The following is a 115,343-nucleotide window of genomic DNA, read 5'->3' on the forward strand; positions in this document are numbered from 1 at the left end:
CTGTTTCAACTGTAGCATCATACGCACGAATCATCCATGGACTAGGGATTGGTGTATCCGGATTTGTTTCTCCACCTTCAGATGAGTTACCAAGGACTGTTACTTGAATTGTTTTATCTGGGACTGATGAATATCCGCCTTTTGCATCTAATACAACTGTATAGGTTCCTGGCTTGTCTTCAATTGTACTTGATTTAATATAGGGAGTATCAATTGTCATGCCCGTAACCGCATTAATGACCATAGCATTTGCAGCGGAAAGAATGCTATTATCATCAATTTGACCTGTTTCAACTGTAGCATCATACGCACGAATCATCCATGGACTAGGGATTGGTGTATCCGGATTTGTTTCTCCACCTCCAGATGAGTTGCCAAGGACTGTTACTTGAATTGTTTTTTCTGGGACTGACGAATCACCTTTCGCTCCTAATACGACAGAGTAGACTCCTGCTTTATCTTCGACTGTACTTGATTTGATATAAACTGGGGTTTCTATTACTTCCATTCCAGTAACTGGATTGATAACCGCAGCATTCGCAGATGAAAGAATCAAATTATCGTCGATATGCCCTGCCTCTACCACGGCATCATAAGCACGAATCACCTTTGTGCTAGGCTTTTCACCTTCTGTTCCAACAATCTTCACGTTAATTGTAATGCTAATAGTTGGATCTTCATTTATACCTAATACAACTTTGTAATCTCCAACCTCTGAACTCTTAACATCTGATTTTTTAATAATTATTTCTAGAGGAATCCCTGCCGTAGTCTTAGCTTGAGCTCCTGATTGAGCAATAATAGTTTGTTCATTTGCCTGCCCGATAGAAAAAACTACATCATTCGCAGTTAATGAATAAATACCATTTTGACCAACATCCTTTTTCTCATCTACAACGGTAATTGTCACAGTCTTTTCTAACTCTGGATCTTCAGCAATGCCTAATGTAACCTTATATTGACCAGGTACATCTTTAACGTTGCTTTGCTTCAGAATAACTTGTATATTCGGTGACTGCATCGGAATTTCACTTGCAAGAACATTCGTAGCAATAGCATGTGTAGCAGATAAAATTGAAGTTGCGTTCACAGAACCAACCTCAATCGTTGCATCTGTCGCACCAAGCGTATAAATACCATGCTGTACCAAATAGTCATCTGAAGACTTATAACCTGTCTTAACACTATCGGCACTAGCAACGGTTCCATTAGCACCTGTTAGCACCAAGCCAGACGCAAGTGCTAAACCTACAGCAACCAAATTAAAACATTTCCTCTTTTTAGTTCCCATAATTTTTCTCCTTACTTTTGATTTTGAAAAAATTTTGTACATCTATTTATACACTAAATTCCACCTAACAAAACCTAACTTGGTCAAATTGACCAAGTACTTCTTTTTTTGGAATCGCGCAAAAAAAGTATTATTCGCCAAATCTCTTTTAACGTAGTAGTTGCAATGCACCTCAAAAAGTTAAATTCTATTTGGCTAGTTACGGGCAGAGAGTATTATAATCCAGTTTTTTTCCAGCTCAATGTAAACTGTGGTAAACACTTGATGAATTTTTATCTTTTAAACCGCTTGTGTCTTCATCCATACTAGCGTAGATTTTAAAAAGCAGTAATACGCTCTCTTTCATTATTTTTGTGCATACTCTCACAAGAGCATTTGAATAGTTTCTAGCATCCTCTTGGAGAAAAAAGGGCATTTTATTCGGCAATTATTGGCAATTTTTCACAAATTCCATTGAGAATTTTTCTTATATGTTTCACAAAAAAAATCCCTGAACTCTTAGAGGTTCAAGGACTTCTTTTTTATGATTTTGATATTTCACAAATCACGCTATTTTTTCAATAAAATTGGTCTGGTAAGATCGTTTCACCTAATTTTTCATTATCTCGATAATCAATTGGGATATCGATGATGACTGGCCCTTCTGTAGCAAATCCTTCTTCTAAGGCAGATGCCAATTCTTCTGCATTGCTTACTCGCAGACCTTTAGCCCCAAAAGCTTGGGCATATTGAACAAAATCAACTGGACCAAAATCAACCCCTGATGCTCGATCATATTTCATGATTTCTTGAAACTCGACCATATTATAATGACCATCATTCCAAATCAAATGAATGATATTCAATTTTTTACGTACAGCTGTTTCTAAGTCTTGGGCAGAAAATAAGAAGCCACCGTCTCCTGACACAGAGATTACTTGCGTATTTGGACGAACCAGTGCAGCAGAGATCGCCCAAGGAAGTGCGACGCCTAATGTTTGCATGCCATTACTGAATAGCAAATGACGCGCTTCATAACTTCTAAAGTGGCGGGCCATCCAAATGTAATGACTACCTACATCAACTGTCACAGTCATGTCGTCCGTTACTTTCGATTGCAGTGTATTAATTACTTCTAACGGATGTAAGATCCCGTCTTCACTACTGGTTTCACAAATATCTCGTGCCTTCAACTTTTCTTGCAACGTATTTAAATATTCTTGCGCATCTGCCGATACTTGTGTTTCTTCTAATGACTCTGTCAGTAAATCTAATGTTGCAGAAATGTCCCCGATTAGTTCACGTTCTGGTTGCATGTAACTGTCGATTTCAGCTGGTGTTTCATCAATGACGATGATTCTAGCATCTTTTTCAGCATTCCAGTTTCTCGCTTCATATTCGATTGGATCATAGCCAATTGCAATCACTAAATCACTCCGTTTTAACAGCATATCTCCTGGTTGATTGCGGAATAGACCTACTCGACCAAAAAAGTGGTCTTCTAATTGACGAGAAATCACACCAGCTGCTTGGAAAGTTTCTACCACAGGCAATCCTGTTTTTTCAACAAGTTGGCGAATGGCTGCTGTTTCATCTTTACTTGATCCACGCATTCCAACTAACAATACAGGTAACTTCGCTTCACGAATCCGTTCAACCAGATAGTCGATATCTCCTGAAGATGCTGAGCCTAATTTAGGATCTTGTAATGGTTTGATGACCTCACTTTTGACTGGTGCATCCACCACATCTTGAGGGATACTGATAAAACTAGCGCCTTTTTTCGAACTCTTTGCCATTCGATAGGCATTAGCGATAATTTCTGAAATTGTTTCAGGATCTTGGATCTCTGCACTATATTTTGTGATTGGTTCAAACAACGCAGCATTGTTCATGCTTTGATGTGTTAATTTTAATAAATCACTTCGTTTTACTTGCCCTGCGATTGCCAACACGGGATCACCTTCTGCTGTTGCTGTGACTAGTCCGGTTGCTAGATTACTCGCACCTGGCCCACTTGTCGCAATCACCACACCTGGTTCTCCAGTAATACGACCAATTGCTTGCGCCATAAAGGCAGCATTTTGCTCATGACGCGTCACGATCAACTCTGGACCATGATCTTCTAATTCATTGAATACTCCATCGATTTTCGCTCCTGGAATACCAAATACGTAATCAACTTGATGATTGATTAAACTTTCTACTACAGTTGTTGAACCTTGTTTTTCTTTAATCATTTCTTCTGATACAGTTTCGTCACCTTGTTTTTCTTTAATTACTTTTTCTGATACAGTTCCTACGCCTTGTTTTTCCTTAAACAACATGAGACACCTTCCTTTTCAAAGCTATTTACATGATCATTACATTATAAATAGAAATAATATTAATACAGATATTCATACCTGTTTCATCTATTAGTCTAGCACTTAATGAGTCATTTGTGTAGTAAGAAGCAAAAAAAAAACATACATTTTTGTCACATGGACAAAATGTACATCTTTTTTATTGATTTTGATATTTTTTCCCTAGAATGATCAGGTCATTTTCTTGATTGCCCATATTGGCAACTTTTGGCAAATGTCCCCAAACTGCATATCCATTTTTGAGAAATAACTTTTTACTTGCCTGATTCATATCAAAAACAAATGCAAGCACTGTCTGGATTTTTAAACGATGCAGTTGAGTTTCCACAAAGGCAAGTGCGGCCTTACCTAAATGATGACCACGTGTCACTAGGTCTAGATAAATACTGATTTCCGCTGTCTGTTGATACGCAGGCCGACCATAAAAATCACTAAGGCTGATCCAACCGACGATATGATCGCCATGACGCATTACCCAAAGCGGTCTAGAATCAGCATGATGCGCCTCAAACCAAGGGACCCTCGAGTCAACCGTTATCGGTTCCAGGTCCGCCGTTGCTTGCTTCGATGCGATAGACTGATTATAAATGTCCACAATTCGCGGTAGATCCTTGATCGTTGCATAGGTATACTTGATATCGATTGATTTCGCCCCCTTTATTTTTGAATAGTATAACACGTTTTTTATCATCGTTATACAGCAAAAAAAAGAGTTGTATCGAAACCAATGATATTACTACTATTAGTGTTTATTCTTCAATCTTTTTGATTGTTGGATGAGTTTGAGCGCACGTTTTCGTGTTTTGATATTCGGGCTGTTCAATCGTCTATATGCGCTTGAAAGGTCTTGCTTCTCCATTTTATCCCCCCATTTTCTAGAACATTCATTTCACCTTATTTTACTTCTGTAAATAGCATTTTCTTTCTTAACTTTGGCGAATATTTCTTTAACGTTAATCGTTCCGGTGTATTTCTTTTGTTTTTACTCGTCAGATAGATTCGTTCACCCGTTTCTTTGCATTCTAATGTAATGTTTTGGCGCATGTTTTCTCCTTCTCTCACTCTTTTTTAGCAATTCAATCGTTGCCCTATTTTCAGCTTCGATCAAACCACTCAAATTTTAAATAGTAATGATTACGATTTATAAAATATAATATACGCTAGTAGCGAATTACTGTCAATAAAAAAACGAATGAAAATAACTTCAAATGAATGGATACTCATTTTAAACAATTAAAAATAACAAAAAACTGATTTTCAACAGGCAACTACGTACGCCATCGAATGACAGTTTTTTTGTCTTTACTATTGTTTTACAGTTGTTTCTAGTAGTTCAAACAGATCGGCTAGTACAAACTCTGCTTGTGGCTCATCTGCCCAAATACCAACCATACTACCCATCACTGGTAATTCGGTATTGCTGACTACAGTGGATGTCGAAATTGTCGCTAGTGCGTTTTTTGCTGTATCAAAGGAGTAATGTCCTTGTTCACTTGTTTTTCGACCGATGACCCAATACCAGTGATCGTTCGTATTCACTACTTGATGCCCTTGATCAAGTAAAAATTCGGCAGAACTGACGTGATAGTTGTCCCACCCTGCTGTCCAATAGGCAATCACTAAGTCTTGATCGAATCGACCAAATTGTTCTTTTTCCTCGTAGTAGATGCCGTCGTTAAATACGATCGGAATCATCCCATAGGTTTTGACCAGTTCAGCCAATTGATTGGTATAAGTGACAAAATCGCGATACTTCCCAGACTGCTGGAGTCCTCGCCATCCGCCATCAGTTAAATCATTGGCAAATTCATCGCAACCTATATTGAAGGAATTAGTGATCGTTGAGAAGTAGCTCACATATTTTTCAAGTAGTGCTTTGGTGAAAGCGACCGCTTCTTGATTATCCAAATCAAGTGTTCGAATCGACGTTTGATAACAAGGGTGTTCGATGCCTAATTGTTGCATTCCTGTTAGAATCGCGTCCATATGGCCAGGGGTATTGATAAGCGGGATCACTTCCATGTTTTCTGCCTTAGCCACACTAGCTAACTCTGCCATTTCTGTTTCCGTCAAATAAGTACCATTAGGATCCTCATAGTACTGTTTTGTTCCTGCAATCAATGCTTCTTTGACTGATTGACTGGAATAAGTTTTCCCTTTGACAGTCAGCGTCATGTCATCCAGTAAAAAGCGTAATCCGTTATTTCCCAGCGCAAAAGAAATCGCCGTGTATCGACATTGACTTGCTTTTTTTATGATCTGGATCAATTGTTCTTTCGAAAAATATTTACGGCCATTATCAATCAATAAAACCTTTTTCATCTTTACCTCCACAAAAAAGAAATCGTTTACATATTATACAATAAAGGAGGCCCAACGAAAATACTCTTTTGCACTTAAATAAAAAAATCCCCTCTCAACCAGATTACTCGATCGTTAAGAAGGGAGGTTGCTTATTCAACTGAATCTACACAGAATGCCTTTTCTTTGGCTAAAAAGAACGGACGGAGATAGCCGACAGTGTTTGATAAAGGCAGCAATTCTTCACTTAAATGAATCTTCAAGACATCCGCTAAATATTGCTTACGTCTAACGATCCGCTCCCACATGTCTGGATATTGCTCTTTCAGTTCATTTCTCAATCCTTCATCTGCTAGTGCCACACATTCTTCTGCACTTACTCCAGTATATCCTGATACAGAAGGAATAATATCTAACTGGAAGATCATACCACTCTTGATGATTTCTTGCGAACCAGAATAAATGGGCGAGGCTAACCATTCTTCATCCGCCGTCAAGTGTCCTGGATTCAAATGCCAGTGATAGGTCACTTGTGGCAAGACTGTTTCAATCAATTGATAGAGATCAGCCCCTTTCATTCCGATATGGATAGCTTCTAGCCAGCTGACGATAGCTGCATAATAAGGTTTTGCTACTCGATCCAGATAATCGGCTTGTTCTACTGGCAGTTGAGCTTCTTCTTCGATCACAAATCCTGTACGACTGGATAAGCCACCTTTGAAGCCTGTCGTCAATGACAGCGGATCACCGAATTGGATCGTTTTTGCTGTCGGATAAAGATTCGCAAATTCAAAACGGCGTCCAGTTGCAGCAATCGTGATCACTGTATTCGCTTGTCCTTGTCCGTGCAACAACTCTCCGATCTCGGATTCTTTCACACCAAGCTCAATGGCATCTAATGCACGTAGCATGCAAGACGAAGCAAGATTTGCCCCATATTCGTAGTGTGCGATTTCATTTGCATTGTTCGTGACACGCGCCCCTTCCTCACCAATCAATAGATGAGTGCCATTGACGATAGCAGTTTCCGCAGTGATTGCTTGTTTTAGCGCATCTACGATAAAGAATGGTACATCGAACAATTGGCTATTGTTTTGTGTCATAGACGTAAACAACTTCCAACCGACTAACCCGATTTTCTTTCTATCTGCCACCTTTAATGATGCAAAAATAGCTGACAGGTTTTGTTCATGGTCCATTGGTTGATTCGGTAAAGAAAATGCTGGATAATGGATCAAATCCGCAGTGATCCGCGCATGGGCATTCATTTTTAGATTCTCATTCCCAAGAATCATCGTGAATTTGCCCGATTGATCTAACACCAATAATCCTTCTTCAAATCGCGGAATAAAGCCTGTAAAATATTCAAAATTACCACCATGCTCTTTATCTGCATATATCACCAACAGATCTATCGCTTCGTCTTTCATGAGTTCGATCGTTTTGTTGATCCGTTCGGTGATCGTGTCCTCCGTCAAAAAGACAGGGGGAACATCTGGAAAAATCGCTGGTTTTGGTATAGTTGTTAACTGGATGTTTTCTTTTTTCATTCATTCTTCCTCGCTTCTATGAGTTCTACATGGTTCTGAGTCAGTGCTTTGGCTAATGCTTTTGGAGGCTTTTGATCCGTGATCAAATAATCAATCGCTGATAAGTCGCTGACTTTATAAAAACCAGTTTTATCTAGTTTGGTATGATCCGCTAGCGCGATCACCCTACGTCCTTGTTGGATCATCTGACGTTTCACTAAGCCTTCTTCCTCTGTATGGATGAACAGTCCTTCGCTTGTCAACGCAAATACTCCAAGTAGTGTGTAGTCTGCTTGATAATTTTTCAACTGTTCCACTGTTTCCGTTCCAAATAAAAACAACTGTTCTTTGTGTAATCTACCAGGTAATAAGGAAATAGCTGTTTTCGGATGATGGGCTAGTAATAAAGCGTGAGATAAAGAATTGGTGACCGCATGGATTTTTTTGTCCGGCAGTTCTCTAATCACTGCTTCCACTGTGGTCGAAGAATCAAAGATGATCGAGGAAGGATCTGCCATTATTTCAAGCGCCTGCTCAGCCATTTGTTTTTTCACATCATTTAGGATCGTTGACCGTTGCTCATAATCAAAGATCGTTGCTTCTTTTTGAATCGCTAAAGCACCGCCATGGGTCCGTTTGATTTGGCGCTGTTTTGCTAACTGGATCAAGTCCCGACGAATCGTATCTTTAGACACATCTAAGCGATCTGCTAAATCTTCGATCGAAGCACTTTTTTCTTGATCAATCATTGTTTTAATACGTTGGATGCGTTCTTCCTTCAACATGACCGCTCACTCCTTTCATCTAAGATACGCTATTTTGCATTATTTTGCAATATTCTGCTGTTTTTTTCGTAAAATAAGTGGGCCACTAATTCTTTACCACCTAAAACCGAATAAATGGCAGGAACAGAAGTAACCTCTTCGAAAAAAATAAGGCGCCAGCCACAAAAATTGGAAGAACGATTTTCGCGGCTAGCGCCTTATTTTTCAAGGCTAAACATTTCGGTCTCGACCTCTTGATGGTTGATTGATTCAATTCATAACAGCTTGCTTCTCTTCAATTGTTTCAATGAGTCTTGGCAAATCAGAAAACCGATCGATCACATAATCTGCGCCAGCTTCTAAAAATTCTTGCCGCACCCGCTCAAAAAGTTTCTCTTTTTCAGTAGACGATAATTACTGATACGTGTCAAAGGAATAACCAGCTTGTGAACTTCCTTCAATTACGCCCACAGAAAGAACTCCTGCATTCTTCCCTTCGAGTATATCAGAGATCGTATCTCCTAGTTTTAACACTTCTTGTCTATTTTCCTGTTTAAAATAATTCAAGTTCGTTAATAACATCTCTGGAGAGGGACGCCCTTTGCCGTCTACTTCATCTGGTGTGACGATGTGATCTGGCTGATACCCTTGTTCTTTCGCCTTCGCAACAACGATTGCCATCATTTCACTCGTATAACCAGTCGTACTGCCGATTTTGGTTCCTCGCTTACGTAAAGTTGCGACGGTGTCAAGTACACCCGATTTCACTTCTGCATGATTTGCCAATTGCTGGAATAATACTTCTTCAAATGTTTCATAGATTGCCTCGATATCAGTAGTTTCAGGCTGACGTCCGTGAGTTTCTAACCAACTTTCAGCAATACGAGGCATTTCTAGCATCATTTGGATATGCTCGATTTTTTTCATTCCCATCGGCTCTCTGATTTCTCGTTCAGTCACAGTGATCCCTTGATGTTTGAATGCTTCGCGAAACGCCGACACCGGTGCCATACAACCAAAATCGACTGCTGTTCCTGCCCAATCTAAGATGACCACATTAATCATTTTTTCGCTCCTCCATATATTGCTGGATCAACCCAGCTACTTTTTCGATATCTTCCAGATAGATTTCACCAATATTCCCAATCCGGAAGCAATCAGTATCACTGATTTTCCCAGGATAGATCGCGTAGCCATGTGCTTTTAAATAGTCATAAAATGCTTGGAATTCGAATTGGATGTTCTCAGGATATTTGAATGACGTGATGAAAGGTCCCTGATTCTCACTAACATAGGCTTCAAACCCAATTTCTGCCATTCGTTCACGCAAACGCTCATTGTTCATCTGATATCTGTCATAGCGAGCATCGATACCACCTTCTTCCGCCAACTCTTCTAGCGCTTGCCAAAATGCGAGAACAGTATGGGTTGGTGAAGTGAAACGCCATTTCCCGTCTACATCCATCACACGAAATTGATCATACAGATCCATACTCAACGTGCGTGCTTGTCCGGCACTTTTTTTTAATAGCTCTTTTTGACAAATCACAAAACCAAATCCAGGTACTCCTTGGATACATTTATTTGCACTTGAAACTAGAAAATCGATTCCTAACGCGCCAACAGGGATCGGAATGCCGCCAAAGCTTGACATCGCATCGACGATAAAACATAATTTGTGTTTCTTTGTCACTGCTGAAATCTCTTCTAAAGGATTCAAAATACCAGAAGTCGTTTCACTGTGGATCATTGCAAGTGCAGTAATACCAGGATGCAACGCTAATAGTTCCTCGATTTTTTCAGCTTGTGGTGTTTCATTTTCAGCCACTTGATAAATCACATGATCAATGCCATGGTATTGAGCCATTTGCACCATCCGTTCGCCATAAGCACCATTTGTACAGATCAGTAAACGATCGGTCGCGCCAACAACTGAACTTAACACAGATTCAACTGCAAAGCTGCCACTTCCTTGCATCAAAACAGCTGTATAAGCCTCATTGGAGACACCAGCAAGATCAAGCAATCGTTGTCGAATCGCCTGAGTGATGACTTTAAAATCATCATCCCATGTACAATGATCGACAAGCATTGCTTCTTTCACTGTACGACTCGTGGTCAGAGGACCTGGTGTCAGTAATTTATAATTGATTTTACTGTGATTGATTTCTTTTTCATAATGTTCGATCACCTTTGTTTTTCCACTCATTTTCTTTCTCCTATTCAACTAGACTGGCATGTTTTTTTAGCAGATCTGGGGTTAATGCTTCCGGGAAAACTTTTTGATTTTTGGCGGTTTCAACCCCCGCTAGATCATCTGTTTCATAAAGTTTACTTGGGTAGAATTGTAATAAATCTGCCCGACCTTCTTTAAGGATCACATTCAACATTTCTTCGGCTAAAGGATTCGTCGCTTCTCCTTTATCGATCACCGCGAGTGATTCTGTTAAAGCATATGTTCCTTCACTTGGTTCCACAAAATCGATCGGCAATCCTTCTTTTTTATCTTTGATTGCTTGATGACGTAACCCAAAACCCAACGCCAATTCACCGACGCGGACTTTTTTCAACGGACCCGAACCAGACGCTTCAATATGGTCGCCTGCATTGTCATAAATATCGGCTAAAATCGCTTGTGCTTTTGTCTCTCCATATTGATCAATCAATCCTTGGAACAATAACCAAGCTGTTGAGGAATGGTTGATATCAGAAATCGCTAGTTGCCCTTCATAGATCGGATCAGCTAAATCAGCTAAACTTGTCGGTACAGGCAAGTCTGCTTCTTCCATTGCTTGAGTATTGTAGAAAATGACCCCTTCTTGTGTCGTCATCGGTGCTTGGTAATTTGGCAGATCATCGATTGGTTGGACTTCTAATGCCAATTCTTTGAATATCGGTTCATTTTCTTGGACACCATCCAAATAGAACGTGCTCATTGTCACTAGATCCGCTTCAATATCTGTGCCTTCTGCCCAGAGTTTACCGCTCAATTCCGAAGTACCGAAGGATTGTAGCAAGTATTGGTTTTCAAATCCATTCGAATCAAGAACATCTTTGATGATTTGAACCGGCTCTTCATCTGCATTCGTGTATATTATGACTTTTTCTTCGTTACCGTTGGCATTCTCACTTGCGTTTGACGTACTACACGCCCCTAAAATTCCTAAAGCGCTGGCGAAAGACAGATAAATGAACCCTTTTTTGACTAATTTTTTCATTTGCTTCAAATCTCCTCATGATAGATTGCGCAAGTATTCTTGCGGTTAGATTGATCAACAATAATAAAATGGATAGGATAAAGATCTCAATGAATCTGCCGAAATGTTGTAATTCTTTGATTTTGGTCGTGATCACCATCGTTCGGGCACTTGTCAAAAACACCACTGCACTGATCGTAACCATCGAATTTGTAAAATAGTAACAAGCCATTTCCACGATCGTCCGCTTTGAATTTGGAAGAATGATCCGAACCACTGTATCAAGCCAACTATCCCCCATCATCTTCGCTGTGTTTTCCCAGTTGGGATTCATTTTTAATAAGGCACTTTTCGCTAACTGATAAGGGGTTGCAAAATAATGCACCATGTTGGCAATCACCAAAATACTGATCGTACTTTGAAGAGTTGTTCCGCTAAACACCAGCAAATAGGCAATCCCTAAAACCATTCCTGGAATCGAATTCGTGACAGAAGCAAGACTATCGATCATTTTCAGGATCACGTTTTGTTTTGCGGATCTAGCGGTAAAAATGGCTGCCAAATAAGCAATAACTGTTCCAAACAACGCTGTCCATAAGGTAACGAATATCCCTGTATTCAACGTTCTTCTTAAATCAGACGTTTGTAGGAACGCTTCGATATGACGTGTAGTAAAAGTCATATCAAAGGGCCACCCTTCTACAAAAGGAAGAAGAAACATCACGAGGAAGACTCCTAAAATAAATAAACCACCAACTGTCAGTCCTACGCCAAAGAATAAATCTCTGACAGGGTTGCTTTTTACTGACGTATTTGTCCCGGGGGTTGCATGATCATTTTTTTGGATCTTACGCAAAAACAGAATGCTAACGATCGAAGGAACTAACATGATCAATGCAATGACGGCTCCTCGATTAAAGTCTGGGATCGAACCCATAAAGTACTCATACAATAAAGTCGTGATAAACGGTTCTCGCCCCCCCCACCGCTACAGGTATACCAAAATCCGTAAAACTCATGAAAAAGGCTTGGACGAAAGCAACACCAAATGTTTTGCCCAAAGGTTGCAGGATTGTGATTTTCAATCCTCTAAAAAATCCGTCTCCCATCAATCTCGACACCGTCAAATAGCGTTTATCCAAATAATTCATGGCGTCATTCATCAATAAGAAAGTCACTGGGATCGTATAGATCAGTAATCCTAAGATCACACCTGATTTTCCATAGATCGAAAACAATTCTTGACCGACTAGACGTGTCCACAATCCTTGACGGCCAAAAGAATAGATCAACACAAACCCGTATGTGATGGTCGGTAATAACATTGGCAACATAAAGCATTTCTCAATCATCCACTTGAACCCCTTAGGTAGATTCGTAAAATGCATCCCGTAAGCAAACCAGAAGCCAAGAAAGGTGGCAAAAAGTGCTGTGAGCCCAGCAATGAGCAAACTATTACTTAACGCATTTAGCCAATCGAAGTTCCTTGCTAGTTCCCTGAACAACTCAAAGGAAAATCCGCCTTCAACAGTCAACGCTTCTTTCAAAACATTCGCTAAGGGATAAAACAATACGAGGACAAAACCAAACAAGATGAACGCTGGCAGTAGTGCTTCTATTTTCATCTTTCTCATGAGAAGCGAACCACTTTTTCATGAACTACGCCGGTTGCTTGAGTAATGATCCGTTCAATATTACGTCGTTTGATTTTTAGCTGATCGACAATAAATGCCTGTACAAAGGGTTCCATCGTGTTCGTCACGATTTCTTTTGGTGTACTGTATTGTGCGATTCGACCATCTTTCAAAACCATGATTTTATCAGAAAGGGTCAATGCCTCTTCTGGATCATGCGTAACGATGATCGTCGTTAAGTTCAGTTTTTTAGCAATCAATTGGATACGTTCTTTGATCGATTCTTTGATGACACCGTCCAATGCACTTAAGGGCTCATCAAGTAACAATACTTGGGGTTTCATAACCAGAGTCCGACCTAATGCCACCCGTTGTTTTTGCCCGCCAGATAGTTGGTGGATGCGTTTATCCAAATGATCATTCAAATCCAATAGATCGATCAATTCTTGCAATTCTTCTTTGGAAGTGATATTTTTTTGTTTTCGCAACCCGTACACCAAGTTTTCATAGGCACTTAGGTTAGGGAATAAAGCATAGTCCTGAAAGACAATATTAAATGGTCGTTTTTCCATGACCTGTTTTGTGATATCTTCGCCATCATAAAGTGGTTGACCATTTGTTGGTTGCTCCAATCCAAGGATGATATTCAATAAAGTTGTTTTTCCTGAACCAGAAGCACCGAGTATCGAAACGATCTCACATTTAGCGATCGATACATTGATTTCTTTTAAAACTTCATGATGATTAAACGTCTTACTAATACCATCTAGCTTTAACATGCGTTCACTCCTTTGTTCTTTCTATACTGCTAATTGTAGAAAATCACTTTTTACTTCTGATTAACTTTAAGTAAATTATTTGTAGGAATATATATTTTTTGTGTAAATTTTCTAATCATTTTCAGATAAGTATTTCTATAAAAAAACAGTGGCTTGCTTCAATGCGCTATCCTCAGCATTGAAAGCAGACCACTGTTTCAGTGATTACTTATTAGATCATTTTATTTATCTATTTGATGTAAATTTGGTTCAAGTGTAAGCTCGCTTCGTTCCAAATCGTTCTCCGGAAATAAGCACTTCTTCGACTTGATTATCGTTGCTCGGCAAGTGTTTCTTTAATATTTTTCACGATATTCTCTACTGTCAGCCCATTTTCCGCTAATAGTTCTGATGCTTCATAGCGATCATGAAAAGCTTTATCTAAGCCGTAAGTTTGTACACGAATCGTTGCATCTCCTAAATAGCCAGCGACCATTTGACCGTAGCCACCTTCCAAGAGACCATCTTCAAGTGTTACTACTATATCGTGCGTATCTTTAAGTTCATCCAGTAATTCAGTATCTAAACCAGAGATGAACGCTGGATTGATCACCGTAGCAGTTAGTTGGAGATGTTTCTTCAATTCAACAGCGACTTCTTCTGCCAAACCATAAAAATTACCTACACCAATGATTGCTACTTTTTCGCCTTTTTGGATGACTTTGTTCTTATATAACTGACTGTAATCTGTTCGATCTACTTTACCATAAGAAGTGATTGGGCCGACTGGTACGCGGATTGCCACTAATCGATCCGTTTGATCGATCGACCATTCAAGCATCGCTAAGTATTCTTCTTTAGTTGTCGGTGCTAAGTAGACTAGATTTGGGATATGACTCAAAAATGGAATATCAAAGATCCCTAAATGACTTTCATCATTCATTCCGTTTACAGAAGCAAGTGTCACGAGGATCGTACCTGATAAACGATTCAACGCTAAGTCATGAGAAATTTGATCGTAACTTCTTTGTAAAAATGGTGAATGGACTGCCCATACAGGTTTTACCCCGCCTTTAGCTAAACCAGCAGTCATCGTCGCCGCATGTTCTTCGGCAATCCCTACATCAACAAATTGTGCGCCAACTTGTTGACGTTGTTCCGGTGTAAATAAAATCATCGGTGTGCCTGCATTTACTGCCACAACTGTTGGATCATCCGCCATTTTGCGCAATAAGAAGTCTGTTGTTAGACCGCTATAGGTTTCTGCTCCTTTCGATCGCAGATACTCACCTGTTTCGAGACTAAACGGTCCACCCGCATGGAACTTTTCGCGATTTTCTTCTGCAAAGGAGAAACCTTTTCCTTTGACGGTATGGATATGCAACACAACTGGCTCTTTTTGATCTTTTACTTCTTCGAATAACTCGATCAAAGCAGCTAAATCATTACCTGCGTCAAGATAGCGATAATCAAGTCCTAATGCTTTAAAGAAATTGTTCGTGGCCTGACCATTCGTTTCCCTTAGCTCTTTGAGATTTTTGTAAAGTCCTCCATGATTTTCTGCGATCGACTGGTCATTATCATTGACGATAATGATCGTATTGGTGCCTAGTTCAGAAATATTATTCAAACCTTCATAGGCTAAACCTCCCGATAAAGACCCATCGCCAATCACTACAACGACATTATTTTTTTCGTTTTTTAAATCTCTCGCCTTAGCTAAACCATTTGCTAAAGACAATGAAGTCGATGTATGTCCGATCGTAAAGAGATCATGTTCACTCTCTAATGGGTTCGTGTAACCTGAGACTTCCTGATAATGTGCTTGGTCCAAAAACGCTTGCGCTCTTCCTGTCAACATTTTATGCACATAGGTTTGGTGTGAGACATCAAAAACAAATTGATCTTTTGGTGAATCGAACACATAATGTAGCGCTACCGTCATTTCAACAACGCCTAGATTGGGGCCATTATGTCCACCATATTGGCTGATTTTTTGCAATAACGCGGCACGTGCTTCCTCTACCACTTGTTGAAGCTCTTCTTGCTTCAATTTCTTTAGATCTTGAGGACCTTTTATTTGTTTTAATAACATGAATTTCCCTCCTTTATTTCTGCTTAATCATACACCTTGAACCGAACTCTAAGTCAAGTGATTTTTTTAACAAATAATTCTGATTTGCGAAAATGTTGAACCTGCTGTTATAAAGCTATTTTTTATAAAAAAAAAACCGTAGATCCTTCAATCTACGGTTTTTATTTATTTATTCGATGAATAGTTCACAATGATTTTACCCATTTTTTTTTTGGATTTCGTCGCTTGTCACGAATAATTTGATAACTAACAAGAACGATCAAAATCAAAATCACACCTGTCAAAACGTACAATACTTGTATTTGTTCTCCCAATGGTGGTAAAACGTTCTTTTTAGGCGGTGCGCTTGGTGTCACTGATTCTTTCGGATCATCGGTGTTCGGCTTTGTGGGGCTTGTTTCTTGTGTCGCATTTGAATCAAACTCTAGTTCTCCAGTGACTTCAATGGTATTAGAACTAGCTTCTATGTGCGTTTGTGGCAATCCAACGATCAATAGACTTAAAGCCATGAACAAACAAAGAATTGTTTGTTTTTTTTGTTTCATCCAATCACCTCACGATTTGAACTATGGATAAGGATCTCCAGCTTCATCTAGCGCTTCAATATTCAATGTCAACGTACTTGCAATTGAGATTGATCCTTTATCCGTTGGAAAATCAAGAACATCAGTATCAACATCCCCTTCAAAAGTAAACGTCGCTGTGCTTGCTCCTGTTAAATCACCAGGACGTGCATTCGGTGAAGCTAAAGTCATAAAGTCTTGTGATAAGGTTGAATTCACCGAACCATTTTCAATCAAAAGATTGCTGTCTCCTAAACTACCAACCAATGTTAACCGATCGATTGCTGAGATATCACCAGATGAAACTGCGTAATTTCCTAGAGTGATTTTTACTGGACGACCTGAATGATTGGTGATCGTATGCTCTCCACCTAGAATTGTCTTATAGTCTTCTGGTTCAGTGAAGAAGACCGCTTTTAAAGGTAACGTCACATTCAACCATTTATCTGGATTTCCTGGTTCTGGCGCTTCCGGATCTGTGTTATCAAAACCTATAGTTCCATCGATCGCCACATCTGCAGTCTTATCGATCGATCCACCTAATGAATTATCGATCGTTTGATCATCTCCGTTGATGACAATATCAGCTTGAACACTTGCCCCTGCTGCTAAAATCGTGCCGAACATCAAACCTGTTGCTAGAATATTTTTTGCTTTCATTTTGTTTTCTCCTTTATTTATGTCTTTATATCCTAAAGCATGATTGCTTTATTCCCTCTTTATTGATTGACATTGATGGTCACGTCAACCGTCGTTTTACCCATAAGCTTTTTATTTTCTAAATCATAAAACTCTAGTTCCACTACTCCTGGATGCGTGCCTGTCGTTAACTCTTTTGCTAATGTCAATTCGGTTACTTCATATCCAGGCTCCAATAAGCCTGTTTCATATAATGTTTCTTTAGAATCCTTCATAGACAATATGGCTTGTTGCCCATAACGATTGGTCGGCAAGTTTTGGATCCAGATATTGCCCGTTTTCCCATCCGCATTGACACTGACTTCTGGATACACATTGATAGTTACATTACTATCGTCTACTGCTTGATTGGCATATTTTTTCAGTTGATCGCCTGTCATTTTTTCCGCATGTTTGATTTCCGGAAAATCGTCCGACAAAATCTGCGTTGGTTGGATATTGACATACCAATACCAACCAATCGCAACAAACGCAAGCAATAATAAAAGAAGCGCCAGTAATCTTTTTTTCTTTTGTTGTTCATTTTTTTCAGTTATTTTCTGTGTTTCCTGTGTGATCATGTTCACCTTCTTGTGTGTGTTCAATTTATCTTCGCAGCAAGGTGTAAATTTAACTTGCCTGTTACTTTATTATTTTGTGTGGTATCCCCAAAATATTTTCCTGTAAAACCAAGAGACATTCGGGAATCTGACGGCACTGATTCCGCCCATTGAGTACCAGCAAAAGTACTTGCTTGTCCAACTAACGGCTTTTCAGATGGTGCCGCACCGATTCGTTGTAAATATAAAAACATCGATTCGCTCGTCGTCTCTTGTTCTGATGAATCTAAAAAGACAATATTTGAAGTACTTGCTAATTCCACATCGTTTTTGGTATGGAAGGAAACTGTCAGTTCTGTCGTCGTCGAATGATTGACCACCTCGTAATCATCACTAGTCACTTGATCGTCTAGGACATCAAAAGCCATCCGAACCGGTAACGTTACATGGATCGCTGGATCACTTTCCACCACAAAAGGAACGGTATATTCCCATGTGGCTGTTTCACCATTAACCAATGACTCGCTGACAACGATCTTACCAATCGTCGCTCCTTCTTTTGACGTATCAGGATATTGAGTGAAACCTTCAATTTTCAAGGTTGGATATTGACTGATATCTAAATATCGCCCAACTTGACGATCCATATCTTCACGAGACATTCCTAACACTGTTTTTTGTTCCCTTGGATTTAAACGATCGATGTTTATTCGTTCAAACCCCTTCGCAGTGATTTGATAACGACTTCGATTATCCGATATCCTTGACTGCACCACATTATCTTGGAAGTTGTCCAGTCTGCCATTGGCTTCTGCATGGAAAATTTCCACGATATCGCCTTTCGTAACTGATAGTCTTCGATTTGTTCCAAAACCATTCAATGTGTCTAACCTTTGATTGCCATTTACAGAAAAATCGAAATCTGGCGTTTGTGCATTCATTGGACCACTAGAAACAGTTGCTTGGTTATAGTGCCTGATTTGATAATACATATCATCTCCAAAATAGGGATGAACCGAAGTTCCAGCTAATGCACTATTATAGGTCGCAACAATTTGTGTTTGATCACTGTTCAAGCTTAAAGTTGCTGCTCGTAGGTCTGTTCCTTGAAAACTAATGCCTCTTACATTTAGCGAATGACCAAACTGATAAGTGACAGGAACATCGATCGTAGCTAATACTGTGCCATTTTTTGAAACCTCTACACGTGCAGCTTGACCATTCAGTGAATCAGGGAAACTTACAAAACGTGCATCATAATCCTCTGTTTCAGTTTGATCTTTGAAGACTGTGACAAAGTCTTTTGCCTGATAATCCGTTTCTCCATATCCATAGTTCAAAACTTGGTTCTTTGGCTGGATATCTGTATAATTTCCGATACCAGTAAAACCAATGATGCCTTGTTCATTGATGACCCCGATTGAAAAGCGTTCGGCATTATTCCGATTGATCTGGAATGTACCTGATGTGATCTCTCCTGCCAAGTCCGCTTGATATGGATTGAATAAGCGAACAGGTTGTCCTGCAAGATCTAAAGTTACTGTTACTTGGTTGGTTGAGACAGCTGTATCTACTTCTGGTTGGATCGAGTGGAAGAACTCGGCTGTTTGCGCTCCATTCGTCTGCCACCTCAAGTACGGATAAGTTCGATTGGCATTGCTCCCCAAAGCAAAACCTGTGAACCACTTTTCACCAAACCCAAGTTCAGTTATAGCTGTATCAATCAGCCCTATGGTGCTACTTGCTTCCCCCGCACCATTTGTCGTCGTTTTTCTTGTAGTGGTTGCATCAAAATATACATTGCTTGCTGTAATTCCTGTGGTAGTATTCGAAATTGGTTCTCCAGCAGTAAATCCTGCGACGAATAAATTCGTAAGCTTTGCGGTAGCAGTTGCACTTATCGCTCCGATCACCCCTTGTGCATTTGATGAACCAACACTATAATTGTCGGTCATCACTAACTGAGCATTGCCTTCGATCTTTCCGACAAAACCACCAGATCCACTAGTAACATTCCCAAGGATATAGCCATTGTGATAACTCTCATTGATCGTTACATTTCCTGCTAAACGACCAACAAATCCGCCAGCATAACTATTTCCACTTCGTAAATCACTCGAATTGATACTTCGCTCAATCTGCACTTGACCATTTTCTGTCACATAGCCAATCAATCCTCCACGATAGCTAGCAGTTAAAGAATTAACTGTCGAGCGAGTTTCACTATGTGTATCGATGATCGTAACTGTACCAGATACTTCACCGACCAGCCCGCCTAGATTCAAGGTATAATTATTACCACCAGTAAAATTCACTTTTGAACTAGCGTGATTTATGGTAAGCACGCCCGTCGTGCGACCGACGAGACCACCTAATAGACCGTTCGAAGTATTCGAGTGAAGATTACTTGATGCTTGGCTATTCGTAATCGTTAGTTGTCCATTGTTTTCTCCAATAAAAGCTCCACTTCCATTTGACTGGTTTGAAACAATGCTACTGTTACTGTCCATCCTGATATTCTCAAGTTCAACAATATTTCCTGTACCGATTTGAGCAATCACCCCGGCTGTATAGTTGGTATATGACTGTTCTCTAGTATTCGTCACTCTCAAGTTTTCAAATGTCAGATTCTCAATTCGTAAAGAATCATTCCCGACTGAGCGAATAAAGGCTAAGTCTATTTCTCCACTAGTCAAAGTCAAATTCTTGATGACCGCATGATTACCGATCAATTTCCCTCCGTATCCTTGTCTGCCAGAAAAAGTACCTGCATTTGCCATATCGATTGCTATCCCATCTTCTGGTTCAATCGAATAGTTTTCATCGTCTGGATCAAAAGGTGCTTGACTATTCAAAAAGCGACTTAGATCTTCTGATGTACGAATGACCGTTTGCACATAATTTGCTGTCACTGTTGCATCTTCTGTCCCCATCGTGAAAGTAGCCGTTCGATTTTTTTGATCAACATTTGTCACTGTACTTCCTGTGCCTGTCACGCTAAATCCAACAAAACGATACCCTGTATTTGCTTCAGCTGCCTGAATCATTGTTGTTTCCCCTTCGATAAAATTCGTTTGGTCAGCGTTTGGATCAGCTGCACTCCCTGCCAAGGGATCACGGGCCAGTGTCAAACTCATTCGCCGTGCGGTAAAGCCCACGACTCCTTGCTGATTGATGACACCAATCGACACTCTTGCAATAGATCCACGATTGAAAGTGAAGGTTCCTGCTGTCGCTTCACCAGCTAAGCCAGAACTATATGGATTGAATAGTTTCAATGGCTCGTTTTGTAGATCTAACGTTACCGACACTTGATTACCCGTTACTTGACGATCGACCATTGGATCGATGCTGTCAAAAAACATAGATGGTTGCGTATTTTGGGTCTGCCAACTCAAGTATGGATAAGTTTTATTCGTGCGTTGAGCCACTGAAAAGTCGGTTCGCCAACGACTCCCGAAACCTAGCGCAATAGTTGTTGACTCAATCAACTCTAGCGTAGTTTTCGCTTCACCTACTCCAGTCGTAGTTGATTTGTTCGTTGTACTGGAATCATAATACACATTGGTCGTAGTGATACCCATCGTATCTGAGGTAATGGGTTGTCCCCCTGTAAACCCTGCAACAAATAGTTGGCTGAGTGTCACTCGATCCGTTAATTGATTGATCCCGATCACACCATTGCTATTGGAGGAGCCGATGCTATAACTATCCACGATACCAAGTGCGCCATTGCCTTCGGTCATACCAATGAACCCAGCAGTTCCTAGACTTGTACTTCCTTGAACATGTCCATTGTGATAGCTTTCCTCGATTTTAGCAGTTCCTGACATCCTTCCGATAAATCCGCCCACATAACTGCTACTTCCTCGCATATCACTGGCATTGATACTTCGTTGGATCGTGACATCTCCTGAGAAGGTCACTCGACCAATCATTCCACCTCGATATGTCCCGCTCAATGAATTGATTGCTGTTTGGCTTTCACTCACAGAATCAGTGATTGTTACCTCACTGCTGGTTTCGCCCACTAGTCCACCGATATTTAATGTATATGAACCACCACCAGTAAAAGTAACTCGAGAAAGACTACTCTCAATGGTCAATGAACCGTCATTTTTACCAACGAGTCCACCCATTAGTCCATTAGCTGTGTTGGAATGTAACGTTCCTGAAACCTCACTGTTTTTGATCAATGCTGAACCTTGGTTGTTCCCGATCAATCCTGCACTTCCATCGGGTTGACTAGCAGTAATTTGACTGTTTTCATCGAGCGTGATATTTTCAAGCTCAACTGACTTACTGCTTACTACTTGACCGATGATTCCAGCCACGTTAGACCGCGTCCTCGTATCATTGACGAGTACTCCTTCTAACTTCAAGTTCTCGATTCGTGAAAGGTTGCCACCGTTTAACGTTTGGATCAATCCAAGAGAAACGCCGGAATCTACTAATGAGAGATTTTTAATGATCGTGCCATTTCCGATCAGATGACCAGAAAATTGACTACGTCCTGAAAAATCACCTTCTCCTGACATGTCGATCGTTTGATTTGATTCTGGTTCGATCGTGTAAGTCTGGTCGTTTGCATCATAAGGAGACTCACTTCGTAAAAATTTTCCGAGATCATCGGCATTACGGATAATCGTTGAGGCGTATTCTGCTGTGACTGTCGCATTTTCAGTTCCCATGGTAAAGGTTGCTGTTCGATTTGCTAAATCAACATTTGTGATCGTACCATTACCTGTCACATTGAAACCAGCAAAACGATAGCCAGGAGAAGGTACGCCTGCTGTGACTGTCGTCGTTGCACCTACTACTAGAGTAGTCGTTGGTGCATCTGAATTACTTGCACTTCCGGCCTGTGGCGAATGTGCCAGAGTCAAGTTTCGATTACTCAACTCATAACATGCGGTAACGGTCGCATTTTGTGATCCCATAGTAAATGTGCCTGTGCGATTAACTATATTCACATTCGTGATCGAACTTCCTGTACCACTCACATCAAACCCTGCAAATTGATACCCCGTCGCTGGAGCCGCTGCAGTCACTGTTGTTGTTTGGCCCATTTGAAGAGTTGTCTCTCCCGCTGTTGGGTTTCCTGCACTTTCTGCTTCCGGAGAACGTCCTAAGGTCAATGTTTGAAGTGTAATTGGTAGTTCAGTAAAGCTCCCTCGAATTGCCTGACGAACTGTCGCTGTGTCGTTCGGATAATATGCATGTGCAGGAAGGGTTCTCATATAGAAGTACGTATTAAAAATCCAATCTAGATCTATCGTAAATGAATTGGTTCGTGCACTAGTAATTGACGCAGCTCTAATTCGTTCCACAACAATGCTAAACTCATGAAAGTCTGCCAATACACCCTCTCTAACATCTGTAGGTGGTGATACAACTGCCGACTTTATATTGTACGGCGAGCTTTCTCGAACTGTAATTAAAAAGTCCCCTTGGTTATGTTCAATAACTGCATTTCCAAATTGATAGTCATTTCGAATAGGCATCGAATAGAAAGAAACCCCCGCTTGTAACAACGAGCCTATACTATCATTTGCGCTATCCCTATACAAATACTGCCTCGGCAAATTAACCGTGCCTTCAATCTTATCCCCTATCCTATTCCCTAATTGATCGCTACCATTCCACGATACCCTTGCACGGCTATCATTGGCAAAGAAATTAGCATATGTCGTTGGGAATTGCGTACGGCCGGGTGCATTCGCATTGCCTTGTAAAAATCTAGTAATAAAATGATGATCTAGACTCGTGAGTAAATTAGGTACATTCCGCAGACCGGGATCTAATTTTATTACCCCCTCATCCCCCTGGGTCTTTTCTTCCGAAGCATAGGTCTTTTGGGCGTCCCCGCTCTCTACAGGTACTTCTCTTGAAAGTTCATCGTTCTCTGTTGGGGAATCATCATCTGTTGATTCACTTATTTGTCCAGCAGTGCTCTCTTTTGTTGTTTCTGCTATAACACTGATACTATTTCCTAATGACGAGAAAAGCAGCAAGATAATTACAATAATATGTAAACTTTGTTTCTTATAAAAATGAGTCATTTCCTCCTCCTACTCTACACGTATTATTTGACGTGACGTAATCTGCTGATTTTTGGCAAAAAGTTATACTCAATGTATGGAATCTACTAATTTATAGTGATTCATTTTCTACTTAGTGTCTTCTATTGCACGATTGATTTCCTAAACAACTGTTCTTTACATTAGAACATGCCTACTTTTTTTAGATATCGCTAGTTATATGTTCGACTAATTAAATAGCTGCACCCCTTTCTTAACCCAGATGAAACTACGATATTAAATAACGACGTAACAAAGCTGTTATTTTTTCATCTTTTGATTATAATAACACTAATCTACCCTTTGTTTATTTTTATTTTTTTTCGAACAAAAAAAATAAAGCACTGCCTTATTTCTATAAGTTCTGTAATTCTAGTAATAGTCATTGGTTGCAATACATATATCTATAGCCAAAACTATTTTTTTATTATTCAGAAAAAAATATCACACTATACACCTAAGAAATTTTTGTATACTTTTTATTGAAAAAACAAAATATCTTCACTTATAAAAAATAACAAAATTATTTAAAAAACAATTATTCGATAAAAAACACGGCAGTTCCAACTATTTCCCCTTAATTTAAAACAGATTATTTTTAAATTATAATGATTTTTTATTTCAAACGTTTGTTTTTTTTGTATACTTATAATATGCACATCTTTCCCTGAGCCTATCTAACTATGTGTTTTAACTTTAAAGAGAGACTATATTTCTTACATATTTATAGAAAAATAAAGATTGGAAGCCAGAATAATGGAAAATTTACCCATCACCTTACAACTTGATAATCAGTTTAAACGACAATATCAAATTTTAAATTTAGTACATAAAAATAAAATCAACCAGTTAACGCTCAATGATCTTTCTCTTAACTTAGAGAAGTCAAAACCAACACTAAAAAAAGACATCGAGGAAATCAACCATGCGCTGAATGAGCAGTGCGTTTCACTAAAGATTGATCACAAAGGACTACTATCGTTTCACTACAAAAAGGTAATGACGATCGATTCAATGATCACCTTATTAGCTAAAAGGACCATCACCTACCAGATCATGGATCTATTGCTTCATAATGTAACTTACTCAACCGATGAATTAGCCGATGCCTTGATGGTCTCTAGAAGTACAATTTTTAAAACGATCCGTCATATGAATAATATCTTGAAGGAATTCAGTGTGACGATCACCACTGGACCATTGAGTTTATCAGGTAGAGAAGAAGATATTCGTTTTTGTTTTTTTGCCTTTTACTCAAGTTTTGGCGATAGTACGATCATTGATTCAGATAGTGAAATCGATGCACAGTATTTAGTCGACGAAGGCCATAAAAGAGATCATGCCTTTTTACATTTTAGCCATTTTCGTGCCGCTTTATGGCTGTCGATTGCAAAAGCACGTTGGAAGTGTAAAAAACTTTGCAACTTAAATCGAAGTATCAAAGTGTTGATCAAAAGCAGCAAAGGCTTCTCTTCACTTGAGCCATTATTACAGGATTACTATCTTTCACGCTCCAATGAAACACTCTCATTAAATGAAACGATGTGGTTATACTTGGTCTCACTTCATTGTATTTCCTACACACGACAAAGTAATTTGGACGATGGTCGCTCCTATGCATTTTATCGAGAAGAAAGCCCGGGTGTCATCGAAGCGATCCAACGTTTTCTAGCGACTGTTTTCCCGGAACACATGATCAAAGACGGGACACTAGAAAAAATGGAAGCTTACTTGGTCAATGCGCGTTTACTTTCTAAAATGAGCCATACTTATGAATTACATTCACCCACGATGGTGACACAAATGAAGGTACGTTATTCTGAGCTCTACCAAGTATGGCTTGAAAAACTGACGATTCTAAAAAATAACCCATTATTTGGTTTTGTTCATATCGACTATCTTGCAGCTGCGTTGACAACGTTTCATGCTTCGCTGTTGATGAAGCAGTCGTATCGCCCTTTACGCATTTTGTTTACGATCCAAGGACCGCAATCTTTAGATGATTATATCCTGAATGAGATCGAGACACTTTTTATGCAACGGTCAACGGTCGAATTTCAAATTGAACATGCTGTCACAAAAGAATCGATCGAAACCTACCAAGCTGATCTCGTAGTTTGTAATTACGATCTTCATTTGATTGATGAACAGGTTTGTCGCATCCATCGAATCTCCAATGTACCGACGATAGCGGATTGGCGTCTTTTAATGGAGACGATCACTTATTTGTCTTTGCCTGCGTATTCAGAAACTAACTAAAGGAAAAACACTCCCTATCCTTTAGCCGTGATCTCAAAAAGACGTCGAAACAGACATGTTTAACCTCGAGAAATAAGGCGCCACCCACGAAATTTGTTCTCCAAGTTTTCGTGGGTGGCGCCTTATTTTGCGAAGAGGTTTCTTCTATTCTTGCCGTTCATTCGGTTTTAAGTGGTACGAGAGGACGAATATCACACTCTCTTTTGATTGTCTCAGCCCTCTAATGGAACATTGAAATTTAAAAATATTTTCCTTTTTTTCTTTTCTGCTTCTACTAAAGCCTGGCGATACTCAGAAATTGGATATACGGGAGCGGTAGTTAGTAGATTCAATTGTCCCTCTTCAACCAAACGGAATAGTTGTTGAAATTGTTTTTGCCATTCTTCATTGGAAACCGAATCCGCCCAATGCCTTAGATGATAGACTTTAGCTTGGATCGGCAATGTTTGGATAAACGCCCAATCAACTTGTTGACCAGAGAGTAACCCGATCGCAACGAACTTCCCATACGGTTGAATCGCTCGCGCCATAGTTTCACCGCTTTTCCCACCTACTTGATCAATCGCCGCCCTTACGCCTTTCCCCTTTGTATATGCTAAAATTTGCGGCAACGTTGTTTCTTCATCCCAAAGAACGACCAAATCTGCTCCTAGTTCAGTTAACTCTTCTTTATATTTTTCGTGGCGAACGATTACAATGACTTTAAATGATAAAATTTTACTCAATTGGATAAAAATTCTACTAATTGAAGAATTTCCTGCGTTGAGCAAAATATGATCTCCTTTATTCAGGTTCAATTCTTTTGTACAGATCAACCAGGCGGTTACAGGATTGATGTACATCTGGGCAGCTGTCAAAAGATCGACCGAAGAGGGAACAATAACTAATTCACTCTTGGGTACTGTGTGATAGGTTTGCCAAGTTCCTTCCCCTCGTAGAGGTAAAACGTATTGTCCTATCATTTGTTCATCCTGAGGATCAGTGACTTGGATCACTTTCCCGACACCTTCATACCCAGCAATTTGTGGCAAGTTGATGCGATGTGCATAGGCGCCGTGGATTGAAATCAAATCAGAAGGATTGATTGGAGCCACTAACATTTTGACCAAGACTTCTCCTTGTCTTAAAGAGAGTGGTTGCTCTGCTAGTTGCACAACCTCTTGTGGCAAGCCAAACGCTCGGTAAATCAGACAGTGATTTTTCATTTTTTTCTCCTTTGATGATCGTTGGATTCTTTTCACAAGTGTAACATTTACCTAAAATAAAAAGAAGACTATGCGCGCCTTAGAAACGAATAAACGGCGGAAACAGAAGTACGATCTTCAAAAAAAGACGACGACCACAAAAATTTTAAGAAGCGATTTTCATGGTTGTCGCCTTATTTATTGAGCTTGAATACTTTTATTCCCACCTCTTGTGGTATCCGTGAGATATCATAGTAACCGACTTCGTCTTTGACTGTCGATGCTTTGATCACTGGTCGTGCGTCGACTGGCTGACTAGATAAATCTGTCACAGTGGCCCGACTGCCGTTAAGATTGATTGATCATCCGTCTGTCCGACAGTCACAGCAGCATCCGCTACATTTAAAATGTACTCTTGTTGTGGAACTTGCTCCCCAACAACTGTGATTTTCACTGTTGTTTCCACACATTCATCTTGTTCAAGACCAATCGTCACTTCATATTCTCCTGGAGTATTTGTCCTACTAGTACAGTCACGTCTTTTGCTAAAATCGTATATTTTGTTTCTTCTTATTTCTCATTTAAAACTGTTACTTTTACTACTTTTTCCACACTGACACCTTCTTTTAAGCCAATGGTTATCTGGTATTCTCCTGGATTTGATTCAACGGTTGTTGCTTTGATATAAGGCGTGAAATCACTTAGAGGTTCCCTTCTCCATCAACAACTTTCGCATCTGCAGCCACTAAGAGTGACTTAGGATCAATTTTTTCAGGCAAGACAGTTGCATCATAAGCGACTAACTCATACTTTTGTTCTAAACGATTGATTTGTTCTCGGTTAGAAGTGATCGATCCTAGTCAAGACTGATTGCGTTGACTCGTCTGTATCGAATCATTCCCCTTCCTCTTTTCTACTGATTGAATTGTTGCTGACACATGGGAAACTGTCACCATTGTTGTCGACACAGAGAGAGCGAGCAACATCAACGGACACATTGTTTTCTTTTTTTCATAATGTAAATCATCCTCCTAAGGAAATTTTACCCACCAATTATCTACGGATAGATTCTTCACCCATTCATAGTCCCTTTTTATTAGCGGTTTTTTGCAAATAAATAACAATCTACATCCTTTAACCAAGAATAATAACACCATTCATCAGCGTTATCGTGCTTATTATTTCCTATTATATAAATAAACACCAATAACTTAGAAATATTCGTCATTGATTATTTCTATTAAAAGAACATTCAATTATTAGAAATCTCCCAGTATCATAATTTTTTCAGAAATAAAAAAGAAAAATCGAAATATCCCAGCTAAGATTCGATGGCTGCTCCATCATGGAACAGCCATTTAATGTTATACTGGATTTGTGAAACCCTTACCAAATACTTACAATAAGCAATTGAAGAAATCATACTTTTATGGATACAGCTTATTGATTAAAAATGAAAATAGATCAAAATGAACCGATTGAAGATTCCATGCTCTATCTTGAGCAAACACTGATCGTCAAATAATATGTACAACAAGAGAAACTATCCGCGTTAGGGAAAATTTTTGCTTTGGTTGGTTTAGCCGAAATCACCTATACCAGTCAATTACCGGTTACCCAGTCATTCAGTATGCGTCGCCAAGACTGTCCTTGAATCACTGAAATAATTTTACATTCCATCCGTACAAACTCGTTAAAATCATTTAAAAAAAATAATCAATATAACAAAGAAACCTAATTCGTTTTTTTGAAAATGTTATTAAAAAATGAACATTCTGCATAATTACGTTATCACAATCCTATATATATCAATCTTTCATATTTAAAAACCACATATTTTCATTTTAAAATCAAAAAAAATATTTTGTTATGATACTATTAATAGTTTTAAAAATAACACAAAAATGGTATTATTTGATTACGAAGATTATAGAGGAGTGAATGATGTTAGTTCAGTTAAGCAAGTTTTTATTTTGGTTTCCTTTAAGTATTGCCGTGCTAGCATTTTTTTATTTCTTTAAATTAACTAAGCGCACTTTCCTGGTGTTCCTAGCTGCATGTCCAGTGATTTATTTTATCACTAAAATCATGGCGTATTACTTTTACGATTCTCTGAGGGTGTTTGTATATTACGAAATCGGCCTTCTAATATCTGTGATTTTTTTCATCAGTGTGCTTTATTATTTCTATAAAAAACGCTAACTGACAGAAAGAGATTGTGATCCCTATGCTAAGACTCGTGTTAACATAAGGATCACAACCCCTTTTGGTTACTCTTCTTTTTTCTTCTTACGTATGAATAGAAAATAAATGATCAATAGAAGGATGATCCCAAGTAAGACACCCACAACTACATAGACCCAAGTTGGGATTGACTGCTGATTCACTTTAGAGATTGCTACCTTATTCACTTCTTTCGCATCACTCTCACTGATTGAAAAATCGCGATCGAATACCCATTCGTTGTCTTTTGCATCTGAGATTGTCAAATGTAAGGAATAATCTCCCGCTTCCAGTCGTTCATTGTCCCAATCGATTGCAAATCGATACGTTGACAAGGGCGCCATTTGCATCTCTTTATCATAAGATACTTCTTTTATGACTTCCCCTGTGGCATCTTTCACCTCAGCTGCATATTTCAAATGACCGATCGCATCCATCGTTGGATTCTTCAAAGTTGCTACCACACTTGTTTTCCCAAATGAAATGGCTGGTTCGACGCCTTCTAATTCCACCTTTCTTTGCACTTCATTCGTATTATTCGTTAATTTCAATCCTAAGACATAGCCATAATTGTTAACGATTTGGCCCTCTTGTTCCGCTTGACCTATTTTCATGACATGGATGGCTGCCAAGATTTGTCCATCAAATTCTTTTTCCGGCATTGTGAGGTCAACGCTAACTTCTTGTGACTTCCCACCAGCTAAAGTGATGCTTTCTGGGACTTTCGCAATGTTGTTGATTTGAAATTCCTCCGGTATATCTGATTCATCAGTTGGTTGCGTGTAATCAATAAATCCTTGATCATTCGTATAGGCTTGGTTTACTGCAACCTGATAAGTTGACTCTTCATTCGATGTATTTTCTATCAGGAACTTGATCGTTTGTTTTTGACCAGGTTCTAGTTGTAAATCAAAATAAGTTAATTTTTTATCGGCTTGATTTTCTGGAATAATTGCTTTGATATGAAAGCCCACTTCACTCTCAGTCTCTGCCTCGGTGACTAAGGGGAAGCAAAAAGCAAACATGAAACAAATGATTAAAATTATTTTCCGCATCACTACACCTCATTTATCGATTCATTTGGTTTTTCCCAGAGATTTGATCATGAACAAAAACCTATAGAAAGAATTGAAGCAATCGCTGAATGCGATTGCTCCAATCTTCTCAATTTGGACACAGCCATTAAGAAGCATCTGCCGTATTGTACAATTGATAATTGATCGTACCGTTCAAGACATTATTTACTTGTAAGACATTGCTCGGATCGGTAAAACCAATTGCGATCGATGTTACCGGAGTGGTGATTTGACCGGTATTATTTCCGGCATCTGGTGTAGTCGCTGATCGAGCGACAATCCCAGTTGCGCCTGTACCAACTAATTGTGCGCCATTGATTTGGAATGAATTCACATCAAATGTGGCTGGTGCAGCTGCTCGTGTCAATTGATTATTCGCAACAGTTGCTCTCACAGACCATGCTTGAGCGATACTATCATTTGAAACAACGATATTTCCTGGTGTACCGATCGTTCCAGTACTAAGTGAATACGTGCCATTTTCGATTTCCGTCTCAAACGCATAAGTCGCTGGAACGGCATCGAGTCTTAAATCTCCTGAAGTAGCATCGGTGATCGTTACAGTCGTTGGTGTACTTCCAGTTTGTCCTGGTACCTCTGCTGCGAATGCTGCTACTCCACCTATATTTACTAAAATCAACCCTGCGAATACTGCACTTAATGTTTTTGTTTTGTGGTTCATTTTTATTCCTCCTTGATTTTCAATTAATCTACATCGGCAACCACATTTACGAGGTTGACCGTCTGTATCGCTTTATAGGTACCACTTGGACTATTAGCAGGAACACTCAACTTAATACTTTCTTTCGGGATGATCAATCGAAAGTTTTGTTTCGTTCCTTGACTGACTTTGACGAGTTCTTGCGTTTCACCATGACTGATATTTTCTATATCATTGACTTGATAGACACTGTTTTTTTCTGTCGTCAACTGTCCATCTTTCATAGAAAGTTTTGCTGTATATTCCTGCTGATTTTTAAAAGCAGATAATGAATAATCGAGTTTCCACCCGTTTGTTCCAGAACGATTGTCAACCACTTCGATCACTAGATCTTGCTTTGCTGGTACTTCAATGTCCGTCTCAGGGACTGGGTAGCGATCAAAAGTTGGGGGTATTACTTTCTTTAAATAAATAGCAGGTTCGATGATTTGGACATTCACTGCTGATTTTTTCTCTTCACCAACAGAAGACGCTCGAATCTTTGAAGGAGAAACAAACATCAGGGGCAAGATAAATAGTAGCAACCATTTGATTTTAGGCTTCATCGCTTCTGCCTCCTTGATCGATACATCAGTCCGACAAATCCAATCAGCAATGTACCGAGAAATGCAGACGTTCCATACAACAAACTACCTGTTTGCGGAAGCATCCCTTCCGCTTGCGGTTTGGTCGTTCCACTTTCACCCTTATCTATGGGACTCACTTCGTCTTTTTCATATAATTCAAACTGGATTTCTTGCTGATCGGAAGCAATCACCTCGTCGGCAAACGTAGGAGCGACTCGCACAAAGCCAGTGAACAAAACAACACTAAGCAGGAACAAAAGATTCATAGTTATTCTCTTCATCTCATCGCCTCCTTATTCGATCGTAGCCGTGTTATATAGCTTCCAATTGGCTGTTGCTCGTCCACTATAATCACCTACAGGCAACAGTTTTGAGCTATTTAACAATACACCCGCATTTTCACTCATATTCAGCGTATAAACATAACCAGTCGGGGTCACACTCGCAGAATCAAACACTTTGATTGGTGAATTACCCAGATTTTGAACCGCACTCGTAGGACTTGTTTTCCAGACGAAAGAAAAAGGTGCGTTCGTTCCACTCGTGATCGAAAGTCCAACTGACCAATTTCTTGTTGTTCGTGGATCTCTCGAATCCCATACCTTTAATTCTAAGCTATTGCCCGCATCACGATCCAAGATCCCTTTACTTTGACGAACCTTTCGATTCGTCCATTTGAATGTACTTGGTGCCTGCTCAAGTCTTAATTCTCCAGTGTAGTTTACCGTCAGATTCAATGACGCTGCCGGTTCTTCAGGTTTCGTCATTTTTCCGGAGGAGTAGACTTCAATGACAAATTTATTCTCACCATAATCAAAATATTTTGTTGGGATCACTAACTGTGTATTTGCGTTAAAATTTGTCGCCCCTGTTGTCGTGACATCAGAGAATGGAACATCAGTGAGATAATTCGTTCCTTTTCTCACTTTGAAACTCAATCGATCGCCGATATCTAAATCTTTCCAATAAAATGTTCTTTTGTACCCAGGATCGCGATTCGCAGAGATATCCAACGTCTCACTAAAATTGGTCACCGTATTGACATTTTCCCATGACAAAGCAGTAAATTGATCCGTTTTTCGAACCCAATAATACACGGTATCGCCATAGTAGATGATGTTTGTTGTATCATTTGGTGTCGTTCCCACTGGATTTGCCAAGACTGAACTTCCGTAACTAGTTAGTGCATCCGCTGACAATGTTCTTGTTGGTGCTGAATAACTCAGTGTCGCTGAATCTCCTGGATTGAGATTGATCGCGTTATTGGCTATTGTCGTGACCACTGTGATCACGCCAGTCGTTGTATTATTTGTCACGACTGTTGCTAAATTTGCTGGGGCAATCGTTGACGTCACCCCTGCAGCAGTCGTTTTCGTGATCGTCGGTGTGACTGTCGCATTTGTTGCCAAATTGACTGCTTTCGCATCAAGTACCGTCGTCCACCTCGTAGTATTCAAGGCTGCTTCACCTGTATTTACCTTGATCGTTGATTGGATCTTAGCTGGCTGCTCACTCATCAAATATTTACTTTTACTTGTATCTGTACTTGGAACAGTCACAGATGTATTGGCGTTGTCCAATACATTACTCGTCACTGTCGCGCCTATCGGTATCGGCGGCTGAGTAAAAGCAAAACGAACTTGTCCTGATACGCTACCGTTGGCCGCTGTAAATCCCCAGTAGGCTCGATTGTTGTTGGTCGCTAATTGTAATTCCGAGTTCAAATCCCCCCAAGGTATCGTTGTGTCAGCAGTTTTTGCTCCATTGACAGGATTTCTAAATGAATACGTAAAGTTCCGTGTGTTGCTATTAAAGCTATAATTGAACTCGTACCATGTTCCATCTTGGACATTGGTACTGACAGCTCCATTAAGTGGGATCAAGCTGTTGTGTTTGATCCGTCCGGGATTGGCGAGGGTCAAAGTGAACCACTCATTTGCTCCTAAATCACCATTCACTGCATTGATTGGTTGATACGTTCGGCTTAGGTTACCCGGAAAGGTATACGCCATATGTGGCGTACTTCCAGCAGGAATCTGTGCGTCATAGCGTGCTCTACCAGTTACTGCTTCATTGGCAAATAAATCAAATTCAACCGCAAATGAATTACGAATAGCTGTCGTTTCTGGCGTTCTCTGAGCCAATAACTCATAGTAGCCGCCAGTCGCTCCGTAGACACCCAAGTTTTGACCGTCGACACCTACCGCTCGTGAGTTCGTAATGGCCGTTGTTTTTCTTGCATCGTTATGCATGACAAACGCCACGCCATCTGCTTGTTGTGTGCCAAAATTGACGTAGACACGTTGCGAAAAGGATTTTGTGAAATCCAAGCGATACGCGTCATTTGACCAAATCGACGTCCAGTTATTACTCCCCGAAAGAGAGATTTGTGAAAATGGTTTTCCGCCATTGTCATTTGTATTCGTGACATTTGAAACGACAGCCCCACCATTTGGTGCGGCAAAAGCGCCACTGATAGGGATAGCTCCCGGCGGTACGTATTGAGAACCTGTACCTGTTGCAAAAGCTTGGATTGCTCGTGCCTGGGGTGGTTGATAGTCAGAAGACGTCGAGCTTTGCTCTTCCGCTACTTTCGCTTCACTGGTTGCTTGCTGTGTCTCAGTTGTTTCCTGATTTTCTCCAGTTTCGCTATTTTCTTCAATGGTACCGCTCGTTACTTCGGTTGGTTGACTCCCTGAAGTACCTGACTGATCATTATTTTCTGGTTCAACAAGTGGAAGAATTTCTCCTTCAGGTGGTGTCAGATCCGTCAGTGTTCCATTTGCGGACTTGTACTTGACAAATAATCGAACAGGTTCAGTTGGTTTGGTAAAATGTAGGGTAGAAAATTGTTCTTCTGTCAACACCTGATTCTCAGTAATGGATTGATCATCTATCATAAGTGGGATTTTTTCACCCTTAGAATCAATCAAATTTACGGAAAATTGTAACGCTTCAGATGAATTTTTTTCTAGTTTAAAACGCACCCCTTTATTCGTGTCTTCGAGTGATAACGCCACTTCTCCATTATCGACCAACACATTTTTTGACTGCCTTTGATTGACATCAGCAAAAACAGAAGAGCAAACGCCTCCAATAAAGAACACCACAATAATAATGAACGTTATAAAAAACGGTCGCGTATTGGTTTGAATTCCATTCCTTATCCCCACAAACTTTACCTCCTTTGTCCAAACTATCGCAATTTGAATATAGAAGACTTTTAAAAAGTCGTTACTTTTATCATTTTTTCAAATAGCCTTTGAGATCAGGTCCATTTCTACTAGATTTCACTAGAAAATGAAAATTTATCAAAGACTATTATGTAAAAACAACGGAGAAACTAAGCGAGTTACCCAAAATAAAAAAATAAAACTATGTATAATCTAACTATTCTCTTACGATATCTCTCATCAAAAAAATAATAACATACTTTATTTTTTAAATGAATTTTTATGCTTATAACATTATGTATTTAGAGAACGATAACTATAATAAAACACTTCAATACCAATAGTTGGAAACGCAATCACAAAACATTAATATTTATGAACAAACAATGAATGCGATGCTCATTGTATGCACGACTCGCTTTTTTAATCAACTAATAGGTTGCTTTGATTTTCCCCACACTAAAATTCTGCAAAGCAACTAAATTTACGATTGCTAAAAAAACACTAGTAAAGGCAGATAGATCCGCGTTTTACTAGTGTCATTCTTAGTTATTATTCCTTCACCCGAGCTAACTCCGTCCATTTCCAGTTTTCCACTACTGGCAGATCATGACCTTCTTTCCGAATATACTCTCGATGTGCTTTCAATTGTTGCGTCATTTCCTCAGAAAAAGCTGTTGCTTCTTCACCGTACACAGTTACCGCTGCATGTTGCGCTAAGTGGAAACGATCCAACTCACTAAAGACACGCATATCAAACGGTGTAGTGATATCGCCATTTTCTCGATAACCATGAACCATCAATTGGTGATTGTGCCGTAAGAAGAAAATATCCCGGATCATGCCTTCATAGCCATGGAAAGCAAACAGAATTGGTTTGTCTTTCGTAAAGAACGTGTCAAACACTTCATCACTTAGTCCTCTCCGATCAACGGATGGGTGTCTTAACTTCAAGATATCCACCACGTTGATAAAGCGGATTTTTAGTTGTGGAAATGCTTGATTCAATAGCGAGACTGCCGCAAGTGCTTCAAGGTTTGGTTCTGTGCCTGCTGCTGCGACCACTAGATCTGGCTCTTCATTCGCAGAAACCGTACTAGCCCACTCGATGATTTTCAACCCCTCATTGGCTAGTTCTTCTGCTTCTGTTGCAGAATAAAATTGCGGACGTGGATGTTTACTGGAAATAATCAAGTTGATGACTTGCTCTTCTTGCAACGCACGATCCATCACAGCCATCAAACTATTCGCATCTGCAGGCAAGTATTCGCGAATAAACTCTGCTTTCTTCTCTGCTAGATGGGTCAACACACCAGGATCTTGGTGGGTATACCCATTGTGATCTTGTTGAAAAACAGTCGATGTGGCAATCAAGTTCAATGAAGGATAGTTTTTCCGCCAAGGCTGATCACTAGCTTTACGCATCCACTTGAAGTGTTGCGTCAACATCGAGTCAACCACACGTAAAAAAGATTCGTAACTAGCAAAGAACCCGTGTCGCCCTGTCAAAACATACCCTTCTAAAAATCCTTCTGCTTGATGTTCCGACAGTTGTCCATCAATGACCCTTCCTACAGAAGACTGCCACTCATCTGAAGCATCTTTAGGTTCCAACCATTGTCGATCTGTCACTTCAAAGACTTTATTCAAGCGATTGGATTTTGTTTCATCCGGGCCAAAGATCCGAAAATTGGTTGGGTTCTTCGTGATTACATCTCTGGCTTGTTCTCCAAAGACCATCATATCTTGCGCAACAACAGCTCCTGGTGTTGCAGTATCCACGGCATAGTTTTTCCAATCAGGCATAACTAACGGTTTGGGATCGATTCCGCCATTTGTGATTGGATTTGTCGACATCCGACGATTGCCTTTCGGTGAAAGATCTTTGATTTCTTGTTTGATTCTTCCTTGTTCATCAAACAGCTCTTCCGGACGATAAGATTGTAACCAATCAATCAAATGATCGACGTGTTCCATATGCTCAGAATCGACTGGAATCGGTACTTGATGCGCACGAAACGTTCCTTCCACTTGTTCATTTTCCCACGTCTTTGGTCCTGTCCAGCCTTTTGGCGTCCGAAAAATAATGACGGGCCATCTTGGCATCGTGGCTGATTCCGCAGGTGCTTGTCTTGCTTCGTTTTGGATTTCTTTGATTTCTTCGATCACTGTATCTAGCGTTAAAGCCAGGATGTGATGAACAACCTCTGGATCTGTTCCCTCAACAAAATATGGTTTCCAACCCATTCCTTCGAAATACTTTCGAAGATCCTCATCACTCTTGCGGGCAAGGATGGTTGGATTAGAAATTTTTCCGCCATTCAAATTCAAAATTGGTAACACCGCACCGTCATTGACCGGATTGATAAAGACATTTGAAAACCAACCGCCAGCTAATGGACCTGTTTCTGCTTCGCCATCGCCTACAACTGTCGCCGCGATCACATCCGGATGATCAAGGATCGCACCTGTCGCATGGGCAAGTGAATAGCCAAGTTCTCCACCTTCATGGATCGATCCTGGTGTTTCCGGCGCAGCATGGGATGCAATCCCGCCAGGATAAGAAAACACCCGACATAAATGTGCCAATCCGGCTTCATCTTCTGTAAATTCAGGATAGATCTCACTGTAACTGCCATCAATATAAGAATTGGATACCATCACTTGTCCACCATGACCAGGGCCCTCTATGTAAAACATATCCAAATCGTATTTATTGATGACACGATTTAAATGTGCATACACAAAATTTTGTCCAGCAATCGTTCCCCAATGCCCAATAGGATGTGTCTTTACATCGTCTTTAGTTAATGGACGGCGTAATAATGGATTATCTTTTAAATACATTTGAGCAACAGAAATATAATTTGCAGCCCGCCACCAAGCATCTAATTGTTCGAATTCTATTTGTTTGTCTACGTTTGTCATATCGAACACCCCTTTAATCATTGCTAGTCCTACGAAAGAACAAAAAATGAGTCTGGCCTTTACCAGAGTGTCCAGACTCATCTTCGTCGCTTCTTTCGACTGCTCGTATGTGCTATCCCTTAATCAGCTGATAACATTACGGTATTTATTTAACTTTAACTTGAATCTCTAAGAAATGACATCATAACGCTCTACTTCTTTGAAAAAGAGTGTTTGACGTAAGTTTTTCTAAAGTCCCAAAGTTCTTCAATTGATCATTTCACTTATTTGATGACGATATCTTCTAAATCAACCAAGCGCGCCCATGTTTGGATCTGATCAGTAGTAAGGTGCAATGACACAACGGTATGGTGTCCGCCACCTGTGCGGATCCAAGCACCTACTCCCTCATGGAAATTCGGTTTGACTTTCCAAAGTACGCGTGCCACTGGTAAATGTGGGGCTTCTTCTGTTGGTTCGAAGGCTTCCACTTCATTGATCAGCAATTTATAATGCGTGCCAAAATCTGCCATGGAAACCACGACACCATCGCCTGCTTTACCGTCAAACACCAAACGAGCCGGATCTTCTCGATCACCCATCGATAATGGCGAAACAACGATTTTTGGTCGATTGACTGCCAATGTCGGATCTACTTCCATCATGTGAGATTGTAAAATTGCTTCTTTTCCTGGCGTCAATTCATACGTGTAATCTTCCATAAAACCTGTGTCTTTGTTTTGTGCCATGATTTTTAACATCCGATCCAAAGCAGCTGTTTTCCAATCCCCCTCACCGGCAAATCCGTAGCCTTCTGCCATTAACCGTTGGACTGCCAAGCCAGGTAATTGTTGCATACCGTAAAGATCTTCAAAGTTTGTTGTGAAAGCATTATAATTGCCCGCTTCCAAGAAACGTCTGATCCCGATTTCTTGTTTTGCTTGTACTTTGACATGTGCTTCCCAAGTGTCATGGTCATAATCTGCATAATCAAAATCATAAAGTTGTTTATATTCTTCAAATAATGACGCTACCTCTTCATCAGTGACTTCATCGATCACTTTGACTAAATCGCCGATCCCATAATAGTCGACCACCCAGCCAAACTGGATCTGTGCTTCTACTTTGTCTCCTTCGGTCACAGCCACATTACGCATATTGTCTCCAAACCGAGCAACCTTGATCGAGAAGCTTTCATTATAAGCCACAGCCACGTGCATCCAGTCTGAGATCTGACGTTGCACATCTTCGGATTGCCAATGACCTACCACGATTTCATTTTTCTTATTGAGTCGTGCATTGATAAAACCATATTCCCGATCCCCGTGGGCTGCTTGGTTCAAGTTCATAAAGTCCATGTCGATCGTTTCCCAAGGAATACTCTCATTAAATTGCGTAGCTAAATGCAACAAAGGCTTTTGTAATAACTGCGTGCCACGAATCCACATTTTTGCTGGGGAGAAAGTATGCATCCAAGTGATCACACCTGCTACTCGCTCCTGGTAATTCGCTTCTTTCATGATCGAGGTGATCGTATCAGCAGTTACTGCTAGTTCTTTTAGTACGATCGGATAAGGCAACGTTTGTTGATCATTTAGTGCCGTAACGATCGTCTCTGCATTCTTTTTGACCTGCGCTAACGCTTCTTCCCCGTATAGATGTTGTGAACCTACGACGAACCAAAATTCTTTTTTACTGATTGCTAACATGATTGTAACTCCTCTATTTTTTATTTTTTTGGCCATAATACGCATCTTTACCATGCTTGCGTAAATAATGTTTATCTAATATTCGTTGGGGCAATGGTTCAGAAAAACTATTCAATTGGCGAGTAAATAAGTTCATTTTCGCCACTTCATCCAGTACAACGGCATTCATCACCGCTTGGGAAGCATCTTTCCCCCAAGTAAATGGTCCATGGCCATGTAACAACACTCCTGGAATTGCTATGATATCAATATTTCTATTTTGGAATGTCTCAATGATCACATTGCCGGTTTCATGTTCATAACCAGCATCGATTTCTTCTTGTGATAAAAATCTTGCACAAGGAACGCTCCCATAAAAAGTATCTGCATGAGTCGTACCCATGGCGGGTAGATCGATACCCGCTTGTGCCCAGATCGTTGCCCACGTCGAATGCGTATGACAAATCCCACCAATTTCCGGGAAATGTTTGTAGAGAACCGCATGTGTCGGTGTATCGGAAGATGGATTTAGTTCACCTTCGATGACTTGATTATTCAAATCAACAACGACCATATCTGCTGCTTTCATTTCCTCATAACTCACGCCGCTAGGCTTGATGACAAAATAACCCGTTTCCCGATCAAATGCACTCACATTCCCCCATGTGTATTTGATCAGTCCTTGTTTTGGTAAAGCTAAATTCGCTTGATAAACAGATTCTTTCAGACTTTCTAACATTCTCTCACTCCTTCTTCCATTGATACGATCGCGGATGCTTCGATAGGCAATCCTTTTTCATACAGCTCAATAAATTTTTCGTAACCTTTTAAATCTGCCTCTTTAGGCTCGATCGTCAGACCTTCACTAGTTGAAAATACCTCTTTTGCTAAAAATTCTTCCAAAGTCATGCCGTCTGCCGATCGGAGATAAGCAGCTAATAAGGCAATCCCCCAAGCGCCTCCTTCTCCGGCTGTTTCCATGACTGTGACAGGTGCTTCCATTGCTGAAGCTAAAATCGTTTGAGCAACTTTCGGCGTTTTAAAGATCCCGCCATGTGCGACTAAACGATCGATCGTGACTTGTTCGGATTTAAGAATCTCCATCCCTAGACGCATCGCCCCAAAAGCACTTGAAAGGTGCATCCGCATAAAATTCGCTAAATCAAACTTACTATCCGACTGTCGCACGAATAATGGTCTTCCTTGTTCCATTTTTGTGATGTTTTCTCCTGAGTGGTACCCGTAGCTGAGTAATCCTCCACAGTCACTCTCTCCTTGTAGCGCTTTCAAAAATAAGGTTTCATAAATCTGCTGTGTATCGATCGTCACGCCAAGACTCTCACTGAACTCTTTGAAAATCTTGACCCATGCGTTGATTTCTGATGAGCAATTGTTTGTATGCACCATTGCAACAGGGCTTCCGTCAGGTGTTGTTACTTGGTCGATTTCTGGATGGATATTTACTAACTCTTTATCCAATACGATCATTGCAAAAGCCGATGTCCCAGCTGAAACATTCCCTGTGCGTAGCCCCACACTGTTCGTTGCGACCATGCCGGTGCCGGCATCCCCTTCTGGTGGGCAAACAGGAATCCCTGCAGATAAGTTACCGGATAGATCTAAGAGCTTGGCTCCCTTTTCAGTCAGCGTCCCTGCAACCTCACCAGCTAAACGAATTTCTGGAAGAAGCGTTTCTAAAGGTTGCATAAAACCTTCTGCTTGTGCCAATTGATCAAAAATAGCAATCTTTTGTGCATCATATCCCTTCGTTTGACGATCAATCGGAAACATTCCTGAAGCATCTCCAACTCCTAATACTTTTTGTCCGGTCAACTGCCAATGGATATACCCAGCTAATGTTGTAAAGTAACTAAGATCTTTTAGATGTGTTTCTTTATTTAAAATTGCTTGATATAGATGGGCAATGCTCCAACGCTGTGGAATCGTATAATGAAAGGCTTTGCTCAATTTTTCTTCTGCCTCTGCGGTAATGGCATTGCGCCACGTGCGAAAAGGAACAAGCAATTCATCGTGCTGATCAAATGCTAAATAACCGTGCATCATTGCGCTAAAGCCGATCGCTCCTATCGTAGTCAGTGTCGTATCATACTCTTCAGAAACCACATCGACTAATTGCTGATAACTCGATTGTAACCCCTTCCAAATCTCGTCAAGTGAATAGGTCCAAATACCGTTTTCTAACTGGTTTTCCCAATCGTAACTTCCAGCTGCAATCGGCTCATAGTGTTGATCGATCAGCACTGCTTTGATTCTCGTCGAACCTAGCTCAATACCTAGTGCTGTTTGTCCTGTGCGAATCGCTTCTATTCGTTTCAGCCTAGTTTCTTTCGCTTCGATGTCAAACGCCCCCTTAGTTTCTCTTTATGATAGTTACAGTATAAAACCTTTTGTACGTACATGTCAATACAAACATAGTTATTTGTTCGTACATAAATCCTTTTTCTTTTTCCTGATAAATTCACATTTATCATAAAAAAAGGCAAAGAGAGTAATTTCCTCCTCTTTACCTTTTTAAGAGCAAATAATCTTGCTAGACATTGACTAATGTTCATTAAATAAATTTTTATCGTATTTGGTACACTTATCGTTTTCCCTCAGCTACTCGCCATTCTTTGTTGCACTTACTGAATCTCTGATCACCATACTAGGTTCATAGACGATATTTTCTCCTTGATTGCCCGTTTGGATCGTGTGAATGATCCATTCTGCTGCATCTTTCCCCATCCGCTCTTTTGGATGAGTTAAAGTGGTCAGTTTCACTGCGCCCATCTGACTCAACGAGGAATCATCATTTCCGATGATCGACAATTGCTGCGGTACTTGATAACCCTTTGCGATCACCTCATCAAGCAACTGGCTAGCAACTTGATCGTTGTAACAGATGATGCCGGTGCTTGCCGATTCCTTTAGCTGTAAGAGGACTTTTTCACCTAGTTTCCCACGTGAATCAGTCGTGTAGGTAATGATATCTTCCGGCGAAAATTGGATACCGTAGGCTTCGCACGCTTGAATAAATCCTTTCATCCGATATTTCCCTTGTAAATCATCGATTTTCGTGATGAACAGTAATCGCTGATGTCCTTGCTGGATCAAATACTCCGTCCCTTTAAAGCCAACTTTTACATCGTCGACACAAATCGAGGCGACCGCTAATTCTTCATAGACAGCATTGATCATGACCATCGGGATCCCTTGTTCTCTCAATCTGACATAGAGCGCAAGGTTCGGATTGTATTCATTACTTTTTGTCGGCTCTACGATTAAGCCATCTACACCAAACTGCAACATTTTTTCCAAGCAGTTTTTTTCTTGTTGATGATCATTATTCGTACTGGCTAGTAAGAGGGAATAGCCTTGTTCACTCAACGCTTTTTCAATTCCTCGGATGATCGAGGGGAATATATAATCCGATAAATACGTCGTGATGACTCCAATCGTTTTTTGGTTTTTTCTACTTTGTGATGTTTTCTTATACGTGTCATCGACATATGTTCCAGAGCCTTTCTCTTTACGCAGATATCCTTCATTGACTAACAGTCCAATCGCTTGTCTTACCGTATGACGGCTGACTTGATAGTCTTTTTGTAATTGGAGTTCAGGTGGTATCGGTTCATTTAGTTTGAAAATTTGGTCAATGATCTTATCCTTTATCTCATCTGCGATCATTTGATATTTTGTTTTATCCATGGTTACTTTGCCAATCCTTTCACTCCGACGTAAGTTGTCCGAACAATTATTTGATATCATTGTAGCACAACTTGTTTTGGAAAGGCTTGTTAACACGAAAAAATATTTACGAGTTTCTTTTTATTAGCGCTTTGTAAGGAACAACTGCTTTTTTTCAGCTTTTAGTTCAAGTGATTTCAAAAGAATTGTAAGATATCTGCTAAGACAGATTCTCCATCAAATGATTCGTAATCCTCTTTACGAATCAATTTGTAAGGAACAGCTTTCACCGTCAGAAAATCTTTTAATCGTTCCACTTCATATTCTGATTGTGGACCGATCATCAGTCCGTCAATCTGCTGGTTTTGGATCGCCTGCTCTGCCACGATTGCTGGTGCAGAGTATACATGTAGAGGTACACCTTTTTCATTTGCTGCATTTTGGATATTTTTTACTAGCAGACCTGAAGTGATCCCAGCGGTGCAAATCAATAATATCCGTTTTTCCTCTGTCGTTTCCATCCGTTCACCACCTTAAGAAATTTTGCGTTTTTTATTGTAAATATCCAATACGACAGCAAGCAACAAAATCAAGCCTTTGATCGCTTGTTGCCAGTCTACTCCAACACCCATGATCGACATCCCATTGTTCAGCACGCCCATGACTAAGCCACCGACGATTGCTCCAGTGATCGTTCCAATCCCTCCAGAAGTGGAAGCTCCTCCGAAGTAGACAGAAGCCATCGCATCCAATTCAAGCGAAGTCCCTGCCTGTGGGGTAGCAGCATTTAAACGTGCGGCTAAGATCAGTCCTGCTAAAGCAGCCATGACGCCCATATTCACAAATACCCAAAAAGTGATTTTCTTCGTCTTGATCCCAGATAATTGAGCAGCTTTCAAATTACCACCTGTGGCATAAATTTGTCGTCCCGCAACTGTCCGATTGGTCAAAAATCCATATATCCCAACAATCACACCTAAAATGATCAATATTACTGGAAATCCTTGGTAGGAAGCAAAGATATAACTTAATCCTAAGACAAGAACGATCGTCAATGCCGCTTTGATCAAGAATGCGTTCATTGATGGTACTTCAAATAAATTTTCTTTTCTTCGCGCTCTCGCACGCCATTGAGCAAATACTAAACTAACAGCTAACACGACACCTAAAATCAACGTCAATAAGTGCATTCCAGGAACACCAAAGATATCTGGTAAATACCCCGTCGAGATTTTTTGGAAACCTCCAGGGAAAGGCGCTAAAGATTGCCCTCCTAAGACAACCTGTGTCAAACCACGAAACATCAATAGACCGGCAAGTGTCACGATGAACGCCGGAATCCCTACATAAGCGACCCAAAAGCCTTGCCATGCGCCGATCACTCCACCGACTAATAAACATAAAGGAACGGCGAGCCATGGACTGATGTTGTTGTTGACCATCAACATACCGGCCATCGCTCCAACAAATGCCATGACTGAACCTACCGATAGATCCACGTAGCCTAAAAGCACGACCAACAACATTCCCGCAGCCAAAATCAAAATATGGCTGTTTTGCAACACGATATTCGTTATATTCAGCGGTCTTAAAAAGATCCCGCCGGTCATTAGTTGAAAAGCAATCAATAAAGCAACCAAAATAATGACCATACTATATTTACTAAAGATATCTAATATCTTTTCTTTTACATTCCAAGCTTTTTTTTCCTGACTTTTTTTTGTGACATTTTCCATCAGCCCACTGCCTCCTCTTCTTTTGTCATCAGGTTCATCAATAACTCCTGATTTGCCTCTTCTCTAAGCACTTCTCCCGTCATTTTCCCTTCATTCATGGTATAGATCCGATCACACATACCGATGATCTCAGGTAGTTCAGAAGAAATGATACAGACACATTTTCCTAAGGCAGCCATTTCTTCGATAATCGTGTAGATTTCATACTTTGCCCCGACATCGATACCACGAGTCGGTTCGTCCAGAAATAAAATTTCCGGTTCTGTCATCAACCACTTAGCTAAAACGACTTTTTGTTGATTCCCACCACTTAAACTACCAACGTTTTGGAACACATTAGTGGCTTTGGTCCTCATTTTTTTCCGGAAGTTTTCTGCTTCGATCACTTCTTTTTCTTGATCTAAAATACCACTTCGACTAATTTTTTTGAGACTAGCAATCGTCGTATTTTCTCTGATGTCCATCAAAAGATTCAAGCCAACAGACTTACGATCTTCGGACACATACGCCAACCCATGATCAATTGCTTGAGAAACATCTTTGATCACTAATTCTTTTCCATCTTTAAAAATCTTACCGCTGAGATTGCTTCCATATGATCGACCAAAAATACTCATGGCAAATTCAGTTCGTCCTGCCCCCATCAATCCGGCGATACCAACAATTTCTCCTCGTCGAATCGAAAAATCGATATGATCATTGATGATTCGGTCGGTGGTCAATGGATGATGGACCGTCCAATCCTTGACTTCAAAATAAACCTCGCCGATATCAGGATGACGATCAGGATAACGATTCGTTAAATCACGACCAACCATCCCCTTAATGATCCGTTCTTCACTGATTGCTGTATTTTCTAACGTTTCAATTGTTTGGCCATCTCGTAAGATCGTGATTCTGTCCGCCACCGCAACGATTTCATTCAATTTATGCGAAATGATGATCGAAGTGATCCCTTGATTGCGAAACTCCTTGATCAAGGCTAAAAGATTGGCACTTTCTTCTTCATTCAGTGCTGCTGTCGGTTCATCTAATATGAGTAATCGAACATTTTTAGAAAAAGCCTTCGCAATTTCCACCAACTGTTGATGCCCGACACCGATTTGTGAAACTAAGGTATTTGGATCGATTTTCAAGCCCACTGTTTTTAGTAGATTTTCTGTTTTTCGTTCCGTCAAGTTCCAGTCGATCACGCCATGTTTTGTTTGTTCGTTCCCTAAAAAAATGTTTTCTTTGATGGATAGATAAGGACTCAAGGCTAATTCTTGGTGGATGATCACGATCCCTTTCGCTTCACTATCTCTAAGATTTTTGAATTGGCATACCTCACCGTCATACATGATTTCGCCTGAATAACTGCCATAAGGATACAAACCGCTCAACACATTCATCAACGTGGATTTTCCTGCACCATTCTCGCCACAAAGGGCGTGGATCTCTCCACGTTTGATGCGGAGATTGACATTGTTCAACGCACGAACACCAGAGAATTCTTTGATGATTTCTTTCATTTCTAAAATATAATCTGCCATTTTTTCACTTCCTAATCGAGGGTGTGATAGTAGCGCTCAACTTCGAAAAATAAGCGCGAAAACTGAAAATTGTTCTTCAAATTTTGAGATCTCACGCTTGTTTTTGAAGGAGCTACTACTGAAACACTATTTATTGAGGTTGTGCCAGAAGCATTTTGAACTTAGCAATAAGAGAGAAAATTGAAAAATAGTTGGTTATATTTCCCGTTTTTTTGCTTAATATTGAAGGTCAGCTTCTAAACACCGTTTATTCGGTTCTAAGGAGTACAAGAGGACAAATGTTCCAAAGCCCTCTTATTGGCCTAAATCACTTTCGCTGTAATACTCAGTATCGATCAGCTCTTGTTTATAATTTTCTTTATCTACAGAAACTGGGTTAGCTAGATAAGTCGGAATGACTTTCACACCGTTATCGTAGGTTTCCTCATCATTGACCGGCACTTCTTTATCATTGTTGATTGCTTCGATCATCTCTACCGTATTATCAGCTAGCACCCGTGTATCTTTAAAGATCGTTTGTGTTTGCTCTCCTGCAATGATGGATTTCACTCCAGCAATCGTTGCATCCTGTCCTGTGATAACTGGAAGTGGTTTGTCGGCTGAGCCATACCCTACTCCTTTTAAGGAAGAAATGATCCCTAAACTAATTGGATCGTAAGGAGAAAGAACTGCATCTAGTTGATCATCTGTATAGTTAGCACTTAATAAGTTATCCATACGTGCTTGTGCAGTTGAGCCATCCCAACGAAGCGTCGCGATTTGATTGAATTTCGTTTGACCTGATGAGACGTTCAATTGTTTGCTGTCGATATAAGGTTGAAGAATCGACATCACACCATTGTAATTGATCAATGCGTTGTTATCGTCAGGCGAACCGCCAAATAATTCGATCGTAAATGGGCCAGCACCATCTTTTAAGTCTAATTTATCTTCGATATAAGAAGCTTGTAAAACACCTACACCAAAATTATCAAATGTTGCATAATAATCGACATATTCAGAGTTCATCAATAAACGGTCATACGCAATGACTTTGATATCCGCCTGATGTGCTTTTTCTAAGACATCTGTCAATGCTGAACCGTCAATCGAAGCAATGACCAACGTATCCACTCCCTTTGTGATCATATTTTCGATTTGCGCCACTTGGTTTTCTACTTTGTCTTCTCCATATTGCAAATCCGTTTTGTAGCCTTTTTCTTCTAGTTGCTTGACCATATTGTCGCCATCTGCGATCCAACGCTCTGCAGATTTTGTTGGCATCGAAATACCTACGAACCCTTTTTCATCTCCGGCTGCACTGCCATTGCTACAACCAGCAAATACTGTCACTGACATTAATAAAAAAACAATTGCTACCAACCAATTTTTCCCAACTCGTTTCATGTGTGTCCCTCCAAATACTTATTTGATGAATTTATCATAGTTGAAATATAAAACGCTTTCATTGATTATTTTTCTGTGTTTCTATAAATTCCCTCGCAAATTTATGTAAACTTTTGATTTTTCTTCATTTTCTTTTGACGATTCTTGATTTTCTTACGAAATTGACAAACATGCTAATATGAAATTTGAAAACGCTATATGATATAGATAAAAGGGGAGATTCATTATGAAGAACAAAAGTTTTTTTATCCTGGCAGCTTTTTGCCTGTTGTTGACTGGGTGTGCTTTCAACTCTACTGAGCCTACAAAAAATGAGTTGACTATTGGTTTTTCTCAAGCTGGCACTGAAAGTAATTGGCGCAAAGTTCAAAATCAGTCCATCAAAGAAGCACTGGAAAAACAAAATTTCCAAGTCCTTCACCGAAATAGTTACTCTGATCCAAAACAACAGATACAAGATGTGATGACATTTATTGCCTATCAAGTCGATATGATCGTGTTATCTCCTATCGAAGAAACTGGCTGGGATTCTGTTTTGGAAGAAGCCAAAGAAGCGAATATCCCAGTCATCATCGTTGATCGTAACATCACAACGGAAAAACAAGATCTCTATTTGACCCATATTGGTTCAAGTTTCAAAGCACAAGGTAGTCGAGCTGGCCTCTACGTCACCAATCATTACCAGCAAAAAACACAAGAATCGATCCAAGTATTTGAGATACGTGGTTCAGAAAACACATCTCCCACTCGCTTACGATCAGACGGCTTTTTAGAAACTATCGGTCGCGACCCAAGAATCCATGTCAGGCAAGTGATCACCGGAGACTATATTCGCTTAAAAGCCAAAGAACAATTTTCAAAAGCCATTGATGAGGGAAAACTTCAGGGAATCGATGTCATTTATTCTCACAATGATGAAATGACACTAGGTGCCTTAGATGCGATCAAGGAAAAAAAGCTCGAAAAGAATTTTGTGATTGTCAGCATTGATGCACAAAAAGAGATGATTGATCAATTAAAAAAAGGAAAGGTCAACTGTGTGGTAGAATGCAATCCTTTTATGGGTGAACTAGTAGCCAATACAGTCAAACGCTACTTCGAAAAGAAAGCGATTCCACAAGACATCTACGTTTCTGATACGGTGTTCTCAGATCAAAATGATTTTTCAACGATCCCACCGCGGGGATATTAGGAGGAAAAATGAAAAAGAACGAAAGCATTAAAGTACTACTTCGACATACAAGTTGGCTCATGTTATCTTTAGCAATCACGCCTTTGATCATTAGCATTGCACTTTATACACATTATCTTTTTTCCTATGAAAAAAGTATCCATAATATCTCGATTGCTAATCAAATCGCCAGTAATGTAGAAGAAACGATCATCGAAGAAGCTCTTGGATTAACTTATGGACAGATCACACCTGAAGAATTCCAAAAGAGCAACCAGATCAATCGCATCAAAGAAGAAATCAGTGCAATCAAGGTCAGCACTCAAAACTCACAAGAATTAGCAACACTCAATATCGTTTTGCGCTCCCTTGATAATGTTTCTGACTATTTAGACAAAATCATTGCAAATATCCATCAAAAAGAAACATTCGCAGAGAATCAAGCATTGATGTTACATGTTGAATCTGCGGTCAAACTTGCCCATGACATCTTACAAGATTTTGTCAAAATCGAAATCGATACAGCTTCCGTAAAAAGTGAAGAAGTTCGCAGTTCCTTGGTGATTCTCTCCACCATCGAGGCTGTTATCATCGCGCTGATTTTCCTAATGACAAGAAAGTTCAACACGAAAATGATGTACCAAATTCAACAGCCTATGGATGAAATGATCAAAATGGCTGATGCTTTAGCAGAAGGACATTTAAATCATCGGATCAAAACTCCACAAAATAATGAGTTAAAAAAATTAAGTAATAGCATGAATGATATGGCTGATAACTTAGTGATTTTGTTAGAGGAAAATGCGTTGAAACAATATAATCTTGCGCAAAGTGAAGTCAGGACACTACAAGCTCAGATCATTCCCCATTTTATTTATAATAGTTTAGATGCCATTTTGGTCTTGGCAGAAATGGGTCAAATTGAAAAAGTCAAAGAAATGACATATTCCTTATCTGACTTTTTCCGCATTTCATTAAGCCAAGGAAAAGACTGGATACCAGTCGAACAGGAAATTCGACATTGCGACAATTACCTGAAGATTTTGCAAATCCGCTATGGAGACCAATTATCTTATCAATTAACCATTGATCCAAAAGTCAATAATCATCCAATATTGAAAATGATTCTTCAACCATTGATTGAAAATGCGGTCTATCATGGAACCAAATTGGTACGTCGGCCAGGAAAAATCATCGTAAAAGCGTATATAGACCAAGAAGAATTTATCCATTTTTGGATCATTGATAACGGAAAAGGGATTACTGAAACCAAGTTAGAGGAGATCAACCAAGAACTCGCAGATGGTCTAGATACTAATTTCCATAAAGGATATGGACTCTTTAATGTCAACAAACGCTTGCTTTTATACTATGGAACCGATGCAAGTATCAAGATTACTAGTCGGATCGATCATGGAACGGTCATCCATGTCGTTGTCCCTACAAAAAATATAGATAGGAATGAAGCAAATGTATAAAATTTTTATTGCAGAAGATGAACATTTGATTCGCGAATCATTGAAGAGGATGATCACTGAATTTTCAACCTTTTTACCTTTGGGCTCTATTGAAGATGCCAGCGATGGCGAACTTGCTTTATCAATGATTGCCGAGCAGAAACCAGATATCTTATTGACAGATATTCGTATGCCTTTTATGAATGGGATTGAATTAGCCAATGAAGTAAAAAAACTTTTGCCTGATATCCAAATCATTTTTATTAGTGGATATGATGAATTTACGTATGCAAAAGCTGCGATTCAACTTCAAGTAGCCGAGTATCTGTTAAAACCGATCAAACCTAATGAACTACAAAAAAGCCTAGAACAAATCATTCAAAAACTAGAAGCTGACTCCTTATTGAAACAGTCTAAAGAAACAAATGGCTATTCCTTAGAAGTACAAAAAAACTTCTACTTGAATGCCCTGTTCAATAATCAGTTACTACTTTCAGAAGCAATTGAAGAAGGTCGAAAACTTGAACGTGAAATCGCCGGAAATAAATATATGGTTCTTTTGATCGCAAATCATACAAATAAATTTTTTTCAGATTATGATATTTTTCATGAAAAGATGGCTGAGCTATTCGATCACGATAAACAAATACTTTTTTCTTCCCTTTCTTCACGATTTATCAAACTATTGATTTTTGATCCAAATGAAGATCTATTACAAAAAAAAGCAAATCAGGTTGCATTGCTTTCTCACAAAACATTAGGGCATACAACAGATGATTTAGTTATTGCAATCGGATATCCTGTGAAACGAATCAGCGAAATTCCACATAGTTATCAGACTGCTGTTCATTTGCTCAGTTACTTGAAGATCGATCCTAAAATAAAAATTCTTTCTTATTTAGATTATGAAAAAAAGCTTGGCAATTACGGACAATCTTTTGATCTAAAAGAATCCATTCGTTTACTAAGAAAAAGCGAAATTTCTTCGTTTGTTGAGAAGTTGGTCAAACAGACCAATCAACATGCCGATCCACTTCTCGTTAGGCATCTGATCATCAATGAGTTGAATGAATTAGTAACGATACGTCAAAACCAAACCAATCAAGTCGTTTCTTTTACCACTACAGAGGAAATTCCGAACATTCTGTCAGAGAGGCCTCTCTTCATCCAATACCTTGAACAAATGATTTACTTTTTAAAAGAAATGGTACTTGAGAATCACATGAATCAATATAAAGAAGTACTCGAACAATCCATCACGTATATTGAAAACCACTATTTTGAACCAGAGCTTTCTCTTAAAGAAGTGGCTAATCATGTCCATTTGAGCAGCTCACATTTCAGTACGATTTTTTCTCAAGGAATAGGACAAACATTTATTGACTATCTTACTGAACAACGATTGAGCATGGCTAGGCGACTTTTGCGGGAAACCAATTCAAAACTATCTGTCATAGCCTCAGAAGTGGGATACAATGATCCAAATTATTTTAGTTCTATTTTTAAGCGAAAAGAAAAAATCTCACCAAAAGAGTATCGAAAAATGAAAAAAAATCGTACACATTCTTTACAAGAAAATAATTATCTAGTCAACAAATAAGCAACAAAGTCGCGGAGTATTTTTTTCAGTTTAGTCTGAAAAAGTTGTTACTTTCTTAACTGGACTACTTGCTATAATTATAGAAATAGTGAAAAAAGAAAGGAATACGCGTGTGAAAGCAGAAATAAAGAAATTACCTGTGATTATTGTTGGAATCATTAGTATTACTGTGGGACTAAATATGTTTTTGCTTCCACATCAAATTGCTTCAGCAGGCGTAGGATCAATTGGTTTTCTTCTAGAAATGGTCTTGCTGATCGACCGGACATTGATTGTTTGGGCAATCAATCTAGCGATGCTGTGTTTAGCTTTTATCTTTCTGGAAAGAGCAGTTTTTTTTAAAACTCTGATAGGTAGTTTGATATTTCCGATTATTTTAGCATACACACCGGCTTTGGTAATCACCCAACATTTCCCAATCGCCTTAGTCGCTGGCAGTTTTCTATTTAGTCTTGGAATATTCATTCTTTATCAAATCGGCGCGTCAAACGGCGGGGTTACGGTTCCCCCATTGATTTTCAAAAAATATTTTGGGATCGAACATGCTCTAGGCGTTTTACTGACAAATACCGTGATCATCGCTCTAAACCTTGTGATTCTTGGGATAAGACAAGCGGTTATCTCTGCCATCTCTATTTATCTCATTTCATTTTTCATGAAAAAACTATTACAATTTCAAACTCAATTTTTAGCTATTAAGCCGATTGATTTAGTGAATGAGAGTTCGCCTATTCTAGATGAACAACCTAATAAAAATCTAGCAGAATAAGCATTGTAACTAATAGCTATTAGAAAACAACCCATGAAATCCAAAAATAGGAAACTATTTTCGGGGTTTCATGGATTGTTTTCTATCGTTTTATTTTATCCATTCTTTAGTTGGAATGAGTTGAATCAAAATGACCACTTCCAAATAAAGTGTCTGGACATTAGTCCTATCACACACCTAAAACCGAATAAACAGCAGAAACAAAAGTAACATCATTGGAAATAAGGCACCATCCACTAAAACAAATTTCGTGGATGGTGCCTTTTTTTCGAGGCTAAGCACTTATGCTTCGATTTCTTGCTTATCGAGGTAAAAGTACTCTATTGTATCTTATCTTCTACTTTTTATCCTTATTTTCCTCTTTATTTTCTTGTTCTTCATCTTCCTCTTTGATCACACGTTCGACACGATCTTCATCCTTTTGTAATTCACGACGTTTACGTTTGAATAGTCCAAAGAATCCCGCAAAAGCAACAAGTATTCCACCAACAAATTTTCCAAAAATCCCTGAAGTTGAACCAGTCTTAGGTAATTGCTTACCTGAAACATCTTCAGAGTCACTTGTTCCTTGTGTGTTAGTCGTTTGGTTATTACTAGATAATCCATCGTTAGAGCTGTTATCACTTAGTACTTGGGTTCTTACAATTTGATTATCTGTATTGGTAGTCTCAGTTGTTGTGGTACTACTTAAATCAGTTCCTCCACCACCGGTTCTTGGATTTACCTCTGGTGTTGTCGTGCCTAGGTCGGTTTCGCCGTCTCCTGTACCTGGATCGACTTCTGGTGTGCCTGTTCCTGGGTCAGTTTCTCCGCCTGTGCTTGGGTCTACCTCTGGCGTGCCTATTCCTGGATCGGTTTCCCCGCCTGTTCCTGGGTCAACTTCTGGCGTTGTTGTCCCTGGGTCAGTTTCGCCGCCTGTACCTGGATCTACCCCTGGTGTACCGGTTTCGGGATCAGTTTCCCCGCCTGTGCTTGGTTCTACCTCTGGCGTAGTTGTTCCTGGATCAGTCTCGCCTCCACCTGTTCCGGGATCGACTTCCGGCGTTCCGGTGCCTGGATCAGTTTCGCCGCCTGTTCCGGGGTCTACCTCTGGCGTAGTTGTTCCTGGATCAGTCTCGCCTCCGCCCGTTCCTGGATCTATTTCCGGCGTTCCAGTGTCTGGATCAGTTTCGCCACCTGTGCCTGGGTCTACTTCTGGTGTGACTGTTCCTGGATCAGTTTCGCCGCCTGTGCCTGGGTCTACTTCCGGTGTTGTCGTTCCGGGATCAGTGTCACCACCTGTGCCTGGATCGACTTCTGGTGTGACTGGGTCCGGGTCAGTCTCGCCTCCACCTGTTCCTGGAACGACTTCCGGTGTGCCTGTTCCTGGTTCGGTCTCGCCTCCGGCACCTGGATCGACTTCTGGTGTGACCGTGCCGGGGTTAATAGGTATTAACGGATCAATTTCTGGCGTGACCGTGTTTAGACTTTTATCTGGTATTACGATATCTACACCTGGAATACTTGCTCCTGGTTGACTTGGTAAAACTGGATTGACACTTGGAATACCTGCATCTGGCTTATCTGGAATCGTTGGGTCTACCTCTGGCGTGCCTGTCTCAGGATCAGTTTCATCACCTGTGCCTGGATCGACTTCCGGCGTTGTTGTACCTGGGTCAGTTTCTCCACCTGTGCCGGGGTCTACTTCCGGGGTTGTTGTCCCTGGGTCAGTTTCGCCGCCCGTTCCGGGATCGACTTCCGGTGTTGTCGTTCCGGGATCGGTTTCTCCACCTGTGCCTGGATCGACTTCTGGTGTAGTTGTTCCTGGATCAGTCTCGCCTCCACCTGTTCCGGGATCGACTTCCGGCGTTGTTGTACCTGGGTCAGTTTCGCCGCCCGTTCCGGGATTGACTTCCGGTGTTGTCGTTCCGGGATCGGTTTCGTCGCCTGTGCCTGGGTCTACTTCCGGTGTTGTCGTTCCGGGATCGGTTTCTCCACCTGTGCCTGGATCGACTTCTGGCGTGCCTGTGCCTGGATCAGTAGTTTCTCCGCCACCTGTGCCTGGATCGACTTCTGGCGTGCCTGTGCCTGGATCAGTAGTTTCTCCGCCACCGGCGCCGGGATCTACCTCTGGCGTAGTTGTTCCTGGATCAGTAGTTTCTCCGCCACCTGTGCCTGGATCGACTTCTGGTGTAGTTGTTCCTGGGGTCACTTGTGGGTTGGTTGCATCCGGTGTTGTTGCATCTGGTGAAGCCATATCCGTCATTGAGGAAGAAATATAAGCAAATTCTCCCCCGATTTGGTAGATATTAAAGTTCGTATCTTTCACAACGATCGTAAAATCACTGCCGCTTCCGTTTGCACCAGTTAAATAACCAGCATACTGAACCCCATTGACCATGATTGGTTGAGCAACAAACTGATTATAAGACACACCGTCTACTGTTATATTGACCGTACTTATAACTGAAGAAAAGTTTGTCTGAGAAACCTGTCCTGTTTTCACAGTTACTGCCGAATTCGCTGTAATCGTGTGTCCGCCATATCCACCACCAGAAAACGTCGCTGTCTGATTCCATCCTGCTAATCCAGCTGCGTCTTCTGCGAGATTACCATCAACTGCTCCCCCAGGACTAATACCTGATTGAGAACCACTATACGTTGGCATCGACATCTCATCTGCGTATGCTGTAGTTGAATCAGTGGCTTTTTGCTCGTCTAAACTAACGGTCACATATTCATATTTCAATGACTCGATCACTTGATCTTTTGCTTGGATTTCATAGTAAGTTGTATTTTCATCCGCTAATTGATCAACGAAATTTACTTTTACATTGATATTGGATTCATCTGTATTTAACCAAGAATCTGTGTTCTCAAAACTCCGTACACCGTGCAAGGATAAAGACGTTTTCAAGCTGTCGACTGTACTACCGAACTGAACAGGTGAGACCAAGTAATGACCATTGATCTCTAAAGGCAATCCATGTGTCGACGAAGAAAATGTGAAATAACCATCTGCTTGATTTTTACCATGGTCGGTAGAAATAAACTCATCATGATAAACTGCATAATAGGTACTACCTTCATAAGTGATGGAAAAATTCTTCTCCATTGCATCTTCAAAATCGCTTTTGATTTCATCTGTTAATTTTGCTTGACCATTTTCTGCTTTCACGTTCAGAGAAAAGCCTGTATCGATTTTCATATTTCCTAATACTGCACCATCATCCGCGGTAAAGTTGGTGCTTTCAGGTTTCGTTTTAGATGAGAAACTTAAGGATTTTTCTCTCGTACTTGCAACTACTTTTGAATCTTTCCAGTTTGCAGAATCTTCATAAGCCTTTTCTTTGGATTCATATAAATGAGGAGAGACCGTTTTATAATTATCTTGTGAAGTTACCTTCACATTCGGATTTGCTTGGATCAATTGCCGATAGCTTGACATTTTCATTACTTGCGCATCACTTGTAGATAAAGTGGAAGTTTGGTAATAAACGTCCGCATCTTTGATTCCTAGAATTTGTTGGATATCATATGCCGTATGACTATCACTGACTTTGATCCCTTCTCCTTCATACATAGAAGAAAGTTTTTCTTTACTTGGTAGTTGATCCATTAACTTAGCTACAAAGCCAGTATTTGTCTTCACACTGCTACTTTGACCTTTTTGTAAGGATTGATTCAATTCATCCACAGAAGTATGTTCAATATCTTGGATGGTCTCATCTTCAACAAGTCGCTTTTCGGACAAAGAGGAACTGTCTGCAGAGGCAGAAAGATTTGGAATCGTGACGCCACCGATAAATGCACCAGCACCTACTGTCAACAGTGCGCCAGCTTCAATCATTCGCTTTTGTTTTTTTGATATCTCTTTATCTGGTTTATTTAATTTCATTTGATCTTTCTTCTTTGCCATCACGACCACTCTCTCTTTCTTTTTCCCTAACTAAAGAGGCTAATATTTTTGTAAAACCTAGAGGATTCTTGTAGCCATGTTCATAAAAGAAATCCGTAAATTCAATTTCTGGCACGGTCACATTTTTTTGGATTGCTAAACTGATGATATTGACATATTGAGAAATATCAACTGTTCCTAGAACCTGCAATCCTAAGATTTTTTTTGTTTTCTTCTCATAAACTAGATAAATACTTGAATAATGATTCTTTCTGCCTTTTTCAATTGGTGAGTATTTGACAATCGATTCATGCACAAGCTGTCCGCCACGCTCTAGATAACGATTCTGGTAGTGTACTTCTTCTGCATCATATCCGAATTTTCTTGCTTGATTCAATGTAATCCCAGTATTCGCAATGGTAAATCCATCCATATTGAATTTATAAGTCCCTGTGGTCATTGCTACTTCTTGCTTTTTCTCGTGGATATTGACAGCAGCGATCAGTCCTTGACGAAAAGCATCGGAAGCATGAGGATTATAAATATTTTCTTTGGTCAAGTCCATATAAGTCGTAGAACAATCCCCTATCGCTAAAATCGAATCATCTGTTGTATACATGTACTTATCAACGACGATTGCTCCACGGTCACCGGTTACGACTTGTCCAGCTAATAAGAACGAATTTGGTCGGAAGCCAACAGAAACAAAGACGCCATCTGCACGGATAGTCAAATCAGAAGAAGTTTCAACTTCGATTTTAGGTCGACTCCAGATTTTTTTATCAATTGTATGGTAGCTTGTCACTCTAGTACCTAGTAATAGTTGGATACCTTCTTCTTCTAGTTGCTTCTCTACTTCGATTGCGGCATTCTCATCCAAATATTTGTCAAGGATTCTTGCATTTGATTGGATCAAAGTGACTTTCATTTTTCGTTGAGCTAAGATACGAGCAATCTCTACACCGACCAGTCCAGCGCCAATCACTACCGCATGATGGGCTTCTGATATAAATTTTTCAATTGCTTCAGCATCCTTACGCTCTTTCAAAAGAAAAAGTGTCTCATTCAGTTTTCCGCCAGTTGGAGGAAGGTTGGGATACGAGCCCGCAGCCATGATCAATCGGTCATAAGTTATTTCGTGCTCATGTTGACTTAACACATTTCTAAAATTCAACGTCTTCTTTTTCGCATCGATGTTGGTTACTTCTTTTTGAATGCGTAAATCCACTCCTTGAGCAATAATTTCATGCGGTGTTGCATAATTTGCTTGGGAGTGGATATCTTGATGTCCCATCAAAAATAATGGGATTGTTTGGGAGACAAATGTTATTTCATCTTTTTTTTCAAATACGATTACTTCATCGTCTGGATATTCCTCACGAATACGAAGTGCTGCGGCAATCCCCGCGTGGTTTCCTCCAACAATTATGATCCTCATCAACTGCCTCCTTCATTAATAAAAGCATGCTATAAAATATACATACGGTTATTTTTAATCTACTATTTATATAAATTATATCACTTAGAAAGACTAGTTGTCAGTTATAAAGGTCTAACCACTGAGACGCAATGAAGCAACTATTTCCTCTTCCATTTATTCAAATCGGTATATTAAAGAATATAATCTTTCTTGCTTCAACGGATGAAATATACCGTTCATTTTTTTAGTAAACATCCAGTCATAAAGTAGATATGCTTATTTGTTGAATATCATAAAAAAATAATTTTTTACGATATCAACTATATGTAGACGGACATATGAAGTTCCCATTCCATTGTTGGTTTAACTACACGGTGACTATTTGATTATGGATGAATATAATAAATATAACGTTATTTAAAAAAGAGCCATAGAACGGATCGATCAACCATTCCATGACTCTTTATTCTTTTTTATTTAGTAGGACTTATCGCCCCTGTTGCTGCTAATGCTTTCACATCTTTGACACCGAATGTCTCTTCCCAATCTTTCCTAAAATCTGTCACTGCCTTATGAATGGAAGGCATACCGAATACTTGTGCAAAAATATCTGGTGACGCAGTAATACTGTGCGCCCCTTGGCGACAAGCATGATTGACTTGTGCAACATTTTTAAAACTAGCAGCTAAGATCTTGCTCTGAGATTGCGTTCGTTCGATTTCCATTGCTAATGCTTTGATAATAGCAACAGCATCGATATTCAGATTTTCCATACGGTTATAATAAGGTGCCACATAATCGGCACCTGCGGCAATTGCTAAGTATCCTTGCATTTCAGAGTAGATAGCGGTTGCAGTGACATATGCTCCTTTGGCTTTCAGTTGTTTGATGGCAGCCAGTCCTGGTTCGTTTACTGGTACTTTAATGAAGATATCCTTACCAAGGTGATCCATGATTACTTGGGCATCAGTTAAGATTTCCTCCGTTGTTTCTCCAACTACTTGTACATGTAAACTTGCTTTTCCAATGAGCTTCTTGATTTCTTTCAAGTGAGCAAACAAATCAATCTTTCCTTCTTTTTTGATGATTGAAGCATTCGACGTTACTCCAGATAGCGGAAGGATCGATTGGTAATAACTAATTTTCTCAATATTGATCGTATCTAACATAAATTCCATTTTATTCATCCTTTCAACAGATATGTTGCTCTGTATTTTACTTAATACTGATTTTAGTCTTGATACCAATCTCAACGATTTCTTTTCCTTCGACGTATAAAGTACCTGGAAGTTCAGGTGTTACCGCTCCATCAAATTTAATTGTGATATGTCCAAGCTCTTTTAGATTATCATTGACCAAACTTCCGACAGACGTGATGCGATAGCTTGTCTCATCGACGAAGAGCTGTTGTCCTACTTTGATCTCTCCGTGGATTGGCTGAAGTTCAATATGGTAACAATAGGCTGATAGCATATCGGGTGCATCTTTTCCAAATAGTATCACGAGCTTCTCTTCTTTAAAGAGCGTAGCTTCTGCGCCAATCGAAGTGACTTTTGTTGAATAAACTGACATTTTTTTCCTCCTAGATTCAACTATACATTCCAAAGCTTGCTATCCATGCGACTAACACCCTAGGTACACCGTTTAAAAAGCGTGAATATAAAACGGAAGGTACGCCAACCTCTACTGTTTCAGCCTCTGCTTCTTCTAAGCCTAATCCGACAGGGATGAAATCACAAGCATTTTGAGTATTGATGGCAAATAACGCAGGTAAAGCAAGCTGTGGTGGAATATTGCCTTTTCCGATCTCCACCCCGATCAGTGTCCCGATGACTTGGCTGATTACTGCCCCAGGTCCTAATAATGGAGAAAGAAACGGTAAGGAACAGATAAAACCGATGATCATCAACCCCCAAATATTCCCTGCTAAAGGTGCCATAATATTGGCAAAGAAATTACCGATACCAGATCCTTGTATGATCCCGATCAACAAAGAAACAAATGCCATGAATGGAATGACCGTATTGATCATCGTCTGTACACCTTCGCGCGCGGACTGATTAAAAGTTGCCACTACTTTTCCTGCACCCATGCCGATTTTTGCAATAAAATTCTGCTGTTCAGCTTTTTGTTCAGTAATTTTTTTGCTTGTATCGTATTTATATTCACGTGCTGCTACACGCTTATTTTCTATGTTATCAGATTGACCGACTGTGCCTTCTTCAGTAGTCAGTGTGATTTGATTGATCCCTACTGCCGAGACGTAAATGTCTTCTGTAATGTATTGTGCTAATGGTCCGCTTTTTCCTGTTGGTACGACATTGATCGTAGGTATTCCTTTTTTTGGATAGATCCCACAACGCAACGTTCCTCCGCAATCAACGATTGCTAAAGCGATTTCATTATCTGGGATAGAAGTTTTAAAGCCATTGACTGCTTCCATGCCTGTCAATTCAGCAATTTTATCGACGATTGCTGGCTTTTCTCCCCCACCAGTAATATAAATGAATTTGTGTTTTTCTTCTGTTGGTGTGATCACTAATGGCCCTCCGAACCCACCAGTTCCTCTTACAATTCGAATACTATGATAGCTCATTTTCTCACTTCCTCCTTATTCTGTCGCTGTTTCTACTGTTTTACTCAGGGTAACCCCTTGTTGTTTACAAACATATGCGGTGGTAAAATCTGTCACCCAACCACCAATAAAATTCATAAGAATTCCGACAAACATATAACGTACAGCTAATTCCATTGAATTTAATCCTAAGGTTGTGATTCCTTGGGCGATTCCTAACCAAACAAATAATTCACCCAGATTGATGTGGGGAAAGACGCCATTGCTCGTATGACAAAATTGTGCTTGAGAAACATAATAGCTTGGCTTGTAATATTCAGGCAAAAAGCGAGCCAATGTAAAAGACATCGGATTCCCCAACATAAAGGCAGATAAAAAAGGTAAGATCAAATATCTTGTGACGGGATTCTTCGTTGATAGTTTGGCAACTTTAGTTACTCGTTCTTCACCTAAGAAAGCAATCAGTGTATTCATTGCGACCATTAGGATCAACACTACAGGGACGATACCAGTCATCCAAGATATAAAAGTTTCCGCACCCGTTTCAAATAAACCGATGAAGCCTTCCGCAAATTTTGTGATATATTCCATTATTCAACACTCCTTTTTTTTGATAGGTATTTTTTTTTCCATAAACTGAATTGAATGCCAAGCATCGTAAGTGGGGAAGGTAGCGATTCTTCTTGATAATTGCCTAGTTCTACCCGCAAATAGATTTCTCTGGCATTTGCCATTGCTTGTTGCACCAATTTATTTTCTGTTCGTACCAAAGGATGATAGTTGTCGATGTAGTGGATATCTGTTCCGATATATTGTGGCAATAGACGAAATTTTGCTAGAACAGTCACGCCCTGCATCTTTCGCGCATCAATAATGATCCCTTTTTGATCGACAGCAAACATGACGATCGTTCCTGCTTTGATTTTTCCAGATCGACGACCGAAAGCCACCTTCCCTTTTCTGCGCATTTCTAGATAGATTTGATTAAAGTGCTTGATTTGTTTCATTCCAAATATTACTTGCAGTCCGTAAGCAACAAGTGCAAATGCGCCGAATATATATATGAAATTCATGTTATGACCCCCTTTCGTATCATCCAATTTTGTAACCCAACTAAATCATCCAAACGACATAGTTCACTTCTAAATTCAGGATCGCCAATAACAGCAAAAAGCTGATCATACAGTTTTAGCAATTCTTTTTCTTTTTCCATCGTTAGATCTTGTGGAATGGCTAACAACAAGACGACTTGTACTTGTCCGTTGATCGTGGAGATTCCTTTCCTAAAGATACCCACTGATAAAATAATTTCAGCCGATTTTTTATTGATGGCATGAGGAAAAGCAATGCCATATTCAAAAATCGTACTCCTTAACTTTTCTCTAATAAACAGTTGCTCCTTAAATTCTTGATCGACTAAGCCTTTGCTCTCAAGAGATTCAAGCATATGATCAAGATTTTGTTTGTAGGGTTTCTTTTCATTTAAAATCTCAAAATCTAATTTTAAGTGATGAACGTTTGCGGCTCTCAACTTTTCTGCTTTACGCCACTCTTCTTGCAACCAAGTTTCGTTGAATAGATTGATCAATCGAATGATTGGGGTATGTTTCTTTACATTTTTCAGCGGAATGGTTGTAAAAACAGCAAAATATTGGTCTAAGTCTTCCTGCTGATACTCCTCCTCAGAAAAATGGACCATGCTGATTTGCGGACCCAAAACCCGTTCCAATTGACGGCGAATAATCAAGGCTGTTCCTTTTCCGGTATTACAGACGATTGCAATTTCTTTGTGTTCGTTGTTACTGGTTTGTTTCCTCAATGCAAGTTCAAAATAAAAGGCAATATAGCTGATTTCAACAGTCGGAACCACTCGTTGTAACTGCTCCCCGATCTGCTGTAGACCAATTTTTGCCAGTTCATAGGCTAGAGGATATTGGGATTCGATTTCACCATAGAACAGATCTTGAAGCTCTATTCGAAAAATCAAACGATTGAGCATGTAAATGAAGTGCTCTTTTATTTCATGGACTAAGAAGGTTTCATCAAATTCTACTAGTAAATTTTGATGAATTGTCTCTATCATTTGTTGAAATAACTGTTCGATTTTTTGCTCATCAATAGTAGACTTATCCATGCCAGCAGTAGCACTTATATTAAGAGGAAAACTGAGAAAAGCTTGTTCTGTTTGGCTTAATGTGATGCTATATTCATATTCCAAATGATGGATCAATTCGACAAAAGCAGGATGACTCGTCATAAGGTCCATATATTCATTTGGCAAATCTACCAGTATATTTTCTTTAAGGAGTCGTTTCATTGTAATAGAAATCGTTTTTTTCAAAAGAAGGCCCTGATTTTTAGGTAAATTAAATTTTTGAACTAAGTGTTCTACGAAATCTTGTGTGCGTTCTGATAATGGACGTTCGGCAAAATATTCTTGTACATAATGAAGGTGTAACAGTCGTAGATCCAGTTCTTCTCCACGCATACGTAGTCCACGATTCGGCGTTCCAATCACTTCGACATTAAAAGAGGAAATCAGTTTTTTCATCACTCGTAGATCTTTAACGACAGTACTTCGGCTGACCCCTAATGCTTCTGACAGATCATCGATCAGCAAAAAATCTTTTTGCTCGATCAGCTTCTTGACGATAAAGAAAACTCTTTTACTGCAAGAATTAAAATCGCTCTTCCGCCTCAAACTGCCGTTCATTATCAAATCAAATTTTTCAAAATTTTCAATTTCGATATGAAAATCATTCTTATGTTGAACGATTTCTGCAATTCCAATCAATTCTTCGTTTAAAGATTCAATGCTGGTTTTTACCGTTTGCGTACTTGTATTCAGCTGTTGTTTCAAACTGCCGATCCTCATTTCTTTGTGGGTAACCAGTAATTGTAGAATTTGATACCATCTGTTCACCACCGTCATTTACTTCCCCCACTTTTTATCCTCTAGTTTTTCCTCCTGCCACATTTGTGGTTACTCCAGTGATATAACTCGAACGATCAGATAGATAGTAACTAACTAAGTCAGCGACTTCTTTTAATTTCCCGCTTCGACCTAATGGAATCGTGCTCGTTTTGGCATAACCTGCTCTAAGCTCTTCAATCGTGATGCCACGAGTATAGGCCAAGGCTTCTTCATAAGAAAGTGTGCGTAGTCCGGTTTCCTCCATGATTCCTGGGGCGATCCCTATTACCCGAACATTTGATTTTCCTAACTCTTTTGCCCAAGATCGAGTAAAGCTGTTGACAGCGGCTTTCGTTGCCGCATACGCACTTTGCCCCTCTGAACCTTCAAGTCCTGATTCAGAAGACATATTGATGATTACTCCTTCTCCTTTAGCAACTAAGATTCTACTTACTGCTTGAGTCATCAAATATAATCCTTTTTGATTGATTGCGATGATTTTGTCAAATACTTCCTCGGATAATTCATATCTCCCATGCGCTTGCTTTTTATCCACTAATAAGCGTGGAATATTGATGCCTGCATTGTTGACCAAACCATCTATCGTACCAAAGTGGTCCTTTACTTTTGCAACTCCAGCTTCTACTTCTTGTCGTAATGTTATATTGGTTTTTACAAATAATAATCGTTGATGTTTAAGTGTCGAATCTTTAATATCAAAATTTGCTACATTGACATGTTGTTCCAATAGACTTTCTACGATACTTTTCCCGATACCAGAAGATCCTCCGGTTACAATAATCGTTTTCCCCTCAATGTTCAGCCAATTTGTCATAAGCTATCCCCCCTTTTTTTTGTTTACGCTTTCAGTATAGCTACGTAGAAGAAAATAATTAAGTCAGACTTTTTTTGAATTTCCAAAAAAAATCTGACTTAATGTCTTTTTATGAGTGATGTTTTTTTTATTTACTAGTTCTTTCCTTTATAATATTTTTTTACGTGAGGATTATCTTTCAGTTTTATCGGCTACCTTCTGATTTCGAACGTTTTAACCAGCATATTCCTATTACGAAGACTATAAACATACCCAAGCCAACCATACTAGTCGAATACATCGATTGTTCCGCCGTTTTTGGAAGATGACTCACTTTTCTAGGTTGTTTTATGGGTGTACTATACGTAACTTTATCTTTTTTCATTACTTTAGTTATTGCTTTAGTTGTTTCAGTTGTTTTTACTGTTTCATACACTTTGTTTCCTTCTGGTTGTTGGATCGATGGTATCACCGGTTCAATGATTTGCGGTAATTTTTCCCATTGTGCGGTATAAGTCATATTACCTTCCACAAACTCGCTGACAGTTGGCGTCCAACCGATGAATTTATAGCCTTCTCTTGATGGTGTTCCACTAAACACAGGGGTTGCTATGCCTTTAATCAATTTTGAAAATACTTGGTTTTCAAAAATGGGTTGATTTGCAACACCGTCTGTATAGATCACTTGATAAGTGACAGTTTGTGGAATCACAGGTTCCCAAATGGCCGTATAAGTGCCATCACCAGTCACTGTATTAGTTATTGCTTTATCCCATCCTTTAAATATATACCCAGCTCTTGTAGGTTGCCCACTAAATATGGGTGTCGCAGAACCGGCGACTAAATTGTTAAAGACTTGATCTGCAAAAATCTCTTCATCTGGTACACCGTCTGTATAGTTGACCTGATACGTTGGAATTGGTTCCCATGTTGCTGTATAAAGCGCATCGGTTGTAACTGTCTCGCTGACAGTCGGACTCCAACCAGCAAATGTATAACCTTTTCTTGTTGGTTCTGCACCAAAACCTGGTGTAGCAGTTCCAGATTCAATACGTTTGAAAGTTTTATCCTCAAATACAACGTCATTCTCTACACCATCTGCATAACTCACTGTAAACGATTCAATTGATGTGAATGAAGCATTTACAGTAATTGATGCTAGTCAAGAAGCATTTGACGCATCTACTGGTAGCGAGACATGAATTTCAAGTGTATTTATATCACCGACTTCACCTTCGATGGTAAATGGGACGCCGATCATACGAACACTTGGATCTAGGTACGGGCTAGTATTACTGAATAGGTCGCCGACCTGATATTTTCCTAAGGAGGTCCCATTTAGAAAAACTTCCAGCTCCATCTCACTAGGATTTCTTCTTTCCGCATCAGTATTATCTAGCGTGCTTAGATCAACCATGACCATTGCTCTGCCACTTTGTTGGTTTTGAGATAACAATTTCACTTGTGTTGAAAATATCCCTGGAGAACTTCCAGGATTGATTTGTGCACCATTAAAACGCCATGGGATCATTGCATCTTCCCCGACATCATAATAATCAATGCCATTTGCAGAATACGACACTTCTGAATTGATTCCTAGAGTTGCCGCAGAAATAGTTGGATTGAAACCTAAAAATACCAGTAAAACAATAAAACAAGCGACTATCTTTTTCATAATGATCCTCCATTCTGACATGAAGTCAAAATCACATTCCCTTTGCATATTAAATTGCTCAATAATGATCAATAAAAAAATGAATGTTTTCCGTTTTGTAAACCCTCTTTTTTTGAAAAAAGTAATGATAGTAAATTCGATCACAAATTTAATCTCCTACCTTTCTATTTAGTTATAATGTTTCATTCACTTTTAATTTATTATTAAAATTATAAAAATATAAAAGCCTGCGATCATACACCAAAATTGTTATATTTTTTTGTTTATTAGCTATTTTTTAGTGGTTTACAAAAATGAAAGTTCACTTAATCTCAAGTAAATCATAACAAATTTTAAATTAAAATTGCATGGATTTTAGCATACCAAATCCTCATAATGCTAGTAAACCAGTAATTAAATATATTCTATTTTTTGTTCAAGTTCTCTTTTTTTCAAATCCAATCAACTTCATCGCTTCTTCCTAGCAATATATATTTCTGTTAAAAAGTTATAAAAAAACTAAATATTGTTATTAAATTCACACAAAAATATTCTTTAATAATTTCGTATTTTCTATCTTCATCGCTTATTTTGATCAGAAAAGTAAAACAAAGATTGCTTATCCATCGATAGCAATGAACTTTTTTTAAAAAAATTATACAAAAATAAGCAACGAAATACGGAACAAGCCACAATTTCCGGATTTCATTGCTTATTATTTTAGCTTAGGCTTCGATAGAATTGCTTTAACTTTTCTTTTTCCTCTTTTGTCAAAGCTTGCATAGGCTTGCCTTTTCTCGCTCCTTCGATTCCATATAGCATATGCAGACAGGCGCCACTGTCCACCTTTTGACGAATTTCAAAAAATATCTGTTCCGTTCCCTTTTCTTTAAATTTTTCTTCCGTTGTCACACCAATCTTTCGCAAATTTTCTTCTAATACTTTCCCTATATTCGGTAGATTACTTAACTCTGTCATAAGATTCCCTCCAAAAGTTTGGCTTTGATATATTGCATCGTACACTTAGAATATTCTATCGTTTTTCTTTAGTATACCATCTTGAGAAACGCACTAGCAATTCCTATAAGAACGCTACTTCGAAAGAAAGTAAACTGTTGCTTTTAGCTACTCAGTGTAGGCTTGCTCCTGTAAACTTGAATCTTCTGCTTTTTTCAGATATCATTGGTTCGTAACTAAATATGATTTTGTTTGCAGGGGGACGTTATCGCGTTGAGAAGGTAAAACCTGACCCTTTGAACCTGTTGGTTGATACCAGCGTAGGGAGCAAATGTCCTTTTTGTTGATGCGAAATCGAAACAATCAAGGCATTCTTCTATACTGGAAGAATGTCTTTTTTTCTAATTTAAGGAGGAATTTGATGAAAAAAGTACTAAGTATTGCTGGCTCAGACTGTAGCGGTGGCGCCGGTATCCAAGCCGATTTAAAAACATTTGCCGCTCATGGTGTTTATGGAATGTCTGTGATCACCTCAGTAGTCGCTGAAAATACCGCTCGTGTGATCTCATACCAAGACATCGCACCAACAATTATCAATGAACAAATGACAGCTGTTTTCGAGGACATCTATCCTGATGCAGTTAAAATCGGTATGTTGTCGTGTGCAGATACGATGTTAGCTGTCGCAAGCAGTCTACAAGAATGGCAACCTAAAAATATTGTACTAGATCCTGTGATGTATGCGAAAAATGGCGATGCCTTGATGGAGCCAGAAGCAATCGACACATTGATCAAAAACGTCTTACCATTAGCTACTTTGATCACCCCAAATATTCCAGAAGCAGAAAAAATCGCAGATCGCTCGATTACTTCCCTGGAAGAAATGGAACGAGCAGCAAAAGCTATTTATGAAACATGTCACGCTGCAGTTTTGATCAAAGGAGGCCATCGCACAGGTGAAGCCACTGATATATTGTATGATGGGAAAAATATTTACTCCTATACATCTGGACGAATCGTCACAAAAAACACCCATGGCACTGGTTGTACCTTCTCTTCAGCGATTGCCTCACAACTCGCTTTGGGCGTACCATTAGACCAAGCAATTTCCAAGGCTAAAAAATATATCACTACTGCAATCGCACATTCACTAGAATTGGGCGAAGGTCATGGCCCAACCAATCATTTCTATTCACTCTATCGCAATGGTCTTAAGGAGGAACAAAGTCAATGAATACATTTTTAAAAACAGCTGTAGAAACGGTCCGTATGAAAAATCCTTTGGTCCACCATATCACGAACTATGTAACGGTCAATGATTGTGCGAATGTCACACTTGCGATCGGTGGTTCACCGATCATGGCTGATGATGCGTTAGAGGTAGCGGAAATCACAGCAATGTCACAGGCATTGGTACTAAACATGGGTACTTTGAATGAACGTACCGTAGCTTCGATGCTTTCAGCTGGGCAAACAGCCAACGAAAAAGGTATCCCGATCATTTTTGATCCAGTCGGTGCAGGGGCTTCACAGTTTCGTAATCAAACAGCGAAAACGATCATAGAAAACTTGAAATGTGCAGTGATTCGTGGCAATATTTCAGAAATCCGCTTTTTAGCGGGAATCGCAAGCAAGACGAAAGGTGTCGATGCCTCGGCAGATGATGCAAGCTCCATTGAAGAAGCCCAACGGATTGCTGATCAATTAGCAACCGCTCACAAATGTATCGTAGTGATCACTGGTGCGACAGATGTGATTTCTGATGGGCGGCGTAAAATCTTAGTGCACAATGGTTGTCCAGAAATGAGTCGGATCACTGGCACTGGCTGTATGCTCACTTCATTGATTGCTAGCTTTTGTGGAGGTTCTCCTGAACATCTTTTTCACGCCACAACCACAGCCGTTCTTACCATGGGAATTGCTGGTGAGCTTGCGTTGGAACAAACAGCTGGTACGGGAAGTTTTCGGATCGCATTGATTGATGAAATCAGCCGCATTAATAGGGAAACATTACTACTGCGAGGAAACTATCTTGAAAAATAACATCGACTATTCCTTATACCTAGTGACCGATCAGTCACTGCTGAAAAAAAAGTCCCTCCAAGAAGCAGTGCAACAAGCCCTTGAAGGAGGTATTACCATCTTACAGTTGAGAGAAAAAAAAGCCAATTCACGAGATTTCTATGAGGAAGCGATCGCATTAAAACGATTAGCTAAACCATATAATGTTCCATTGATCATCAACGATCGAGTAGACATTGCGTTAGCTTGTGATGCAGACGGTGTTCATATCGGCCAAACAGATCTTCCTGTGGCTGAGGTGAGAAAAATGATTGGACCTGAAAAAATCATCGGTGCTTCCGTTCAAACACTCGAACAAGCAATTTCTGCTGAACAATTGGGGGCAGATTATTTAGGTGTAGGGACGATGTTGCCAACCTCTACTAAAACAGATGCCATCATCGTATCAAAAAAAGAACTCAAGAAGATCCTTCAACACGTTTCGATTCCTGTTGTTTTGATCGGTGGGCTCAATGAACAAACGATTGCAGAATTCAAAACCTTCCCTGTCCAAGGTTTTGCTGTGGTTTCAGCAATCCTAGCAAAAGAAGAAATCAAAAAAGCAACTAAAGAACTTGCTGTACAAATCAATACGTTTATCAAAAAACAGTAAAATCACAACCACCATTAAAAAAGGTGATTTACATTTCGATTGATCCTCGATGATATTCATTCAATTTAAATTCACGAACCCTACTTGTCGTAAAGAAAAAAAGAACCCTTGAAAATTCAAGGGTTCTTCCTCTGTCTGATAATAAGAAATTAACGACGGATTTCTTTGATACGAGCTGCTTTTCCGTGTAATGCACGTAGGTAGTACAATTTCGCACGACGTACTTTACCGTAACGGACAACTTCGATTTTTGCAACACGTGGTGTGTGCAATGGGAATGTACGCTCAACGCCTACACCGTTAGAAACTTTACGTACTGTATAAGTTTCGCTGATTCCAGCACCACGGCGTTTGATTACAACACCTTCAAATAACTGGATACGTTCACGAGTACCTTCGACAACTTTCGCATGAACACGTACAGTGTCACCAGGGCGGAAAGCTGGAATGTCAGAACGTAGTTGTTCTTTTGTTAATTCTTCGATTAATGGATTCATTGTTTTCTTCTCCTTATTCCAAACATTCTTATGAGTAATTTCTCACAGCGGAACATCGTAATAGTTAAGTGTTTTTACACTCACCATAGAATACTATCATATTCTATGGTGAGTGTAAAGAAAATTTTCATTTATTTGTTGCAACTCAAGCTTCTTCTTTTTTGATCTCCGCTAGCATTTTTTCCATTTGCGGTGTCATGTCTAATTTTGCTAACATGTCTGGACGTCGAAGATATGTTCGGCGTAAGGATTCTTTTAGTTGCCATTCTTCAATCAATTTATGATTACCATTGGTCAATACTTCTGGTACCTTCATGTCTTTGAATTCTGCTGGTCTTGTATATTGAGGATGTTCCAACAAGCCAGTAGAATGCGAGTCTGTTTGGGCAGATGTTTGATTACCTAAAACATCTGGCAATAGCCGAACGGTCGCATCGATCATCACCATGGCGCCTAGCTCACCACCGGTCAATACATAATCTCCCAATGAGACTTCATCTGTTACGAGTGAACGGATGCGCTCATCATAGCCTTCATAGTGGCCACAAATAAAGATCAGATGCTCTTCTTCCGAAAATTCTTCTGCCATTTTTTGATTAAATGGTTTACCAGCTGGATCAAGCAAGATCACACGTTTTTTTGTTTCTGGATGTTTTTCTTCGATGGCTTTGATATTGTCATAGATGGGTTGGACTTTCAATAACATCCCTGCCCCACCACCATATGGATAATCATCGACTGTTTGGTGTTTGTTGTCCGAATACTCACGAAAATTAGAAACATTGATTTCTAACAATTCTTTTGCTACTGCTTTACCAATGATCGATTCCCCCATCGGACCTTCAAACATTCGTGGAAACAGAGTCAACACGTCAATCTTCATCATCGATCAATCCTTCTAATAATGTCACACGAACCAAGCCATTTTCAAGATCGACTTCTTGAACGACGGAATCGATATACGGGATCAGTGCATCTTTTTTCTTTGGTCGTTGGATGACCCAAACGTCATTTGCGCCTGGAGATAAAATCTCTTTGATCTTTCCTAGTTCTTTTTCGTTTTCATCAATGACCTTCAAGCCAATGATTTCATGGTAGTAATATTCATTTTCTGTCAATTCAACTAAGTTTTCTTTTGATACACGTAAGATACCATCACGGTATTTTTCAACGTCATTGATGGAAGGATGATTCTCAAAGCTGAGTAAATCAAAGTTTTTGTGTTTACGGTGACTCTTTACAGTCAATTCTACAGGAGCTTTTCCTTCTTGGAAGAGTGTCAAAACTTCACCTTTTTTGTAACGTTCTTCAGGGAAATCTGTGGTTGAGATGACACGGACTTCACCTTTGATTCCTTGTGTATTGACAATCTTGCCAACGTTTAGATATTCAGTCAACTTTTGTCCTCATTTCTTTCATGATTCTTGTCACTCTGCTTGGTCCCGATTTGCTTTTGGACTCAGAGTGTTCTATCGTTTCCTGTCTATTTTAGCATGTGGTTCTTGGCAATTCTAGTCTTCTTTTATTGTTGTTCCATGGAAACAGCCATTTTTAATGCATTCATCGAATCTTGATTCGTGATGGTATAGACAGTGGTTGGTTTTTGCCAAATGATTCGAGTATTTTGATTCGTGCCATCGGTCATATTGATTTCGATCGTTCCGACTTTTTCCGGTGCAGGTAAGCGGGCAGACTCCAAGTAAGTCACGATCTGTTTCGCCAAAGGTACAGGATCTTGTCCGTCAATATTGCTGGCACGTATTCGTAACCGCCAATTTCCTTCTTGCCATTCAAGAATCGAAGAACCAGCAGCACCTTGTTGATAACCGACAATGTTATAACCGAGATCGACTTGTCTTCCTCCAGTATCGACCGTAAATGGCTGAATCGTGTTCAGTGTTTCTTGGGAAGATGCAAAGTCATCTTGATAAAGGTAAGAAGCGATTGGTTCTGCTTGGTTCAATGAGGCGTCGTTTAGTGGTAGCGCTTGTTCTGATTGATAGTATAAGACAGAAAAGCCTTGTTTTGTCATCGTTGCTGCGATGTTCAAGTTAGATGACCCAACTGGGATCTCTTTGGGTATCGGTGTGTCTGGATACTCTTTTTGCAATTGCTCAAAGGCAGTTTGCGTCGAATTTTCTTGCGTACTCGTACTTGTTTCAGCTGATGAGGCTGTCTCATTGCTACTCACGGAAGATGACCCTATCTCTTCTTTTGAAGTACTTGTTTCTGTCGTACGAACTGTTTCATTTGTCGTTTCTTGACTCGTTTCACTTGGTGATTGACAGGCACCGAGTAAAGCGACTGCGAATAAGCTGATCAAACCTATTTTTTTCATTCGAAACACTCCTCTCTTACTATTAAGGATACGCTTTGTACCTGTTTTTGCCAAATATGATCTCTAAAGAACACAAAAAAACTGTTTCGCGAAAACGAAACAGTTTATTCTTTATTGTCGATGATATTCAAACGCACTTTTTTCGGTGCATTGATTCGTACTCCGTAAACGATTGTGCGGATTGCTTTCGCAACGCGTCCTTGTTTACCGATGATACGACCGATATCTTCGGGAGCCACAGTTAGATTGTATTCGTAAAAATCTTCCGACTCAACGACTTCTAGCTGGACTTGATCAGGATAAGTAACTAACGGACGAACGATTGTTAAGACTAAGTCGCTTAAATCTTTCATATCCGGTCACCTTATTTCTTTGAGAATTTAGCTTCATGATGTTTTTTCATAACGCCTTCTTTTGAAAGGATGTTACGTACTGTATCTGAAGGTTGTGCACCTTTTGATAACCAGTCAAGTACTAAATCTTCTTTTAAAACTACTTCTGCAGGGTCTTTCAAAGGGTTGTAAGTACCTACAGTTTCGATGAAACGTCCATCACGAGGAGAACGTGAATCAGCTACGACGATACGGTAAAAAGGACTCTTTTTAGAACCCATACGTTTTAAACGGATTTTAACTGCCATTATATATTTCCACCTCCATTATTTTATTCACAAGATGTAGTGTACCAGTTTTTTTTTACCCTGTAAAGCTTTTTTTCTTTACAGTCTGATTTTTTTCTATTTTTATTCTTTCTCTAAGTAGTTTGTTCCTTTTCTACGGATTTTTTCTTACTTTTTTGAATCATCAAGGTTGAACATAGGAAGCTTGTAAATCCCCTATCCATAAGCATTTCCTATGTTTTCGATCACACATTAAAATAACCCAAGTGTTTTTATTTGCTCAGTTTACTTATTTTTTGTAAGATAAATATAGAAAGATTGAAGGAGGAATTGTTTTATGACAAAAAAAATTGGTTTTTTCATCGGAAGTTTAAGAAAAGATTCATACAATAAGAAAGTTGCAGAAACTTTTGCGGACTTATTACCGGAAGGATACGAGAGCGTATTTGTAAAAATCGATGACCTTCCTTTTTATAACGAAGATATCGAAACACCTGAGCAAACACCTGCAGAATGGACACGTTTCCGTGAAGAAGTCAAAGATCTAGACGGCGTGATCTTTGTAACTCCTGAGTACAACCGCTCAGCGCCAGCTGTATTGAAAAATGCCTTGGATGTTGGTTCTCGTCCTTATGGTCAAAGTGTTTGGGATAAAAAACCTGGTTTAGTGGTCACTGCTTCTCCTGGTGGAGTCGGTGGTTTTGGCGCAAATCATCACTTACGTCAATCATTAGTCTTTTTAAATGTCCCAACATTACAACAACCAGAAGCGTATATCGGAAATATCACTAACTTACTTGATGAAGAGGGCAACATTATCCAAGGAACCGTTGATTTCTTCCAAACGATTTTAGATGCGTATCTAGATTTCGCGGGAAAATTGAACGCTTGATGTCTTGCTAATTTTACAAAAAACCACGAAACAGCATGTTGTTTCGTGGTTTTTTGTGTGACCTACTATTCTTTGTGCTCTTCTTTACGATAGTGTAGCTCGATGAACTCGCCAAAGCGTTTCGTGTCCACCAATTGATACCGCTGTACATAATCCCCTTCTTGAAAAAGACGAATCCCATTCCCAAGTAAAACCGGCGCAATTTGAATGTACCATTCATCGATCAGTTGCTGTTCAATGATTGGTTTGAGCAAACTGCCCCCACCAACTACCCAGATCCTTTGTTCACTTGATTCCTTCAACCCCTTGAGAAAGCTTACGGGATCTTCGTGAACGACCCTAGCATCCTCCAGCTTCAATTCTTTGTCTGTTGAAAAGACATAATTGGTTTTTTCTGGATAGATCTTGGCTGTATCTAAATATTTTTTGGCTTCTTGATATGTTTTTCTGCCCATGATCGTTGTATCGATGGTTTGATAAAACGCATCATAGGTTGTTTTTTCCCCAGTAGGCGTATCGAAGAGCCATTGTAAGTCATCATTAGTTGTTGCTAGATAGCCATCCATACTGATTGCTCCGTAAAAAATGATCTTAGACATATTATCCTTCTCCTTTAGCGTTTGACTTCTTGGTGGCGAAAACAAGTGATCAGGTGATCGTTGATGATCCCTACCGCTTCTAAAAAGGCATAAATAGTCGTACTTCCAATAAATCTGAAGCCGCGTTTTTTCAAGTCCTTTGAGATACGATCAGAGAGTTCACTAGTAGTTGGCACTTCACTTTGGTCTTGGTAGTTTCCGGTTACTACTTTGCCATCCACAAAAGACCAGAGATAATCCGAAAAACTGAGTCCAGTGGCTTGCATTGCCAGAACAGCTTGTGCGTTCGTTATTGCCGCTTCGATTTTTCGACGATTGCGAATGATCCCCTTGTTGTTCATCAATTCTTCGATTTTTTCTTCATCATACTTGGCAATTTTTTCGAGTTCAAACTGGTCATAAGCTTCATCAAAAGCTTGGCTCTTGTTCAAGATCGTTTGCCAGCTGAGACCTGCTTGATTGATATCAAGCATTAATTTACGGTACAGTCGTTGATCTTCATATTCAGGTACCCCCCAAATCGTATCATGGTACTCACGCATCATTTCAGTTGATTCACTCCATGGACAGCGTTTCATCAACTCACTCCTTTTAGGATTTTCAAACAATGTATGAAAAAACTCCGAAGACAAAATTAAATACGTCTTCGAAGCTTTTTTGCACTTGATTACTGTTTATTTCTTTTTCTTCTTTTTCTTTTTGTTTTTCTTCATCATGCGATTCATCGCCATTTTTCCTAGCTTACCTTTGACACCTGTACCGAACATTTGGTCCATGCCAGGAATATTCATGTCCCCTTTAGACATTTGTTGCATCATCTTACGGGATTCTTTGAATTGTTTGATCATACGATTGACTTCCACTACGCTGTTCCCTGAACCAGTAGCAATTCTGCGTCGACGGCTTGGATTCAATAGGTCTGGGTTTTCACGTTCTGCAGGTGTCATTGAATAAACCATTGCTTTTTTACGCTCAACATCTTTCGGATCAACTTTGATATTTTCGATTCCTGGCATTTGATTCATTCCTGGGATCATTTTTAATAAGTCTTCGATTGGGCCCATACCCATGACTTGATCCAATTGTTCAATGAAATCATTGAAGTCAAATGAGTTTTCACGCATTTTTTGCGCAAGCTCTTCTGCTTTTTTCTCATCATAGTCTTGTTGCGCTTTTTCGATCAGCGTCAACATATCCCCCATACCAAGGATACGACTTGCCATGCGATCTGGATGGAAGACTTCTAAGTCAGTCAGCTTTTCACCAGAACCGATGAACTTGATCGGTGCGCCTGTCACTGAACGGATTGATAGCGCCGCTCCCCCACGTGTGTCTCCATCTAATTTTGTGATGACGACCCCGGTGATCCCTAATTGTTGATTGAAGCTATCCGCAACGTTGACGGCATCTTGACCAGTCATCGCATCGACAACGAGTAAGATTTCGTTAGGTTGTGTTAAGTCTTTGATTTGTTTTAATTCATCCATCAATGTTTCATCAATGTGTAAACGACCGGCTGTATCGATCAATACGTAATCATTTTTCTTTTCTTTTGCGAGTTCCATCCCTTGACGAACGATTTCTACAGGACTCACATCTGTTCCCATATCAAAAACCGGAACATCCAATTGCTGTCCTAAAACTTTTAACTGGTCGATGGCAGCAGGACGGTACACGTCACCTGCAATCAATAAGGGACGAGCATTTTCATTTTTCTTTAAATAATTCGCTAATTTACCAGTAAACGTTGTTTTACCTGCCCCTTGCAACCCAGCCATCATGATGACAGTCGGGATTTTAGGAGATTTAGTCAATTCAACTGTTTCAGAACCCAAAGTGATCGTTAACTCTTCATCCACGATCTTTACGATTTGTTGTGCTGGAGAAAGACTATCAAGTACTTCTGCTCCAACTGCACGTTCGCGCACACGTTTCGTAAAATCTTTGACTACTTGTAAGTTGACATCGGCTTCTAATAGCGCAAGACGGATCTCGCGCATCATTTCCTTGACGTCAGCTTCAGAGACTTTTCCTTTTTTTCGTAACTTTGACATCGCCTGTTGTAGGCGTTCAGTTAAGCTTTCAAATGCCATATTTTATTCATTCCTTTTTGTTATTCTTCGATTTCTTGAATTTTTTTGATGTATCCTTGTAGCGTTTGATCTTCAGGATACTGTTCATTGATATAGTTCGTCAATTCTGTCAACAACTGTTCACGAACGACATAGTCAGAAAAAAGGTGGAGTTTTTTTTCGTAATTCTCCAAGATCTTGCTCGTTCGTTTGATATTATCATAAACTGCTTGGCGACTGACTTCATATTCTTCAGCGATTTCTCCAAGTGAGAAATCATCTGCATAATATAATTCCATATAATTCATTTGTTTCTCAGTCAACAGTGTCGAATAAAATTCAAAAAGAGCATTCATCCGATTGGTTTTCTCAATTTCCATTCAACTCACCTCGTTGATCCATCCACTCTTCTTCTGAGCAGACACTGATTTTTTGTTGGAGAAAATAGGCGGTAGCTACGCCAATGCCTTCTTTCAGACTACCAGTGAAACTACCATCATAGATAGTTGATGAGCCGCAGGAAGGACTATTTGCTTTTAAGATCAACGTTGAGATCTGCTTTTCCTTTAGCACTTGATAAGCATTGATCGCACCTTTTTTATAGACTTCTGTGACATCTTTTCCAGAGATCGTCATGACCTTAGCCTGATGATCCCAGACATCAAACCCATCACCACCAACGATTTCTGCTGGTTCTCTTGGAATGGGCAAACCTCCTGCTACTTCTGGACAGATCACGATTGCTTGACCTTCTGTCACGAGTTTTTTTAAGGCAGGGATTGTTTGTTCCCAGCCATCATAGCGACATGACACGCCACCTAAACAAGCACTGATACCGATCATCGGACATTTTCTCCTTTAGCTGAGCAAATTGCTTTTATATTATACCATTTATTTAGCTGGTTAAATAGTCCTTGCCCCCGATTCTGTGCTAAAATAAAGGAGATGAAATTTATCAAAAGGAGAATTTATGAAAAAAGTACTAGTTGTTGATGACGAACCCTCAATTGTAACATTACTGACATTCAATCTTGAAAAAGAAGGATATAAAGTAACCAGTGCTGCAGATGGTCAAGAAGGTCTTGATCTTGCATTGGAACATTCATATGATTTCATTATTTTAGACGTGATGCTTCCTTCGATCGACGGAATCGCGATCACACAAAAACTACGTCAAGAAAAAAATGACACACCTATATTGATCCTAACAGCTAAAGATGATCAAGTCGATCGAATCATTGGACTGGAGATCGGTGCGGATGATTATTTGACGAAACCCTTCAGCCCTCGGGAAGTCCTTGCACGGATGAAAGCCATCTTTCGTCGGATCGAACCCCGTAAAACTCAATCTGATGAGGCAGAACCAGAATACTTATCCATTGGACAAATCAAAGCCGACTTGACGAATTATCAAGTGACGATCGAGGACCAACCGATCGAACTTACGCCGAAAGAATTTGAGTTGCTTGTTTATTTCATGAAACGCAAAGATCGAGTGATCGATCGAGATACACTGTTGGATCGTATCTGGAATTTTGATTTTTCTGGACAAAGTCGTATTGTTGATGTCCACGTCAGTCATTTACGTGAAAAAATCGAGCGTGATCCGAAACATCCTAAATATTTACTGACTGTTCGGGGCTTTGGTTATAAATTCCAGGAACCAAAACGATGAAAAAACAATGGAAAAAATTCTCCGAGCGCTTATTTTTCCTCGTCTTGTTGCTTGGCTTATTTTTTGGCGGATGGCAGATCATCTCCCATTATTTCCAACAACAGATCATTGAACAGCAAGAAAGTTATTTGACTAAAAAAGCGCAGTTATTGGCTCGTCAACTAGATGTTGAGAATCCTGCTTCCGCTAGTAATAAAGCAGTTCTGGATGAATTTGTCCATCAATCCAATGAACGAGTGACGTTGATCGATCAAACTGGCACGATCATTTATGACACGGAAGAATCTTCTCTGCATGAACAAAGAAAAACACGTCCGGAAATCAAAGCGATCTTAGAAGGCAGTACGCTTGGCACTTCACTTCGTAAGAGTACGACATTGAACGAAGAATTACTTTATGTCGCCTTGCCTATCAAAGTCAATGGGAAATTAGTAGCGATCATTCGCATCGCTGAACCTACAAGTGGCTTTCTTCCTCGCACGGAAAGTTTTCGCCGTTGGGTATTTGGTTTCTTCTTAGTTTTCTTTCTTTTATTGACATTTATGATCTACTATCTGATTTACCAACGGAACCAACCACTCAAAACAGTGATTCCTGTTTTGAAAAAGATGGTCAAGAACCCGGAACAAACGGAAATCATTATGCAGACTTCTGATCAATGGGAAGAATTATACCAGACGATCAATGGCTTGAGTGAACAGATGACCAAAATGTATCGCGCCTATACGACGACGGAAGAGCAATTATACAGCTTGTTGAATGAATTGATGATCGGTGTCTTTCTGATTGACTCCAATGCGACACTGCGTCTGCTTAATCCAAAAATGCAAGTCCATCTAGGTGTGAAAGATTATCAAGAAAATCAACATTACACAGAAGTGATCCGCGAACCAAAATTGATCCAATTGATCCATCAAGTTTCTCCGACTGAACCGATCGTTCATCAAGAAGTCACGATTGCTGACGGTACGCAAACACTGGATATCAGCTTGCGTTATTTCAATAGTTCAGAGGATACTGGCCAAATTTTAGGTGTTGCTTATGATCTGACAAAAGTCAGACATTTAGAAAAAATGCAAAAAGATTTTGTCGGCAATGTCTCACATGAATTAAAAACACCTGTCACTTCTTTGATCGGGTTTACTGAGACTTTACTGGACGGTGCAAAAGAAGACCCCGACACACTGACTGAATTTCTATTGATCATGCAAAAAGATGCGATTCGTTTAGATAAGCTGATCCGAGAAATTATTCAGTTATCAAAAGACGAAGAGAGTTTACATGAAACCCAAACGATCTATATGGAGCCTTATTTCCAACAAGTGATCCAAAGCTATCAACCAATGATCCGGAAAAAACAGTTGACGATCAAATTGATTGGAGAAAATACTGCCTTTACGACACATCCTGATTTGCTTTACCCGATCATCAAAAACTTATTTGAAAATGCGATCCAATATTCAAAAGAAGAAAGTGAGATCATCATTCGCTACGAAAGCCACGATCAGCTGATTTTCTCTGTACAAGATTTTGGTATTGGTATCGATCGCGAAGATCAAGAACGCATCTTTGAACGTTTTTATCGTGTAGATAAAGCGCGTAGTCGCCATTCAGGTGGTACAGGATTAGGATTGTCGATCGTGAAAGAATACGTGAATTTACTTCATGGTACGGTGGAGATCGAGAGTCACCCTGGTATCGGCTCTACCTTTATTGTGAAGATCCCTAAAATCAATTAATCGTGAACCTGATAGGTATAAATGAAATAAGCGTCAACCTCCAAGAACATTTCTGTTTTAGGAGGTTGACGCTATCTCTTTGTACCCAACAATTCTTCGCTCATTTCTTGAAAAATGGAAATACTTTTCTCCAACGTTTTTTCGTACGTGTCGTATCGATCTTATCTAAATGCAAATATTTTTCCACGAAAAAGGTCAACTGACGAAAGATGGATTCTGCTGCGAAAAAGAGCATGACCACCATTAAGATAGACACTGGCGAAATGGCTGAGATTGAAAATAGTTTATGCAAGAAGACAACAGAAAAGACGATTCCACTTGCACAAAATAGTATGATCCGTGTTCGAAATTGATTCAATGGTTGACAGATTTTATAAAGGACTAAAAAGCCAACAACGATCAGCAACATGGTAGAGGCTGTCGACGTATCGGTTTTGTTCAGATTTAAAATTGAACCACCCACGACTAAAGCGCCTACCACCATCATATCGGTCAGACCACCCGGAATGGCTTTTTCCAAGACGTTCTCAATGAATCGGCCTTTGATTCGGTTTTCATTTTCTTCCAATGCTAATAAAAAGGAAGGTAACCCGATCGTAAATAAACTGATCAATGTGATTTGTGAAGGTTCTAATGGATAAGTGAATGCAAAAAGAACAGAAAAAACAGACAATAAGAATGAAAAAATATTTTTTACTAAGAAAAGACTGGCAGAACGTTCGATATTGTTTACGACACGCCGTCCTTCGCCAACAATCTCTGGCATTTTAGAAAAATCTGATTCCAACAAGACCACTTGTGCAGCTTGCATCGTCGCTTCATTCCCTGATGCCATCGCAATGCTACAATCGGCTTCTTTCATCGCCAAGATATCATTTACCCCATCCCCAGTCATCGCCACTGTATGCTTCTCTTTTAGTAAACGAACAAATTCCTTTTTTTGTTCTGGTTTGACACGGCCAAAGACGGTATATTTTTCCATGGCTTCTGGAAATTCTTCTTCCCTTAACGAGGAGACATCCACATATTGCTCCGCGTTTGAAATACCCGCTTGTGTGGCAACATGAGAAACTGTCGCTGGGTTATCACCAGAAATCACTTTGATAGCAACATCTTGCTTCTTAAAGTAATTAAACGTCGCTTTCGCTTCTTGACGGATCGGATTAGCAATCAATAAATAACCTAACGGGATAACGGCTTCTTCCAAGTCTTCTTGTGACAGTATCCCTTGGTATTCACCGAAAACTAATACCCGATAGCCTTGATCCGTATACGCGCTAAATTCAGAAGCATAACTCGTGAACGCTTCACGTAAGACCATCTCTGGTGCTCCAAGGACATACGTTTTATCTGTAAATGTCACGCTGCTATATTTTCTCACAGAAGAAAAGGGTAAACTTGCTGTTGCCTCTCTGTCAGAATGCTTCGTGAAGTAATTTTTGATTGCTTGCATCGTTTCATTGTCAGCTTCGATTGCCTGTGCGTAGTCACCAAGTAATTCATCCAACTGATCTGCTGTTTGTTTTGCTAAAGGATTTTCAGGAATCAGCACACGTTGAACGTCCATTGAATTTTCAGTGATTGTTCCTGTTTTATCGACACATAATACATCCACTCGTGCTAACGTCTCGATACTTTTCATGTCATGAAGCAACACTTGTTGTTTCGCTAAGCGTGTCGCACTCATTGCTAGAGCAATCGTCGTGAGTAGGTACAGTCCTTCAGGAATCATACCGATCAACGCAGCTTCCATCGAAACAATACTTTCCCTCAACGTATTGCCATTGTAAAAATAGCTTTGAGAAAATAAGGTCAATCCAATGGGGATAATGATGATCCCTACCCATTTGATGATCCTATCTAACGAAGCAATCATCTCTGATTGTTCTCCAGTACCCATTTCTTTTGCCTGCATCGTTAATTTGGCAATATAAGATTCATTGCCGACTCGTGTCAACTGAACCTTCGCTTTACCCGCGACGATGAAGCTTCCCGACATTAGTTCGTCGCCGATTTCCTTATTTATCTCATCCGCTTCACCAGTCAATAGCGCTTCATTCACTTGTAGATTGCCGTCTATGATCTTTCCATCTGCGGGGATCTGGTCTCCTGTTTTTAGAATGACGAGATCATCTAGCACTAACTCTTCGATAGTTATCTTCTGTTCTTGACCATTCCGTAATACTTTGACCGTTGCGGCGTGTAACATGCTCAACTGATCTAAAATTTTCTTGGAATGGATCTCTTGATAGATTGCGATGCCCGTATTTGCCAATATGACAGGTAAAAAAGTCAAATTTTTATAGGAATTGACGACACATAATAGAATCGCTAAGACTAAAAAAATCAGATTGAAATAAGTAAAGACATTCTCCATCACGATTTGCTTGTTCGTTTTAAATGTAGGACTCGTTGCTTGATTGACAGCGCCAACACGTATTCTTTCTTGTACCTGTGTGTCTGTCAGCCCTTCATTTTTGTTAGGATCAATGCGTTCTAATTGTGCCAACATTTGCTGCATCTGTTTTTTTCGTTGTTTTTCTTTTTTATTCATAGCTAATCCCTCAACTTTTTTTCTACTCTTTAACCATACGTCATTTTGTCCAATAAATCCTCAGATATAACTGATATTCTTCTTTCAAAACTGTCATATGAAAAAAAACGAAACCGTAGAGTGGGCAATAAACAAAAAAAGCTTAGATCCTCAACGAGGAACTAAGCTTAATGATCAATGGTAGTCGTTTTGAATAAACATGTGATTGAAAGATGTATTCAATCTTATGATAAGTTACCTTCTGCGTCACGTTCAACTTTCATCATGCTGATCGGTAGGTAGCCTAAATCTTGTACTGGTCCTTCTTGAACGGCATCTGTCATCATGAAGTCTAAGAACTTCTTCACTTCTGGTTCAGGTTCGCCATTTGTATACATATGCTCATAAGACCAAATTTCCCAGCTGTTGTCTGAGACATTTTCAGGAGTTGGTTCTACACCGTTGATTTTCAACGCTTGAGTAGAATCATCTAAATAAGAGAAAGCTAAATAGCTGATCGCACCTGGTGTTTGTGAAACGATTTGACGAACTGTTCCTGATGAATCTTGTTCTTGAGATTGTATTGGTACAGCGCCATCTAATGCCCAGTATTCAAAGGTTGCACGAGTGCCGCTTCCGTTTGCACGGTTGATGACGTTGATTTCTTGATCTGCTCCGCCTAGTTCACTCCAGTTAGTGATCTTACCAGTGAAGATGTCGATCAATTGTTCTTTTGTAATATCTTCAACACCTGTATCTTTATTTACGATTGGTGCCATTCCAACAACTGCTACACGATGGTCTACCAATTTACTTGCATCGATTCCATCTCTTTGTTCTGCAAATACATCAGAGTTTCCGATTGTTACAGCACCTGACGCTACTTGACTAAGACCTGTTCCACTTCCGCCACCTTGAACAGAAATCTGATAGTTGGGGTTATCTTGGGTAAACATTTCTTGTGCAGCATCAACTAAAGGTTGCAAAGCGGTTGAACCGACCGCTACGATTTTTACTTGATCATCTGAACTAGCCGAGTTGCTGGCTGATCCATCCGTACTTCCTGAACCAGAACCACATCCAGCTAAGATAAAACCTAATACTCCTAAAGAAAATAAAACTTTTTTCATTTATATGCCCCTTTCTTAGTTACAAATTGATTGTATCAGGGTACTGTAAATCCTAGATATTGAATATGTAAAGTTATTGTTAAGTTGTGTAAATATATCGTAAAACAAAAAAACGTCCGAAAATGGACGTCCTACAAAAAACTATATCTTTTCTATAAGTAAAGATTGTTCACGGATCTCTGTATAATAGAATAGGCCGACTGCTAACGCAAAGGAAGCAATCGCTACATAAAAACAAGGTTTGATGGTCAAAAAATACATCGCAGAATAGCTTGTATCTTTTAGTCCACTTTCACTTAATCCATTCGGACCGATGATGATTCTCGGTAATATCGAGAAATAAGATGTAAAGACCAGCATAGAAGAAAACTGGATCAAATGCCAATTATACTTTTTTATAAATGTTTTTGAAACGATCAAATTCACACTGATCAAAAAATAAAAAAGGGTCAATGTCGGAAAATTTTTGGAAATAATAAAGCCACTTCCATTGATGATGCCAAGAATCTCAGCACCTTGTACCACTGCATTCACCCATGTAAAAGGCAAAAGAAAAATTGGGAAAAACCAAAGAAACAAATACAATTGTTCTAGTTTTATTCTCTTTTTCATACAAAACCTCCCAAAAGACACTCCATCTATCATAATATATTCTATTTCTCTAAAAAAACTGAGGGGAAAGACTAGTTTTTTAAGAATAAAGCAATGAGAGTTTATTCATTTTATTCAGAATATTTCTAAAAAGAATTGATTATTCATTGTTTGATTTTACAATTAAAACCAAGGAGAACTGATTTGGAGGAATGGACCTTTGCAATTATTCTACATAAAAAAACAATCTACTTATTGATGTGTGTGCCTTATTTTTATCTTGCTCTACTTTTTGATTATTATTATCATTCAGTCATCCTATTTATACTATTGATATTTTGGGCTTTTTTCCTTGGTTTTACGTTGAGACGAGCCAATCGTTTAGGAACATTGGTTCTTGGCAATCTTTGTTCTACGATCACCTCTTATTTATGTTTTGCTAAATGTACTGAATGGCATTTTTTATATCATCCTTTTCCCCCTGAACAGATCATCTTACTGCTCGCTGGTATTTACTTATTTCCACAGTTATTAGGGATCATTTGGGGTAGTATATTTGCCTATTCGCGTAAGCAAGTAAAATAAGCTTTCACTTTTTTAGATAGCAAAATAAAAGTAAAACCCCCAGAGACGGCTAGTGGTCGTTAGAGGGCTTTACTTTTATTTTTATATTCTTTTTGGCCTAGGTTCGATGTTTAGCGAAGCAATCAAGGCAACACTTCGTAGTTTTTTATATTTCATGTAAATAGATTTTTTTGATGATCAGCTTATCGAATAGTTGAGATTGACTATCTTGTTCACCGATGATCTCTGCGATCACGATTTTACCATTTGGTTTTTTCCTTAATTGGTAATTGATTTTACCCGTTTCTGTTAATTCATTGAGCATATCAACAACCCCGCCAAAACCAGTTTTCTTCGTAATGAATCCCAATGCCACCATTCGTTCATCAAGATTTTTAGCAGAGATAGATACACCTGTAACTAAATATTGTTTTAAGGCGCTAACCAATTCATCTAACGATTCAGAAGTGGATACGATGGCCGTGCGATTTTTTGTGAATGGTTCGTTTGTCCCAGTTCCATTTGTTTTTGCCTCTTCTGTTTCTGTCGCAACGAGTTGGCGAAGCGTGGCTAATTCTTGCAACAACGTCTCATATTGCTCTTGGGTCAACATCACACCAGCAACTTTTTCACGATTAAAAATATATACGCCTGTTTCAGCTTTTCTAGCTTGGTCAAACACATCCATCGGCGATCTTTTCACTTCTGTAATTGAAGATGTAGGTACTTCTAGTTTCTTTAATTCCAATGGATTTTCCTCCTTTGTTTTTCCAGTCCATTATAGCATATTCTAGCGTTCGATGATTCGTTTACTCGTAAAAGTTATCTTTGTGTTGATCCAATAATCGATGTCTGATAATAGTTTTTCGATTCCAAGTGAGTCTTGATAAAAATAAGTTTTCTGATCATTAGTGAGACTAGCAGAAAAAAAATGGTCTGTGATGACAAGCTGAGCATAACTAGGTGGCTTACTCCTGGTACATACGTGGATCGATGTGCGTTTGCGATGACGTAACGTTTTATCTAAAATTGCTGCAAGTCGTCTAGCTTCTTCATGGTCATAGCGAAAAAAGAATACGATTTTAACTTCCGGTGCATACATCTCCAGATAGCCTCGTTCATTTAATAATTTCAGCAACATCCTTGCCCAATCGGTGGTTGGCTGAAACAAAGCTTGTTGCAAAGCGATACGAAACTGGTTTGATTTTTCAATAAAATTAGGGATCGTGTCTGCTAATGCTTGGTAGGCAACAGCTTCTTCATGGATAAAGCGATCATGAAGACCAATTGAATATTTTAACCACTCTTGGAATAGTACTCTTGTTATTTTCTTTTTGTTGGAACTTTCAAAATCATTCGTCAACCAAAATAATGAATCTAATTTTTCAGTAACGATCGATAATTTTTGATAGACGGAGGTTTTTTCGATCCTTTCCCACCGCTTGTCTGTGATCAAATGGCTATTCAGTCGCAGGATAGCCCGATAATTCTTTTCTTTTGTCGGAAGCTTTTGTTCAGAGCGAAAGAGTAGTTCTGGAAAAATCTCATAGAAGAACAATTGATGATTTGTAAAAATCTCAATATCTGTATGTTTGGGACGTTGGTCTAGAAGTTGGATGAATAGTTCTGAAAATGTTTGATCATGGTCTTCCTTAAAAAAAGTTGGGAACTCTTTGAGAAAACAAAAAAGTAAATATCTGATTTTTCGTTCAGAACCATAGATTTGTCGCTTTTTGTAGGAAAAAGAAAGATGATAATCCCCTAGCCATTTTTTCAATCGTTCTTGTGCGGAACGATCGTATTCGAAGGAGTATTCCCTTTGTAAAATCAGATCCCGTAATAAACAGAACGAATCCGATCGGATCAAAAATTCAAACAAAAGAAATGGCTCATTGTATGCTTGATGATAAACCAGTTGGACTTCTTTTTTGTCATACGCTAGTTCTAACGGATAATCCTCTGATTTCAATCGCTTCAAATAACGATCGATCGTTTTGACATCGACATCCATCCTTTTTGCTAAGTCGCTTTTCTTCCATGTCAGATCTTTCATTTGGTTGATCAGTAAAAAGATATTCTGTGCATTTTTTGTTAGTAATGTTTGCCAATTCATTGCTTAACCTCACTCTATCAATAGTTTTTCCAGAGTGGTTCATCAATACTCTGAAAATGTCTCTTATATAAAGTACGCAAAGAAATATTTTTTATTTTTATTATTTTACTAATTTACAAAATTAACCAGAAATTAATCCAAAGTCTCTCGTTTGTGTAAATCATACCAACGACAAAAAAGAAGTGAGCCCTTCGTTCTCTCCCACCACCTAAAACCGGATAAACAACAGGAACAGAAGTAACTTCTTCGGAAATAAGACGCCAGCCACAAAAATTTGAAAAACAATTTTCGTGGCTGGCGCCTTATTTCTTGAGACTGAACACTTCTGTCCCGACCGCATTGACATAGTCATATTCACTCTTTATTCAATAATTATTTACTAAAAATGATCATTCTTTGATCTTCAACGTCAACGCATTCAGTGCTACAACTACGGTACTCAATGACATCAAGACAGCTCCAATCGCTGGGCTTAACAAAATCCCGATCGGTGCAAGAATCCCTGCTGCTAAAGGAATGGCAAGAATGTTGTAACCAGCTCCCCACCATAGGTTTTGGATCATTTTCTTTCTCGTTTGTTTGGCTAGATCTAAGAAATGCAAGATATCTTTTGGATCACTGTTGATCAAAACCACATCCGCTGAGTCGATCGCAATATCGGTTCCTGCCCCAATCGCCATCCCGATCGTCGCACGTGCTAAACTTGGGGCGTCGTTGATTCCGTCACCGACCATGATGACTTTTTTCCCTTGTTCCTGATAACGTTTGACGATATCTTCCTTGTCATTTGGTAAAAGTCCGCCATAATACTCTTCAATACCTAAGTATTGTGCGACCACTTCTGCTGCATGTGGATTGTCACCAGTCAACATAACCGGAGTGATATTTCTTTCTTTGAGACTTTGAATAAAGGTTTTTGCTTCTGCTTTGATGATGTCGCCTAAAGCCACTAATCCCACTAAACGATCATCGATCAATAGAAAACTGACAGTATTCCCTTGTTCTTCGTAAGGAGTTAATCGCTCCTTTGCAATTTCAAGTCCTAAACGTTTGATTTCTTTTTCGTTGACTACTTTTACATTCTTATCTGCTACTGTGCCAGTTAAGCCAACCCCTGAAAGATTTTTTTGATTCTCTGCTTGATAAGGAGAAATATTTTGTTCCTTCAAATAACGCATGATCCCAATGGCTAAAGGATGATTGGCGTTCGCTTCTAAGGCACCTAGATATTTCAATAGTTCTTCTTGAGGATAATCATCGTCTAAGCTTTCGATACCAGTGACGGTGAACTTTCCTTCCGTCAACGTACCTGTTTTATCCAGCATGATGACATCTAACTCATTGGCTTGTTCTAAGGCGCGACGACTTTTGAGCAACAACCCATTTTTAGCAGCAATCGATGTCGAACGTGCAACAACTAAAGGAATCGCCAAACCTAACGCATGAGGACAGGCAATAATGAAGACGGTGACCATTCGTTCTAAAGCAGTTGGTAAATCGGTTAAAAAGAGCCACACAACAAATGCCAATAGACCGGCGATCAATGCGACATAAAACAACCATTTGGCTACTTTGTCAGACAAAGATTCTAGTTTTGACTTTTCACCTTGTGCTTGACGGACCATATCCATGACTTTTGCTAAATAGCTATTTTCACCAGTTCCAGTCACTTCGATCTCAATAGTACCGTCTCCATTGATCGAACCACCGATCACTGGATCAGATGTTTGCTTTTTGACCCCTTTGGATTCGCCAGTTACGGCAGATTCGTCCACGATCGTTTCACCTTTCAGGATCTTCCCATCCGTTGGCATTTTATCTCCTGCTCGAACGACTAAATGATCGCCCTCTTTGACCTCTTTTAAAGAAATTGTCTCTTCTGTCCCATCTGTTCGTAATCGTTTGACCGTTTCCGGTAATAATTCTGCTAATTTCTGTAACGCATTACTTGCATTAGAAACGGCACTCATTTCGATCCAGTGCCCTAATAGCATGATGACGATCAACGTCGCCAATTCCCAGAAGAAGTCCATCACATGAGTATGGGGATTGATGAGATTTGCGATAAAAGAATAGACACTATAAACATAGGCGACACTGATCCCCATAGCAATCAAGGTCATCATTGCTGGACTTTTTTGTTTCAATTCCATTTTAGCGCCACTTAAAAAGGGTTGTCCGCCATAGATGAACAAGATGGTCGCCAGGATCAAGACGAGCCAATCAGAGCCAGGGAAAGTCACTTGAAAGGGGAATTCCATGCCCATCATGGGAGAAAACAAGATGATCGGAATCGCTAGCAACAAGGACAACCAAAATTTTTGTTTAAAATTCCCCATGTGCATCGAATGATCCATCCCGCCGCTCATATGGTCATGATGATCCATTGAACTGTGGTCCATTGAGTGATGCTCATGTGCCATGCTCTCGTGGTTCATTTTTGTATGGTCCATACTCGTATGATCCATTTTATGGTGTGTCATGTTCGTTTGTTGCTTCATTTCATCATGATGATGCTCGTGCATCGTTTGTTTTTTTTGCTCGTTCATTTTCATTCTGTCCTTTCCTTTGTTGAACCGTTTATTTCTTCATTTTTTGGTTTAGACTTAATGAATTGAGTAACACACTGATTGAGCTAAAGGCCATCGCTCCTCCGGCAATGATTGGATTCAATAAGCCAAACGCAGCAAATGGAATGCCAATCGTGTTATAAATAAATGCCCAAAATAAGTTTTGTTTGATTTTTTTCAAGGTCACACTTGAAAGTTCGATCGTTTGTCCAATCGACGAGAGTTGACTATTCATTAACGTTACATCTGCTGTTTCCATAGCGATATCGGTGCCATTCCCCATGGCGATACCGACATTTGCTAAAGCCAAGGCGGGGGCATCATTGATACCATCACCGACCATCCCCACTTGTTTTCCTTCTTTTTGCAATTTTTCGACATATCCTGCTTTTTCATCAGGTAATACTTCAGCAAAGATGTGTTCTTTTGGAATACCAACTTCTTGTCCAATCGTCGTTGCAACTGATTGATTGTCCCCTGTGACCATATAAACTGCCAATCCTTGGGCTTGTAATTGTTGGATTGCTGATCGTGCGTGTTCTTTGATCTGATCAGCCACAGCGATCATCCCCAATACCTGTCTGTCATCTGCAAGAAACATCACGGTTTTTCCTTGTCGTTCTAATTGTAACGCTTGTTCTTGATACGCTTCAAATGAAACGTTCAGCTCCACTAGTCGTTTTCTCGTACCAATAAAATAAGATTTTCCATCTATTACCCCACTGATCCCAGCACCCGGATGTGCTTTTGCTTGAACCACAGGCAAAGTCGCGATCGCCTGTTCTTTTCCATAAGTCACAATGGCTTTGCCTAAAGGATGCTCTGAGCCTTGCTCTAATGTGGTGGCGATCGTTAACACTTCTTCGTCACCAATAACGTCTGTGACCACTGGTTTACCTTGTGTGATCGTACCAGTTTTATCTAAAAGGATCGTGTCTAGATGTGTTGCAGCTTCTAATGCCTCGCCGCCTTTGATCAAAATACCCTTTCGTGCGCCTAATCCTGTACCAACCATGATAGCAGTTGGTGTCGCTAGTCCTAACGCACAAGGACAAGCAATAACCAACACTGAAACACTATGGATCACTGCCAGTTCCCAGTTGCCACTGATGAGTCCAGTGACTATTAAGGTAAAGAAAGCAATGACTAAAACGATAGGAACAAAAATACCAGAAATCTTATCAGCAATTTTTTGGATCGGTGCTTTACTTCCTTGGGCATCTTCCACCATTTGGATGATTTGTGAGAGGACAGTTCCTTTTCCTACTTGGGTCACCGTCATTTCAAGAATCCCTGTGGAATTGATGGTTCCGCCGAAGAGTAGATCCCCCGTTTTTTTCTCAACTGGCACACTTTCTCCAGTCAACATTCCTTCATCGATCGCACTATCTCCTTTGATGACTTTCCCATCTGTTGGGATTTGTTCTCCCGGTCGGACGAGTAAAATATCCCCAATCTCTACTTGCTCGATTGGTATGGTCTTTTCTTCACCATTTTTTATGACCTGTGCTGTTTTTTTCTGAAGAGACATCAACTGCTTGATGGCATCGCCGGTTTTACTTTTGGCTGTGTGTTCCAAATATTTTCCTAACAAAATCAGTGTGATGATCATATTGCTACTTTCAAAATATAAGTCCGATGAATGTGTACTGAAAAAACCATTGTATACACTAAGCGCAAATGCGGCGGTCGTACCGATTGCCACTAACACATCCATATTGGGTGCGTTTGTTTTGATGGCATGATACGCTCCTTCATAAAAGCGCCAACCAATATAAAACTGGACAGGGATTGCTAAAATCAGTTGGACCCATGGATCATGGAAAAAATGGACAAGCGTTCCGTGAAAGCCTAACATCATTGCAATCATCGCGATCATCATAGGAAGCGTCAAGATAGCACCTATGATGACATCTCGCTTCATCTTTGTTAAATAAGTTTGCTTTTCTTCTGCAATTTTTTGCTTATGGGCCTCATCATATAAAATCGCACCATAACCAATGGTTTCAACACTCTGGATCAGTTCTTCAATTGATACTTCCTGATAATTGATCGTCGCTTTTTCTGTTGCCAGATTAACAGTCGCAGATAATACACCGGGCTGTTCATTCAACTCTTTTTCGATTCGTGCAGCACAATTGGCACAAGTCATTCCAGTAATCACGAGTGTGTCTTTTTTAGCTGGATACTCCATTTAAATCACCTCTGCTTGATAGCCTAAATCATTGATTGCTTGACATATCGTAGATGGTTGGATCACTGTTTCATCTAATGACACAGTTCCGATCTCTTTTTTTAAGTTGACATTAATTTTTTTTACACCCGGTAGCGCATTGACCGTTTCTTCCACTCTTGCAACGCAATGTTTACAGCTCATTCCTTTGATCGTTACTTTTGTTTTCATCCCTGTTTTCCTCCTAGTTGTTTTGATGGCAATGACATTGTCCTGGAATGCAATTGCACTGGATATCTGTTACTGGCTCTTTTTTCTTTAGTTCTGCCATGATTTGGTCAATATCTGCATGTGTTAAAGTTGCTTCTGAGACAAGATCTGCAATCGTCTCGCCGATTTTCTTCGCACAAATATGTGAGAATAAATTTTCAGCAGCACTTTGCACAGTGTCCGTTTCAGACACCGCTGGGTGATAAATAAATTTTTTCCCTTCTTGTTCTGTCCAAATCGCTTCTTTTTTTACAAGTCGTCCTAATAACGTTTTGACTGTTGCTGCTTTCCAGCCCATTGATTCAGAAAGGATCTGTGTGATTTCCTGAGCTGTGGTGTTTCCTAATGTCCAGACGACACGCATGATTTCCCATTCTGAGTCACTGATTTTGATTGGCTTTTTCACTTCTTCCATATGTATCACTCTCCTCTTCGTTTACAAATGTAAACTTGAATTCTAAATACAGATTACACTTGTAAACGAAACGTGTCAACTACTTTTACTTTGCCATTGCTCTAGAAATTTTTTTTGCTGTCGTGAACCATTCAAAATGACTAATTTTCCTTCTGCTCCTTGTTCATAGATTTTTTTGATTGCTAAGGGTTCCCTTTCTTTCTTGAAACGCCAAACAAAAAGTAAAAAGTCCAAATATTCTTTGTCGAATTTTTCTATAAATTCTTCTGGAACATCTGGACGGGTACTTTTATCTAATTTTCGTTTAATCGAACGTTTGACCACACGATACATCGCGATGTGTCTCAGCAAGCGAAGTAACAGGATCAAGTCAGCTTGTTCAATTCGATCTTTTGCAATCGATAGATAATTCCCTTCAATGATCCAATCCTTGTTCTCAGCCATAAATTTTTCCTGTTCTTTTAACAACCATTGCTTAGCTGCTTTTCCATAGTCCGTTGTTAGCCACAAACGATCCAGTGCTAAAAGAGGGCTTCCTGACGTTGCTTGTAAGCTTCTTGCAAGTGTGGACTTACCTGCACCCGACTGTCCAATAATCATTATTTTCATTTTTTGTCCTCCTTCGAATGGTCATCTTTTTATTTTACCTCTTATTCTTAATAACGCAAAAAAAGACCGAACCAATCGTTGGACTGATTCGGTCAAATCTTATTTTAAAGTTGAGAAACTGGTTCTTTCAATGGATTTTTCTTATTATCACGACGCGCGATTGCTGGTAAGATCATACCTAGTAAAATCAAAATGATCGGTGTGACGATGTTTGAGATCAATTGGAACCACCAAGCTTGTGGATCAGCAGCGTATTCCACTTTTGGTACCATTCCCAAAATACATGCAAACGCAGTGAAAGCAAAACACCAAGCACCAAAGATGAATCCAACTTTAGGATTTTTCACGAACTTATATTCTGACGTGAATTTTTTGTATGCTTTGTTCAACATCATATAGGCTAGGAATACCCATAAGTAACGCATTGGCATAACGACTGAATTTAAGTTCGTCAACCATTTAACTAATTCATTCATATCTTTGATACCAATAATCGGTAATAGAATGATGATACCGACTAAGATACCAGTTAACATGTAACCATTGACCAACGTTCCTTTACGGTTACGTTTACGTAACCAACTTGGTACAAATTCTGGATCTGCATCGGCTAACAAGATCTTCAATGGCGCATCAATAGAAAATGCCAAGGCAGAAATTTGACCGACCATATTCGTCAATGCATAGATGATCATCAATGCATTACCGATACCATAATAGTTACCTAAGATTTGGAAGGCACTGTACGCACCGTTTGCCATTAAATCTTTCGGAATATTGTCACTTGCAAATAACATACCCATTGCCACAGAACCTAAAACAGCACAGATACCGACCATTGCTGCTAAAAAGATCATCCCTTTTGGAAATTCTTTTGCCGGGTTACGTGTAGAATTAACATAAGGAGAGATTTTCTCAGCGCCTCCTACAGCAAAGACTAACATTGAAACAGTCGTAAAGTAACTAAAGTCAAACTTAGGAATATACGTTTTGACTTGGTTCATATTTGCTGTCGCAAATTCCATCGTTGGATTGATGAATGGCGCAGTAACAGCAAGTAAAATGAATAATAATGACATGACGAACATCGCTGTACCTGCTAAACCACCGATAACTTTTAACGTTGATAAGCCTTTTGTTGATAGATACAAGAAAGCTAAGAAAATGATCAAGGAGATCACTGCGACCATTTGGACAGACATCGTATTGACGATATCCCCATTTCCTTGAACTGCCCAACCAGCTGCAATCAAAATCGCTTGTGGTTTTTGTGCTAAGTATGGAATATGCACGACCCAATATGTCCAGGCAGCATAATAAGCTAAGCGTTTATTCGAAGTAGTATTTTCTACCCAAGAACTAACGCCCCCTTTACTATCTTTGAATGCTGATCCTAATTGACCGACGATCAGTGCATAGGGGATAAAATAAATAGCTAGGATCAATAACCATGAAGTGATTACTGAGATTCCTTGTTGCGCGTAGTTATTGACGACATTCCCCATACCCCAGACCATGTTGAATGCAATCAACGCTACTGTAAACCAGCGCAGTTGTTTTTCGTTCATCTGATTTCTCCTTTATAAATATTTAATAATTATTCATTGACTATCATATTCAATTTTCATAATGTTTACAACACTTCGTTATTTTATTTGTGGATTATTTTAGGTAAAACACATTGTTTTTACATTTATTTTTCATTTTACCCTCTAACACCTAATCTAAAGGCGCACAAACAAGAAGTATTTTCTAACTATTTTGGAATTTTCAGAACAATTAAAATCTTCCAGTTATTTTAATCACAGAAAAACCACAGTCCTCAAATAAATGATTTCTGTGGTTTAACGGTGCTTTTTTGACTGTTTATTTGACTTTTTTGACAGATAGCCCACGCATGGCGTTTAAAACTGCTATCAGGGTCACACCCACATCGGCAAAGACTGCATTTCCCATAGAAGCAAAGCCAATAGCTCCGAGAACCAATACGATTACTTTTACTCCGATAGCAAACGCAATATTTTGCTTGACGATTTTCAACGTTTTTCTTGAAATTTCAATCGCCTCCGCAAGTTTTGATGGCTCATCGTTCATGATGACGACGTCGGCTGCTTCAATGGCTACATCACTGCCTAAACCACCCATGGCGATTCCCACATCTGCTCGAGCTAATACCGGTGCATCATTGATCCCGTCTCCGACAAAGGCAGTTTTCTGAGTCGTTTCGCTCATCAATGCTTCTAATTTTTCTACCTTATCTTCTGGAAGCAGTTCACTATAGACTGTATCGACTCCGACCTCTTTTGCGACTTGTTCCGCAATCTTTTGGGCATCACCTGTCAACATCACTGTCTTTTTGACGCCGACTTTTTTCAATGTCTCGATAGCAAATGTTGCATCTGGTTTGATCGTATCCGCAATAACTAAATAGCCCATGAGCTGACTGTCGATCGCTAAATAGATCAATGTTCCTATTTCATGATTCTCTGGTTGCTCGACTCCATAGCGAGCCAATAATTTTTGATTTCCGACAAGTACCTCTTGTCCCTTGACCTGGGCGTTGATTCCTTCTCCAGCGATTTCTGCAGGTTCTTCAATTTCATATAACGGGCCACTGTAGGTATCCATGACCGCCTTGGCGATTGGATGTGTCGATACATTTTCTAGACTCGCCACATATTTCATAAATGCTTTCTCGTCAATGGTAGAAACAACTTTTTGTACGGCAAAATCACCCTTGGTCAGGGTACCTGTTTTGTCAAATACTACTGTTTCTGTACGAGCTAAAAGTTCTAGATAATTTCCACCTTTGACAAGTATCCCCCGTTTACTAGCTCCACCGATTCCTCCGAAAAAGCTAAGTGGAACAGAAATGACCAATGCACATGGACAAGAGATCACTAGGAATGTCAATGCTCGATAAATCCATTCAGAAAAATCTCCTCCATAAAGTAAGGGTGGGACAGTTGCTAAAAGAACAGCTAACGCAACGACGATCGGCGTATAGTAACGAGCAAACTTAGTGATGAATTTTTCAGCAGGTGCCTTTTTACTGCTTGCTGTCTCCACTAGTTCTAATAATTTGCTGATGGTCGAATTTTCATAGTTCTTTTTAACTTCGATGGTTAGAGGATGGGTCTTATTGATAAAACCACTTAATACATTTTCACCATTCATCACTTCTTTAGGCAATGATTCTCCTGTTAATGCAGATGTATCTACGAGGGATTGTCCCTTCAAAATCGTTCCATCCAAAGGAATTCTTTCACCTGGTTTGACCATGACCGACTCACCGATCTGCACTTCTTCTGGTTGCTTATTTACCAAGCCGCTTTCAGTGATCACATGAGCAACTTCCGGTCGGATCGCCATCAACTCACGAATGGACCGACGAGACTGATCGACCGCAAAATGTTGGAAATACTCACCGATTTGATAAAACAACATGACAGCAACTGCTTCTGGATATTCACCGATCATCATTGCACCAATCGTTGCAATCGACATTAAAAAATTTTCATCAAACACTTGTCCTTTACGAATATTGACAACCGCTTGCTTGATCACATCAAAGCCGATAAGAACAAAAATGGCGAAAAAAGTAACGAAACGAATTGGCTCAGCAGGCTTCCATAAAAACAATAAAAGTAAACTAAGTGACGCTATGATGATACGTAACAACGCTGTTTTATTTTCTTTTTCTGGTTCATGATTTTCACTTATCTGGTTTTTCACTTCGATTACTTTGACCTCTGGTTCTAATTGATGGATTTCTTCTGTTACTTGCTTTTCAATCGTTTCAATGACCGCTTTATCTGCATCGATCATCATTTTTCCAGTCGCAAAATTGACTGATGCTTCTTTTACGCCAGGTATTGCTTGTACTTTTTTTTCGATTTTCATCGCACAATTTGCGCAATCTAAACCTTCTAATTGATAACTTTTCATTTCAAGTCCCTCCTTACCAAACATATGACTATCTATTCATAAGTCATTATACATGAATGGTTATTCATATGTCAAATCATAGTAATAACAGATCATGATTAAAGTATCGTTCGGGAGAATCATTATTTCTGCAAGGTGTAAAAGAAGTTTCTTATGTAAAAGTGACGAATGATAAACTTTTACATAAGAAACTAAAGGAGGAAATACATGATTGATTTCAACGATCAATACCATATACTAGCTATGGCTTTGCGACTAGGAAAAGCTACCAACTTCAAAGCAGTCGGAAAGAAAGGAAAAGAAAATTATCAATTTTTATTTTCAAAATTGATAAAAATGATCGAAAATGATCAAGATTCATTTTTTATTGAAACAGTCAAAAAAAATGACTTGATACACTCTCTTGAACATACAATTGACTATTACGATGCCAAAAAAAGAGAAGACATTCAGCACATCATGGAAAACTTAAAAGAGGATGACCCAACTAGCTTTGTCATCATTCCCTCTTACTCTACTACTATAAGATTATTTCATGATCACATATATAGCTTGATCATTCACAAAAATAAGGACTACATTGTTACTAAGATCAATAAATTAGAGTCAATGACTACGAACTTCCAGCTTAAAATTGATGAAAAAAATTTAAATAAGCTTAGCGATATTCTTTATTATTCTAAGTTTGAGTATCGAAAGACGAGAATATCTGTTGATATATTCTCAAAACTAAAAAAAATAGCTGTTGAAAAACCCTCTGCTTTACATGTGGAAATGCGTGGTTATCCAGGCATTACAAATTGCCCGATACTTGAACCGTTAACAGCATTAAAATGGACTGTCTACAATTGCAATAAGCCAATTTCGTCTGCCGAAATCAAGGAGAAGAAAGTGATCAATCCAAAACTATGGCCTTCAAAGGAGCTTCGGATGCGATTTTATCAAACGTTTTTAACCGATAATGAGCAACATAATCAACAATTTTCTATATTATGGCATTATTACACCATGCGAAAAGCAGAAACTCAATTAGTTGATAAAGAATACAAAGGAAAAATCCGCTATCTTTCTATTAAATATTTAAATAAAGTCTTAAATGATCCAGCCGTTCCAATAGAATTTAAGAGAAATCAAACAAATGAAGCCAGTCAACAAAATTATAAAGTATTTCATTCAAGGTCAAAAAAATTGGAAACATTGCACACAAAAATAAGTCATATAACCAATAAAAAGAACATAACAACTGATAAATCTCAACATAAAAACAATGAGAATTCTCAATATTTTAGACCAAGTAATAGTATTGCTTCTACTTCATCAGATAACGTTACCTCCATTAGTTTTCTCTCAAAAAAAGAGCGCCAAGTCTGTTCAATACAAAGATAACTGTTTTCCTACGAAATTGAGATAAAGCGAAAAACAGTTGCCAAGTAAATTTATCCTATACTTTCTATGGTGGGACTATTGCACGAAAATAAAAAATAAGGAGAGTTATTATGCTTGATTTTGATGGACAATACCACCAATTGGCACTTGCTTTAAGATTAGGAAATGCGGCGGCATTTGAAGTTGTCGGTTCAGGCGGAAGAAAAAATTATCAATTTTTATTTTCAAGATTTATCAAAATGATTGAAAATGATGTTGCTGGTACCTTGATCAATGAAAGTCAAAAAAATCAAGTGATCCAGTCTTTAAGAAATACGATCGTCTACTACGATATGAAAAAACCGACTGAACTGGAAGAGAAAATCAGACATTTAAAAAAAGATGACCCAGCCAGTTTTATGATTTTTCCAGCTTATTCAGTGACCCCTGACTCTTATCATAATCATATTTATGGCTTAGTAATTTATAAGCAAGATAATGACTATCTTGTCGCGAAATTAGATAAATATGAGACAAATAAAAAGATGGGGAATCATTTGCTAAAAATCCCAGCGGATCAGTTGGGGAAATTAAGTAAAATACTATTTGCGACAAAGCTTGAACACCACAGTGAGTCTAAGATCAACCTCATCAATGAAATCACCAGACTCTCAGATAAGCCTGCAAAAAACCTTAATTTTGAAATGAGAGGGTATGCAATGATTCCCAACTGCCCGATTTTAGAACCGCTTGTCACTTTCCGAAGTGTTCTTCATAATTGTCAGGAAGCTATTTTTACTCCACCATTGATTGAAGATAAAGTGAAACCTAAATTCTGCTCATCGTTTGCGTTTCGTGAGCGGTTCTTTCAGACTTTTTTAGGTGAAAATTTAAAACACGATCAAAAATTTTTTCAATTATGGAAACATTACGAACAGCGAAAAAAAATCACTGGTCTAAAAGAAACTATCTCCAGAGATGAATTCGTTGATATTTCGGATGATTTCGTAAAGAAAGTCTACGAAGATCCTAAAACACCTAAAAAATTTGTCAAAAATCAATCCGTCGAGGTTGCACCTTATTATTATCATGTTTTTTATGATGATTCCAGGCGATTGAAACCATTGGATGCTCACATCAACGCAATCATCGATGGAACGGATCAACCATTAAAAGAGGGATTTCGCCAAAAAGTAAAAGTTAAGAGCCAGCGGTTTGGGGGAACAGTCAAAGATAGGATTTTTTCTGATAGACAGACCTCTAAAAGTAACACCACAGACGTGACACTTCCAACTTCTCCAACACAAACGTCCTTTACACAAGCGAATTTTAATCATCGCGTAGTAGACGCAACCAACAAATCGAATTTTTTGAGTAAGCAAATACCTAAAAAACATACAGATATCACTCGCTAAGTGTAAAAAAAGTAACTCTTTGGACAGACAAACAACTGTGCAAGAGAGTTACTTTTATATTTAGTGACTATTTAAACGATTTCTGCCCCAAATGGCATCAACGCTAGGCGTGCTAGTTTGAAGGATTGCTTTGCGAAAGGAATACCAATGATCGTGATACAAAGTAAAATCCCACTGATGACATGACCTAAAGCAATCGGCAAACCTGACACGATCAACCAAATGATATTGACGATCAAAGACACGCCATTGTTTGTATAAATGACTTCTTTTCCAAAGGGTGCAAACGATAAAGAAGCTAGTTTGAAACATTGTAGCCCGACCGGAATACCAACAATTGTGATACACCATAATACACCTGCTACCGCCCAACTCAGTCCTCCGAGTAAGCCACCAAAAATAAACCAAATAATATTTCCAATACAACTCATTGTTTCTTTCTCCATTCTAATAAGAGTCTTACGTTAAAAACCATTGAAATCGACTCTCTTGATTTTACGTTTTTTTGCTTCTAGTAACCACTGCTCCATAAACTGAGCGGCTACTGTTCTTTCTTGATCGACTGCCACAAAAATCGTTTGAAGCAGTTCACCTGATTGTTGATCTGCTTCAGTCGTTTCGATTTGTCTCGCTTGTCCAAAAGCGAAAATCATTTGTTTTTCTGCGTCATCATGTGCTGCTATAAACGATATATTCAATGGATCGTTTATATCTGGCAGCATTAGTTCCTCCAAGAATCGATTTTCTTGTTGCCTGATCAACCTATTGATCATCGGTAGATCTGCTTCGGTTGCTGGGCGAATGATCATTCAAACCACTCTTTTCTTTTTTTGACCGTTTCTATCCAAATATTGGCAATCGTTTCATGACCCAGTAGTGTCGGATGGACACCATCATCCCCTGTATATTTCTCATAGCCATATGAGATGCCTAAAGAATTCAACGTTCCATCTAACGGGACAAAAACTGCTTGATATTCTTTTGCTAGTTGACGAATCAAGTGGATCTTTGGATCAAGATCACTACGCCAACTTCTCCGATCGTCAGGCTCTGGCAAAACAAATGGTTCCATCAAGACGATTTTTTTGATGCCACTTTCCACTAAACGATCAAGTAAATACCGATAATCGGCTTCAAAACGCTCAAAAGATTCTTTTGTCGCAAATGCTGCAGGCTCGCCTACATTGTGCCATGTATCATTGATACCAATCAAAATCGAGACCATATCAGGTTTCAAATCGATGCAGTCTGCTTGCCAGCGCTTCTTTAGGTCTGCTAACTTATTTCCGCCGATTCCGCGATTGACGAATGTCCACGTGTTTTCTGGATCACTCGCAGCCAATTTTGCCGCTGTTAACAGTGCATAGCCCTGACCGAGATCGTCAGTTCCTCTACCCGCATCTGTGATACTATCTCCAATGAATAAAAGTCGTTGTTCCATCACACACCCTACTTTCCTTGCCACTTTTACGTTATTATCCCACACACATCTAGCCAAAGAAAGAAGGAATTGGAACAATAGTGATTTCATAATAACTTCTTAAAAAAAATGCGTTCCACGAAAATACGATGAACGATTTTCGTGGAACGCGTCTTATTTCTTATGGGTAAATACGATTTAACAAACGTGGGAATGGAATTGCTTCACGTACATGATCGATCCCTGAGATCCAAGTCACTGTACGTTCTAAGCCTAAGCCGAAACCAGAATGTGGAACAGATCCGTATTTACGTAGATCTAGGTACCATGAGTATTCTTTTTCGTCTAAGCCATGATTCTTGATTTGTTCAAGTAAGAAATCATAGTCAGTCGCACGTTCACTTCCGCCGATGATCTCGCCATATCCTTCAGGTGCGATCATATCTGCACAAATCACGACATCTTCTCTTGTTGGATGTGGTTTCATGTAGAATGGTTTGATCGCTTTTGGATAGTTCAAGATAAAGACTGGTTGTTCAAATGAGTTCGCAATGAACGTTTCGTGTGGTGAACCGAAATCATCGCCCCACTCGATATCGTCAAAACCATTTTTCTTCAATAATTCGATGGCATCATCATACGTGATACGTGGGAAAGGTAATTTAGTATAAGTTTTCAATACTTCTTTATCACGTTCTAAGACGTCTAAAGCATACTCGCAGTTATCTAATACACTTTGAACTAAGAAAGCAACATATTGTTCTTGTACTTCTAAGCTTTCTTCTTGATGCGTGAACGCCATTTCAGGTTCGATCATCCAAAATTCGATCAAATGACGACGTGTTTTTGATTTTTCAGCACGGAAAGTTGGTCCAAATGAAAATACTTTACCAAATGCCATTGCAGCAGCTTCCATGTACAATTGACCACTTTGTGACAGATATGCTTTTTGATCAAAGTAGTTTGTCTCAAATAGATCGGTGGTTCCTTCTGGGGCAGAGCCAGTCAAGATCGGTGGATCGATTTTAACGAATTGGTTGTTGTTGAAAAATTCGTAGGTTGCACGGATGATTTCATTTCGAATCTGCATCACTGCATGTTGGCGTGAAGAGCGTAACCATAAATGACGATGATCCATCAAGAAATCTGTTCCATGTTCTTTTGGTGTGATTGGATAATCATGACTTTCACTCACTACTTCAATGTTCGTGATCCCGATCTCATAGCCAAATTTAGAACGGCTATCTTCACGAATCTCACCTGTCACAAGGATCGATGTTTCTTGAGAAAGATTTTTTGCCATTTGGAAAACTTCCTCAGGCACTTCGCTTTTTACGACAACTCCTTGGAAGAATGCTGTCCCATCTCGTAATTGTAAAAAGGCGATTTTCCCACTTGAACGCTTATTAGCGACCCAAGCACCGATCGTTACTGTTTCGCCTACATGTTTTTTTGAATCGATGATTTGAATTTGTTCCACGTAAAATTCTCCTTTGTCCTATAATAATTTCTATTCGTTTTGACTTTTACTCTCAATAAAACGTTGGATTCGTCGGATTCCTTCTTCTAACGTTGCTAGATTCGCCGCATAACTCAAACGAACATTTTCCGGTGCGCCAAAACCTTCACCTGTAACTAGAGCAACCCCTGCTTCTTCTAGTAGATCTTCGACCCACGGCGTCACTTGTTCATAGCCACATATCGCTAACGTTTCTTTCACATTCGGAAACAAGTAAAATGCGCCTTGTGGTCTTTTGACCGACACCCCGGGCAAATCAGCAACAAGCGGAAATACGATGTCTAGACGTTCTTCAAATGCTTTGCGCATCTCTTCAACGGTATCTTGTTCCCCTTGTAATGCTTCAACAGCCGCATATTGACTGACTGCAGTTGGGTTACTAGTTGATTGTGATGCAATCGCAATCATCCCATCAATGATTTTTTGATCGCCGACCGCGTATCCGATACGCCAGCCTGTCATTGCATAGGTTTTTGATACACCGTTGATGATTATCGTCTGTTCACGTATTGCTTTTGAAATCGTTGCAATTGGAGTAAACTCATTGTCATTATAAACTAATCGGCCATAAATATCATCAGCAACTATTAAAATATCGTTTTTTACTGCCCATTCACCTATAACTTGTAGTTCTTCTTTTGTATAGATCATCCCTGTCGGATTAGAAGGAGAATTGATAATGACTGCTTTTGTCTTGGAAGAACGTGCTTGTTCCAATTGTTCGAGGGTCACTTTGAAATCATTGACTTCTTGACCAGTGACAAAAACAGGGACACCTTCTGCTAACTTGACTTGTTCACCATAGCTCACCCAATAAGGTACTGGAATGATGACTTCATCTTTTGGATCTAGGATTGTTTGGAATAAGGCATAGAGGGCAAATTTCGCCCCGTCTGTCACAATCGTCTGAGAAGCATCGTAAGTCAAGCCATAATAGGTTTCCAGATACGAAACGATTGCCTGTCTTAATTCTGGAATACCCGCTGTTGGCGTATAATAGCTTGCTTTTCCATTCTTGATGGCTGCGATCGCTGCTTCTTGGATATTTTCAGGTGTAGCAAAATCAGGCTCTCCTACGGTCAAACTGATAATGTCTTTCCCTTGTGCTTTCAATGCCTTTGCTTTTGCTGCAGTTGCTAGTGTTACGGAAGGCTCTAAGCGTTCCACTCTTTTTGACTGTTTCATCCAATCTATCCTTTCATCCGTCTTTTCTATACCCCGCTAATGACTTTGACTTCCTCTCCCGTTTTAAAAGAAAGTAAATAATAATTCAACTGGTCATCTGACGTTTTGGTAATGACTTCCCATACCGGTTCATCTTTGTACATCCCTAAGGAAGCTTTTTCCACTTGTTGATCGGGATGTTGTTTGCTGATTTCTTGGCGGGCAGCTTCTTCGGTCAAGCCTGCTTTTTGTTCTAACACTTTCACACGCTCACCCGATTTAGGTATGATCACTGCAATATCTTGTCCTTTATCATTTTGGCCTGTTAATGAAAAATAAGTGGCTTCCCGAGTAAACCAATAGAATTGGTCCACTTCCTCAAGATTTGCATATTGTTCAGCTAGTTTTGTCGCCTCTTGTTTCGCTTGCGTCATTGGGCGTGTCGCACGCAGATAAAAAATCGTGCTGATCACGATTACTGCTAATAAAGCGATGATCAAGCCCAGCAAGATGCGATTGATCGTATGTTCTTTGTTTGTCTGATTCTTCAAGGACTGTCGCTCCTTCTTTTTTCATTGATGTCCATTATAACAGATTTCGAGGTGAAAATAGTCCTCGATTATGGCTTAATTTCTTCGTTTTTGTTTAAGAAATCATGGATATCCTCACAAATTTGTTCAAAAGGCGCCTCTTGGACAGGCATCTTTTTAGGCAAGGCATGAATGATCCTCGCGCCATATTTTGCAGTCACTAATCGTCGATCTAAAATCAGCAAGACACCTTTGTCCGTTTCCGAACGAATCAAACGACCTAAAGCTTGTCTGACCTTCAGTGCTGCCTTTGGTAAGGATTCTTGATAAAAAGGGTTGATGCCTTCCGATTCCAAATACGCATTTCTCGCTTTGACCATTGGACGTTGTGGATGATCGAATGGCAGCCGCGTAATGACGACTAGTTGTAACGCATCTCCTGGCAGGTCGACGCCTTCCCAAAAACTATCTGCGCCGAATAGCACGCTCATATCAGAAAGAACAAAACGCTTCAATAGTTTCTCACGACTGCCACCGATTCCTTGAGCTAAAATCTCTCTTCCTTGTTCAAGCATTGTCAAATGCATTCGTTGATACACCTTTTGTAAAACATCATGAGAAATAAACAAAACTAGGATCGGTCTTTTTTCTTGTCTGATCAACTGATATAACACATCCGTTAGATAGTCGACATACGCTGTGCCACTTAATTGATTGATCTCTGGTGCTTCTTTTGGCACGAAGATCCGTGCTTGTTTTTCGTAATCATAAGGAGAGGCAATGACTTTCAGCGGAGTACCTTCAATTCCTAATCGTTTCGCCAAATATTGACGATCTGGGCCCACTTTCAATGTCCCTCCTATATATAAAATCCGTTCATAGCGCTGATACCAAACTGTATTGGGAATCAGTGCGGCAGTAAAATCGTGGAGATGGAACATCGTCTGCTGAGGGATGGCACCCGGAACAAACCAATGGACTAAACTTTCTTGCCAATTCTCCAACCATTCTTCCATAAAACTTGCTTGTTGATCTAAACGATCAAACAAAGCATACAGACTTGCAAGATCGACACGCATTTGCTTCGTCCAACTTTCTTGAAGCACCTCTAAGCCTGAACGGATCCTGTACTGCAATTCCTTTATTTCTTGGTAAAAAAGATGAAGATGGTCAATGGCTGTACTTGCTTCAAAAGATAATTTATCTAAGTCCTCTTTCGTGATCATGACTTCTTCCGGGTAAGTTTGTCTTTTTTGTTGAGGTATGATCTCAAGTAACCCTTCAGCTAAACAAAGCTGTGCCTCACGAAGCGCAGACAACTCTTCTTTGTAGATATCAAGCCAGCGCTGCCCCTCATGATTGGCTGGAAGATAGCCTTTGAAGCGATCGAACAAACGATCAGGTTCTTCGAATAATTGTACTTCCTTGTTAAAATAGCTCAAACTGAATCGTTGATCATTGACTTTTTCAGCAATCTCAGGTAAATGATGTGCTTCATCGATCAATAAATAAGGACTTTCAGGCAACAACGGTGTCTTTCTTTGTGTTTCTTGGACTAAAAAAGCATGGTTGACGATCAAGAAGTTACTTTGCTTGATTTGTCGATGCAAAAATCGAATAAAATCTTGTTCATAGAACGCTTGTTTTTTCGCTAAAAAGTCAAGCCCGCGATGCGAAACATCTGTAAAAAAGGCATGATTCAAATTCGTTAGATGCAACTCATCTAAATCTCCTGTTTTCGTCTGCGTCAGCCAGACAAGAACTGTCATTTGATAGAGTGCATATTGTTTTTGCTCCTTTGGCTCAAGGAGTGTGGCTTTGAACCGTTGCAAATCGAGATAATGGCGGTAGCTTTTGATAATCGTCGCTTGGATCGGTTGGTCGAATAATTGATTCAACAAAGGAATATCTTTTTCCATGATCTGCTCTTGTAAAACAAGCGATACCGTACTGATCACTGCCGGCTTCTCCGGTGTGGCCAGATAGCTAAGAGGCAATAGATAGCCAATCGTCTTGCCCATACCAGTCGCTGCTTCGATCATCAAATTTTTCGATTCATCTTTGGTAAAATGATCATAGACAACATTCATCAAACGATTTTGTTCTTTACGATACATCAACGTTTTTCCAAATATTTTCTCTTTCGCTTGTTTTTTTCTTGGATAATCTTTATGACCATAGTAAACTTCTGAAAACAGTTCGACTTCTTTTTTTTGTAAGGCGATTCCCTCGATGATTTCCAGTTCATCTGATAAAGGTGGGGGCTGCTTTCTCAGTTCGTCGGTGGTTTGTTCGATGAATAATCTAGTATCCATCCCTGTATGATTGCTCAGTTTCACGATCTGTTCAAGCGTCACTAAAGGTAACTGACGCATCCGTTCTTCAATCAGTAGAAGCAACTGTGCTGTCACTTCCGCATCGCTATCTGCCTGATGGGGATTATCGTGGATAAACCCCAGACTTTCCGACAAATCAGCTAAACGAAAGCTCGGTTCAGTCGGCAAAAATATCTGGGCCAACTCGACTGTATCGATTCCTGGAATCTGTAATTTAGGTACGCCACAGCGAGTCAATTCATGGTTCAAAAACTGATAATCAAAATAAATATTATGCGCCACGAAGATGGTATCCGCTAGAAGGTTGTAAATCGTTTGTGCTACATCTTCAAAATAGGGTGAACGATGGACACGTTGATTGGTGATCCCTGTCAAATGCTGGATCTGTTTTGAGATTTTTCGCCCAGGGTTGATATCCATCGAATAACGAGAGGTGATCCGCCCATCTTCGATCATGACACATCCAAATTGGATAATGCGATCTTCTTTTGGATTTGTCCCAGTCGTTTCAATATCGACGACTGCATAAGTTTTCGGTTTCAACATATCTTCCTCTTCTCTTCCCTCTAGTCTTCTTTTGAAATTATACTACAAATCACTTGAAAATTCTTAGGAAATCAACCTAAAGCATACGTCTGTTGTTATCTTTGCTACTGAGAGAAACAGTAAGTTTACTTCTCCCCTTCCTTTTCTCGTTATCACTCATCTAACCATGTAAGGCGATGTTCTTAGGTGTAGAGAATCAAAGCATATGAAAAGAAAACACAAAAAAGCCCAGACCGCTAGGAACTAGCAGACTGAGCTTTTATTTAGTAGTGGGTTAATTAAGCTTTAACAACGTTAGTTGCTTGAGGGCCACGTTGACCTTCTTCAACATCGAAGTTTACTGTTTGGCCTTCTTCTAAAGTTTTGAATCCATCACCTTGGATAGCTGAGAAATGAACGAATACATCGTTGCCGTTTTCTGCTGTAATGAAACCGAAACCTTTTTCTGAGTTAAACCATTTCACTGTACCTGTTTCCATAATAAAAATCCTCCTTGTGTATCAAACACATATTTTGCAATTACTTGAATGGTGAATATCTGGAAGATGTTTATTTGAAACAAACTACCAAGATTACCGAACAAAAACTACATAGTTATTGTAGCACATTAATTACAGTTTAGCTAGTAAATTTTAAACTTTTTTTATTTTTTTTTCATTCTTTTGCTTATTTCTCCAAAAAAAAACGAACGTTTTTAATTTACGCTTAAAAAAAATTCACTTTTAAACTTGATGATCTTCTGATCTTTCTCCCCTGAGAAATAAGAAAAAGCCACGAAATCAAATAAATGATCTACATGGCTTTTCCTTTCTTATAAAATGAATGATCAATCGGTTCTAGGTACTGTTCCTAGAGACTAATAACGCAATATCGCGGTCAAACTCTTTTCGTCAGGCGCATCTTTTTGATCCAAGATAAAGACTTGTCCGCCATTGGTGATCACATCATCAGCTAGTTGATTCAACACTTGTCGACGGTCGTACTCTGTTTCTGGGTCTTCACCAAATCCGTCAGCCAGATTAGAGGTTGCGATAAATAAGTGAGAAATCTTTCCCTCTTTCGCTGCTGGCACGATGTCCACTAGTTGATCCAAGAATTTTTTATCTAACAATTGATTGTAGCTACTTGCTTCCTTCGCTGCCAGTTCATCCGAAAGTTTCTTCGCACCTACTTCGATATCTTTTAAAGATAATTGGGCAGGTGAAGCTGAGATCGCCACATCCGAACGGTAATAAGGGTTTTTCGCCACTTTTTTGAACATTGTTTGATTTTCAGGCAAAGCATACAAGTACACAGGCCATTTTTCAGGATTATCCAAGCTGTCTTTAAGAAATTCATCGACCGCTTGGTAATAATTGATCCAGTCAATTTCAACTTCTTCGTCTTTAGGATTCACCCCATGGAATGTTGATCCTTCACTACCATTTGACGAGTAGTTGATACCTCCACCTGTCAACTCAGATCCTAAAGCTGTCACCACATCTGTAGGTGCTCCTTCGGGTAGATCAACTTCTTTTACTTGTTTGTTGCTTACTTCGTAAAGCTTCATTGAATCACGATTCAATCCCAGTAAATAATACGAGTAGTTAAAATGTCCATTTTTAATGATCGCTAATAAATAAGGTAGGTCACTTACATAATATTGATCATCTACTGCAATGCTCAAACGATGAACAATGGTACTTTCAGGAGACAAGATCACCGCGACACTCGCAGTGGCACTGCGCCAAAATGAAGCATCTTCTAGTAGTTGATCGATTTTTTTTTGAAAATTCGACCAATCATGCTCCGCATATTTCTTTTCAAAACGTTTTTTTGCTTCTTTTGCAAAGTTCTTGAATTTGATCTGATCTTTTTCCACATCTTGATGTGCAACGTGAGTGTTTAGCATAATAGTAATAAATGGTCCTTTGACACCTTCTGAAGTCAGTTGTGACAGTAACTCTCTATCCTTTTTCGCCATAAACGTACCCCTCCTAAAAATCATTTCTTCAATACTACTAACTAAAGTCTACCACAACCATTTTTATCCATAAAACAAAATGGTCCCTAGACAAAAAATCGTTTACAATCCCATCTCTGACTAAGGATTGTTTTCTTCAACTATTCTTCAAAATTTCATCAATGATTCGTTACATTTCACAGCGAAATTATTCATACCTAACTGCTAACATAGAGAAAAGTAGAAATCGAGGTGTTTATATGCAATTATTGATGATATTTAGTTTACTATGTATGACTGCTCTATTTGTATTCACTGCCTTTCGTCTAAATGAACCCGAGGCTCAACCTGTACGAGTCAAAAAGAATCAACGCTAACTATCCTCTTGTGTTCGTTTGGTTTATCTAAAGTTTTTTTCAGAAAGATTGAAACTACGCACACTCTCTGATAAAATTTTAATTTGTAGCAAATCAAATTAGAAAACAAGGAGATTGGACATGGGCACTAAGAAAAAACATTTCGCTTTACTGTTGGCAACGCTTCTTTTAACGTTAGGATCATTCTTGCCAACTTTATCCGTACAGGCCGATGAAGCATTTTCTGTGAATTCCCAAGCAGCATTTGCTGTGGACGCAACAAGCGGAAAAATTTTATACGACCAAGACGGAGAAAAAACAATGGGGATCGCGTCAATCTCAAAAATCATCGGGTTGTACATCGTACTTGACCAAGTCAAAGAAGGAAAATTATCCTGGGATGATGAAGTGGCAATCTCCGATTATGCTGAAACATTAAGCATTGCACCTAATTTATCGAATGTTCCCTTACATAAGGAGAATACCTATACTGTAAAAGAACTTTTTGACTCTGCCTTTATCCAATCAGCCAACGCATCAATGGTCGCTTTAGCTGAAAAGATCTCTGGTAGTGAAACAGCATTTCTGACTGTCATGAATGACCAGTTAAAAGAATGGGGCATTGAAAATGCAACGATCGTCAATGTTTCTGGGTTGAACAATGTTTACCTCGGCGCAAATCGTCCAGAAGGTACTGGCGAAGCAGATGAAAATCAAATGTCCGCAAAAGACGTAGCGATCATCGCACGTCACCTGTTACTCGATTTTCCTGAGGTACTAGAAGTGACGAGTACTGCAACAAAAATGTTTGGTGAAAACACACAATCGCCGGTTGAAATGGTCAATTGGAATTGGATGCTTCCAGGTTTTATCAACTTCAAAGAAGGCGTTGATGGACTAAAAACTGGAACAACTGATTTTGCTGGTGCTTGTTTTGTCGGTACCATCGAACGAGACGGCAAACGCATCATTACAGTCATATTGAATGCGGAAGGTCATGAGCAAAACCCAAGCGTTCGGTTCACCGAAACGGCTCGCTTGATGGACTATTGCTATGATAACTGGTCAGTCAAAGAAATCGGTAAAGCAAACGCAAGCATTCCTTCACTCAAATCGATCGATGTGAAAAACGGAAAAGAAACTTCTGTCAATGTCGTACTAAAAAGCCCAGTCAGTGTCTGGGTCAGAAATGATATGGATACGGGTCAATTGACGATCACACCTAAGATCGATGAGACAAAAGTAAAGGATAATGAACTTGAAGCACCGATCGTTAGAGGCACAAAGGTTGGCACAGCCACTATCACTTTAGCTGATGATCAATTAGGGTACTTAGAAGATGGTGCCTCTCCAAGCACAGACATCATCACTGCTAGTTCGGTTGAAAAAGCGAATATCTTTGTGATCGGCTGGCGCAATGTCACTAATTTTTTCAGTAATCTATTCTAAATAAACATTCCAAATAGTTACATCCACTCCTTACCCAAACAGTAAATGCTGGCTCTTCTTCACGAATCGACGAGACGCTATCAACCTTTACTGTTTGGGTATTTTTCTGCTTCTTACAGAAAATAAATGTATTTTCTATTTTTTCTTTTTTTATAACAGCATTTTTACAAATTTTTCGTTATACTGTATATGGTAGATTGTTACTTGTAGGGTTGGTCTATGAGGGGCGAGTAACACTATCAGTTCGTGTTGAATAATCATCACTAGTCTGCTAATCAGCTGTTTCCTTTTCATTCGCAGTGATGACTCCACGTTTAGAAAAAGGAGTTGGTATTATGAATTTAACAAGAGATTTGATTTTTTCGATTCTCTATATCGTAGGGATGGTTGGGATCATCACCTGGCGCAGGAAACAAAAAGATCCCGCGTTATTCTTTTATTGTGGTACTTGGACATTCACATTGATGCTTACGTACTTCGTTGTATTAGAGATTTTTTATGCGAGTTTTTATTTCTTGATCCCTCTCGCTTTTTTCAGTATCTTTGCTTTTTTTTACTTTACCGAAAAAAGGCGACTACTGAATGGTTTGATCTTCAATTTATTTTTGATTAGTTTCGGCGCTTATTTATTACTCTTACTTTTTGAGACGCAGAATATCTTTATTGGTGGGATTTTTGCTTTGATTGCAGTACCAGCTTTATTGATTTTACTATTTGGCATATATATTTTGGTCGTCTTTCTCATTTGGAATGGCATCATCGTCTTAAAAAGAGAATCACGTTCACTAGCTAATCTTTTGACTTTACTGCTAGGGATTGCCTTAACGCTATATTTAATTGCCACTGTATTTTTAATCAACTACTTACCAGCGTGGATCAATGTTCTTCTTTCTGGTATAGCAGTCATCTTGATTTATCTGTTTATTGTCTTCTATAATTTTATGACTGTCTCTTTCTTATATCAGTTCAACCGACCACGTTACAACCAGAATTATATTATCGTGTTAGGCGCAGGCCTGATCAACGGGGAACGTGTTTCTCCCCTCCTAGCCAAACGGATCGACAAAGCAATTGCTTTTTATTGGGCCCAGAGTCATGCTACGCTCAATCCACCGATTCTTTTGATGTCTGGTGGTCAAGGTGCAGATGAAAAGTTACCAGAAGCAATTGCCATGAAAAACTATGCCTTAGAAAAAGGGATTCCGGAGCGGGACATTTTAGTTGAAACAAATTCAACAACCACTTTAGAAAATATGCGTTTCTCCAAAGAATTAATGGATCGTGAATCTGGCGGTGGCGCTTATCGTGCGATTTTCAGTTCAAATAATTACCACATTTTCCGTGCAGGACTCTTTGCGAAGCAAGCACAGTTAAAAGCCAATGGCATTGGTGCAAAAACAGCCTTTTATTATTTGCCAAATGCTTTTCTTAGAGAATATATCGCGATCTTGATGTTGCATAAAAAACGTCACATGATCGTATGTGGTATCATCCTTGGCCTGACTGCATTGTTAGCTTTGATCACACTTATTGCCTAAAAAAAAAGAAGTTGCGTTTCATGCAACTTCTTTTTTTCTTTCAATCAGTAAACTATTCTCTCTGATCATTATTCATTGGTAAAAATAAAATCCCTTTTTTGATCATTACTTTTTGTGCGGAATAGATTCCGTTATTTCCCGAACACATGAAACTGATCAAACAAATCATAAAAAAGAAACTAGCTGCTTCTCCTCCAAATAATTCGATGCCCATGACAAAACAAGCAATGGGTGTATTCGTCGCTCCAGAAAACACACCGATAAATCCTAATGCAGCTAGAAAAGGAATCGAAACATGCAGGATGGGCGCTAAAGTTGCCCCTAGAGTTGCGCCAATCTCAAACAAAGGGGTCACTTCCCCACCTTGATAGCCAGCGCCTAAAGAAAGGACAGTAAATCCTAACTTACCGATAAAATCATAGGCATGTGCTTTTCCGGCAAACGCATCTTGCAATAAAGGCAAGCTAAGTCCCAAGTAGCGTTGTGTTTGTAAAATCATTGCCACAACTACGACAATTCCTCCACCTATAAAATTTCTAGTGATTGGATGTTTGAACCATTTCAGATACCACTTTTTCAAAAAGACGATTGAACGACTAAAAACCCATCCAATAATCCCAAAAGCGATACCCGCCACCATCAGTTTGCCAAAGAGTGCAGGACTCCACCCTGGAATTTCTCCCATCTTATAATGGATATGTGTGACACCAATGCTTTCGGTTACGAAGTTAGCAAATAAAGCAGCAAAAAAACTGGGAAAGATCGCTTCTGTACGCATCTTTCCGATTGCTAGTACTTCAAGTCCAAACAATGTGCCTGCTAAAGGTGTCCCAAACACTGAACTAAATCCTGCACTAATCCCACTGATGACCAGCACCTCTCGCTCGATAGGACTCAATTTTAATCCCCTTGCTAGATTTTCAGCTAAAGCGCCACCCATTTGGACTGCTGTTCCTTCTCGACCGACAGAACCGCCAAAAAGATGCGTCGTGATCGTACCGAAAAGCGTTAAAGGAATCAATCGGAGCGGGATTTTTTCTTCCCCACCATTCCCTTGATCAATGACCAGATTATTCCCACGACTAGCATTCCCACCGTATCGTTGATAAAGAAACGCAAATAATGCCCCACTGACAGGTAATAGATACAATAACCAAGTATGTGCTTCTCGTAAATCCGTCACCACAGTTAAGCTATTTAGAAAAAAAGCGGAAAGTCCTCCCATTAGTACGCCTAAACAAGCAGTGATCACTAACCATTTCACCATATATGTCCCTATTTTGAATGGACTAAGTAACCGTTGATCCATTTTTCTATTCCTCCCCACAAAAAAAGCCTACTAAAAAAACGGATTCTCCGATTTTTAGTAGGCGTCATTAGTCATCTATCGATCGACATTTAAAGGCGAACACCATCACCTATTCATTTACAGAAAGTTTATCATACATTCTCAAGAAAAACAATGGCGCTATTTTTCTTTCTTCACGATGTCTGTAAATTCATAAAATGGTGCCAGCTTTACTAGTTGCTGATTGCACTGATCACTATCATGACAAATGTAATTTCCTTTTTTAGTATACGTGCCATCTGATCCTGATTTTGTCGTGGAAAGAAACATCGAAACACTCGAAGTCTTATGGCAAATCGCGCATACTCCTTTGATGATCGTCGGAGAAAGTGTGCCATGGACACCTTGTAGCCGCTCATCTGCATAATAAAGCAGATATTTCTTCTGTGTTCCTGGATCATTCCAGCCCACATAAGTATGCTCTTTAAGATCCAATGTTTGCCAATCTGGGTGTTTCAACTTTTTTACTTTTCGGAATATTTTTTCCACTTGGATTTTTGATGGTTGCTTGAATGGCGCAACATGTTCTTTTAAACGTTCGAGCAATTCTGTCGCTTTTTCTTTTTTCAAGTTTGTATCCATAACTTGCTTCACAAATGGTTCAACTAAGGCGATTACTTGTGGATCATTTTCTACTACCTCATTGATTCGTTCTGTGGCTAATGCTTGAACGGTTGCGACAGTTTTTTTATCATTCACTGAATGATAGACATTTAACAGTTGCTCGATTTCTCGTTTGATAAAGAAATATTGATACGTTTTGATTGTTGTTTCCATGATTTTTTGAGTCCTTTCTTCTTTCAAAAGTAGCTACTTTGAAGAAAAAAGAGTCCTTCAACAAAGTTAGCCTAATAACTGAAGTCCTTGAACTCTGCTAAATAAGATACGTATGGCATCTTATCATCACCCCCTTTATGCTTTTTTCATCTATGTACATTCACCTAATAAAGAGTTAACCTTATAAATCTTATTTCGTCAACTACTTTCGCAAAAAAAAAAACAGTCAAAGGTTTCCCATGATCGGGACCTTCGACTGTTTCCGTTCGGCTGGTCAAATAGTTAGATCGACTGTTCTTTTCCAAAATATCGTTGCCATTTTTGTTTCATTGTATCCGTTACTGGTTGCGCCGCTTCTTTCACTGCACAATACTTGTCAACAAATGTCACAATATAGCTTTCTTTGTATTTTGGTGGAGCGATCGTTGCTCCCCACATATGTTTCAAGATGATGTCGCGCTCTAAATCAGAAAGTT

At 39.4% G+C, this 115,343-nt stretch carries 99 protein-coding genes and 2 riboswitches (1 of these 101 cut by a window edge); of the genes, 16 read left to right on the top strand and 83 right to left on the bottom strand.

What is annotated here, in order from left to right:
- The 19 genes from ACH0AK_RS02935 to ACH0AK_RS03025 all read right to left on the bottom strand — a co-directional run.
- The coding region (locus ACH0AK_RS02935; RefSeq protein ID WP_499796721.1) for a hypothetical protein at positions 1–1,291 on the bottom strand (1,291 nt) is incomplete at its 3' end.
- 557 nt (positions 1,292–1,848) lie between these two features.
- Positions 1,849–3,510, bottom strand: a complete 1,662-nt coding sequence (alsS, locus tag ACH0AK_RS02940) for an acetolactate synthase AlsS (protein ID WP_041684454.1) — start codon at positions 3,508–3,510, stop codon at positions 1,849–1,851.
- A gap of 265 nt (positions 3,511–3,775) precedes the next feature.
- A complete protein-coding gene (locus tag ACH0AK_RS02945; protein WP_224434874.1) occupies positions 3,776–4,327 on the bottom strand; it encodes a GNAT family N-acetyltransferase in 552 nt (183 codons plus the stop codon).
- Between the two features lie 51 nt (positions 4,328–4,378).
- Positions 4,379–4,495: a putative metal homeostasis protein gene (locus ACH0AK_RS02950; protein WP_096081604.1), complete on the bottom strand. Its 117-nt coding sequence runs from the start codon at positions 4,493–4,495 to the stop codon at positions 4,379–4,381.
- 35 nt (positions 4,496–4,530) lie between these two features.
- Positions 4,531–4,680, bottom strand: a complete 150-nt coding sequence (rpmG, locus tag ACH0AK_RS02955; protein ID WP_010735066.1) for a 50S ribosomal protein L33 — start codon at positions 4,678–4,680, stop codon at positions 4,531–4,533.
- 261 nt (positions 4,681–4,941) lie between these two features.
- Positions 4,942–5,958: a beta-N-acetylhexosaminidase gene (locus ACH0AK_RS02960; RefSeq protein WP_010735065.1), complete on the bottom strand. Its 1,017-nt coding sequence runs from the start codon at positions 5,956–5,958 to the stop codon at positions 4,942–4,944.
- Positions 5,959–6,089: 131 nt separating this feature from the next.
- Complete coding sequence (locus tag ACH0AK_RS02965) at positions 6,090–7,487, bottom strand: M24 family metallopeptidase (protein WP_499796722.1); 1,398 nt, start codon at positions 7,485–7,487, stop codon at positions 6,090–6,092.
- Positions 7,484–8,251, bottom strand: coding sequence for a DeoR/GlpR family DNA-binding transcription regulator (locus tag ACH0AK_RS02970; RefSeq protein WP_010735063.1), 768 nt, complete (start codon positions 8,249–8,251; stop codon positions 7,484–7,486). Before ACH0AK_RS02970 ends, ACH0AK_RS02965 begins: the two co-directional genes overlap by 4 nt.
- A 393-nt stretch (positions 8,252–8,644) precedes the next feature.
- On the bottom strand, positions 8,645–9,295 hold the full coding sequence (gene phnX / locus ACH0AK_RS02975) for a phosphonoacetaldehyde hydrolase (protein ID WP_499796723.1): 651 nt from the start codon (positions 9,293–9,295) through the stop codon (positions 8,645–8,647).
- A complete protein-coding gene (gene phnW / locus ACH0AK_RS02980; RefSeq protein ID WP_010735061.1) occupies positions 9,288–10,439 on the bottom strand; it encodes a 2-aminoethylphosphonate--pyruvate transaminase in 1,152 nt (383 codons plus the stop codon). The genes phnX and phnW overlap by 8 nt, the downstream gene beginning before the upstream one ends.
- A 10-nt stretch (positions 10,440–10,449) precedes the next feature.
- The gene (locus ACH0AK_RS02985) at positions 10,450–11,448 is read right to left on the bottom strand and encodes an extracellular solute-binding protein (protein WP_062804988.1); all 999 of its coding nucleotides are present in this window, start codon (positions 11,446–11,448) and stop codon (positions 10,450–10,452) included.
- Positions 11,375–12,364 (bottom strand): ABC transporter permease subunit, encoded by a 990-nt coding sequence (locus tag ACH0AK_RS02990; RefSeq protein ID WP_226075435.1) that lies wholly within the window; start codon positions 12,362–12,364, stop codon positions 11,375–11,377. The genes ACH0AK_RS02985 and ACH0AK_RS02990 overlap by 74 nt, the downstream gene beginning before the upstream one ends.
- Before the next feature lie 7 nt (positions 12,365–12,371).
- Positions 12,372–13,061: an ABC transporter permease gene (locus ACH0AK_RS02995; protein ID WP_438846596.1), complete on the bottom strand. Its 690-nt coding sequence runs from the start codon at positions 13,059–13,061 to the stop codon at positions 12,372–12,374.
- The gene (locus ACH0AK_RS03000; protein WP_499796724.1) at positions 13,058–13,840 is read right to left on the bottom strand and encodes an ABC transporter ATP-binding protein; all 783 of its coding nucleotides are present in this window, start codon (positions 13,838–13,840) and stop codon (positions 13,058–13,060) included. Before ACH0AK_RS03000 ends, ACH0AK_RS02995 begins: the two co-directional genes overlap by 4 nt.
- A 310-nt stretch (positions 13,841–14,150) precedes the next feature.
- The gene (locus tag ACH0AK_RS03005; RefSeq protein WP_096081607.1) at positions 14,151–15,914 is read right to left on the bottom strand and encodes a 1-deoxy-D-xylulose-5-phosphate synthase; all 1,764 of its coding nucleotides are present in this window, start codon (positions 15,912–15,914) and stop codon (positions 14,151–14,153) included.
- 185 nt (positions 15,915–16,099) lie between these two features.
- A complete protein-coding gene (locus tag ACH0AK_RS03010; protein WP_194179818.1) occupies positions 16,100–16,459 on the bottom strand; it encodes an EF2685/EF0750 family sortase-dependent surface protein in 360 nt (119 codons plus the stop codon).
- A 21-nt stretch (positions 16,460–16,480) separates the two neighbouring features.
- Complete coding sequence (locus ACH0AK_RS03015) at positions 16,481–17,137, bottom strand: hypothetical protein (RefSeq protein ID WP_023519941.1); 657 nt, start codon at positions 17,135–17,137, stop codon at positions 16,481–16,483.
- A 59-nt stretch (positions 17,138–17,196) separates the two neighbouring features.
- On the bottom strand, positions 17,197–17,736 hold the full coding sequence (locus ACH0AK_RS03020) for a hypothetical protein (protein ID WP_010735054.1): 540 nt from the start codon (positions 17,734–17,736) through the stop codon (positions 17,197–17,199).
- 20 nt (positions 17,737–17,756) lie between these two features.
- Positions 17,757–23,777, bottom strand: a complete 6,021-nt coding sequence (locus ACH0AK_RS03025; RefSeq protein ID WP_226075451.1) for an InlB B-repeat-containing protein — start codon at positions 23,775–23,777, stop codon at positions 17,757–17,759.
- A 774-nt stretch (positions 23,778–24,551) separates the two neighbouring features.
- Here ACH0AK_RS03025 and ACH0AK_RS03030 point away from each other — a divergent pair.
- Positions 24,552–26,054, top strand: a complete 1,503-nt coding sequence (locus tag ACH0AK_RS03030) for an AcpB/EbpR/MafR family transcriptional regulator (protein WP_499796725.1) — start codon at positions 24,552–24,554, stop codon at positions 26,052–26,054.
- Between the two features lie 212 nt (positions 26,055–26,266).
- Here the strand turns inward: ACH0AK_RS03030 and ACH0AK_RS03035 are convergent, their stop codons facing one another.
- The 17 genes from ACH0AK_RS03035 to chvE form a co-directional block, all read right to left on the bottom strand.
- Complete coding sequence (locus ACH0AK_RS03035; RefSeq protein WP_499796726.1) at positions 26,267–27,259, bottom strand: zinc-dependent alcohol dehydrogenase family protein; 993 nt, start codon at positions 27,257–27,259, stop codon at positions 26,267–26,269.
- A gap of 173 nt (positions 27,260–27,432) precedes the next feature.
- Positions 27,433–27,570 carry a hypothetical protein gene (locus ACH0AK_RS03040; protein WP_023519946.1) on the bottom strand — a complete coding sequence of 46 codons (138 nt, stop codon included), beginning with the start codon at positions 27,568–27,570 and terminating at the stop codon, positions 27,433–27,435.
- Positions 27,567–27,734: a hypothetical protein gene (locus ACH0AK_RS03045; RefSeq protein ID WP_023519947.1), complete on the bottom strand. Its 168-nt coding sequence runs from the start codon at positions 27,732–27,734 to the stop codon at positions 27,567–27,569. The genes ACH0AK_RS03040 and ACH0AK_RS03045 overlap by 4 nt, the downstream gene beginning before the upstream one ends.
- A 1,774-nt stretch (positions 27,735–29,508) precedes the next feature.
- The gene (locus tag ACH0AK_RS03050) at positions 29,509–30,516 is read right to left on the bottom strand and encodes a WxLIP family cell surface protein (protein WP_023519948.1); all 1,008 of its coding nucleotides are present in this window, start codon (positions 30,514–30,516) and stop codon (positions 29,509–29,511) included.
- A gap of 127 nt (positions 30,517–30,643) precedes the next feature.
- Positions 30,644–31,219: a hypothetical protein gene (locus tag ACH0AK_RS03055; RefSeq protein ID WP_010735043.1), complete on the bottom strand. Its 576-nt coding sequence runs from the start codon at positions 31,217–31,219 to the stop codon at positions 30,644–30,646.
- Positions 31,220–31,242: 23 nt separating this feature from the next.
- Entirely contained in the window at positions 31,243–31,803 is a 561-nt protein-coding gene (locus ACH0AK_RS03060) for a WxL domain-containing protein (RefSeq protein WP_010735042.1), read from the bottom strand.
- The gene (locus tag ACH0AK_RS03065; RefSeq protein WP_010735041.1) at positions 31,800–32,105 is read right to left on the bottom strand and encodes an LPXTG cell wall anchor domain-containing protein; all 306 of its coding nucleotides are present in this window, start codon (positions 32,103–32,105) and stop codon (positions 31,800–31,802) included. Before ACH0AK_RS03065 ends, ACH0AK_RS03060 begins: the two co-directional genes overlap by 4 nt.
- A 12-nt stretch (positions 32,106–32,117) precedes the next feature.
- Positions 32,118–34,997, bottom strand: coding sequence for a lectin-like domain-containing protein (locus tag ACH0AK_RS03070; protein WP_137072571.1), 2,880 nt, complete (start codon positions 34,995–34,997; stop codon positions 32,118–32,120).
- Positions 34,998–35,549: 552 nt separating this feature from the next.
- A complete protein-coding gene (locus tag ACH0AK_RS03075; protein ID WP_023519950.1) occupies positions 35,550–37,925 on the bottom strand; it encodes a phosphoketolase family protein in 2,376 nt (791 codons plus the stop codon).
- Between the two features lie 263 nt (positions 37,926–38,188).
- Positions 38,189–39,613 (bottom strand): L-arabinose isomerase, encoded by a 1,425-nt coding sequence (gene araA / locus ACH0AK_RS03080; protein WP_023519951.1) that lies wholly within the window; start codon positions 39,611–39,613, stop codon positions 38,189–38,191.
- A 13-nt stretch (positions 39,614–39,626) separates the two neighbouring features.
- Positions 39,627–40,331, bottom strand: coding sequence for an L-ribulose-5-phosphate 4-epimerase (locus tag ACH0AK_RS03085; protein WP_023519952.1), 705 nt, complete (start codon positions 40,329–40,331; stop codon positions 39,627–39,629).
- Positions 40,325–41,950: a xylulokinase gene (locus tag ACH0AK_RS03090; protein ID WP_051377621.1), complete on the bottom strand. Its 1,626-nt coding sequence runs from the start codon at positions 41,948–41,950 to the stop codon at positions 40,325–40,327. Before ACH0AK_RS03090 ends, ACH0AK_RS03085 begins: the two co-directional genes overlap by 7 nt.
- 261 nt (positions 41,951–42,211) lie before the next feature.
- Positions 42,212–43,300 (bottom strand): GntR family transcriptional regulator, encoded by a 1,089-nt coding sequence (locus ACH0AK_RS03095; RefSeq protein ID WP_499796727.1) that lies wholly within the window; start codon positions 43,298–43,300, stop codon positions 42,212–42,214.
- A 176-nt stretch (positions 43,301–43,476) separates the two neighbouring features.
- Positions 43,477–43,800, bottom strand: a complete 324-nt coding sequence (locus tag ACH0AK_RS03100; RefSeq protein WP_010735034.1) for a PTS sugar transporter subunit IIB — start codon at positions 43,798–43,800, stop codon at positions 43,477–43,479.
- Between the two features lie 12 nt (positions 43,801–43,812).
- Positions 43,813–45,015, bottom strand: coding sequence for a multiple monosaccharide ABC transporter permease (mmsB, locus tag ACH0AK_RS03105; RefSeq protein WP_023519955.1), 1,203 nt, complete (start codon positions 45,013–45,015; stop codon positions 43,813–43,815).
- Entirely contained in the window at positions 45,015–46,547 is a 1,533-nt protein-coding gene (gene mmsA, locus ACH0AK_RS03110; protein ID WP_010735032.1) for a multiple monosaccharide ABC transporter ATP-binding protein, read from the bottom strand. Before mmsA ends, mmsB begins: the two co-directional genes overlap by 1 nt.
- A 294-nt stretch (positions 46,548–46,841) precedes the next feature.
- The gene (gene chvE, locus ACH0AK_RS03115) at positions 46,842–47,885 is read right to left on the bottom strand and encodes a multiple monosaccharide ABC transporter substrate-binding protein (protein WP_226075794.1); all 1,044 of its coding nucleotides are present in this window, start codon (positions 47,883–47,885) and stop codon (positions 46,842–46,844) included.
- Between the two features lie 274 nt (positions 47,886–48,159).
- On the opposite strand from chvE, the gene ACH0AK_RS03120 reads away from it, so the two are divergent.
- The 4 genes from ACH0AK_RS03120 (at position 48,160) to ACH0AK_RS03135 (ending at position 52,930) form a co-directional block, all read left to right on the top strand.
- Positions 48,160–49,125 (top strand): ABC transporter substrate-binding protein, encoded by a 966-nt coding sequence (locus ACH0AK_RS03120; protein WP_023519957.1) that lies wholly within the window; start codon positions 48,160–48,162, stop codon positions 49,123–49,125.
- A gap of 8 nt (positions 49,126–49,133) precedes the next feature.
- On the top strand, positions 49,134–50,582 hold the full coding sequence (locus tag ACH0AK_RS03125) for a sensor histidine kinase (protein ID WP_023519958.1): 1,449 nt from the start codon (positions 49,134–49,136) through the stop codon (positions 50,580–50,582).
- A complete protein-coding gene (locus ACH0AK_RS03130) occupies positions 50,575–52,161 on the top strand; it encodes a response regulator (RefSeq protein WP_023519959.1) in 1,587 nt (528 codons plus the stop codon). The genes ACH0AK_RS03125 and ACH0AK_RS03130 overlap by 8 nt, the downstream gene beginning before the upstream one ends.
- A 112-nt stretch (positions 52,162–52,273) precedes the next feature.
- Positions 52,274–52,930, top strand: coding sequence for a YitT family protein (locus ACH0AK_RS03135; protein ID WP_010735027.1), 657 nt, complete (start codon positions 52,274–52,276; stop codon positions 52,928–52,930).
- A gap of 337 nt (positions 52,931–53,267) precedes the next feature.
- On the opposite strand, the gene ACH0AK_RS03140 is transcribed toward ACH0AK_RS03135, so the two are convergent.
- The 12 genes from ACH0AK_RS03140 to ACH0AK_RS03195 form a co-directional block, all read right to left on the bottom strand.
- Positions 53,268–56,828 (bottom strand): LPXTG cell wall anchor domain-containing protein, encoded by a 3,561-nt coding sequence (locus ACH0AK_RS03140; protein ID WP_499796728.1) that lies wholly within the window; start codon positions 56,826–56,828, stop codon positions 53,268–53,270.
- Positions 56,794–58,245 (bottom strand): FAD-dependent oxidoreductase, encoded by a 1,452-nt coding sequence (locus ACH0AK_RS03145; RefSeq protein WP_226075510.1) that lies wholly within the window; start codon positions 58,243–58,245, stop codon positions 56,794–56,796. Before ACH0AK_RS03145 ends, ACH0AK_RS03140 begins: the two co-directional genes overlap by 35 nt.
- A 455-nt stretch (positions 58,246–58,700) precedes the next feature.
- Positions 58,701–59,405, bottom strand: coding sequence for a fructose-6-phosphate aldolase (locus tag ACH0AK_RS03150; protein ID WP_153830221.1), 705 nt, complete (start codon positions 59,403–59,405; stop codon positions 58,701–58,703).
- Between the two features lie 37 nt (positions 59,406–59,442).
- On the bottom strand, positions 59,443–59,799 hold the full coding sequence (locus ACH0AK_RS03155) for a PTS glucitol/sorbitol transporter subunit IIA (protein WP_010735021.1): 357 nt from the start codon (positions 59,797–59,799) through the stop codon (positions 59,443–59,445).
- A 16-nt stretch (positions 59,800–59,815) separates the two neighbouring features.
- The gene (gene srlE, locus ACH0AK_RS03160) at positions 59,816–60,823 is read right to left on the bottom strand and encodes a PTS glucitol/sorbitol transporter subunit IIB (protein ID WP_010735020.1); all 1,008 of its coding nucleotides are present in this window, start codon (positions 60,821–60,823) and stop codon (positions 59,816–59,818) included.
- Between the two features lie 15 nt (positions 60,824–60,838).
- Positions 60,839–61,393 carry a PTS glucitol/sorbitol transporter subunit IIC gene (gene srlA, locus ACH0AK_RS03165; protein WP_499796729.1) on the bottom strand — a complete coding sequence of 185 codons (555 nt, stop codon included), beginning with the start codon at positions 61,391–61,393 and terminating at the stop codon, positions 60,839–60,841.
- A complete protein-coding gene (locus ACH0AK_RS03170) occupies positions 61,393–61,875 on the bottom strand; it encodes a transcriptional regulator GutM (RefSeq protein ID WP_226075516.1) in 483 nt (160 codons plus the stop codon). Before ACH0AK_RS03170 ends, srlA begins: the two co-directional genes overlap by 1 nt.
- Positions 61,872–63,734: a BglG family transcription antiterminator gene (locus ACH0AK_RS03175; RefSeq protein WP_438846599.1), complete on the bottom strand. Its 1,863-nt coding sequence runs from the start codon at positions 63,732–63,734 to the stop codon at positions 61,872–61,874. Before ACH0AK_RS03175 ends, ACH0AK_RS03170 begins: the two co-directional genes overlap by 4 nt.
- 16 nt (positions 63,735–63,750) lie before the next feature.
- On the bottom strand, positions 63,751–64,551 hold the full coding sequence (locus ACH0AK_RS03180) for an SDR family oxidoreductase (protein WP_010735016.1): 801 nt from the start codon (positions 64,549–64,551) through the stop codon (positions 63,751–63,753).
- 184 nt (positions 64,552–64,735) lie between these two features.
- Complete coding sequence (locus ACH0AK_RS03185; RefSeq protein ID WP_438846600.1) at positions 64,736–65,641, bottom strand: InlB B-repeat-containing protein; 906 nt, start codon at positions 65,639–65,641, stop codon at positions 64,736–64,738.
- Positions 65,642–65,692: 51 nt separating this feature from the next.
- On the bottom strand, positions 65,693–66,205 hold the full coding sequence (locus ACH0AK_RS03190) for a hypothetical protein (protein ID WP_226075536.1): 513 nt from the start codon (positions 66,203–66,205) through the stop codon (positions 65,693–65,695).
- A 699-nt stretch (positions 66,206–66,904) separates the two neighbouring features.
- Positions 66,905–67,162 (bottom strand): TfoX/Sxy family protein, encoded by a 258-nt coding sequence (locus ACH0AK_RS03195; RefSeq protein ID WP_062804957.1) that lies wholly within the window; start codon positions 67,160–67,162, stop codon positions 66,905–66,907.
- Positions 67,163–67,387: 225 nt separating this feature from the next.
- A riboswitch (TPP riboswitch) is annotated at positions 67,388–67,485 on the top strand.
- Positions 67,486–67,562: 77 nt separating this feature from the next.
- Between ACH0AK_RS03195 and thiD the strand changes: the two genes are divergently transcribed.
- The 3 genes from thiD to thiE are packed head-to-tail and all read left to right on the top strand — an operon-like array spanning position 67,563 to position 69,815.
- Positions 67,563–68,375 carry a bifunctional hydroxymethylpyrimidine kinase/phosphomethylpyrimidine kinase gene (gene thiD / locus ACH0AK_RS03200; RefSeq protein WP_153830225.1) on the top strand — a complete coding sequence of 271 codons (813 nt, stop codon included), beginning with the start codon at positions 67,563–67,565 and terminating at the stop codon, positions 68,373–68,375.
- On the top strand, positions 68,372–69,184 hold the full coding sequence (gene thiM, locus ACH0AK_RS03205) for a hydroxyethylthiazole kinase (RefSeq protein ID WP_438846601.1): 813 nt from the start codon (positions 68,372–68,374) through the stop codon (positions 69,182–69,184). Before thiD ends, thiM begins: the two co-directional genes overlap by 4 nt.
- Entirely contained in the window at positions 69,174–69,815 is a 642-nt protein-coding gene (gene thiE, locus ACH0AK_RS03210; protein ID WP_438846603.1) for a thiamine phosphate synthase, read from the top strand. Before thiM ends, thiE begins: the two co-directional genes overlap by 11 nt.
- A gap of 149 nt (positions 69,816–69,964) precedes the next feature.
- Here thiE and rplS read toward each other — a convergent pair whose 3' ends face one another.
- The 6 genes from rplS to rpsP all read right to left on the bottom strand — a co-directional run bounded on the left by rplS (position 69,965) and on the right by rpsP (position 73,290).
- Entirely contained in the window at positions 69,965–70,312 is a 348-nt protein-coding gene (gene rplS / locus ACH0AK_RS03215; RefSeq protein WP_002286913.1) for a 50S ribosomal protein L19, read from the bottom strand.
- A gap of 145 nt (positions 70,313–70,457) precedes the next feature.
- Positions 70,458–71,195: a tRNA (guanosine(37)-N1)-methyltransferase TrmD gene (gene trmD / locus ACH0AK_RS03220; protein WP_167347588.1), complete on the bottom strand. Its 738-nt coding sequence runs from the start codon at positions 71,193–71,195 to the stop codon at positions 70,458–70,460.
- Positions 71,185–71,709, bottom strand: coding sequence for a ribosome maturation factor RimM (rimM, locus tag ACH0AK_RS03225; RefSeq protein WP_010735009.1), 525 nt, complete (start codon positions 71,707–71,709; stop codon positions 71,185–71,187). The genes trmD and rimM overlap by 11 nt, the downstream gene beginning before the upstream one ends.
- 125 nt (positions 71,710–71,834) lie before the next feature.
- Positions 71,835–72,650, bottom strand: a complete 816-nt coding sequence (locus ACH0AK_RS03230) for a hypothetical protein (protein ID WP_226075553.1) — start codon at positions 72,648–72,650, stop codon at positions 71,835–71,837.
- Positions 72,651–72,754: 104 nt separating this feature from the next.
- Positions 72,755–73,003: a KH domain-containing protein gene (locus ACH0AK_RS03235; protein WP_010735007.1), complete on the bottom strand. Its 249-nt coding sequence runs from the start codon at positions 73,001–73,003 to the stop codon at positions 72,755–72,757.
- Positions 73,004–73,014: 11 nt separating this feature from the next.
- Positions 73,015–73,290 carry a 30S ribosomal protein S16 gene (gene rpsP / locus ACH0AK_RS03240; protein ID WP_010735006.1) on the bottom strand — a complete coding sequence of 92 codons (276 nt, stop codon included), beginning with the start codon at positions 73,288–73,290 and terminating at the stop codon, positions 73,015–73,017.
- 316 nt (positions 73,291–73,606) lie between these two features.
- Here rpsP and ACH0AK_RS03245 point away from each other — a divergent pair, with 316 nt between their 5' ends.
- Positions 73,607–74,161, top strand: coding sequence for an NADPH-dependent FMN reductase (locus ACH0AK_RS03245; RefSeq protein WP_226075556.1), 555 nt, complete (start codon positions 73,607–73,609; stop codon positions 74,159–74,161).
- Between the two features lie 65 nt (positions 74,162–74,226).
- On the opposite strand, the gene ACH0AK_RS03250 is transcribed toward ACH0AK_RS03245, so the two are convergent.
- The 5 genes from ACH0AK_RS03250 to ACH0AK_RS03270 form a co-directional block, all read right to left on the bottom strand.
- Positions 74,227–74,760 carry a dihydrofolate reductase family protein gene (locus ACH0AK_RS03250; RefSeq protein WP_010735004.1) on the bottom strand — a complete coding sequence of 178 codons (534 nt, stop codon included), beginning with the start codon at positions 74,758–74,760 and terminating at the stop codon, positions 74,227–74,229.
- A gap of 14 nt (positions 74,761–74,774) precedes the next feature.
- Positions 74,775–75,338, bottom strand: coding sequence for a DNA-3-methyladenine glycosylase I (locus tag ACH0AK_RS03255; RefSeq protein ID WP_062804951.1), 564 nt, complete (start codon positions 75,336–75,338; stop codon positions 74,775–74,777).
- Between the two features lie 96 nt (positions 75,339–75,434).
- Positions 75,435–76,853, bottom strand: coding sequence for a signal recognition particle protein (ffh, locus tag ACH0AK_RS03260; RefSeq protein ID WP_226075559.1), 1,419 nt, complete (start codon positions 76,851–76,853; stop codon positions 75,435–75,437).
- Between the two features lie 20 nt (positions 76,854–76,873).
- On the bottom strand, positions 76,874–77,212 hold the full coding sequence (locus ACH0AK_RS03265) for a putative DNA-binding protein (RefSeq protein ID WP_010735001.1): 339 nt from the start codon (positions 77,210–77,212) through the stop codon (positions 76,874–76,876).
- The gene (locus ACH0AK_RS03270) at positions 77,202–77,675 is read right to left on the bottom strand and encodes a 2-thiouracil desulfurase family protein (protein WP_499796730.1); all 474 of its coding nucleotides are present in this window, start codon (positions 77,673–77,675) and stop codon (positions 77,202–77,204) included. The genes ACH0AK_RS03265 and ACH0AK_RS03270 overlap by 11 nt, the downstream gene beginning before the upstream one ends.
- A 127-nt stretch (positions 77,676–77,802) precedes the next feature.
- Here ACH0AK_RS03270 and ACH0AK_RS03275 point away from each other — a divergent pair, with 127 nt between their 5' ends.
- Positions 77,803–78,507, top strand: coding sequence for a response regulator transcription factor (locus tag ACH0AK_RS03275; RefSeq protein ID WP_010734999.1), 705 nt, complete (start codon positions 77,803–77,805; stop codon positions 78,505–78,507).
- Positions 78,504–80,246, top strand: coding sequence for a sensor histidine kinase (locus ACH0AK_RS03280; RefSeq protein ID WP_023519976.1), 1,743 nt, complete (start codon positions 78,504–78,506; stop codon positions 80,244–80,246). Before ACH0AK_RS03275 ends, ACH0AK_RS03280 begins: the two co-directional genes overlap by 4 nt.
- A gap of 100 nt (positions 80,247–80,346) precedes the next feature.
- Here ACH0AK_RS03280 and ACH0AK_RS03285 read toward each other — a convergent pair whose 3' ends face one another.
- The 3 genes from ACH0AK_RS03285 to ACH0AK_RS03295 all read right to left on the bottom strand — a co-directional run bounded on the left by ACH0AK_RS03285 (position 80,347) and on the right by ACH0AK_RS03295 (position 84,521).
- Complete coding sequence (locus ACH0AK_RS03285; RefSeq protein ID WP_023519977.1) at positions 80,347–82,800, bottom strand: cation-translocating P-type ATPase; 2,454 nt, start codon at positions 82,798–82,800, stop codon at positions 80,347–80,349.
- A gap of 224 nt (positions 82,801–83,024) precedes the next feature.
- Positions 83,025–83,909: a phosphate ABC transporter substrate-binding protein PstS family protein gene (locus ACH0AK_RS03290; protein WP_010734996.1), complete on the bottom strand. Its 885-nt coding sequence runs from the start codon at positions 83,907–83,909 to the stop codon at positions 83,025–83,027.
- A gap of 141 nt (positions 83,910–84,050) precedes the next feature.
- Positions 84,051–84,521: a hypothetical protein gene (locus ACH0AK_RS03295; RefSeq protein WP_010734995.1), complete on the bottom strand. Its 471-nt coding sequence runs from the start codon at positions 84,519–84,521 to the stop codon at positions 84,051–84,053.
- A gap of 183 nt (positions 84,522–84,704) precedes the next feature.
- On the opposite strand from ACH0AK_RS03295, the gene ACH0AK_RS03300 reads away from it, so the two are divergent.
- Positions 84,705–85,085: a hypothetical protein gene (locus ACH0AK_RS03300; RefSeq protein WP_023519978.1), complete on the top strand. Its 381-nt coding sequence runs from the start codon at positions 84,705–84,707 to the stop codon at positions 85,083–85,085.
- Between the two features lie 145 nt (positions 85,086–85,230).
- Here ACH0AK_RS03300 and ACH0AK_RS03305 read toward each other — a convergent pair whose 3' ends face one another.
- The 9 genes from ACH0AK_RS03305 to ACH0AK_RS03345 all read right to left on the bottom strand — a co-directional run bounded on the left by ACH0AK_RS03305 (position 85,231) and on the right by ACH0AK_RS03345 (position 97,162).
- Positions 85,231–85,812 carry a hypothetical protein gene (locus ACH0AK_RS03305; RefSeq protein WP_010734993.1) on the bottom strand — a complete coding sequence of 194 codons (582 nt, stop codon included), beginning with the start codon at positions 85,810–85,812 and terminating at the stop codon, positions 85,231–85,233.
- 42 nt (positions 85,813–85,854) lie between these two features.
- Positions 85,855–87,177: a hypothetical protein gene (locus ACH0AK_RS03310; protein WP_023519980.1), complete on the bottom strand. Its 1,323-nt coding sequence runs from the start codon at positions 87,175–87,177 to the stop codon at positions 85,855–85,857.
- A gap of 389 nt (positions 87,178–87,566) precedes the next feature.
- Complete coding sequence (copB, locus tag ACH0AK_RS03315; RefSeq protein ID WP_371740695.1) at positions 87,567–89,630, bottom strand: copper/silver-translocating P-type ATPase CopB; 2,064 nt, start codon at positions 89,628–89,630, stop codon at positions 87,567–87,569.
- Positions 89,631–89,757: 127 nt separating this feature from the next.
- Positions 89,758–91,941 carry a heavy metal translocating P-type ATPase gene (locus ACH0AK_RS03320; protein ID WP_226075597.1) on the bottom strand — a complete coding sequence of 728 codons (2,184 nt, stop codon included), beginning with the start codon at positions 91,939–91,941 and terminating at the stop codon, positions 89,758–89,760.
- Positions 91,942–92,151: a copper chaperone CopZ gene (gene copZ, locus ACH0AK_RS03325; RefSeq protein WP_010734989.1), complete on the bottom strand. Its 210-nt coding sequence runs from the start codon at positions 92,149–92,151 to the stop codon at positions 91,942–91,944.
- A 13-nt stretch (positions 92,152–92,164) separates the two neighbouring features.
- Positions 92,165–92,605 (bottom strand): CopY/TcrY family copper transport repressor, encoded by a 441-nt coding sequence (locus ACH0AK_RS03330; RefSeq protein ID WP_226075599.1) that lies wholly within the window; start codon positions 92,603–92,605, stop codon positions 92,165–92,167.
- Between the two features lie 75 nt (positions 92,606–92,680).
- The gene (locus ACH0AK_RS03335; RefSeq protein WP_226075602.1) at positions 92,681–93,214 is read right to left on the bottom strand and encodes a P-loop NTPase family protein; all 534 of its coding nucleotides are present in this window, start codon (positions 93,212–93,214) and stop codon (positions 92,681–92,683) included.
- A 104-nt stretch (positions 93,215–93,318) separates the two neighbouring features.
- Positions 93,319–94,782, bottom strand: coding sequence for an APC family permease (locus tag ACH0AK_RS03340; protein WP_010734986.1), 1,464 nt, complete (start codon positions 94,780–94,782; stop codon positions 93,319–93,321).
- Between the two features lie 298 nt (positions 94,783–95,080).
- Positions 95,081–97,162 (bottom strand): heavy metal translocating P-type ATPase, encoded by a 2,082-nt coding sequence (locus tag ACH0AK_RS03345; RefSeq protein ID WP_438846638.1) that lies wholly within the window; start codon positions 97,160–97,162, stop codon positions 95,081–95,083.
- A 207-nt stretch (positions 97,163–97,369) separates the two neighbouring features.
- Between ACH0AK_RS03345 and ACH0AK_RS03350 the strand changes: the two genes are divergently transcribed.
- Both ACH0AK_RS03350 and ACH0AK_RS03355 read left to right on the top strand, forming a co-directional pair.
- The gene (locus tag ACH0AK_RS03350; RefSeq protein ID WP_137072589.1) at positions 97,370–98,548 is read left to right on the top strand and encodes a hypothetical protein; all 1,179 of its coding nucleotides are present in this window, start codon (positions 97,370–97,372) and stop codon (positions 98,546–98,548) included.
- Positions 98,549–98,658: 110 nt separating this feature from the next.
- On the top strand, positions 98,659–99,942 hold the full coding sequence (locus ACH0AK_RS03355; RefSeq protein WP_438846639.1) for a hypothetical protein: 1,284 nt from the start codon (positions 98,659–98,661) through the stop codon (positions 99,940–99,942).
- A gap of 71 nt (positions 99,943–100,013) precedes the next feature.
- Here the strand turns inward: ACH0AK_RS03355 and ACH0AK_RS03360 are convergent, their stop codons facing one another.
- The 9 genes from ACH0AK_RS03360 to ACH0AK_RS03400 form a co-directional block, all read right to left on the bottom strand.
- The gene (locus ACH0AK_RS03360; RefSeq protein ID WP_010734982.1) at positions 100,014–100,373 is read right to left on the bottom strand and encodes a YccF domain-containing protein; all 360 of its coding nucleotides are present in this window, start codon (positions 100,371–100,373) and stop codon (positions 100,014–100,016) included.
- Between the two features lie 33 nt (positions 100,374–100,406).
- Positions 100,407–100,751, bottom strand: coding sequence for a GNAT family N-acetyltransferase (locus ACH0AK_RS03365; protein ID WP_023519988.1), 345 nt, complete (start codon positions 100,749–100,751; stop codon positions 100,407–100,409).
- Positions 100,748–101,383 carry an SGNH/GDSL hydrolase family protein gene (locus ACH0AK_RS03370; RefSeq protein ID WP_104776392.1) on the bottom strand — a complete coding sequence of 212 codons (636 nt, stop codon included), beginning with the start codon at positions 101,381–101,383 and terminating at the stop codon, positions 100,748–100,750. The genes ACH0AK_RS03365 and ACH0AK_RS03370 overlap by 4 nt, the downstream gene beginning before the upstream one ends.
- A gap of 160 nt (positions 101,384–101,543) precedes the next feature.
- Entirely contained in the window at positions 101,544–102,842 is a 1,299-nt protein-coding gene (gene asnS / locus ACH0AK_RS03375; RefSeq protein WP_010734979.1) for an asparagine--tRNA ligase, read from the bottom strand.
- Positions 102,843–102,872: 30 nt separating this feature from the next.
- Positions 102,873–104,066, bottom strand: coding sequence for a pyridoxal phosphate-dependent aminotransferase (locus tag ACH0AK_RS03380; RefSeq protein WP_062804936.1), 1,194 nt, complete (start codon positions 104,064–104,066; stop codon positions 102,873–102,875).
- A gap of 26 nt (positions 104,067–104,092) precedes the next feature.
- Positions 104,093–104,596: a cell wall elongation regulator TseB-like domain-containing protein gene (locus ACH0AK_RS03385; RefSeq protein ID WP_010734977.1), complete on the bottom strand. Its 504-nt coding sequence runs from the start codon at positions 104,594–104,596 to the stop codon at positions 104,093–104,095.
- 68 nt (positions 104,597–104,664) lie between these two features.
- Positions 104,665–107,454 (bottom strand): helicase C-terminal domain-containing protein, encoded by a 2,790-nt coding sequence (locus ACH0AK_RS03390; RefSeq protein ID WP_499796745.1) that lies wholly within the window; start codon positions 107,452–107,454, stop codon positions 104,665–104,667.
- Between the two features lie 281 nt (positions 107,455–107,735).
- Positions 107,736–107,936 (bottom strand): cold-shock protein, encoded by a 201-nt coding sequence (locus ACH0AK_RS03395; RefSeq protein WP_005875554.1) that lies wholly within the window; start codon positions 107,934–107,936, stop codon positions 107,736–107,738.
- A gap of 377 nt (positions 107,937–108,313) precedes the next feature.
- Positions 108,314–109,420: a baeRF6 domain-containing protein gene (locus tag ACH0AK_RS03400; RefSeq protein ID WP_023519992.1), complete on the bottom strand. Its 1,107-nt coding sequence runs from the start codon at positions 109,418–109,420 to the stop codon at positions 108,314–108,316.
- A 476-nt stretch (positions 109,421–109,896) separates the two neighbouring features.
- On the opposite strand from ACH0AK_RS03400, the gene ACH0AK_RS03405 reads away from it, so the two are divergent.
- Both ACH0AK_RS03405 and ACH0AK_RS03410 read left to right on the top strand, forming a co-directional pair.
- On the top strand, positions 109,897–111,204 hold the full coding sequence (locus tag ACH0AK_RS03405) for a serine hydrolase (protein ID WP_062804932.1): 1,308 nt from the start codon (positions 109,897–109,899) through the stop codon (positions 111,202–111,204).
- 335 nt (positions 111,205–111,539) lie between these two features.
- Positions 111,540–112,742: a YdcF family protein gene (locus ACH0AK_RS03410; RefSeq protein WP_169058149.1), complete on the top strand. Its 1,203-nt coding sequence runs from the start codon at positions 111,540–111,542 to the stop codon at positions 112,740–112,742.
- Positions 112,743–112,794: 52 nt separating this feature from the next.
- Here the strand turns inward: ACH0AK_RS03410 and ACH0AK_RS03415 are convergent, their stop codons facing one another.
- From ACH0AK_RS03415 to ACH0AK_RS03425, 3 genes are all read right to left on the bottom strand, one after another.
- Complete coding sequence (locus tag ACH0AK_RS03415) at positions 112,795–114,051, bottom strand: voltage-gated chloride channel family protein (protein ID WP_244062847.1); 1,257 nt, start codon at positions 114,049–114,051, stop codon at positions 112,795–112,797.
- A gap of 51 nt (positions 114,052–114,102) precedes the next feature.
- A riboswitch (Fluoride riboswitch) is annotated at positions 114,103–114,170 on the bottom strand.
- Between the two features lie 40 nt (positions 114,171–114,210).
- The gene (locus tag ACH0AK_RS03420) at positions 114,211–114,867 is read right to left on the bottom strand and encodes a FusB/FusC family EF-G-binding protein (RefSeq protein WP_010734970.1); all 657 of its coding nucleotides are present in this window, start codon (positions 114,865–114,867) and stop codon (positions 114,211–114,213) included.
- Positions 114,868–115,149: 282 nt separating this feature from the next.
- On the bottom strand, positions 115,150–115,343 hold the end of the coding sequence (locus ACH0AK_RS03425) for an HD domain-containing protein (protein WP_010734969.1). The gene runs 310 nt beyond the window's last position; 194 of the gene's 504 nt are visible here — the last part of the coding sequence; the start codon falls outside the window, past its right edge — the gene reads right to left on this strand; its stop codon occupies positions 115,150–115,152.

This window comes from Enterococcus pernyi (genome assembly GCF_045371165.1).
GTDB lineage: Bacteria > Bacillota > Bacilli > Lactobacillales > Enterococcaceae > Enterococcus_B > Enterococcus_B pernyi.

What these genes read in the sequence shown, in the direction of transcription:
- ACH0AK_RS03250 (WP_010735004.1), bottom strand. Translation starts at nt 74,760, where the DNA reads ATGTCTAAGATCATTTTTTACGGAGCAATCAGTATGGATGGCTATCTA.
- thiD (WP_153830225.1), top strand. Translation starts at nt 67,563, where the DNA reads ATGAAAAAAGTACTAAGTATTGCTGGCTCAGACTGTAGCGGTGGCGCC.
- ACH0AK_RS03130 (WP_023519959.1), top strand. Translation starts at nt 50,575, where the DNA reads ATGTATAAAATTTTTATTGCAGAAGATGAACATTTGATTCGCGAATCA.
- ACH0AK_RS03180 (WP_010735016.1), bottom strand. Translation starts at nt 64,551, where the DNA reads ATGACAAATTGGCTGAACATTGAGGGGAAAACGATTATTGTAACCGGA.
- ACH0AK_RS03370 (WP_104776392.1), bottom strand. Translation starts at nt 101,383, where the DNA reads ATGGAACAACGACTTTTATTCATTGGAGATAGTATCACAGATGCGGGT.
- ACH0AK_RS02995 (WP_438846596.1), bottom strand. Translation starts at nt 13,061, where the DNA reads ATGAGAAAGATGAAAATAGAAGCACTACTGCCAGCGTTCATCTTGTTT.
- ACH0AK_RS03265 (WP_010735001.1), bottom strand. Translation starts at nt 77,212, where the DNA reads ATGGAAATTGAGAAAACCAATCGGATGAATGCTCTTTTTGAATTTTAT.
- ACH0AK_RS03400 (WP_023519992.1), bottom strand. Translation starts at nt 109,420, where the DNA reads ATGGCGAAAAAGGATAGAGAGTTACTGTCACAACTGACTTCAGAAGGT.
- copZ (WP_010734989.1), bottom strand. Translation starts at nt 92,151, where the DNA reads ATGAAAACAAAAGTAACGATCAAAGGAATGAGCTGTAAACATTGCGTT.
- ACH0AK_RS03290 (WP_010734996.1), bottom strand. Translation starts at nt 83,909, where the DNA reads ATGAAAAAAGTTTTATTTTCTTTAGGAGTATTAGGTTTTATCTTAGCT.
- ACH0AK_RS03170 (WP_226075516.1), bottom strand. Translation starts at nt 61,875, where the DNA reads ATGAATTTCATATATATATTCGGCGCATTTGCACTTGTTGCTTACGGA.
- ACH0AK_RS03095 (WP_499796727.1), bottom strand. Translation starts at nt 43,300, where the DNA reads ATGGATAAAACAAAATATCAAATGATCGCAGATGAGATAAAGGATAAG.
- ACH0AK_RS02960 (WP_010735065.1), bottom strand. Translation starts at nt 5,958, where the DNA reads ATGAAAAAGGTTTTATTGATTGATAATGGCCGTAAATATTTTTCGAAA.
- ACH0AK_RS03310 (WP_023519980.1), bottom strand. Translation starts at nt 87,177, where the DNA reads ATGAATTGGCAAACATTACTAACAAAAAATGCACAGAATATCTTTTTA.
- mmsB (WP_023519955.1), bottom strand. Translation starts at nt 45,015, where the DNA reads ATGGAAAATGTCACAAAAAAAAGTCAGGAAAAAAAAGCTTGGAATGTA.
- ACH0AK_RS03125 (WP_023519958.1), top strand. Translation starts at nt 49,134, where the DNA reads ATGAAAAAGAACGAAAGCATTAAAGTACTACTTCGACATACAAGTTGG.
- ACH0AK_RS03060 (WP_010735042.1), bottom strand. Translation starts at nt 31,803, where the DNA reads ATGAAGCCTAAAATCAAATGGTTGCTACTATTTATCTTGCCCCTGATG.
- ACH0AK_RS03335 (WP_226075602.1), bottom strand. Translation starts at nt 93,214, where the DNA reads ATGAAAATAATGATTATTGGACAGTCGGGTGCAGGTAAGTCCACACTT.
- ACH0AK_RS03330 (WP_226075599.1), bottom strand. Translation starts at nt 92,605, where the DNA reads ATGGAAGAAGTGAAAAAGCCAATCAAAATCAGTGACTCAGAATGGGAA.
- trmD (WP_167347588.1), bottom strand. Translation starts at nt 71,195, where the DNA reads ATGAAGATTGACGTGTTGACTCTGTTTCCACGAATGTTTGAAGGTCCG.
- srlE (WP_010735020.1), bottom strand. Translation starts at nt 60,823, where the DNA reads ATGAGCTATCATAGTATTCGAATTGTAAGAGGAACTGGTGGGTTCGGA.
- ACH0AK_RS03020 (WP_010735054.1), bottom strand. Translation starts at nt 17,736, where the DNA reads ATGATCACACAGGAAACACAGAAAATAACTGAAAAAAATGAACAACAA.
- ACH0AK_RS03365 (WP_023519988.1), bottom strand. Translation starts at nt 100,751, where the DNA reads ATGATCATTCGCCCAGCAACCGAAGCAGATCTACCGATGATCAATAGG.
- ACH0AK_RS03155 (WP_010735021.1), bottom strand. Translation starts at nt 59,799, where the DNA reads ATGTCAGTTTATTCAACAAAAGTCACTTCGATTGGCGCAGAAGCTACG.
- ACH0AK_RS03380 (WP_062804936.1), bottom strand. Translation starts at nt 104,066, where the DNA reads ATGAAACAGTCAAAAAGAGTGGAACGCTTAGAGCCTTCCGTAACACTA.
- ACH0AK_RS03245 (WP_226075556.1), top strand. Translation starts at nt 73,607, where the DNA reads ATGACAAAAAAAATTGGTTTTTTCATCGGAAGTTTAAGAAAAGATTCA.
- chvE (WP_226075794.1), bottom strand. Translation starts at nt 47,885, where the DNA reads ATGTCAGTGACAGTATTTGCTGGTTGTAGCAATGGCAGTGCAGCCGGA.
- ACH0AK_RS03140 (WP_499796728.1), bottom strand. Translation starts at nt 56,828, where the DNA reads ATGGCAAAGAAGAAAGATCAAATGAAATTAAATAAACCAGATAAAGAG.
- ACH0AK_RS03030 (WP_499796725.1), top strand. Translation starts at nt 24,552, where the DNA reads ATGGAAAATTTACCCATCACCTTACAACTTGATAATCAGTTTAAACGA.
- ACH0AK_RS03355 (WP_438846639.1), top strand. Translation starts at nt 98,659, where the DNA reads ATGCTTGATTTTGATGGACAATACCACCAATTGGCACTTGCTTTAAGA.
- ACH0AK_RS03280 (WP_023519976.1), top strand. Translation starts at nt 78,504, where the DNA reads ATGAAAAAACAATGGAAAAAATTCTCCGAGCGCTTATTTTTCCTCGTC.
- ACH0AK_RS03145 (WP_226075510.1), bottom strand. Translation starts at nt 58,245, where the DNA reads ATGAGGATCATAATTGTTGGAGGAAACCACGCGGGGATTGCCGCAGCA.
- ffh (WP_226075559.1), bottom strand. Translation starts at nt 76,853, where the DNA reads ATGGCATTTGAAAGCTTAACTGAACGCCTACAACAGGCGATGTCAAAG.
- phnW (WP_010735061.1), bottom strand. Translation starts at nt 10,439, where the DNA reads ATGAGTGGAAAAACAAAGGTGATCGAACATTATGAAAAAGAAATCAAT.
- rpsP (WP_010735006.1), bottom strand. Translation starts at nt 73,290, where the DNA reads ATGGCAGTTAAAATCCGTTTAAAACGTATGGGTTCTAAAAAGAGTCCT.
- ACH0AK_RS03075 (WP_023519950.1), bottom strand. Translation starts at nt 37,925, where the DNA reads ATGACAAACGTAGACAAACAAATAGAATTCGAACAATTAGATGCTTGG.
- alsS (WP_041684454.1), bottom strand. Translation starts at nt 3,510, where the DNA reads ATGATTAAAGAAAAACAAGGTTCAACAACTGTAGTAGAAAGTTTAATC.
- ACH0AK_RS03015 (WP_023519941.1), bottom strand. Translation starts at nt 17,137, where the DNA reads ATGAAAGCAAAAAATATTCTAGCAACAGGTTTGATGTTCGGCACGATT.
- ACH0AK_RS03420 (WP_010734970.1), bottom strand. Translation starts at nt 114,867, where the DNA reads ATGGAAACAACAATCAAAACGTATCAATATTTCTTTATCAAACGAGAA.
- ACH0AK_RS03345 (WP_438846638.1), bottom strand. Translation starts at nt 97,162, where the DNA reads ATGAAAAGTTATCAATTAGAAGGTTTAGATTGCGCAAATTGTGCGATG.
- rpmG (WP_010735066.1), bottom strand. Translation starts at nt 4,680, where the DNA reads ATGCGCCAAAACATTACATTAGAATGCAAAGAAACGGGTGAACGAATC.
- ACH0AK_RS03055 (WP_010735043.1), bottom strand. Translation starts at nt 31,219, where the DNA reads ATGAACCACAAAACAAAAACATTAAGTGCAGTATTCGCAGGGTTGATT.
- ACH0AK_RS03350 (WP_137072589.1), top strand. Translation starts at nt 97,370, where the DNA reads ATGATTGATTTCAACGATCAATACCATATACTAGCTATGGCTTTGCGA.
- ACH0AK_RS03175 (WP_438846599.1), bottom strand. Translation starts at nt 63,734, where the DNA reads ATGACGGTGGTGAACAGATGGTATCAAATTCTACAATTACTGGTTACC.
- araA (WP_023519951.1), bottom strand. Translation starts at nt 39,613, where the DNA reads ATGTTAGCAATCAGTAAAAAAGAATTTTGGTTCGTCGTAGGTTCACAA.
- ACH0AK_RS02970 (WP_010735063.1), bottom strand. Translation starts at nt 8,251, where the DNA reads ATGTTGAAGGAAGAACGCATCCAACGTATTAAAACAATGATTGATCAA.
- ACH0AK_RS02965 (WP_499796722.1), bottom strand. Translation starts at nt 7,487, where the DNA reads ATGAAAAAAGAAAACATCCAGTTAACAACTATACCAAAACCAGCGATT.
- ACH0AK_RS03000 (WP_499796724.1), bottom strand. Translation starts at nt 13,840, where the DNA reads ATGTTAAAGCTAGATGGTATTAGTAAGACGTTTAATCATCATGAAGTT.
- ACH0AK_RS02990 (WP_226075435.1), bottom strand. Translation starts at nt 12,364, where the DNA reads ATGGGTTCGATCCCAGACTTTAATCGAGGAGCCGTCATTGCATTGATC.
- thiM (WP_438846601.1), top strand. Translation starts at nt 68,372, where the DNA reads ATGAATACATTTTTAAAAACAGCTGTAGAAACGGTCCGTATGAAAAAT.
- ACH0AK_RS03360 (WP_010734982.1), bottom strand. Translation starts at nt 100,373, where the DNA reads ATGAGTTGTATTGGAAATATTATTTGGTTTATTTTTGGTGGCTTACTC.
- ACH0AK_RS03150 (WP_153830221.1), bottom strand. Translation starts at nt 59,405, where the DNA reads ATGGAATTTATGTTAGATACGATCAATATTGAGAAAATTAGTTATTAC.
- ACH0AK_RS03275 (WP_010734999.1), top strand. Translation starts at nt 77,803, where the DNA reads ATGAAAAAAGTACTAGTTGTTGATGACGAACCCTCAATTGTAACATTA.
- ACH0AK_RS03270 (WP_499796730.1), bottom strand. Translation starts at nt 77,675, where the DNA reads ATGATCGGTATCAGTGCTTGTTTAGGTGGCGTGTCATGTCGCTATGAT.
- ACH0AK_RS02950 (WP_096081604.1), bottom strand. Translation starts at nt 4,495, where the DNA reads ATGGAGAAGCAAGACCTTTCAAGCGCATATAGACGATTGAACAGCCCG.
- ACH0AK_RS03255 (WP_062804951.1), bottom strand. Translation starts at nt 75,338, where the DNA reads ATGAAACGCTGTCCATGGAGTGAATCAACTGAAATGATGCGTGAGTAC.
- ACH0AK_RS03295 (WP_010734995.1), bottom strand. Translation starts at nt 84,521, where the DNA reads ATGAAAAAGAGAATAAAACTAGAACAATTGTATTTGTTTCTTTGGTTT.
- ACH0AK_RS03085 (WP_023519952.1), bottom strand. Translation starts at nt 40,331, where the DNA reads ATGTTAGAAAGTCTGAAAGAATCTGTTTATCAAGCGAATTTAGCTTTA.
- ACH0AK_RS02945 (WP_224434874.1), bottom strand. Translation starts at nt 4,327, where the DNA reads ATGATAAAAAACGTGTTATACTATTCAAAAATAAAGGGGGCGAAATCA.
- ACH0AK_RS03230 (WP_226075553.1), bottom strand. Translation starts at nt 72,650, where the DNA reads ATGAAAAAAATAGGTTTGATCAGCTTATTCGCAGTCGCTTTACTCGGT.
- ACH0AK_RS03235 (WP_010735007.1), bottom strand. Translation starts at nt 73,003, where the DNA reads ATGAAAGATTTAAGCGACTTAGTCTTAACAATCGTTCGTCCGTTAGTT.
- copB (WP_371740695.1), bottom strand. Translation starts at nt 89,630, where the DNA reads ATGGACCATACAAAAATGAACCACGAGAGCATGGCACATGAGCATCAC.
- ACH0AK_RS03005 (WP_096081607.1), bottom strand. Translation starts at nt 15,914, where the DNA reads ATGTTATTAAAACAAATAAAAGGTCCTCAAGATCTAAAGAAATTGAAG.
- phnX (WP_499796723.1), bottom strand. Translation starts at nt 9,295, where the DNA reads ATGATTAATGTGGTCATCTTAGATTGGGCAGGAACAGCAGTCGATTTT.
- ACH0AK_RS03415 (WP_244062847.1), bottom strand. Translation starts at nt 114,051, where the DNA reads ATGGATCAACGGTTACTTAGTCCATTCAAAATAGGGACATATATGGTG.
- ACH0AK_RS02985 (WP_062804988.1), bottom strand. Translation starts at nt 11,448, where the DNA reads ATGAAAAAATTAGTCAAAAAAGGGTTCATTTATCTGTCTTTCGCCAGC.
- ACH0AK_RS03050 (WP_023519948.1), bottom strand. Translation starts at nt 30,516, where the DNA reads ATGCGGAAAATAATTTTAATCATTTGTTTCATGTTTGCTTTTTGCTTC.
- mmsA (WP_010735032.1), bottom strand. Translation starts at nt 46,547, where the DNA reads ATGGCAGATTATATTTTAGAAATGAAAGAAATCATCAAAGAATTCTCT.
- ACH0AK_RS03340 (WP_010734986.1), bottom strand. Translation starts at nt 94,782, where the DNA reads ATGAACGAAAAACAACTGCGCTGGTTTACAGTAGCGTTGATTGCATTC.
- ACH0AK_RS03395 (WP_005875554.1), bottom strand. Translation starts at nt 107,936, where the DNA reads ATGGAAACAGGTACAGTGAAATGGTTTAACTCAGAAAAAGGTTTCGGT.
- srlA (WP_499796729.1), bottom strand. Translation starts at nt 61,393, where the DNA reads ATGGAATATATCACAAAATTTGCGGAAGGCTTCATCGGTTTATTTGAA.
- ACH0AK_RS03010 (WP_194179818.1), bottom strand. Translation starts at nt 16,459, where the DNA reads ATGAAACAAAAAAAACAAACAATTCTTTGTTTGTTCATGGCTTTAAGT.
- ACH0AK_RS03285 (WP_023519977.1), bottom strand. Translation starts at nt 82,800, where the DNA reads ATGAATAAAAAAGAAAAACAACGAAAAAAACAGATGCAGCAAATGTTG.
- ACH0AK_RS03120 (WP_023519957.1), top strand. Translation starts at nt 48,160, where the DNA reads ATGAAGAACAAAAGTTTTTTTATCCTGGCAGCTTTTTGCCTGTTGTTG.
- ACH0AK_RS03035 (WP_499796726.1), bottom strand. Translation starts at nt 27,259, where the DNA reads ATGAAAAATCACTGTCTGATTTACCGAGCGTTTGGCTTGCCACAAGAG.
- ACH0AK_RS03195 (WP_062804957.1), bottom strand. Translation starts at nt 67,162, where the DNA reads ATGACAGAGTTAAGTAATCTACCGAATATAGGGAAAGTATTAGAAGAA.
- ACH0AK_RS03065 (WP_010735041.1), bottom strand. Translation starts at nt 32,105, where the DNA reads ATGAAGAGAATAACTATGAATCTTTTGTTCCTGCTTAGTGTTGTTTTG.
- ACH0AK_RS03025 (WP_226075451.1), bottom strand. Translation starts at nt 23,777, where the DNA reads ATGACTCATTTTTATAAGAAACAAAGTTTACATATTATTGTAATTATC.
- ACH0AK_RS03405 (WP_062804932.1), top strand. Translation starts at nt 109,897, where the DNA reads ATGGGCACTAAGAAAAAACATTTCGCTTTACTGTTGGCAACGCTTCTT.
- ACH0AK_RS03100 (WP_010735034.1), bottom strand. Translation starts at nt 43,800, where the DNA reads ATGGAAACGACAGAGGAAAAACGGATATTATTGATTTGCACCGCTGGG.
- ACH0AK_RS03410 (WP_169058149.1), top strand. Translation starts at nt 111,540, where the DNA reads ATGAATTTAACAAGAGATTTGATTTTTTCGATTCTCTATATCGTAGGG.
- rplS (WP_002286913.1), bottom strand. Translation starts at nt 70,312, where the DNA reads ATGAATCCATTAATCGAAGAATTAACAAAAGAACAACTACGTTCTGAC.
- ACH0AK_RS03190 (WP_226075536.1), bottom strand. Translation starts at nt 66,205, where the DNA reads ATGAAAAAGATAGTCGCTTGTTTTATTGTTTTACTGGTATTTTTAGGT.
- ACH0AK_RS03320 (WP_226075597.1), bottom strand. Translation starts at nt 91,941, where the DNA reads ATGGAGTATCCAGCTAAAAAAGACACACTCGTGATTACTGGAATGACT.